Consider the following 113,462-nt stretch of genomic DNA (forward strand, 5'->3'; position numbering starts at 1 on the left):
TTCATTCCCCGCCGGGACGACCGGTTCGACTACACGCGCCCGGTGGACGGGGCCGATCCGGCCACCGACTGGCAGGGCCTGCACGAGCTGGACGAGGCGCCGCGGGCCGTCTCGCCGCCGAACGGCTGGGTGGTGAACACCAACGACTGGCCATATTCCGCCGCCGGGCCTTACAGCCCCAAGAGGGCCGACTTCCCCCGCTACATGGACACGGCCGGGGAGAATCCCCGCGGCGTCCACGCCGAGATGCTCCTGCGCGAGCGCAGGGACTTCACCCTCGATGGCCTGCTGGCCGCCGCCTACGATCCGTTCCTGCCCGCCTTCGACCGCCTGCTTCCGACCCTTTCGGCGGCCTATCGGGCCTTGCCCGCCGATGACCCGCAGAAGGACCGGCTCGCCGCCCCCGTGGCCCTGCTCGAGGGCTGGGACCGGCGCTGGGCCCTCGATTCGGCGCCGACCTCCCTCGCCGTCTTCTGGGGCGAGGCGCTCTGGGCCAAGGCCGGCCCCGCCGCGAAGCGGGCCGGGATCTCGGCCTGGGACTACATGGCCGAACGGTCGACGCCGCAAGACCGGCTCGCCGCTCTGGACGCCGCGGTCGCCCGGCTGCAGCAGGACTTCGGCGACTGGCGCGTGCCCTGGGGCGAGATCAACCGTTTCCAGCGCAACGACGGGGCGATCGTCCAGACCTTCGACGACGCCAGGCCCAGCATCCCCGTGCCGTTCACCTCCGCTCAGTGGGGTTCGCTCGCCTCCTTCGGGGCCCGCCGCTACGAGGGCGCCAAGCGCTACTACGGGACCTCCGGCAACAGCTTCGTCGCCGTGGTGGAGTTCGGCCCCAGGGTGCGCGCCCGCGCGGTCAGCGCCGGCGGCGAGAGCGGCGATCCGGCGTCGCCGCACTTCAACGACCAGGCCCAGCGCTACGCCGACGGCGACCTGCGGCCGGTCTACTTCCATCCGGACGACCTGAAAGGCCATGTCGAACGGGTCTACAGGCCCGGCGCCTGACCGGTCCGGCGCGGCTTTGACGCCGCCGGTCCCGCCGCGTAGAGGTTGCGCCCAGGCGCCGGGCCGCCCGCGGGTTGGTGGACCCGGCCCTGCGCCCTCGCGTCGCGTTCAGTCTTCGGAGTTCGCACCGGTGCAGGCCGAAAGTCCGTCCGTTCCTTCGGGCCGCGCCGAGGGCGCCGCGTCCGCGGCGGGCGAGCCCCTGGTCGTCGACATGGACGGCACGCTGACCCGCGTCGATACGCTCTACGAGCTTTTCGCCGCCGCCCTGTTCAAGCGGCCCCTGGCGGCCATCGCCAGCCTGCGGGTTCTGTTCACCGGCGGAATCGCGCCGTTCAAGCGGGCGGTCGGCGAACTCGGCGAGATCGATGTCGAGACTCTGCCTCTGCGCGAGGACCTCGTCGCCCACCTCGTCGCCGAAAAGGCCAACGGCCGCAGCCTGCACCTGGCCACCGCGGCCGACCGCGCCATCGCCGAGGGCGTGGCCGCCCGCGTCGGCGTGTTCGATTCGGTTCAGGCCAGCGACGGCGCGCGAAACCTGAAGGGGCCCAGAAAGGCTGAGCGCCTGGCCGAACTGTTCCCGGACGGCTTCGCCTACGCCGGCGATCACACCGCCGACCTGCCGGTGTGGCGCGCGGCCAAGGCGGCCATCGTCGTGGCGTCCAACGGGCTCGAGCGCCAGGTGGCTCAGACCACGCCGGTCGAGCGCATCTTCCCCGGGCGCGGCGGCGACTGGCGCGCCTGGGCCAAGGCCGCCCGCCCGCACCAGTGGGCCAAGAACCTCCTGGTCTGGGCGCCGATCGCCCTGGGCTGGCCCCAGCTCACCGGCGCCGGCCTGGCGCAGGCGCTCGCCGCAACCGCGCTCCTGTGCCTGCTCGCGTCCTTGACCTATGTGATCAACGACGTGGCCGACGTCGGCGCCGATCGGCGCCATCCGACCAAGCGCGCCCGCCCCTTCGCCTCGGGGGCCCTGCCGGTGCGGGACGGCCTCGTCGTCGGCGGCCTGGGCATACCGCTGGCCCTGGCGGCCGGCTGGGCGATCTCTCCCGCCGTCGCCGCCTGCCTGGCCGCCTACACGATCACCACGCTCGCCTATTCAATCGGCCTCAAGCGCGCGCCGCTGCTCGACGTCTTCCTGATCGGCGTCCTGTTCAGCCTGCGCGTGGCCCTGGGCGTCGCCGCCGCCGGCCTGGAGTGGTCGGCCTGGCTGATGACCTTCTCGATCTTCTTCTTCTTCTCCCTGGCGCTGGCCAAGCGGCACACCGAACTCGTCCGCGCCGTCGCGGCGGGGATGAGCGAGATCCCCGGCCGCGGCTACCGTCCCCACGACAAGGACATCACCCTGGTGTTCGGCGTCTCCTCGATGATGGCGGCCGTGGTGCTGGTGGTGCTCTATCTGGTCGAGGAGGTGTTCCCCCTCGGCGCCTACGCCGAGCCGCGCTGGCTGTGGGGCGCGCCGGCCGTGATGTTCCTCTGGGCCTCGCGCATCTGGCTGCTCGCCAACCGCGGCGAAATGAACGACGATCCGGTGGTTTTCGCCCTGAAGGACCGGGTCAGCCTGTCTCTGGGCGGCCTGTTGCTCGCAACCTTCCTGCTGGCCCTGGTCTGAGCGTGTTTCAGTCGCAGAGCGCAACGCCGTCATGGGGCCGGGTGGTCCGCGCGCCGAGCGAGGTCGCGCGCCCGCGCTGGGCTGACGAGCTCGCCGCCGCCATTGCCCTTGCGCCCTTGGCGCCGAACGGCGGCCTGGCCGCCGGGCTCGGCCGCTCCTACGGCGACAGCGGCCTCAATCCGGGCGGCCGCGTGATCGCCATGGCGGGGCTCGACCGCATCCACGCCTTTGATCCGCAGGCCGGTCTCCTGCGCGCCGACGCGGGCTTCAGCCTGGACGCCGCGATCCGCCTGGCCCTGCCGCACGGTCTGTTCCCGCCGGTCGTGCCGGGCACCAAGTTCGTCACCCTCGGGGGCGCGGTGGCCAACGACGTCCACGGCAAGAACCATCACCTGGCCGGCGCCTTCGGCCGCCACGTGACCCGCCTTCGTCTGCGGCGCACCGACGGCGCGGTCCATGACCTCGGCCCCGGCGATCCCCTGTTCGCGGCCACCGTCGGCGGCCTGGGCCTGACCGGCGTCATCGAGTGGGTGGAACTGCGGCTGTCGCGGGTCGCCGGCGGCCTCCTCGACAACGAGGACATCCCGTTCGGGTCTCTCGGCGACTTCTTCGCCCTGGCCGCCGAGAGCGAGGCGACCCACGCGCACACCGTGGCCTGGGTCGACTGCACGGGCCGGGGCAGGGGGCTGGGCCGCGGAATCTTCTCGCGCGCCGGCTGGTCGGACGATCCGGACCGCACGCTCCATGCGGCGCCTCGCCTGTCGCTGCCGCTCGACGCGCCGTCGTTCGCCCTCAATCCCCTGACCCTGAAGGCGTTCAACACGGCTTTCTACGCCACCGGGCGCATGCGCGCCGGCCGTCGGCGCGCGCACTACGAGCAGGTCTTCTTTCCCCTGGACGCCATTGGCGGCTGGAACCGCCTGTACGGCCCCCGCGGCTTCTATCAGCACCAGTGCGTCATCCCCGAGCCGACCGGGCGGGACGCCGTCGCCGCCCTGCTGGAGGCCATTTCCCGCAGCGGCCAGGGCTCCTTCCTCGCGGTGCTGAAGACCATGGGCGATCAGCCGTCGCCCGGCCTGATGTCCTTCCCGATGAAGGGCGTCACCCTGGCGCTCGACTTCCCCAATCGCGGCGGCGACACCCTGCGGCTCCTCGAGCGGCTTGACGCCATCGTCGTCGAGGCCGGCGGGCGGCTCTATCCGGCCAAGGACGGCCGCATGAGCCCCGCCGTCTTCGCCGCCGGCTATCCCGCTCTCGACACCTTCCTTCCCCATCTCGACCCGGGCCTGTCGTCCGGCTTCTGGAGGCGCGTGCGCCCATGACATCGGCTTCGACGCGCGGCGTCGTCATCCTGGGGGCCGCCTCGGCCATGGCCGAGGCCACGGCCCGGCTCTATGCGGCGCAGGGCGCGCGCCTGATGCTCGTCGGCCGCAACGCCGAGCGGCTGGGCGTGCTCGCCGCCGACCTGTCCGCCCGGGGCGCCAGCGCCGTCGAGGTCGAGGCTCTCGATCTCGCCCATCCGGCGGACGCCCGCGCCCAGCTCGCCGACATGGCCCGGCGGATCGGCGGCGCCGACGACGTCCTGGTCTTCTACGGCGTCCTGGCCGACCAGGCGCGGGCCGAGACCGACCTCGCCTACGCCCGCCAGACGCTGCAGGCGAACTTCGCCAGCGCCGCCGAATGGTGCCTGGCCGCCGCCGACCTCCTGCAGGCCCAGGGCCGCGGCGCCCTGGTGGTGGTCGGCTCGGTGGCGGGGGACCGCGGACGCCAGTCCAACTATGTCTACGGCGCAGCCAAGGCCGGGCTCGGCGTCCTCGTCCAGGGGATCGCCCATCGCCTGGCGCTGCGCGGCGGCGGCGCGCGGGCCGTGCTGGTCAAGCCCGGCTTCGTCGACACGCCGATGACGGCCCACCTGCCCAAGGGCGGCCCCCTTTGGGCCAAGCCGGAGGCGATCGCCAAGGTCGTCCGCCGCGCCGCCGACCGGGGCGGGGCGGTGGTCTACGCCCCCTGGTTCTGGCGCTTCATCCTGCTGATCATCCGGCTCGTCCCCGAGCCGGTCTTCCACAAGAGCAAGCTGTGAAGACCATCGTCGTCACCGGCGCCGCCGGCCTCGTCGGCCAGAACCTGATCCCGCGGCTGAAGGCGCGCGGTCATCGTGTCGTGGCCATCGACAAGCATCCGACCAACACCGCGCGCCTCGCCGAACTGCATCCCGACATCACCGTCGTCGAGGCCGACCTCGCCGAGCCGGGGCCGTGGATGGACCGCTTCGCGGGCGCCGACGCCGTGGTGATCAACCACGCCCAGATCGGCGGCCTCGTCCAGGCCGAGTTCGAGCGCAACAACGTCACCGCCACCTCGCGCATCCTCGAGGCGCTGGAGGCGCACGCCGTTCCCTACGCCGTCCACATCTCCTCGTCGGTGGTGAACTCGGAGGCCGAGGACTTCTACGTCGACACCAAGACCCGCCAGGAGCGCATGGTCGACGGGCTCTCCACGCCGCACGTGGTCCTGCGTCCGACGCTGATGTTCGGCTGGTTCGACCGCAAGCACCTGGGCTGGCTGCGCCGGTTCATGGACCGCTCGCCCGTCTTCCCGATCCCCGGCGACGGCCGCTACGCCCGACAGCCGCTCTACGCCGGCGACTTTGCGGCCATCGTCGCCTCGGCCCTGGAAAGCGGGATCACCGGGACCTACGACATCTCCGGCCGCACGGTGGTCGACTACGTGGACATCATCCGCGCCATCAAGCGGATCACCGGGGCCAGGGCGCGGATCGTCCACATCCCGTTCGGGCTCTTCTGGGGGCTGCTGTGGCTCTACGCCCGGTTCGACCGCAACCCGCCCTTCACCGTGCACCAGCTCGAGGCGCTGGTGATCCCCGAGACGTTCCCGATCATCGATTGGCCGCAGATCTTCGGCGTTGCGGAGACGCCGCTGCTTCAAGCCCTGGAAGAAACGTTCCAGGATGCCCGCTACAGTCACATCGTCCTGGATTTCTAGTCAGCATGGTGAAAACCGTCATCGTCGGCGCCGGCGCCATGGGGCTGGCCGCGGCCCACTACGCTCTCAAGCTCGGCCACGAGGTCGATGTGGTGGAGGCCGACGCCGTGGCCGGCGGCATGGCCGCGCACTTCGACTTCGAAGGCCTGTCGATCGAGCGCTTCTACCATTTCATCTGCAAGCCGGACGCGCCCACCTTCGCCCTGCTGGAGGACCTGGGGATCGCCGACCGCCTGCGCTGGCGGCCGACGTCCATGGCCTATTTCGCCAAGGGCCGGCTGCATCCCTGGGGCGACCCGGTCTCGCTCCTGACCACTTCGCTCCTCGGGCCGGTGGAGAAGTTCCGCTACGGCCTGCAGATGTTCCTCACGTCGCGCCGCGACGCCTTCGACGACCTGGAGGGCGTCTCCGCTCGGGCCTGGATCGAGAAGGGGGCCGGCCGGTCGGTCTACGAGAAGCTCTGGCGCCAGCTCATGGACCTGAAGTTCTACCAGTACGCCGACGACATCTCCGCCGCCTGGATCGCCACGCGCGTGCGTCGCGTCGGCCGCTCCCGCCGCTCGCTGTTCCAGGAGGAGCTCGGCTATCTGGAGGGGGGCTCCCAGACGCTGGTCGACGCCCTCGTGGCCTCCATCGAGCGCCAGGGCGGCCGCGTCCATCTGGCCCATCCGGTGCAGGAGATCGAGGCCTATGACGGCCGCGTGACGGGCGTGCGCACCGCCAAGGGCCGCTTCGACGCCGAGGCGGTGATCTGCACCGTGCCGACCCCCTTCGTGCCCGGCCTCGTGCCGGCCCTGCCGCAGGCCTCCAAGGACAGCTACGCCGCCATCCGCAACATCGGCGTCATCTGCGTGGTGCATAAGCTCAGGACGCCCGTCACGCCTCACTTCTGGGTCAACATCATCGACCCGGACATCGAGATTCCGGGCGTCATCGAATTTTCGAACCTGCGGCCGACGGACGAGGCGGTGGTCTACGTGCCCTACTACATGCCGCCGGACGCGCCGAAGTGGACGGCGCCCGACGAGGCGCTCATCGCCGAGAGCTTCTCCTATCTGCAGCGGATCAATCCCCAGCTCCGCCCCGAGGACCGCATCGCCTCCCGCGTCGGGCGGCTGAAGCACGCCCAGCCGGTGTGCGAGCCGGGCTTCGCGGCCAAGATACCGCCCATCCAGACCCCGATCGCGGGGCTGCAGGTGGCGGACACCTGCTTCTACTATCCCGAGGACCGCGGCGTCTCCGAAGGCGCGCGCCTGGCGCGGGAAATGGCGCAGGTGATCGGCTCCTCCCGCGAGCCGCGCCGCCAGCCGGTGTTCGCATGACGGGCAGGGGGCGCGACTGGGGCGTTCTGGCCCCGGCCATCCTGCCGGTCCTGCTGGCCGCGACGACCCTGGCCGCCGTGCTGGCCGCCTGGCAGGCCACGCCCTACCAGGACCAGTGGGGGATGGTCGCCTCCTACCGCGACCTGCTCAGGCACGGACCCAGCCTCGAGTGGTTCTGGCGCCAGCACAACGAGCACCGCATCGTCTTCCCGCGCCTGGTGTTCCTGGCCGACATGGCCTGGACGCGCGGCTCCAACCTGGTGAACCTGACCACCATCCTGGCGATCCAGGCGCTCGGCGCCTGGCTATTCGTGCGCCTGGCGCTGCGCGGCGGCCTGCGGCCGCTGACGGCTGCGGCCGCGGCGCTCGCCGCCGCCTGCCTGTTTAGCCTAGCCCAGTGGGAGAACCTCGTCTGGGGGTTCCAGGTCCAGTTCGTGGGCGTCTACTGCGCCGGCGGCTGGGGCCTGTTCCTGTTCAGCCGGGCCATGCGCGAGCCGGCCGCGGTCGACTGGCGCGCCTGGGCCGGCGCCATGGCGCTGCTGGGCGTCTGCACCTTCTCCATGGCCAACGGCGTGCTGGTCGGCGGGGCGATGCTGCTGGTGGCCCTGGCGGTGCGCGGGTCCTGGCGGCTCCTGGGGGCGACCCTGGTCGTCGTGGCGGCCCTGGCGGCGCTCTACTTTTCCGGCTTCCGCCCGGTGGAGGGGCACTCCTCGCCGCTGGCCTCGATCCGCCGGCCCCTGGAGCTGGCGCAGTATGTGGCGGCCTACCTTGGAGCCCTGTTCGGCATGGGCCGGCCGATCTTGGCCCTCGGCTGCGGCCTGGTCGGGATCGGCCTCACGGCGGCCATGGCCCTTCAGGTGGTTCTTCGGCGCGAGCGCGACCCGGCCCAGCTTGCGGCCTTCGGAATCGTCCTTTTCGTCGGCCTCAGCGCGGGGGTCACGGCCCTCGGCCGCCTCGACTTCGGCTACGCGCAGGCGATCTCCAGCCGCTACGTCACGCCCTCGGCCTGGTTCTGGGCGGCCCAGTTCGTCTTCTGGGGCCGTTTCGCGGCGGCGGGCGAACGCCGCCTTGTGGGCGCCTGCGCCGGGCTGGCCTACGGCGTGGCCGCCTTCGTCCTGGTGCTCTCGCAGGGCCTCCTGTTCGCGGCGGTCAAGGCCTGGGACGCCAGGGTGAGCGCGGCCTCCGAGGCGCTCGTCATCGGCCTGGACGATCCCGCCGCCCTGGCCGTGCTCTATCCCAACCTGCCTGAGCTGCAGGACTGGAGCGGCTTCCTCAGGGCCCAACGCCTTTCGGTCTTCGCCGAACCTGAAGCCGGCTGGATCGGCGGCTCGGCCGAGGCGGTGCTGAAGCCCGCGCCGGCCTCGGCCTGCCTGGGGGCCTTCGACGTCCTCGACGCGCCTGCGCCCGGCGCCGCCTGGCGGGCCCGCGGCTGGGCCTGGGACCGGGAGGCCCGGCGCACGCCGCGCACCGTCGTCCTGGCGGCGGCGGACGGAACCCTGGTCGGCCTCGGCCGCTTCGGCGAGGCGCGGCCCGACGTGCAGCAGGCCGTTCCCCAGGTCTGGATCCTCGGCTCCGGCTGGAACGCGCTCGCGCGGCCGGACGCCACGGGACCGCTGCGCGCCTACGCGGTCCTGCGCGACGGACGGGCCTGCCCGATCGGCGAGAAGCCTGCGCCATGAGGGTCCTGGTCGGCCGGATCGCGGCGCTCTACTTCACCCCCGAATTCGTGCGCTTCCTGTTCGCCGGGGGCCTGGCGGCGGCGGCCAACTTCCTCTCGCGCTTCGCCCTGCAGCCGGGGCTCGGTTTCCTGGGGGCGGTGTTCGCGGCCTATCTGGTCGGCTTCGCCGTCGCCTTCGTGCTGAACCGGGCCTTCGTCTTCCCCAATTCGAATCGCAGCCTGCGCAGCCAGATCGCCTGGTTCCTGGTGTTCAATCTCGCCGCCCTGCCTGTGGTGGTGGGCGCCTCGATCCTGCTGCACCGCTACGTCTTCGGCCCGCTGATGCCCGAGGCGCTCGCCGAGGCCCTGGCCCACGGCGTCTCGATCCTGTTGCCCGTGCTCGTCAATTTCGTCGCGCACAAGCTCGTCACCTTCGCCCGCCACGAAGCCTGAGCGATTCGATCTTCCGGTGGGGCGGTGCAGGAAGGTTGGAGGCCTGGCCCGGAATCGAACCGGGGTGCACGGATTTGCAGTCCGCTGCGTAACCACTCCGCCACCAGGCCGTCCGGTATGCCGGCGCGAAGGCGCGCCGAGGCGGGAGGCGGATCGCTAACAGAACGCGCAGCCTCGGGCAATGTCTCTGACAGGCTCCGATTGCGCTGGAGTTAAGGGCGGACCTATAAGCCCCTCACCGATGCAGACCGCGAGGACTCGATGGCCGCCGATTTCGCCGCCGCCCGCTTGAACATGGTCGAAAGCCAGGTGCGCACCCAGGACGTGACGGACGTGCGCCTGCACGACGCCATGCGCGAAATCCCTCGCGAGACCCTGCTGCCGGCGGACAAGGCCTTCATGGCGTACGCCGACATCGACGCCGAATACGCGCCCGGCCGCTACCTTATGCGCCCGCGCAACGTCGCCAAGCTGCTCCAGGCGCTCAAGCTGGAGCCGGGCGAACGGGCCCTGGCCATCGCCGCGCCCTACGCCGCCGCCGTGCTGGAGCACCTGGGCCTTAGCGTCGAGCGCCTCGACGGCGAGGACCTGCGCGCGGTTCCGCCCGGCAAGTTCGACGTGGTCATCTGCGAGGGCGCAGTGGACAAGGCGCCGGACGCCTGGCTGAACGCCCTGGCCCCGACCGGCCGCCTGGCCGTGGTTGAGCGCACCGGGCCCGTCGGCAAGGCCGCGATCTATTGTCGCGCCGAGGAAGGCTTCGGCCGCCGCGACCTGTTCGACGCCACCCCGCCGGTCCTTGCCGGCTTCCAGCCGCAGCCGGGTTTCGCGTTCTGAAGCGTATTGGAAACACCTTCGAAACGTCAGGGTGAAAAAAGCTTAAGGACGCGCCCTCTGGTCCAAGTCCTAGGGCGCGGTCTAATAGGGGCGTTCTCTCGCTGCTTTCGGGGATATTCAATGTTCACCAGCCGTCGCACAGGCCTGATGGCCGCTGCATGCGTCGCGAGTCTGATCGGGGCCCTGGCGGCCACGCCGGTCAGCGCAGAAACCCTGGCCGACGCCATCGCGCTGGCCTACGAGAGCAACCCCACCCTGCAGGCCCAGCGCGCCACCCAGCGCGCCCTCGATGAAAGCGTCGTCCAGGCCCGCGCCGGCTGGCGGCCGACGCTGAGCGTATCCGGGCAGACGCTTTGGTCGCAGAGCCGCTCGCCCGGCGTCAGCAGCGCAGGCGTCGACACCAACGGCGACGGGATTCCGGACTCGGGCGTTGTGAACGCCACAACCGAAGGCTCCACCAACACCGCCACCCTCACGCTCGCGCAGCCGATCTGGACCGGCGGGCGCGTGGGCGCAGCCGTCTCGGCCGCCGAAGCCGACATCCTGGCGGGCCGCGAGAGCCTGCGTCGGGTCGAGGCCCAGGTGCTGGCCAGCGTGATTCAGGCCTATGTCGACGTGCGCCGCGACCAGCAGGCCCTGGCGATCCGCCAGGAGAACGTCAAGGTCCTCCAGCGCCAGCTCGAGGAATCCAACGCCCGCTTCGAAGTGGGCGAGATCACCCGCACCGACGTGGCCCAGTCCGAAGCGCGCCTCGCCGCCGCCCAGGCTCAGCTTCGCTCGGCCCAGGCCCAGCTCGCCGTCAGCCGCGCCAGCTACGCCGCCGTCGTCGGCCAGAACCCCGGCGAACTGGCGCCCGAGCCGTCCCTGGCCGGCCTGCTGCCGGCCGACGTCGATGTCGCCTTCGACGTCGCCGAACAGAACAACCCGCAGATCCGCGCCGCCGAATACGCCGCCCAGGCCAGCCGCGCCCGCGTCACCGCCGCTAAGGCCGAGCGCATGCCCAGCGTTTCAATCGGGGGCACCCTGGGTTGGACGGGCCTGGCCGAGCCGTTCGAACCCTCGGACTATCAGCGCAACCTCACCGGCCGCGCCACGCTGACCGTGCCGCTGTTCACCGGCGGCCTCACCAACAGCCGCGTGCGCGCCCAGATCGAGCGCAACAACGCCGACCGCATCGGCATCGAGTCCGCTCGCCGCAGCGTCCTGCAGTCGGTCACCCAGTCCTGGAACGAGCTGCTGGCCGCCCGCGCCAACATCGGCTCCTCGCAGGAGCAGGTGAGGGCGGCCACCATCGCCGCCGAGGGCACCCGCCAGGAGCAGCAGGTGGGCCTTCGCACCACCATCGACGTGCTCAACGCCGAGCAGGAGCTGCGCAGCGCCCAGCTCTCGCAGGTCAACGCGGTCCGCGACGAGTACGTGGCCGCCGCCTCCGTGCTCTTCTCCATGGGCCGGCTCGAGGCGCAGAACCTGACGCCGACCCTGGCCGTCTATGATCCGAAGACGAACTTCAAGAAGCTGCGGATCACCTGGGGCTGGGTGCCGTGGGAAGAGCCGATCGGCGTCGTCGATTCGGTCTTCGTGCCGAAGACGGACGAAAAGCCCCGCGAGCCGACCGTCACGATCGACGCGCCGCCGCCCGCGCCCGCCGCCACGCCCGAGCAATAGGCCCTAAACCCCTGCCGTCTCTCGCGTCCCAGGCGAATAGTCGCTTGCGGACTCGGGTGGAAATTGCAGGATCGGCCTGTCGCGCCTAGGCTAGGCGCACGGGATTCTCCGACGCTACCCCAACGGCTTAACCATGTCCGATCAGACCGCCCAAGAACCGACGATGGAGGAGATCCTGGCCTCCATCCGGCGCATCATCTCCGAAGATGACGCTCCGGAGTCTGAGGACAGCAAGCCGGGCGATCCGCCGGAAGCCGAGGTCGCCGAGGCGCCGGCCCTTGAGCTGCCGCCCGAGCCGGAGCCGGAGCCGGAACCCGAACTCACCGCCGCCGCCGACGAGGACGACGACGTCCTGGAGCTGACCGAGCGGGTCGAGACCGTCGGCGACCTCGACGTCTATTCGCCGACCACCGCCCCGGCCGCCGAGCCGGAGGCGTCCTCCCTCGACCTGGAGGAGGGGCTGGTCGGCCCCGCCGCGGCGAGCGCCGCCGCCTCGGCCTTCGGCCAGCTGTCGGCCTCGATCCTGATGGGCAACGCCGACCTGACCCTGGAGCAGCTCGTGCGCGAGATGCTGCGGCCGATGCTCAAGGACTGGCTCGACGCCAACCTGCCGCGGATTGTCCAGGCGACCGTCGACGCCGAGGTCGAGCGCATCGCCCGCGGCGGCCGCGTACGCTGAGGACCGCAGATAGCCGTCCGCTCGTCCCCGCCCACGCGGGGAGAGGCGTCTTGTCCAAGGATCCGGGCTGAACCGAAAAAGCCTGGCTCCCCGCTTTCGCGGGGGCGAGCGGGAATGTATTCACCGCCGACAACGCCATGCTTGAAAAAACCTTCGATCCGAAATCCGTCGAGCCGCGCCTCTACGGCGCCTGGGAGCAGTCGGGCGCCTTCGCGCCGACGGCCGATCCGTCCGCCGAGCCGTTCAGCATCGTCATCCCGCCGCCGAACGTCACCGGCTCGCTGCACATCGGCCATGCGCTGAACAACACCCTGCAGGACGTGCTGATCCGCTTCGAGCGGATGCGCGGCAAGGCGGCGCTGTGGCTTCCGGGCACCGACCACGCCGGCATCGCCACCCAGATGGTGGTCGAACGCCAGCTCGCCGCCGCCGGCAACATGACCCGCCGCGACATGGGCCGTGACGAGTTCGTGGCCAAGGTCTGGGAGTGGAAGGCCGAGTCCGGCGGCACGATCGTCAACCAGCTGCGCCGGCTGGGCGCCTCCTGCGACTGGAGCCGTGAGCGCTTCACCCTGGACGAGGGCCTCTCGGCCGCCGTGCGCAAGGTGTTCGTCACCCTCTACAAGCAGGGGCTGATGTACCGCGACAAGCGGCTGGTGAACTGGGATCCCTTCTTCCAGACCGCCATCTCCGACCTGGAGGTCGAGCAGAAGGAGGTCGAAGGAGCCTACTACCACTTCGCCTATCCGCTGGAGGACGGCTCCGGCGAGATCGTCGTGGCCACCACCCGCCCGGAGACCATGCTCGGCGACACCGCCGTGGCGGTCCATCCCGACGACGAGCGCTATAAGCATCTGGTCGGCAAGTGCGTGCGCCTGCCGATCGTCGGCCGGCCGATCCCGATCGTCGCCGACGACTACGCCGACCCGGAGAAGGGCTCCGGCGCGGTGAAGATCACCCCGGCGCACGACTTCAACGACTTCCAGGTCGGCAAGCGCCACAACCTGCCGTCCATCAACGTGATGGATGACTTCGCCCGGATCAACGACGCCGCGCCGGCCGAATTCCGCGGGCTGGACCGGTTCGTCGCGCGCCGGAAGGTCGTCGAGCAGATGGAAGCCCTAGGCCTGCTGCGCGGGATCGAGAAGACCCGCCACATGGTCCCCCACGGCGACCGCTCGGGCGTGCCGGTCGAGCCCTATCTGACCGACCAGTGGTACGTGAACGCCGAGGTCCTGGCCCGCCCCGCGATCAAGGCGGTGGAGGAGGGGGCCACCGTCTTCGAGCCCCGCCACTGGGAGAAGACCTATTTTGAATGGATGCGGAACATCCAGCCCTGGTGCGTCTCGCGCCAGCTCTGGTGGGGCCACCGCATCCCGGCCTGGTACGGCCCGGACGGCCGCGTCTTCGTCGAGGAGACCGAAGAGGCCGCCCGCGCCGCCGCGCGCGAGCACTACGGCCGCGACGAGCCGCTGCGCCAGGACGAGGACGTGCTGGACACCTGGTTCTCCTCGGGGCTGTGGCCGTTCTCCACGCTCGGCTGGCCGGAGAAGACCGCCGACCTGGAACGGTTCTATCCGACCCACACCCTGGTCACCGGCTTCGACATCATCTTCTTCTGGGTCGCCCGGATGATGATGATGGGCCTGCACTTCACCGGCGAGGTTCCCTTCAAGCGCGTCTTCATCAACGCCCTGGTCCGCGACGCCGAGGGCAAGAAGATGTCCAAGTCCAAGGGCAACGTGATGGACCCCCTGGAGCTGGTGGACGAATTCGGGGCCGACGCTCTGCGCTTCACCTTGACCGCCATGTCCGGCCAGGCGCGCGACATCAAGCTCTCTCGCCAGCGCATTGAAGGCTATCGCAATTTCGGCACCAAGCTGTGGAACGCCACGCGCTTCTGCCAGATGAACGGCTGCGCCCGGGCGGCGGGCTTCGACCCGGCCGCCGTGAAGGTGACCCTCAACCGCTGGATCGTCGGCCAGACCGCCCGCACCGCCCGCGCCGTGACCGAAGCCCTCGCCGGCTGCGGCTATGACGAGGCCGCCGGCGCGCTCTACCGCTTCATCTGGAACGTCTTCTGCGACTGGTACGTCGAACTCGCCAAGCCGATCCTAAACGGCGCCGACGAGGCCGCCCGCGACGAGACCCGGGCCACCGCCGCCTGGGCGCTGGATGTCATCCTGAAGCTGCTGCACCCGGTGATGCCTTTCATCACCGAAGAACTGTGGGCGCAGACGGCGCAGGAGGGGGCCGCCCGCGTTCATGACGGCTTCCTGATGACCGCGCCCTGGCCGGACCTTCCGGAGAGCCTTATCGATCCGGCCGCCGACGCCGAGATCGGCCTGGTGATCGCCGCCGTCAGCGAGGGCCGCTCGGTCCGCGCCGAGCTGAACGTCCCGCCGTCCGCCCGCCCGGCGCTGCTGGTGATCGAGGCCGATCCGCGCCAGCGCGAGGTGCTCCTCGCCAACGCCTCGGTGATCGGTCAGACGCTGCGGGTCAGCGAGGTCCGAGTCGAGGCGACCGCCCCGGAAGGGGCGATCCCCTACGTCGTGGAAGGCGCCACTCTGGCCCTGCCGGTCGCCGAGTTCATCGACCTGGCCGCCGAGCGCGCGCGCCTGGCCAAGGAGATCGGCGCCCTCGGCGCGGACGTGGAGCGCACCGCCAGGAAGCTCTCCAATCCGGACTTCGTCGCCCGTGCGCCCGAAGAGGTGGTCGAGGAGAACCGCGAGCGCCTGGCCGAGGCCGAGGCGGCCAAGGCCAAGCTCGAAGGCGCCCTGGCGCGGCTGGCCGGCGTGGGCTGAGTTTCGCTTCCATAACAGCGTTTTTCGTCGCACCCTTTCGACCGGGGGCAGGACAGGGACCGGGGCGCGGGCGGGCCGCGTCCCTGCCTGGTCGGGGGCGAGGCGATGCGTGGGGAAGAGTTCCTATTCAGTCTCATTCTGCTGGCGCTGATCGCCGGCGCGGTCTTCGTGGTCCTGCGGCTTCGGCGCGGGGTCGAGGCCGTCGCGCCGCTCTATGCGCCGGCTGACGTCACGCGCCTGGCGCTCGGCTCGCTCCTGCTCCAGGGCCCGCTGCTGCGCGGCCTGATCATCCGGCGCACGGCCAACCCCTTCCGCGCCCGCTCCCCCGAGCCGGGGCTGGACATCGAGCTGGTGGCGGCCGCGGCGCGGCGGTTCGACGACGAGGACCAGGGCTACTGGTGGACGATCGCCGGCCTGGCGCTCGCGCCATTTCTCCTCAACCGGCCGTCCATCCTGGTGCTGGTCTGGCTGGCCGCCATCGTCGGCGTCAGCCTTCGCCGGCGCTGGCGCATCCGCTTCCGGCTGGCGCCGCGGTTCGCGGAGGCCGCCTATGACCCCGCCGCGCTTCGGCGCGAGCTTGGCCTCGGCGAGGCCGCGCGCCCCGAGGGCGTGGAGGTGGTCTGCCACGGCGGCGGCGATCCGTTCGCCGGGCTGGGGGTCAATCTGGGCGGCTGGAACCTGGCCTTCGATCTCAACCGGCCCGCGCCCGGGGCCGACACGGTGTCCGGCCAGGTCACGGCCAGGGCCATGGAGGCGGCCATCGAGCAGGCCGTCCGCGGCCTGTCCCTGGACGGCCTGAAGCTGGGGGAGGTGATGTTCGTCGGCGGCGGGCAGGGCAAGGCTGCGGGAATCCAGCCCGATCCCTTCGTGCGCCCGGCGGACCGGGTGTCCGACGAGGTCGCCCGCGGCTTCCGCTTCGGCGGCCATCCGGGCGTGCGCGTCTATCAGCGGGCGTCGGTCACCGACTGGGCGGGCGAGCTGGTCTTCAGCTACCTGTTCCGCTGTCAGGTCCGCGGCTCGATGCTCACGATCGAGGCCGCCCAGGTCGCCCTGACCCCGGCCGCGGAGACCTACCGCGAGATCGACCGCCTTCGCGGCCACGGGTTCTGGGAAGCGGTGCGCTGGTGGGCGGGGGCCGTCGCCGCCGTGCCGCTGGACGTGCTGACCGCCTTCCTCACCATCAGCCGCCGGGTCGCCGAGGTCGCCGACGAGGCCCTGTTCGGCGGCGTGGCCGGACGCGAGCGGCGGGAAATCCAGGCCAATCCCGCCTACAACTACGGCGCCATGTGGTCGCTGCGAACCCACATGGCCGCAGGCGCCTTTGCGAGCTACTTCCAGAAGGTCGACGCCGCCCAGTACTTCCACGCGGTCAACGCCCAGGTCCTCAACGCCGTCGGCGACCTCCTGCGCGCCCACGGCGTGGATGCGGGCGACCTGGAGGCGCAGTCGACCCTGATCCAGAACAACACCGTGCAGATCACGGCCGAGCGCGACGTGTCGCTATCGGGGGTCGCCATCGGTCCGAACGCCAAGGCGCAGGGCGCGCTCAGCAGCATCGCCCGCGCCGTAACGCCAGGGAGCAAGTCATGAGCCGCGACAACAGCATCAACATCAACGCCGGCCGCGACGTGCGGATCGACGCCCTGGCGGTGGGTGACGGCGCCCAGGCCGCCGCCGGGTCTTCGCCCACGGCCGCCCTGCTGGTGGAGCGCTTCGACGAGATTCGCGCCGTCTTCGAGCGGCTGGAGGCGAGCGGCGAATTGACCGCGCCCCAGGCCGAGCTTCTGCGCGCCGACGTGGCCGCCGCCGAGGAGGCCGCGGTCGAGGCGGTGAAGGACGAGAAGCGCAAGGATTCCCTCACCGAGCGGCTGCGGCGCGTCTCCGTCGGCGTCCAGAGCTTCTGCCGCGATCAGGACGACGTCTGGCGGGCGCTGGAGTCGGTGGCTTCGGTCTGCGCCATCCCTCTGGCCCTGCTGGGCTTGCCGCGCCCTTGAGGGCTCCGAGCCCAACGCGCGTTTGCCTCGAACGCTAGGTTATGCTTGTTCACCTGAGACGACGTGCGGCGCGTTAGGCCGCGCGCGCAGCATTAGGAGAACGCCCATGACCGAGGCCGCTCTGCCCGCCGGCTGGCCCGCCATGTCCATCAAGGATGCCCACGCGCTGCTCACCGCGCCGGGTTCGCCGCTGGAAATGGAGGAGGTCACCCTGCCGTGGGGGGTGAAGGTCCGGTCCTGGAAGAACCAGCCGCCGACCCTGCGCAGCATCGTCGAGGCCTCCCGCGCCCACGCCGACCGCGTGTTCCTGGTCTATGAGGACGAGCGCGTCACCTTCGAGGCCTTCTATCGCGCCGTCTCCGCGCTCGCCCGCGAACTCCAGGCCCAGGGCGTCCAGAAGGGCGACCGGGTCGCGGTCATCATGCGCAACCTGCCCGAATGGGTGGTCGCCTTCTACGCCGCCGCCTCGATCGGCGCGATTGTCACCCCGCTGAACGCCTGGTGGACCGGGCCCGAGCTGCAGTACGGCCTGACCGATTCCGGCTCCAAGGTCGCCATCGTCGACGCCGAGCGCTACGAGCGCTTGGCCGAGCACCTGCATGACTGCCCCGACCTCAAGCGCGTCTACGTCTCGCGCGAGGCCGACGAGATCGCCCACCCGATGGTCGCCAAGCTCGAGGACGTGATCGGCGGCGCCGGCGACTGGGCCGGCCTGCCCGACCAGACCCTGCCGCCCTGCGAGATCGTCCCGGACGACGAGGCGACGATCTTCTACACCTCCGGCACCACCGGGAAGCCGAAGGGCGCCCTGGGCACCCATCGCGGCATCAATTCCAACATCATGAGCGCCGGCGCGGCCGGGGCCCGCCACTTCCTGCGCAAGGGCGAAGCGCCCCCGGCGCCGGACCCGAACGCGCCCCAGCGCTCGACCCTGCTGTCCGTGCCGTTTTTCCACGCCACCGGCTGCTTCGCCGTCCTGAACCCGATGCTGTTCTTCGGCGGCAAGCTGGTCATGCAGTACAAGTGGGACGTGATCCGAGCCTTCGAGCTGATCCAGCGCGAGAAGATCCAGTCCGCCGGCGGGGTGCCCACCATCGCCTGGCAGCTGATCGAGCATCCCGCCCGCGCCAACTACGACCTGTCCTCCCTTGAGTCCGTCTCCTACGGCGGCGCCCCGTCCGCGCCCGAGCTGGTGCGCCGCATCCGCGAGGCCTTCCCCAAGTCGCAGCCGGGCCAGGGCTGGGGCATGACCGAGACCTGCGCCACCGTCACCAGCAACGGCGCCGAGGACTACGTCAACCGGCCCGACAGTTGCGGTCCCGCCGCCGCGGTGGCCGAGCTCAAGATCGTTGATCCCGCCGACGGCGTGACCGAGCTGCCGGTCGGCCAGCTTGGCGAGCTGTGGGCCAAGGGGCCGATGATCGTGAAGGGCTACTGGAACAAGCCCGAGGCGACGGCCCAGACCTTCGTCGACGGCTGGGTGCGCACCGGCGACCTCGCCCGCCTGGACGAGGAGGGCTTCTGCTTCATCGTCGATCGGGCCAAGGACATGCTGATCCGCGGCGGCGAGAACATCTACTGCGTCGAAGTCGAGAACGTCCTTTACGACCACCCGGCGATCATGGACGCCGCCATCGTCGGCATCCCGCACAAGACCCTGGGCGAGGAGCCGGCCGCGGTGGTCACCCTGAAGCCGGGCGCCCAGGCCACCGAGCAGGAGCTGCGCGCCCACGTCGCCGAGCGCCTGGCGGCCTTCAAGGTGCCGGTGAAGGTGAAGTTCTGGCCCGAGACCCTGCCGCGCAACGCCAACGGCAAGATCCTGAAGAACGACCTCAAGAAGGTGTTCGCCGAGGAGCAGGCCGAGGCCTGATCGCCGGCTGACCCGCAAGCGCGCCGACATCCTGCTGGTCGAGCGCGGCCTGTTCGACAGCCGCGCCAAGGCCCGGGCGGCCATCGAGGCCGGCCGGGTGACGGCGGCGGGGCGCCGGCTCGCGCGGGCGTCGGACCTCGTCGACGACGACGCCGCGATCGAGGCGCAGCCCGCTCATCCCTTCGTCGGCCGCGGCGCGCTCAAGCTGGTCCGCGCACTGGAGCTGTGGCCGATCAGGGTGGAGGGCCGCGTCGTGCTCGATGTGGGCGCCTCCACCGGCGGGTTCACTGAGGTCTGCCTCGGGGCGGGCGCGCGGCGGGTCTACGCCGTCGACGTCGGCCGCGGCCAGCTCCATCCCAAGGTGGCCGCCGATCCGCGCGTCGTCTCCCTGGAAGGCGTGGACGCCCGGGTCCTGGACGCCGCGCGCGTGCCCGAGCCGCCGGAGCTGGTGGTCTGCGACGTCAGCTTCATCGGCCTCGCCAAGGCGCTGCCCGCCGCCCTGGCGCTCGCCGCCCCGGGCGCGGATCTGGTGGTCCTGGTCAAGCCGCAGTTCGAGGTGGGCCGCGAGTTCGTCGGCAAGGGCGGCGTCGTCAGGGACGCCGCGGCCCAGCATCGCGCGGTGGACGCGGCCCAGATGTTCCTGGCCGCTGAAGGCTGGACGGCGCGTGCCGCCGCCGACAGCCCCGTCGCCGGGGGCGACGGCAACCGCGAGTTCCTGGTCTGGGCGACGAAGGGGCCTGGCTGAGCGGATTCAAGAAAGGCCGCCAGCGGGGGCGCGGCGGCCTTTCCGACGCCCTGGACCGCGCCGTCCGGCCCGGGTCGGGCGGACGGTTCGATCCAAGCTCGTGTGGAGGCGCTGGGCGGACGCCCGTCGGCGGTCAGTCGACGACCTGATAGCGGCCGCCGCCGTCCTGGCAGACGCGCACGAAGCGCTTCTGCACGCGGCCGTCCGGCAGGTAGATCGGGCTTTCGGCCAGGGTGCAGCCATCAGCGCCGGGCCGTTCGGTCACCGCATAGCTGTCGTAGCTGTCATAGCTGTCGTAGTAGCGGTCGTTCGCGCTGTAGCGGTTGTCGTAGTAGCGGCCGTCGTTGTAGGGCCGGTTGTAGTTGTAGCTCGTGCGCGGCGGCGACGCGTAGCTCGGCGCGCAGGCGGCCGAACGGTTGCCGACGGCCGCGCCGGTCGCCGCGCCCAGGGCCCCGCCCAGCAGGGCGCCTTCGGTGCGGGCGTTGCGCGCCGCGGCGTTGGAGCCGATCACCGCGCCGATCGCGCCGCCGATCAGGGCGCCGGCGGTGCCGCGGTTGGTCTGGTCGCGGCGGCAGGGATCATAGTTGTAGCCGCCGTAGTAGCCGGCCGATTGGGCCGCGGCGAAGCTCGGGACCGACAGGGCGCCGGTGAGGGCCATGACGCCCGCGACCGCGGTCAGGGCGCCCTTGGCGAGACGGGAACGGTTGAACATCTTCTGCTCCTTGGAATTCGGGGTCGCGCCGGGTCAGGCCCGGCCGCTGGGCCGCCAGACGCCGTCGCGTCCGCGGCAGACTTCGAAGCTGTGGGTGCGGCCGTCATAGTATTCTTGCACCCAGCGGCAGTTGGACCGGGCCGACAGGCGGCGGGGATAGTCGACGCACTTCACGCGGCTCTTGGCGATCTGGTGGCCGGCCACGGCGCCGACGGCGCCGCCCAGAACCGCGCCCTCGGTCTTGACGCCCTTGGCGGCGACCGCCGAGCCCAGGAGCGCGCCGGCCACGGCGCCGACGGCGGTGCCGGTGTTGGCCTGGCGCCGCTGCTCGGCCCGGCAGACGTCGCCGTCGCCGTAGCTGCGGGCCGACTGGGCGGCGGCGAACTGCGGGGCGACGAGCGCCGGCGCGGCGACCGCGGCGGCGACGGCCAGGGCGATTATCCGGTTCATGGACCTCTCCTTGACGTATAAGCGGCGCCCCTCGCCGCGTTTCGACCGTGACAATGGCGGGGCCAAGCTGAACGAGGCTTGAGCGGTTCGTTCATCTTCGTTCATCTGGCCGCCGCCGAAATGCGGGCGGCGGGCGGGGCGGACCGCTTCCGCAAGGGAAAACAGACGTGAGAATGCGACGTTCCAGACCTTCGCCGCGACCCGCCCCCGCCGGTCCCGAGCCGATCGCCGAACTGGCGATCGAAGCCATGGGCGGGGAGGGGGACGGGCTTGCGCCTGGCCCGGTGTTCGTGCCCTTCACCTTGCCGGGGGAACGGGTGCGGGCGGCCGGCCGGGGCGAGCGGCGCGAGCTTGTGGAGGTGCTGGAGCCCAGTCCAGAGCGCGTCGCCCCGCCGTGCCCGCACTTCGGCGCCTGCGGCGGCTGCGCCCTGCAGCACTGGGAGCACGGCGCCTATCTGGCCTGGAAGGTCGAGCGCCTGCGCGCCACCCTGGCGCGCCAGCACATCGAGACCGAGCTGCTGGCGCCCTTCGCGGCCGCTCCGGCCACTCGCCGTCGGCTGGCCCTGCACGCCCGGGCGGGACGCAGGGACGCCGCGCGCCTGGGCTACAAGGCCCGCAAGTCCTGGAGCCTGGTGGAGGTCGACACCTGCGTGATCGCCGACCCGCGCCTGGTCGCCGCCCTTCCGGCCCTGGCGCGGCTGGCTGCGCCGCTGTTCGAGCATCCCAAGTCCGCTCCGACCCTGCATGTCACCCTCACCGGCGCCGGCCTCGACATCGACATTTCCGGGGTGGAGCGCAAAAGCGGCGGTTTGTCGGCGGACTCGCGGCTACGTGTGGCCGAGGTTGCGGCGCAGTCGGATTTCGCCCGCGTCACTCTTGATGGCGAGGTCGCCTATCTGGCCCGCCAGCCGACGGTCGCCTTCGGCCCGGCGGTGGTGGCGCTGCCGGCCGGCGCCTTCCTGCAGGCGACGCCCCAGGCGGAGGCGGCCATGGTCGCCTTCGTCACCGCCCAGGCCGCCGGCGCGCACCGCATCGCCGACCTCTACTGCGGGGCGGGGACCTTCACCTTTCCCTTGGCCGCCCTGGCGCCGGTGTACGCCGCCGACGGCGCCGCGCCCGCCGTCGCCGCGCTCAAGGCGGCGATCGCCACCGCCCCCGGGCTGAAGGCGATCACCCCCGAGGCCCGCGATCTCGTGCGCCGGCCGATGCTGGCCGAGGAAATGAAGAAGACCGACCTCGTGGTCTTCGACCCGCCCCGCGCCGGGGCGGCGGAGCAGGCCGCCGAGATCGCACGCTCCGGGGTGGCGCGGGTGATCGGCGTGTCCTGCAATCCCGCCACCTTCGCCCGCGACGCGCGCACCCTGATCGACGCCGGCTTCCGGCTGGAGCGGATCCTGCCCGTGGACCAGTTCCTATGGTCCGCCCACATGGAGCTCATCGGCGTCTTCGCTCGCTGATCAGCCGGCGGCGAACAGGTCCATCTGGTCGCCGGCCCTGGGCGGACGGCGAAACCGCGACAGGTCCAGCGGCGCGAGCTCCCGGTCCAGGCCGTGCCGCCGCTTGGCCGCGCGGAAGCGCTGGCTCAGGAGGTCGGCGATCGGGCCTTCGCCCTTCATCCGCTTGCCGAACTCGGTCTGATAGGCCGCCCCGCCGCGCATCTGGCGCACCAGCGACATCACCCGCTGGGCCCGGTCCGGATGGTCGCTGGCCAGCCATTCCTGGAACAGGTCCTTGATCTCCAGCGGCAGGCGCAGGGCCACATAGGCCGCGGCCGATGCGCCGGCTGCGGCGCTGGCCTCCAGCACGGCCTCCAGCTCGTGGTCGTTGAGGCCGGGGATGACCGGGGCGAACATCACCACCACGGGCACGCCGGCCTCGCTGAGCCGGCGCACCGCCTCCAGGCGCCGCTGCGGCGTGGCCGCTCTCGGCTCCATGCTGCGGGCCAGCGCCCGGTCCAGGGTGGTGATCGAGATCGCCGCGCGGACCAGATTCTGCGCCGCCATGGGACGCATCAGGTCCAGGTCGCGCTGGATCAGCGCCGACTTGCTGATGATCGAGAACGGGTGGTTGAAGCGCTGCAGCACCTCGATCACCGCCCGGGTGGTGCGCAGGCGCCGCTCCTGCGGCTGATAGGGGTCGGTGTTGCCGCCGATGTGGATGACGTCGGGCTTGTAGCGGGGCGAGGACAGCTCCCGTTCCAGGAGCTTGCCCGCGTCCGGCTTGAAGAACAGCCTGGACTCGAAGTCCAGGCCCGGCGAGAGCCCCACATAGGCGTGGGCGGGCCGGGCGTAGCAGTAGATGCAGCCGTGCTCGCAGCCCCGGTAGGGATTGATCGAGCTGTCGAACCCCACGTCCGGACTGTCGTTGTGGGTGATGATCGTGCGCGCCGCCTCCGGCGTGACCGTCGTCTTCAGCGGGGCGAGCGCGGCGTCGGCCTCGGTCCAGCCGTCGTCGAACGCCTCGCGCAGTCGGCTTTCATAGCGCCCGGTGGCGTTGGACCGCGCGCCGCGGCCGCGGAGGTGGGGTTGCGGGTTCGACACCCGGCTACCCAATCACGGCGGCGCGAACAAAGAAAGAACAAAAGCCGGCTTCAGCCGCCGTAGAAGCGCTGCATCACCGCATGGACCACCACCGCGAAGCTGGCGACGGGGAAGGCGAGGACCAGGCCGGCGAGCGCGGCCTTGACCGCGTCCGTGGCCGGATGCGCCCGCGCCGCCCGCGCGCCTTCGACGAGCAGGGTGGCGAAGACGGCCAGGGGCAGCAGGTAGCGGCCCTGCACCCCGTTCACCTTGTCCAGGCCCACATCGGTCCACAGCAGGTACATGCCCAGGAAGACGCCGCCGCCGGCCAGCGCCACGATCACGGGCGCGGCGGCCTTGGTCGCCGTCCAGGCCCGCCCGGTCCGTCCGCCCAGGGCCACCAGCACGGCCAGGACGACCGCCGCGACGGCCGCCGGATAGATCGCCTTGGGCAGCGGCGTGTCCAGCCAGCCGAGGATGCCGATGGCCGAGCGCAGCAGGAAATCCCACTCCAGCGTCAGGGTGTTCACCGCGATCGGCCAGACGTTCAGCGGGTGCGCCATGAGCAGGGCCGCTTGCGCCTCGGCGTCGACCGCGGTGCCCGGCAGGCGGATCGGCGTGCGCACCGCCGCGTCCATCCACAGCGACCAGGCGACGGGAAGTCCGAAGGAGATCGCCGCCGCCAGCGCCCGCAGCCGGAGCGTCAGGCCGGGCGCGGTCAGCAGGATCAGGCCGAAGACGGCGTAGGGCGGCTTGGTCGCCGCCACCAGGCCAAAGCAGAGCGCGGCCGCCAGCGCCGCCTTCGGCGTCATCGCCCGTTGCTCGTAGATGGCGCGGGAGGCCAGCGCCACCCCCAGCGCCGTCGTCACCAGCAGCAGGCCGTCGCAGCTCACCGCCGCATAGAGCGAGCAGGACATCGGCAGGGCGAGGATCGCGAACATCGGCCACCGCGCCCGTCCCGCGATCCTCAGCGCCAGGAAGCCGAGGAGGACGCAGCACACCGCCCCCGCCGCCCGGGCGAGGTAGAGGGTGTCGACCACGCGCCAGTCGAACGCCTTGCCCACCGCCATGGCCGCCGAGGCGGGCAGGTAGAACACCGGAGGATAGACCGCCGCGCCAGGAAAGGCGGTCTGCATGATGCGCCCGTCGAACCGGTACTGCGCCGCCGCCTCGAAGTCGGCGGGCGTGGCCTTCACTTCCGGATGGAAGCGCATGTCGCCGAACGGCTCGGCCGCCTCGGCGATCGGGATGTCCACCATGCCTCCGGCCACGCGGGCCTGCGGCGTGCCGGTCCGCTCGCCGATGAGCCGGCCGAAGGTGGTCAGGTTCGCCCGCTGCGCATGCGCCACCTCGTCGGCGTTCATGAACGGCGGGATCTTCAGCGCCAGGAACAGGCTCGTCGCCAGCGCCAGCACGACGAACACATAAGGACACGCCCGGTGGAGCTGGTGGATACGCGAAGACAAGAACGGGCTCCCCGGCGCGACGCTCGACGCGCGGTGTAACGGACCTGAAGCGATCCTTTCAAGTTGTACACGCAAGCTCGGCCGCCGCCACCTGCGGCTTGACGCCTTGAACCTGGGACCGCTTCTAGGCGCCATGATTTCGGCGATCGTCCCCACCCTGAATGCGGCCCGCGACCTGCACCTGTTGCTCAGCGCCCTGGTTCCCGCCGCGGCCGACGGGCTGGTGCGCCAGGTCCTGGTGGTGGACGGCGGCTCCAGCGACGGCACTCTGGAGCTCTGCGAGGACGCGGGCGCCGACGTGCTCACGACCACCCTGGCCGACGCCGTGGCCGGCGCGCGGGGCGAGTGGGTGCTGGTGCTGCCGGTGAACCTGCGTCTGCGGCGCGGCTGGGGCGAGGCGGTGGCCGCGCATCTGGAGCGGGGCGGGCAGGCGGCCCTGCTGACCGAGGGCGTCGATCAGGGCGGCTGGCTCGCCCGCCTGCGCACGCCCGCCAGGGCCGGCGTGCTTCTTCGCCGGTCCGCTGCGGCGGCCCTGGGGTCGACGGCCGATCTGGACGCCCTGCGCCGCCTGGCGGGCCGCGCGCCGCGTCTGTCCTGAGCTAGAAGTCCAGCCGCGCGTCGACCACCGGGGCGCCCGAGGCCAGGGCGTCCAGCGTCTTGGTCTCCTCGCCGAACATGCGCCGGTAGATCCAGTAGGCGGCGACCACCTGCTCGACGTAGTTGCGGGTCTCCTGGGCGGGCAGGCTCTCGATCACCAGCAGGCTGTCGGCGTCCTCGCCCAGCATCTGGGCCGTGCGCAGCAGCGTGCCCGGCCCGCCGTTGTAGGCGGCCACCGCGCGCAGCAGGTCGTAGCCGACGCCCCGTTCCATCAGCCAGGTCACATAGTCCTGGCCGACGCGCAGGTTGAAGGAGGGGTCGAACAGCGGGCTGGTGTCGGCCTTCAGCTTGTCGTCCCCGGCGGCGCGGGCGGCGGCGTCGGGCATCAGCTGCATCAGGCCCACCGCGCCGGCCCGGGACACGGCCAGCGGATTGAACCGGCTCTCCTGGCGCACGATGGCGTAGACCAGGGCCTTGTCGATGGTGAAGCCCGACTGCGGCTGCAGGATCGGCGTCGGATAGTCGCCGCGGAAGGTGGCGATCGCCGCGTCCCCGGCGGAGGTGAGGGGGGCGTTCAGCGACAGGATCAGGGCCGTCCAGAGGCTGCGTTCGGCCTCGGTGCGCGCCAGGGTCAGCCCCGCGCGCAGCTCCAGCCCGGCCTCGTTGATCAGGCCGATCTGGGCCAGCCCCGCCGCGCGGTGCGCCCGCGGATTGGTCTTGACGAACCGCGCCAGGTCCACGCCCGGCCCGTCGAACTCGGCGCGGATGAACATCGGCGATGCGCTGACCGGCGCCTCGGAGACCTCGACCGGGGACGCCTCTTCGGCGGTGATCAGGCGCACGCGCCGCGCGGCGATCTGGCCGTAGAAGGTCTCGCGCTCCTTGGCTGCGATCCGCAGAAAGGGTTGCACCGCCTCGCGCTCGCCGGCCTGCTCCGCCGCCCGCGCGGCCCAGAAGCCGCCGGCCGCCCGCAGCCAGGCGTCCTCGGACTTGCGCGCCACCTCGGCGAAATAGCCCTGGGCCTTGGGGTAGTCCTTCAGGCGATAGGCGGCCAGGCCGGCGATCCAGGTCTCGCCCGCGCCCGGCGCCAGCGCCAGGGCCAGGCGCACGTCGCCGGAATAGTACGCCTCGCGCGCCCGCCGCGCCTTGTCGCCCGGCAGCGGCCCGGCGAGGCGGCGGGCGGCCTGCTCCACGCGGCCCCAGCCCGAGGTCGAGATCACCGGCGCCCGCGGCGCCGGCGCCTCGGCGGGCTTGCGCTTCATCGCCAGGGCGAACACCCGGTCCGCGCCGGGCAGGTCGGCGTACCTGGAAAGCCAGTCGGCGAGTTCCTGGAAGGTCGCCTTGTGCGCGGTCGGGTGCATCAGCCGGCGGAAGCTGAGGTGGCCCTCCAGCGACTCGTCCTTGATCTCGGCGGCCTGCACCTGGGCGCCGATGAAGTCGCCTTGCTCCACGGCGGCGAAGGCGGCCGTGTAGCGGCGCACGTCCCACGGCGACAGCGCCTGCGGGGCGGCGGCGGCTTGGCCGGCGATGGCGGCGATGAGGATCGCGGCCCGGGCCGCGATCCGCATGCGCGTCATGAGCGTCATGCCGTCTTCCACGCGCAGCCGTTCACGGCGTGTCTGCGTGGCCCTTTTCCGATGCGTGCTTAGGCTTAATGAGGCCGGTCCGGCCGATCAAGCCTTTCCGTCAGCGTCATCAGATCGCTCCACGCCTTCTTCTTGGCCGCCGGTTGTCTGAGCAGAAACGCCGGGTGGAGCGTCGGCATCGCGGGCAGTTCGAGCGTTTCGTCGGCGCTGCGCCACTCGAACCACCGCCCGCGCAGGGACAGGATGCCCTCGTCGCGCTTGAGCATCGACTTGGCCGCCGCCGCCCCGAGCAGCAGGATCATGCGCGGCGCCACCAGCTCGATGGCCCGCTCGACGAAGGGGGCGCAGACCATCTGCTCGGCCGCGCTCGGGGTGCGGTTGCCCGGCGGGCGCCAGAACACCGTATTGGTGATGAACACCCGGTCCTTCAGGCCTGCGGCCGCCAGCATGCGGTCCAGGAGCTGGCCCGCGCGGCCGACGAAAGGCTCGCCGCGCTGGTCCTCCTCCGCGCCGGGGCCTTCGCCGATGACCATCAGCGGCGCGTCCGGGCGGCCGCGGGCGAACACCGCCTGGCGCGCGGCGCCCTCGAAGCGGATGGGACAGCCCTCGAAGGCGGCGATGGCGGCCTTCAGGGCCTCCAGGTCCTTCGCCTCGCCGGCCGCCCGCCGCGCCTCGGCGATGGCGGCGGAGACGTCGGGACCGCCGCGGGCGGCGGCGGCGGGCTTCTGCGGCGCCTCGCTCCGACGCTCGGGCGGCTTGGGCGGGATGATGCGCCCAGCGGCGATCCGGTCGAGCGGTTCGTCCAGCAGCATGGCGTCCACGCCGGCCTCGGCCCAGAAGGCCAGGAGGCTCTCGGCGGCGCGCTCGGGGGGTGTTCTGGACGTCTCAGTCATGGCGCCTTCGGCCCGTGCGGCCTTGTTTATCCTTGACCGCCAGCGTGCGACCTTCCGATAAGTCGCGCGACGGATCAACGCTGCGCGGGGTTTAGGGGAGGGGACCTCGCCCGCGCAACGCAAGAAGGAGCACTGGGGAAAATGAGCCAAGACGTCGAACGCGAGTCCATGGAGTACGACGTCGTCATCGTCGGCGCCGGCCCCTCGGGGCTGTCCGCCGCGATCCGGCTCAAGCAGCTGGCCGCCGCGGCCGGGACCGACATCTCCGTCGCCGTGCTGGAAAAGGGCTCGGAGGTCGGCGCCCACATCCTGTCCGGCGCGGTGATCGATCCGCGGGGCATCAACGAGCTGATCCCCGACTGGAAGGAACAGGGCGTGCCGCTGGAGACCGCGGTGACCCGGGACAAGTTCCTGGTGCTCGGGCCCCAGGGCGAGCTGGACATCAGCTGGCTGCCGTTCCCGAAGTTCATGCTGAACCACGGCAACTACATCGCCTCCCTGGGCAACGTCTGCCGCTGGCTGGGCCAGCACGCCGAGAGCCTGGGGGTGGAGATCTACCCCGGCATGGCCGCTTCGGACGTGGTCTACAACGCCGACGGCTCGGTGAAGGGCGTCGTGGCCGGCGTGTTCGGCGTCGACAAGGACGGCCAGCCCGGCCCCGACTACCAGCCCGGCGTCGAGCTGCACGCCAAGTACACCTTCATCGGCGAGGGCGTGCGCGGCTCCCTGGCCAAGCAGCTCCAGGCCAAGTTCGGCCTGACCGAGGGCCGCGACGCGCAGAAGTTCGGCATCGGCATCAAGGAGCTGTGGCAGGTTCCCGACGAGTGCTTCGAGCCGGGCCTCACCCAGCACACCTTCGGCTGGCCGCTGGACAACCAGACCGGCGGCGGCAGCTTCATGTACCACTTCGGGGACAACTACGTGGCCATCGGCTTCGTGGTCCACCTGAACTACAAGAACCCGTGGATCTCGCCCTTCGACGAGTTCCAGCGCTTCAAGACCCATCCGGCGATCCGGCCCTATCTGGAAGGCGGCAAGCGCATCGCCTACGGCGCGCGGGCGATCACCGAGGGCGGCCACCAGTCGCTGCCGCAGCTCTATTTCCCCGGCGGGGTGCTGCTGGGCTGCTCGGCCGGCATGGTCAACGTGCCGCGGATCAAGGGCAGCCACAACGCGGTCAAGAGCGGCATGCTGGCGGCCGAGGCCGCCTTCGCCGCCATCCAGGAAGGCCGCGCCGGCGACGAGCTCAAGGCCTATGAGGACAGCTACCACAAGTCCTGGGTGGCCAAGGAGCTCAAGAGCGTCCGCAACTTCAAGCCGCTGTGGTCGAAATTCGGCACCATCCCCGGCATCGGCCTTGGCGGGCTCGACGCCATCATGGCCAACATGCTGGGCGGCTGGTCCCCCTGGGGCACGCTCAAGCACGGCAAGACCGATGCGGCCTCGACGGGCCTGGCCAAGGACTACAAGCCGATCGTCTACCCCAAGCCCGACAACGAGGTCAGCTTCGACAAGCTCTCCTCGGTGTTCCTGTCGGCGACGAACCACGACGAGAACCAGCCGGCGCACCTGAAGCTGAAGGATCCGAGCGTTCCGATCAGCGTGAACCTGCCGCGGTTCGGCGAGCCGGCGCGGCTCTACTGCCCGGCCGGCGTCTACGAGGTGCTGTACGACGAGCAGGGCCAGAACCCGCGGTTCCAGATCAATTTCCAGAACTGCGTCCACTGCAAGACTTGCGACATCAAGGACCCCTCGCAGAACATCAACTGGACGACGCCCCAGGGCGGCGACGGGCCCAACTATCCGAACATGTGACGCCTCGCGCCCTTGCGGCGCGGCGGCAAAGAGCAGAGTTTTCGCAGATGCGTCATCCGCTCCTGATCGCCGTCGCCGCCCCGCTCGTCCTCTATCTGGCGGGATGCGCCGGCGGCCCGCTCGCCGCCGGCGGCGCCGAGCGTGACGTGGACTGGGCGACCGCGCCGTTGGGCGCTTCCGGCTACGGCCTGTTCCTGGCCGGGCAGGCGGCCCTCAACGACGGTCGCAGCGACGAGGCCGCCGCCTATTTCGAACAGGCCGCCGCCACCGGCGACCTCGACGCCGGCGTGGTCTCCGAGCGGGCGTTCATCGCTGCGGTCCTGGCCGGCGACATCTCCAAGGCCGCGGCCCTGGCGCCCGAGGGCGAGGAAGCGTCCGAAGGCGGCCGCCGGCTCGGCCAGCTCGCCGTCGCCGTCGAGGACATGGCCCACGGCAGGGGCAAGGAGGCCAGCCAGATCCTGGCCGGCGACGCCATCGGCTTTCCGCACCGTTCGGCCGCGGCCCTGCTGCAGCCCTGGGCCTCGGCCATGGCCGGCGACGTCGAGGGCTCCCTTGTCCGCCCCGAGGTCCGCGGCGACCGCCTCGTGGAATACATCGGCCAGCTCGGCCAGGCGCACCTGTTCGAGCGCGCCCGCCGCTACGACGAGGCCGAGACCGACTTCAAGGCCCTGGCCCAGACCGACCGCCCCAGCGAGATGGCGGTCCTCGCCTATGGCGGCTTCCTCGAGCGGCGGGGCCGCCGCGCCGACGCCATCGCCCTCTACGACGCCGCGCTCGCCCGGGAGCCGCACCGCGCCAGCTACACCGCCGCCCGCGCCCGCGCCGCCGCCGGCCGCTCCGCGCCTCAGGCGCCGAGCCTCAAGGAAGGGGCGGCCCAGGCCATGCTCGCCCCGGCCGCCGCCATGCTGTCGGCCAAGCAGAACCAGCTCGGGCTCGCCTATCTGCGTCTGGCCCTGCACCTGGACCCGCGCCGGGCCGAGGCCTGGGTGATGGTCGGCGACGTCATGGCCGCCGCCGGCGAGTTCGAACAGGCCCGCGCCGCCTACGAAAAGGTCAAGCCGGGCGCGGCCGAGTACGCCACGGCGCGGGCCAAGCTCGCCTGGGCCTACCAGGCCGCCGACGATCCCGAGACGGCCATCCGGATCGCCCGCGAGGCGGCCGCGAGCGGCGACACCGACGCGCGGCTCAACCTCGCCGACCTCCTGCGCGCCAACGAACGCTTCGCCGAGTCCGCGGAGATCCTGACCGACCTGATCGCCCAGCAGTCCGAGCCCGACTGGCGGCTGCTCTACGCCCGCGGCGTCGCCTTCGAACGGACCGGCCGCTGGGCCGAAGCGGAAAAGGACCTTCAGGCCGCCCTCGACCTGCGCCCCGACGAACCCGAGCTGCTGAACTATCTCGGCTATTCCTGGATCGACCGGGGCGAGCGGCTGAAGGAGGCTCTCGGGATGGTCGAGAAGGCCGTCGCCAGCAATCCGCGCAACGGCGCCATGATCGATTCCCTGGGCTGGGCCCACTATCGCCTGGGGGACTACGCCAAGGCCGTGGAGCTGCTGGAGGAAGCGGTCGAGCTGGAGGCCGGCGATCCGGAGATCAACAACCACCTGGGCGACGCCTACTGGCGGGTCGGCCGGCGCGACGAGGCCGAGTTCCAGTGGCGCCGGGTGCTGACCCTCGATCCGGACGCCCGCATCAAGGCCGACGCCGAGGCCAAGCTCGCCTCCGGCCTGGGGCTCAAGGGGCCGGCGGAGGCGCCCCGCGTCGCGGGCCCCTGACCGGCCATGGCTCTGCAGGCCCTGGCCCCGGCCAAGATCAACCTCTTCCTTCACGTCGGCGCGCCGGGCGTCGACGGCTATCATCCGCTGTGCAGCCTGATGGTCTTCGCCGACGTCGGCGATCGGGTGGGAGTCTACGCCTCCGACGGGCTCGAGCTGCAGGTCGGCGGCCCCTTCGGGCGAGCCCTGGCCGCCGAGGCTGACAACCTGGTGCTGCGGGCCGCCCGCGCGATCATCGCCAGGGGGCGCGGACCGATGCGGCCGGTGGGCCTGACGCTCGAGAAGAGACTGCCCGTGGCCGCGGGCCTCGGCGGCGGCTCCAGCGACGCCGGCGCGGCCCTGCGCCTGCTGCGGGAGGCCCTGGGGGTGCCCCTGGATGACGCCGGCCTCGAAGCCGTGGCCGCCGAGCTCGGCGCGGACGGTCCGGCCTGCCTGTGGGGGCGACCGGTCCTCGCCGAGGGCCGGGGCGAGCGTCTGACGGCGGCGCCGGTCCTGCCGGTGCTGGACGCGGTGCTGGTCAATCCGGGTGTTCCGGTCTCCACGCCGGCGGTGTTCAGGGCGCTGGACGCGTCCGGCGCCTTCTCGGACGTCACGCCGCCCCCCATGCCGGAAGCCTTCGAGCGGGTGGAGGAGGTCGCCGCCTGGCTGTCGGTTCTGCGCAACGACCTCCAGGCGCCGGCCGTGGCCCAGGCGCCCCAGATCGCCGACGTGCTCGCCTGCCTCGAGGACGAGCGCGAAACCCTGCTCGCCCGCATGAGCGGCTCGGGGGCGACCTGCTTTGCTCTTTGCGCCGGCGACTACGAGGCCGAGAGCCTGGCCGAGCGGATCGAGGCCCTGCGCCCGGAGTGGTGGGTCCGGCGCTGCCGCCTGGGCGGACCCTGGGACTGAGCGCCTCCGGCAGCGCCCGAAGGTCCCAAACGAAAACGGGGGTCCCGAAGGACCCCCGCTCGTTGGCCAGGAGAGGCGCCAGCTCTACTCGTGCAGAGCTTCCCCATGCAGCGCCAGGTCGAGGCCTTCGACCTCAGCTTCTTCACTCACCCGCAGTCCGGTGGTGAACTTGCAGACCATCAGGATCACGAAGGTGGCCACGCCGGACCAGACGATGGTCGCCCCCACGCCCAGCAGCTGCTTCATGACGCTGGCGCCTTCGCCCACGCTGTTGATCGCGGTGTCGGCGAACACGCCGGTCAGGATGGCGCCGGTGATGCCGGCGACGCCGTGCACGCCGAAGGCGTCGAGGCTGTCGTCGTACTTCAGGGCCCGCTTGATCCAGACCGCGCCGGCGTAGCCGGCCACGCCGCCGGCCAGGCCGATGATCAGCGCGCCTTGCGGGTTCACGAAGCCGGCGGCCGGGGTGATGGCCACCAGGCCGGCGACCGCGCCCGAGGCCAGGCCCAGCATGCCGGGCTTCTTGCGCTCGACCCATTCGACGGCCATCCAGGCCAGGGCCGCCGCGGCGGTCGCCACCTGGGTGTTCAGCATGGCCGCGGAGGCCAGGCCGTCGGCCGCCCATTCGGAGCCGGCGTTGAAGCCGAACCAGCCGACCCACAGCAGGCTGGCGCCGATCATGGTGAAGACCAGGTTGTTCGGCGCCATGTTGTCCGAGCCGTAGCCCTTGCGGCTGCCGAGGACGAGGGCGCAGACCAGGCCCGCCACACCGGCGTTGATGTGCACCACGGTGCCGCCGGCGAAGTCCAGGACGCCCAGGCCGCCGAGCCAGCCGCCGCCCCACACCCAGTGGCAGACCGGGGCGTAGACGAAGATCGACCACAGCACCATGAACAGCAGCATGGCCGAGAACTTCATGCGTTCGGCGAACGCGCCGGTGATCAGGGCCGGCGTGATGATGGCGAAGGTCATCTGGTAGACGACCCACAGGAACTCGGGGAGTTGCGGGGCCGAGGCGAAGGCCGTGTCGATCGTCACCCCGTTCAGGAACAACAGGTCGAAGCTGCCGACGTACTTGTTCAGCCCCTCGGACGGGTTCACGCCGAACGCCATGCCGTAAGTGATCGCCATCCAGACGATGGTCACCACGCAGGTGATGGCGAAGGACTGGGCCACGGTGGCGATGACGTTCTTCTTGCGCACCATGCCGCCGTAGAACAGCGCCAGGCCGGGGATGGTCATCAGCAGGACCAGGGCGGTCGAGGTGAGGATCCAGGCCGTGGCGCCGCCGTCGAGCTCCAGCTTCGCCTGGTGGGCCATCAGTTCCGGCTCGGGAGCGGCCGGCTCGGCGGCGGGCGCGGCTTCCGCAGGAGCGGCGGCCTCGGCGGGCGCCGCAGCCTCGGGCGCGGCGGGTTCCGTCGCCGCGGCTTCGGCCGGCGCCGGGGCGGCGTCCTGCGCCAGCGCCGGGCCGGCCAGCGGCGCCCCGACGATGGCGGCGGCGAGCATCAGCCCGGCCAGCCGTTGGATTGGGTTGAACTTCATCTTGTTAAATCCCCTTGTCCCGTTGAGTTCGCGCGTCACAGCGCGGACGAGCCGGTCTCGCCGGTCCGAATTCGCACCGCGTCCTCGACGTTGAGGACGAAGATCTTGCCGTCCCCGATCTTGCCGGTGGCGGCGGCCGCCTTGACGGCTTCCACGGCCTTGGACGCGGCCGCGTCATCGACCACGGCCTCCAGCTTGACCTTGGGTACGAAGTTCACCTGGTACTCCGCGCCCCGGTAGATCTCGGTCTGGCCCTTCTGCCGGCCGTACCCCTTGACTTCCGAGACCGTCAGACCTTCGACGCCGGCGGCGACGAGCGCTTCGCGCACATCGTCCAGCTTGAAGGGTTTGACGATCGCCATGATCAGTTTCATCCGCTCGCTCCCGCGCGGCCTCAAGCCAGACACGCGCCCCTCGTGGTTGTCCGAGCCGTCATGAACGTGCTGCTCGACGGCAAGGCGACGCTATCGGCAGGGACCCGGCGGCGGACGTGCGCGGTAACCTCTGATCAAGGAAAGGCAGGCTGCGCCCAAAAAACGGGCGGCGCAGCCCTCGCGGCGCCTAATTTAAGTGCGAAACCGAGCCCTGCTGGTCGCTCCGAAGGCGGAATTCCGGCGGTGAGGTGGCGCAGGTTCACGAACCCGTGAGGCGCGCAACCCTGTCGCCCAACAGGCGTAAAAGGCGCCGGTCAGCCTGGGCTGAGCCCTGCAGACAAATTGACGGAAGCGGGGTCCGAGTGCGGGCCCCACCAACGGCAAGAGGACCGTACATGTATTTTAATCGACTGCTGACCGCCGCGGCCGCCGCCACCCTGATGGCCGGCGCCGCCCAGGCCCAGACCGCCCCGGCGGCGCCCACGCCTTCCGAGACGGCGCCTGCCGCGCCAGCCGCCGAAGCGCCGGCCGCGACCACGCCGAAGGTCGTCGCCAGTGGCGACATCATCGAAACCGCGCGGGCGTCGGGCCAGTTCAAGACCTTCATCAAGGCCGCCGACGCCACCAACCTGACGGGCCTCTTGAAGCAGACCAAGAACCTGACCGTCTTCGCGCCGACGGACGCGGCCTTCGCCGCCTTGCCGCCGGGCGAGCTCGACCGGCTGATGCTGCCGGAGAACAAGGCCCAGCTGCAGAAGCTGCTCACCTACCACATCGTCAACGCGCGCCTCGACGCGGCCAAGTTCGCCGGCGCCAAGGGGCCGGTGCCGACCGTGGCCGGGACCAATGTCGAGATCGACGGCAGCGGCGACCATGTGATGGTCAACGACGCCGACGTGATCCAGAGCGACGTGATGGCCACCAACGGCATCGTGCACGTGATCGACAAGGTGCTGATGCCGGGCGCGCCGGCCGCGGCCGCCAGCGGGGCCCCGGCCTCGACCACGGCCAGCGACCAGCAGCAACCGGCTCAGCAAGAACAAGCGCCGGCCCAACCGCAGATGTGAGCTGACGCGGCGGCCGGCAGGGGAGGGGCGAGATGAGTTCCATACGAAGGAGCAAGACATGACCCTCAAGCACCTGTTGGCCGCCGCGTCCGCCGCGGCTCTCCTCGGCGGGGCGGCCTACGCCCAGGACGTGGGAAGCACGCCCGCGGCCGACATGACCGCGCCGAGCGGCGACCAGTCGACGACCATGCCTTCCGGCGTGGTGAACCCGATGCCCGATACGGCCGCCGATGCGGGCGCCGACGCCTCGGCCACCACCTCCGCGCCGGACGACGGCTCCATGGACTCCATGGAAGCGCCGAGCCAGGCCGACACCTCGGCCATGCCGCCGGCGGGCCAGACCGGCGACACGACGACGTCCCCGACGATCGATTCGACCCTTGGCGCATCCTCGACGATGGATTCGTCGGCCGGGACCGGCTTGACCGCCCCGTCCGCCGCCCAGGCCGGCGCCGAGGCCTCGGCCGTGGTCCAGCCGCGGGTCACCGCCAATGCGCCGATTCCGGACACGCCGGAGAACCGCGAGAAGTACGGCGAGCCGCTGTCGAACGCCGGCAAGCGGTCCGAGGCGAACGGGCGCTAAAAGCCTTCCGCCTGCGGCTTGAAGCGACGGTCGGCGGGCCCTATGGTCCGCCGACTTTTTTTGCGCCCGCGAAATCGCCATCTCAATGCCTTCCAAAAAGCCGCTTTCGTTTCAGGGGCTGATCCTGAAACTCCACGAGTATTGGAGCCGTCAGGGCTGCGTGATCCTGCAGCCGCACGACGTGGAGGTGGGCGCGGGCACCCTGCATCCGGCCACCGTGCTGCGCGCTCTGGGTCCGAAGCCTTGGCGGGCGGCCTATGTGCAGCCTTCGCGCCGTCCGGCCGACGGCCGCTACGGCGAAAACCCAAACCGGCTGCAGCACTATTATCAGTATCAGGTGATCCTGAAGCCGAACCCCGACGACCTGCAGGATCTCTACCTGGGCTCGCTCGAGGCGATCGGCCTGGACACGCGCCTGCACGACATCCGCTTCGTCGAGGACGACTGGGAGAACCCCACCGTCGGCGCATGGGGCCTGGGCTGGGAAGTCTGGTGCGATGGGATGGAGGTGACGCAGTACACCTACTTCCAACAGGTGGGCGGGCTAGACGTCTGGCCGGTGGCGGGCGAGCTGACCTACGGCCTTGAGCGGCTGGCCATGTACCTGCAGGGCGTGGACCACTTCACCGAACTCGCCTTCAACGACCCGGACGGCCCGGCGCCGCAGACCTATGGCGACGTCTTCCTGGAGAACGAGCGCCAGCAGTCGGCCGCCAATTTCGAGGGCTATGACGTCGAGGTGCTCAAGCGCCAGTTCGAGGACATGGAGCGCCAGGTCCCGCGCCTCCTGGCCATGAAGGGCCCGCAGGGGCAGGCCATCGTGCTGCCGGCCTACGACCACGTGCTCAAGGCCAGCCACCTGTTCAACCTGATGGACGCCCGGGGCGCGATCGCCGTGGCCGAGCGCCAGAGCTACATCGGCCGCATCCGCGACCTGACCAAGATGTGCGCCCAGGCCTGGGTGGCCAACGAAGGGGGCAACGGCTAGTCTCATGCCTCAGCTTCTTGTCGAGCTCTTCTCCGAAGAGATTCCCGCGCGCATGCAGGCCCAGGCCGCCCGCGACCTGGAACGGATGACCCGCGAACGGCTGGCCGAGCAGGGGCTGCTGCCGGAGGCGCTGAAGAGCTTCGCCGGGCCCCGGCGCCTGACCCTGGTGGCCGAGGGGCTTCCGGTGGCCCAGGGAGACCGTTCCGAGGAGCGCAAGGGACCGCGCGTGGGCGCGCCCGACAATGCGATCGAGGGCTTCCTGCGCTCCACCGGCCTGACGCGCGAGCAGCTCGTCGAACGCGACGGCGTCTATTTCGCGGTGATCGAGCGCAAGGGCCGGCCGACCCTCGAGATCATCGCCGAGACGGTGGACGCGGTGGTGCGCAATTTCCCCTGGCCCAAGTCGATGACCTGGGGGCGGGGAACCCTGCGCTGGGTGCGGCCGCTGAAGCGGATACTGTGCGTGTTCGACGGCGAGGTCGTCGACTTCAGCATCGATGGGATCCAGAGCGGCGACACGACGGAGGGCCACCGGTTCATGGGCGACGCCCAGCCGTTCAAGGCGCGCGACTTCGACGCCTATCGCGACGGGCTGGAGAAGCACTTCGTCGTGCTGGACGTGGAGGAGCGCAAGGACCGCATCCGGGCCGGCGCTCAGATGCTGTGCTTCGCCCGGAACCTGGAGCTGGTCGAGGACGAGGGCCTGTTGGACGAGGTGGCGGGGCTGGCCGAATGGCCGACGCCGGTGCTGGGCGACATGGAGCCGGGCTTCCTGGAGCTGCCGCCGGAGGTGATCCGCACCTCCATGCGCACCCACCAGAAGTATTTCGCGGTGAGCGACCCGGCCACGGGCAAGCTCGCGCCGCACTTCGTGACGGTCGCCAACATCGAGGCGCCGGACGGCGGTAAGGCGATCGCGCAGGGCAATGCGCGGGTGCTGTCGGCGCGGCTGAGCGACGCCCAGTTCTTCTGGACCGAGGACCGCAAGCTGCGCCTGCAGGACCGGCTGGAAAAGCTGAAGGGCGTGACTTTCCACGCCAAGCTCGGCGCGATGCAGGCGCGGGTGGAGCGGATCACCGCCCTGGCGCGCGACCTGGCGCCGGTCGTCGGCGCCGACGCGGGCCTTGCCGCGGAGGCCGCGGGCCTCTGCAAGGCCGACCTCGTCACCGGCATGGTGGGCGAGTTTCCCGAACTGCAGGGGATCATGGGCGGCTACTACGCCCGCGCCGAGGGTCTGCCTGACGCCGTCGCCGACGCCATCCGCGACCACTACAAGCCCCAGGGCCCCAGCGACGCGGTCCCGACCGCGCCCGTCTCGGCGGCCGTGGCCCTGGCCGAAAAGCTGGACACCCTGGCGGGCTTCTTCGCCATCGACGAGAAGCCGACCGGCTCGCGCGATCCCTTCGCCCTGCGCCGCGCCGCGCTGGGCGTGATCCGCATCGTGCTGGAGAGCGGGGTCCGCTTGCCGTTGCTTCAGACGGTCCGCTCCCACATCGGCCGCTTCGCCGGCGTGGCCGCGAGCGAAAAGACCGCCGAAGATCTGCTCGCCTTCTTCGCCGACCGCCTGAAGGTGTCCTTGCGCGACCAGGGCCAGCGGCACGACCTGGTGGACGCGGTGTTCGCCCTGGGCGACGACGACCTGGTGCGCATCGTCAAGCGCGTGGAGGCCCTGGCCGGGTTCCTCGACAGCGACGACGGCGCCAACCTTCTGGCCGGGTACAAGCGCGCCACCAACATCCTCAAGGCCGAGGAGAAGAAGGGGCCGCTGCCGCAGGGCGCGCCGGAGGCCATGGCCTCGGCGCCCGCAGAGGAGACGGCCCTGATCGACGCCCTGCAGGCGGTGCAGCCAAAGGTGGCGCAGGCTTTGCAGGACGAGGACTTCGCCGGCGCCATGCGCGCGCTTTCGGGCCTGCGCCAGCCGGTGGACGCGTTTTTCGACGCGGTGCTAGTGAACTCCGAAGTCGCGGCGGAAAGGGCCAACCGCCTGCGGCTTCTCGTCCAGGTTCGAGACGCCATGGGTCGCGTCGCGGACTTCTCGCAAGTGACGGGCTGAAGAGAGGCGTGAAGATGACGACGCAGACGCTGACCAAGACGCAATGGGTCTACGCCTTCGGCGGCGGCGGCGCGGACGGCGACGCCTCGATGAAGAACCTGCTGGGCGGCAAGGGCGCGAACCTGGCCGAGATGTCCTCGCTGGGCCTGCCGGTGCCGCCGGGCTTCACCATCACCACCGAGTGCTGCACGCACTACTATTCGAACGGGAACACCTATCCGGCCGACCTCGACGGACAGGTGGCCGCCGGCCTCGCCCGGGTCGAGGAACTGACCGGCAAGCGCTTCGGCGACGCCTCCAATCCCCTGCTGGTCTCGGTCCGCTCGGGCGCCCGCGCCTCGATGCCGGGCATGATGGACACCGTCCTGAACCTCGGCCTCAACGACCAGACCGTCGACGGCCTGGCCAAGCTTTCCGGCGACCGCCGCTTCGCCTTCGACAGCTACCGCCGCTTCATCCAGATGTATTCGAACGTGGTGCTGGGCCTGGACCACCACATGTTCGAGGAGATCCTGGACGAGCATAAGGAGCGGCTGGACGTCACCATCGACACCGCCCTGTCGGCCGAGGACTGGGAGCGGGTGGTCGCCGACTACAAGAAGGCGGTGGAGGCCGACCTCGGCAAGCCGTTCCCGCAGGACCCGCAGGCCCAGCTCTGGGGCGCGATCAGCGCGGTGTTCGCGAGCTGGATGAACGACCGGGCCAAGTTCTATCGCCGCATGCACGACATCCCCGAAAGCTGGGGCACGGCGGTGAACGTGCAGTCCATGGTGTTCGGCAACATGGGCGAGACCTCGGCCACCGGCGTGGCTTTCACCCGCAATCCGTCCACGGGCGAGAACCGTCTCTACGGCGAGTTCCTGATCAACGCCCAGGGCGAGGACGTGGTGGCCGGCATCCGCACGCCGCAGGCCCTGACCAAGGCCGCCCGCGAGGAGATGGGCGACAAGGCGCCGTCGATGGAAGAGGCGCTGCCGGCGGTGTTCACCCAGTTCAAGACCGTGGTCGAGACGCTGGAGAAGCACTACCGCGACATGCAGGACATCGAGTTCACGGTCGAACAGGGCCGGCTCTACATGCTGCAGACGCGCAACGGCAAGCGCACGGCCAAGGCCGCGCTGAAGATCGCCGTGGACCTGGCGAACGACGGCGTGATCAGCCAGGAAGAAGCGGTGATGCGGGTCGAGCCGGCTTCGCTCGACCAGCTCCTGCACCCCACCATCGACCCCTCCAGCGAGCGCGACGTCATCGCCAAGGGCCTGCCGGCTTCGCCCGGCGCGGCCACCGGCCAGGTGGTGTTCACCGCCGAGGAGGCCGAACGGCTCGGCTCGGCCGGCGAGGCGGTGATCCTGGTGCGCGACGAGACCAGCCCGGAGGACATCCGCGGCATGGACGCGGCCCGCGGCATCCTGACGGCGCGGGGCGGCATGACCAGCCACGCGGCGGTGGTCGCCCGCGGCATGGGCCGGCCCTGCGTGTCCGGCGCCGGCGAGATCCTGATCGACGAGAAGGCCCGCGAATTCCGCGTCCGCGGCCGCGCCTTCAAGGCCGGCGACATCATCACCATCGACGGCTCCAACGGCGAAGTGCTGAGCGGGGCGGTCAAGATGATCGAGCCGGAGCTGTCGGGCGACTTCGCCGCCCTGATGGCCTGGGCCGACAAGACCCGCCGGCTGAAGGTGCGGGCCAACGCCGAGACGCCGCTGGACGCGCGCACCGCCCGCCAGTTCGGCGCCGAGGGCATCGGCCTTTGCCGCACCGAGCACATGTTCTTCGACGAGGACCGGATCGCCGCCGTGCGCGAGATGATCCTGGCCGACGACGAGCGCGGCCGCCGCGCCGCCCTGGCCAAGATCCTGCCGATGCAGCGGGCCGACTTCGTGCAGCTCTTCACCATCATGGAAGGCCTGCCGGTCACGATCCGCCTGCTGGACCCGCCGCTGCACGAGTTCCTGCCGCACACCGAAGAGGACGTGAAGGCGGTGGCCGAGGCCACGGGCCTGGACGCCGCCAAGCTGTGGCGCCGGGCGCGCGAGCTGCACGAGACCAACCCCATGCTCGGCCACCGCGGCTGCCGCCTGGGCGTCTCCTATCCTGAGATCTACGAGATGCAGGTGCGGGCCATCTTCGAGGCGGCCTGCGAGATCGCCGCTTCGGGCAAGGCCGCGCCGATCCCGGAAATCATGCACCCGCTGGTGGCCAAGGGCGAGGAGATGCGGTTCCTGCGCCAGCTCACCGACCGCACCGCCAAGGAAGTGCTGGCCGAGAAGAACATGCAGATCGAATACATGGTCGGCACCATGGTCGAGCTGCCCCGCGCCGCGATCCGCGCCGGCGACCTGGCCGAGCACGCCGAGTTCTTCTCGTTCGGCACCAACGACCTGACCCAGACGACCTTCGGCATCAGCCGCGACGACTCCGGCCGGTTCCTGAACGCCTATATCGACAAGGGCATCTTCGAGAAGGACCCGTTCGTCAGCCTCGACCAGGACGGGGTGGGCGACCTGATCCGCATCGCCGCCGAGCGGGGCCGCGCCCAGCGCCCCGACGTGAAGCTCGGCATCTGCGGCGAGCACGGCGGCGACCCGGCCTCGATCGAGTTCTGCGAGCGCGTCGGCCTCGACTATGTGAGCTGCTCGCCCTACCGCGTGCCGATCGCTCGCCTCGCGGCCGCCCAGGCCGCCATCGGCGAACGGGAAAAGGACCGCTAGGACCCGGCCCGCGCGCCGGCGCCCCGCGCCCCGGCTGGGGGCGGGGGATGGCCGCTGGTCATAGGTGACGCCGGGGATTCGCGGGGGCCGACGTTCCCGTTCGGCCGGCTCAGGCGGAGCTGTGGAGGTCCGGCTGGCGTGGGGGCGGGCGCGCCCCCGCCGCCGCCTCGCGGTCCCCCAGAGGGGGAGGCTCCAGGTCCTCGTCGTCTTCGGCCTCGCGGCCGAGGCCGAGGTCTTCGCGGATGCGGTCGATGACGGCCGTAAGCGGGCCCTCGAGGAAGCGGTCCTGGGCGGCCTCGTCGGCGAGGAGCACGCCCATCAGCCTGTGCAGCTGGTAGGCCTCGGCGGGGTCGGCCTCGGTCCAGATGAGGCGGGTGAGGCGGGCGTCAGCCTGGTCGGTGCGCTGCTCGAGGCGGCGGGCGCGGGCCGCCTCGGCCCGATGCTCGGCCTCAAGAAGGTCGCGGCGGGCCTGGCGCTCGAGCTGGGCTTCCAGGGCCAGGGTCTGGCGCACGGATCGGGACAGGCGATGGAAGGCGGCGGCCAGGCGCTGGGCCTCCTCGGCGTCCTCACAGTCCATGGCCATGCGGTGCAGCTTGCGGGTCAGCTCCAGGCCCATGTCGCAGAGCTCGGACAGCACCCGGCCCTGCCGTTCGGTCATCTCGATGGGCGCCGCACACATGAACAAAACAAGAACATCAATCTTGCCCAGAGTCAAGGATTTTCGACTCAGAGCAGCCGGTCACGCCTTGCGCCGGTAGGTCATGGTCGAGCCGTCGGGCAGGCGGCCGCTGAGGGCGGCCCAGACACCGGACCCGTCGTACCAGTCGTCGATCTCGGCGTCGCCGCGCAGGGACCAGCGCACGGCCTCCACGGGCGGGCCGCCGGCCTGGGCGATGCGTTCGCCGCCGACCCGGCGCGACGTGAGGCGCAGGAGCTTGCCCTCCTGGGGATTGAACAGGGGGCCGCGCAGGACGGCGCTGTTCCAGTGGGTGAGCGGGGCGGCGTCGGCGGGGGCGGCGATGCGGGCGCGGTCGGCCTCGATGAGGACGCCGGCCTCGGTGCGGCGGGCCTCCACCGCGCGCCGGCGGCCGTTGGCGTCGGTTCGGGTCTCCAGGGCGGCGAAGCGGCCCTCGGACCAGCGCTCCTCGGCGGTGTGGCGGTAGCGAAAGACCGGAACCGGGCCGAGCCTGATGGCCATTTCGACCTCGGTGACGATGCGGGGGGCCGACGCGGACCCGGCGAAGGTCATATGATGCTCGCCCACCACCGCCCCGTTGCGCAGGACGACGAAGGCCAGCCGCCCCCCGGCGGGCGGCGCAGCCCAGGCGGCGGGGGCCGCCAGGCCGAGGCCGGCGGCGAGGAGGGCGCGGCGGGAAAGGTCCAAAGGCGGCACGGGGCGTCCCTGCGGTGGTGGTGCGACTTGCCCGGATTACGAGGCGGCGGAGCCCGCGGATGCGTCCCGCGCGCGCCGCGGCATTGCGGGCTTTTCACCTGACATCGCCAGCGAAGTCTGGCCTCCTGCGGCGCTGAACAGGGGGAGGGCGTATGGCTCAGTTCGATCCGGCCGCGGCGACGGCCGCCTATCTCGCGCAACTGCCGCCGCAGGTGCACGAAAAGGCCCAGGCCTACACCCAAGGCGGCCACTGGCTGTCCTTGTGGGGCGCGCTGGCGGCGGTGGCGATCGCCTGGCTGGTGCTGCGCTCGGGCGTGCTGGTCCGGCTGCGCGCCGGGATCGAGCGCAAGCGCCCGCATCCCTGGCTGGCGGTGTTCGCGGTGCTGTTCGTGGACGGGGTGATCGAGGCGGCGCTGGGCCTGCCCTGGACGGTCTACGCCGACTGGTGGCGCGAGCGCGCCTATGGAATGACCGACCGCGCCTTCGCCGGATGGTTCGTCGAGTGGGCCCTGGTGGCGGTGATCTCGCTGGTCGTCACGGTGCTGATGCTGGCGCTGATCTACGCGCTGATGCGGCGGGCGCCGCGGACCTGGTGGATCTGGAGCGGCGGGGTGACGGCCGGCTTCTTCGTGGCGGTGATGGTGCTGGCGCCGGTGCTGGTGCTGCCGCTGCTCAACGACTACAAGCCCGCGCCGCCGGGGCCGGTTCGCGACGCCATCGTGGCGATGGCGCAGGCCAACGGCGTGCCGTCCGACAAGATCATGATCTACGACGGCTCCAAGCAGTCGAACCGCTACACCGCCAATGTGGCGGGCCTGGGCGGAACCGCGCGGATCGCCATGAGCGACGTGATGTTCCAGAAAGGCGCGGACATGGCGGAGATCCGGGCCGTGGTCGGCCACGAGATGGGCCACTACGTGCATCGCCACGCCCTGTGGATGGCGGCGGCCTACGGCCTGCTCGGCCTGGCCGCCTTCTTTCTGGTGGACCGGCTGTTCCAGCCGGTGCTGCGGCTGACCGGCGCGCAGGGCGTGCAGGGGCTGACCGACCCGGCGGGCTTTCCGGTGATCTCGATCATCATCACCGTGCTGGCGCTGGTCAGCCAGCCGATCACCAACTCGATCGTGCGCATCGCCGAGGCGGACGCCGATCGGTTCTCGCTGGAGCGGGTGAACGAGCCGGACGGCCTGGCCCAGGCCCTGGTGAAGACGGTGGAATACCGGGCGGCCACCCCTTCGCGGCTGGAGGAGGTGCTGTTCTACGACCACCCGGCGGTCGGCCGGCGGGTGCGCCGGGCGATGGACTGGAAGGCGGCGCACCCCACGCCGGAGACGCCGTGAGCGCGGCGCTGCCCGGCCTGCCCAAGGGCGAGGTCTTCCTGACCCCGCCGCATCCGGACTGGCCGGCGCTGTTCGCGGCGGAGGCGGCGCGGATCCGCTCGGCCCTGGGGGCGCGGGTGCTGGGGCTGGAGCATTATGGCAGCACCTCCATCCCCGGCATCAAGGCCAAGCCGGTGATCGACCTGCTCGTCGGCGTGGCGCGGCTGGAGGAGGCGGACACCTTTTCGCCGACCATGGTCGCCCTGGGTTATGAGGACGCCGGCGACGGCGGCGTGCCTGGCCACCGCATATTCGGACTGGGGGCGGCGCGGACCCACATCTGCCATGTCGTGCCCCACGAGGGCCCGGAGTGGCGCACATGCCTCGCGTTCCGCGACGCCCTGCGGGCGGACCGGGCGCTGGCGCTGGCCTATGAGGCGCTGAAGGTCGAGCTGGCGGCCCGCCATACGAAGGACCGGGCCGCCTACACCGACGGCAAGACCGCGTTCGTGCAGGCGGTGACGGCGACGGCGCGCTCGCGGGGCTAGCGCTTCCTGACGAACACCGTGCCGGCCGAATAGCCCGCGCCGAACGAGCAGATCAGGCCGGTCTCGCCGGGAGCGAAGTCGGCGCTGGCCGTATGGAAGGCGATGATCGAGCCGGCCGAGGAGGTGTTGGCGTACTCGTCCAGGATGATCACGTTCTCCTCGGGCGAAGGGTCGCGGCCCAGGACGCGCTTGCCGATCAGGTCGTTCATGTTGATGTTCGCCTGGTGCAGCCACAGGCGCTTGAGCGCGGCCGGGTCGAGGCCGAGGTCGGCGGCGTGGGCCAGGATCATCTCCGAGACCATCGGCACCACCTCGCGGAACACCTTGCGGCCCTCCTGGACGAACAGCTTGTCGGGCTTTCCGACGCCGTCCGGGTCGGCGCGGTTGAGGAAGCCGAAGTTGTTGCGGATGTTGTTGGAGAAGACGGTCTTCAGGCGGGCGCCGAGGATCTCCCAGCCCTGGCCGGGGGCGGCGCGGTCGGCGGCCTCGACGATCACCGCGGTGGCCACGTCGCCGAAGATGAAGTGGCTGTCGCGGTCGCGGAAGTTCAGGTGGCCGGAGGTGATCTCCGGATTGACCATCAGCACCGCCCGGGCGCCGGCGGCGATGTAGTCGGCCGCGGTCTTGACGCCGAAGGTGGCCGAGGAGCAGGCCACGTTCATGTCGAAGGCGAAGCCGTCGATCCCCAGGGCCTGCTGCACCTCGATGGCCATGGCCGGATAGGCGCGCTGCATGTTGGAGGCCGCGCAGATCACCGCGTCGATCTCGCTGGCGGGCTTGCCCCAGGCCTCGATCGCCTGGCGCGCCGCGGCGACGGCGATCTCGGCCAGGATCGAGAGCTCCTCGTTGGGCCGCTCGGGAATGATCGGGCGCATGATTTCCGGGTCGATCAGGCCGGCCTTGTCGATCACGTGGCGCGACTTGATGCCCGAGGCCTTCTCGATGAACTCGACGGAGGAGGGGACCAGCGCCTCGACCTCGCCCGCTGCGATCGCCTCGGCGTTGCGGGCGTTGAAGCGCTCGACATAGGTGTTGAAGGTCTCGACCAGCTCGGCGTTCGAGAGGGTCAGCGGCGGGGTGTAGAGCCCGGTCGCGGCGATGACGGCGTTGGACAAGGACGAAATCCTCTAGCTGAAAACGTCCGGGCGCGGCGGGGCGCTCACCCAGCGCCGGGCGCAAACCGCCGCATCCCGAGCGGCGACTGATAGCACTTCCTGCGCCGCCGTCATCGCCGATGTGGCCGAAGTGTCACATCCGCCGATCGCCTGGGGATGGCCTGCGAACCGACTCCTTCCCGCCCCGTTTGGGGGGCACAGGTCTGTGGGCCAGGGGGACAAATGAGTCTGAGTAGGAGTACAGAAAAAATGAAAACTCTCATCGTCACCGCTGCCGCCGCCGCTGTAATGGCCGGCGCTCCGTTTGTTGCGAACGCGCAGGACATGTCGCCTAAAGGCTACGCTTCTCTCGGCTATTCGCAGGGGGACTATGACGGCGGGGCCGACCTGGGGACTGTGCAGGGCCGGATCGGCGCGCGATTTGGGCAATACTTGGGCGTTGAGGGCGAGCTCGGCCTTGGCGCCAAGAGCGACGACACCTGGGTCGGCGGCCTGAAGGCCGACAATTCGGTGAAGCACCAGGCCGGCGTCTACGGCGTGGGCTTCCTGCCGGTGGGCGAGAACGCCGACCTCTACGCCCGCGTCGGCTACGGCGACACCAAGGTGAAGACCAAGCTCGCCGGCGTGCCGGACAGCGATCGCAACCAGTCGTGGAACTACGGCGTCGGCGGTCAGTACTTCTTCGACGGCAAGAACGGCGTGCGCGCCGACTACACGCGCCATGAGTTCCTGCACAGCGACGACAAGGCCGACGTGGTTTCGCTGGGCTACGTGCACCAGTTCTAGCCCGGCGTCCGCCTAGCGCGCCGGCCGGCTCCCCGAAGCGGGCCGGCGCGTGAAAGCGCGGCGGGGATGCGTATCACGCCCCGTCGCGTGACGGCCGGGCCCATGGACGAGCCCTGGGTTCCGGCCCGGAAGCCCTCCCTGCGACAGGGAGGGCTTCTTCTTGACCCGAGCCCCCGTTGCGCTGACGCTGTGCGCGGGAGGATCGCCTTGAACACCGAATTCCTGATCCAGTTCGCCGCCTCGGCCGCCGCCGTCGGGGGGCTGGTGCTGCTGGTCGCCTGGGCGCGCATCGCCCGGCCGACGCCGCCGCTGGACGAGGCGCGGGCGCGCGCGCTGATCGCCGAGGAGTTCCCCGGCCGGGCGCTGGAGGGGGTGTGGGTGTCGTCCGACGGGGCCGGGGCGCTGGCGCGCTCGGGCGCGGCGGCCCTGATCATCTGCCGGGTGGGCGACGGCTACGCCGGGCGCAGCGTGCCCTGGGCCCTGGCGCTGGCCTCGAGCTTTCGCGACGGGCGGCTGAAGGTGGAGCTGGGCGAGGCGGCCGCGCCGCGCGCGGTGCTGGCGCTGGAGGCCTGGCCGCCCAAGGACCTGGGCGCGAGCGGCCTGGCGGCCAAGGACCGCGCCGCGTGAAGGCCGGGTTCGATCCCGTCGCCCTGGCGACGCCGTTCTTCATCCTGGCCATCATCCTGGAGGTGATGCTCGGGCGGCTTGGCAAGGCCAAGGTCGTCTACGAGCCGCGCGACACCCTGGTGTCGCTGACCATGGGCCTGGGCAGCACGGTGGCGGGCCTGGCGACCGCCGGGGCGGTGTTCGGCGCGAGCCTGTGGGCCTATCAGCACCGGCTGTTCGAAGTCCCGATGACCGCGGCCTGGGCCTGGGTGGCGGTGTTCCTGCTGGAGGACCTGACCTACTACTGGTTCCACCGGCTGAGCCACGAGCGGCGGTTCTGGTGGGCGGCCCACGTCAACCACCACTCCAGCCAGCACTACAACCTGTCGACGGCCCTGCGGCAGACCTGGACCGGCGGGGCCGCGGGGACCTGGCTGCTGTGGCTGCCGCTGAGCTTCCTGGGCTTTCCGCCGGCGATGGTGGCGATCCAGAAGGGGATCAGCCTGGTCTACCAGTTCTGGATCCACACCGAGGCGATCGGCCGGACGCCGGCCTGGTTCGAGGCGGTGTTCAACACGCCCTCGCACCATCGCGTGCACCATGCGCGCAACCCGCGCTACCTCGACAGCAACTACGCCGGAATCCTGATCGTCTGGGACAAGCTGTTCGGCACCTTCATCCCGGAGGACGGGGCGGAGCCGTGCCGCTACGGGATCGTCAAGAACCTGGCGACCTTCAACCCGATCCGGGTGGCGCTGCACGAATGGGCGGCGATCGGCCGCGACCTGATCGGATCGCGCTCGCCGCGGGAGGTGATCGGCTACCTATTCGGCCCGCCCGGCTGGAGCCCGGACGGCTCGCGGCAGACCTCGGCGATGCTGAAGGCCGAGTGGGCGGCGGCTAATCCCGAAGCAGCGGCAGGCTCAGCCCCGACACCGGACGAGCGCTCAGCATCTCGCGCCTGAAGCGGAAGAGTTCGGCCGGGCGGCCGCCGGTGTCGGCGTCCAGGCGCCCCAGGCCCTCGACCAGGGCGGTGCGTTCCAGGGCGCGGCGGAAGTTCTGCTTGTGCAGCGGCACGCCGGAGATCGCCTCCACCGCCCGCTGCAGGGCCGAGAGGGTGAAGGCCTCGGGCATCAGCTCGAACACCACCGGCCGGTACTTCAGCTTTCCGCGCAGCCGCTGCAGGGCGGTGGCCAGGATGCGGCGGTGGTCGGAGATCATCGGCTCGCCGACGGCGGCGGCCAGCTCCTCGGAGACCGCGCCGCAGCTCTCGCCGCGGTCGCGGGCGGCTTCGGGGGCGAGGCCGGCCTCGTAGAGCAGCTCGTAGCGCTCGAGCACGCGCTCCTCGTTCCAGGGGGCGTCGTCCAGGGCGAAGGCCAGGCGCGCGCGGGCCAGGCGGTTGGCCGCCTCGGCGCCGCGGCTGGCGCAGGCCCAGCGGCGCAGGGCGGTCTCCAGCACGGCCAGCACGCGGGGGCGTCCCCCCCGCCAGTCCTCGTAGGGAAAGAAGCGCGACCAGGAGGACCACTCGGTGTCCGGCGCGTGGGTCTCCACCGCCGCCGGGGTCAGGGCCAGGTAGCCGACGGAGACGACCCGGGCGGCGGCGGCGTCGGGCCCCATGTTGGCCACCGGCGCTTCGCGGCCGCGGTCGCCGAAGGTGTAGAGCTGCTCGACGTAGCCGAGCTCGAAGCGGGTCTGCTGGGTGACGAAGGCGCGCAGGGCCAGCTCGAAGGTGCGGTGGGCCTGCGGATCGAAGGGGCCGAAGGGCAGGCCGGCCAGCTCGGAGGCGCGCCCGGCGGCGTCGCGCGGACGCACGGTCAGGACCATGGCCTCGCCGTCGCGGATCGCGACGATCACCGCCGACAGGCCGATGACGATCGACTGGCTCATGGCGGCGCGGGGCGGGCGGACATCAGTAGCGGACCGCGAAGTCGAAGGGCGCGGCCACCAGGTAGTCGTAGTCGCCCATGGCCTCGACGGCGTCGACCATGCGGCCGCGGCGGCCGAGCATGTCGTCGGCCAGGGCAACGATGCGGCGGTTCGGATAGGCGTGGGGGGCGGCCTGGCGCATGGCCGCGGCGATGACGGCCTCGTCGGCCTCGGGATTGCGCTCGCAGGCCAGGACGAAGGCGCTGGCGGTGGAGCGGCTGATCCCCGCCCAGCAGTGGATCAGCATGGGGGCGGCCTCGTCCCAGCCGCGGCCGAACTCGAGGAGCTGGCGCACGACCTCCTCGCTGGGCAGGACCAGGCCCTCGGCCGGCTCGGCGATGTCGTTGACCGCGAGCTTGAGGTGGCGCTCGGCCTGCAGCCCGCCGGGGGTGGCGATCATGGTCGCCGGATCGAGCAGGGTGACCATGTGCGAAGGCCGGCGCGCCGCCAGGGTGGCCGCCACGTCGCCCAATCCGCAGACGATGATCGTCATGCCCTCACTCCGTATCGAACGCGGCCGGGACGGGGGCGAATCCCGCCGCCTCGGACAGCACATGATAGCGCTGAATGTAGCGCTCCTGGGCCTGGCCGGGGGAGAGCGGTTCGATGTGCAGCACGTAGCCGGCCGGCGGCGCCCCGAAGAACGACAGGGCCTCCTCGTGGGTGAAGCCGGCGAGCTGGGTGGCCTCGAAGAACGCGCAGGCGCGGTCGGCCTGCTTGATCAGCTTCTTGATCGCCGCGGGGGTCTTCGCCGGCAGGCCGAAGCGCACGTGGATGGCGGTCTCCAGCCGCTCCTCGAACGCCTTGTAGTCGTAGCCGAGGGCGGCCTTGAACGGCGAGATCATGTCGCCGATCACATATTCGGAGGCGTCGTGCAGCAGGGCGGCCAGGCGCCACCTGGGCTCGATGTCCGGCTGCACGTGGGCGACGATCTCCTCCACGACCACCGAGTGCTGGGCCACGGAGAAGGCGTGCTCGCCCACCGTCTGGCCGTTCCAGCGGGCCACGCGCGCCAGTCCGTGGGCGATGTCCTCCACCTCGATGTCCATGGGGGAGGGGTCCAAGAGGTCCAGCCGCCGTCCCGACAGCATGCGCTGCCAGGCGCGCGGTTCGCTTTTTCCTTTACGCAGCCCTTTTCTCACCGAAGCGTTCCTCTCACAGTCAAGGTCGCCAACCGCACCGGCTGTGAACTGACGGACGGCTTGAGAAAGATCAACGCAGTGCGTGCTCCTGAGACGCACTGTCCCCAACCAAGAGAGGGAGACAGATGAGCTGGGCTCGAATCATGGCGCCGCTTTCCGGCGGAGCGGGCGACGCGGCGGCGATTTCGGCGGCGGCCGCGCTGGCCGAACCCTTCGGCGCGGAGTTGGCGGGCGTCTACACCCCCGCCGACGTGGCCGACGTCATGCCCTGGATGGGCGAGGGCTTCCTCGGCGGGGTGCAGACCACGGCCCTGGAATCCCTGCGGGAGGCGGCCATGGCCGGGGAGGCCAGCGCCAAGGCGGCGATGGACGCCTGCCCCTATGCCAGGAAGAGCTTCATCTCGCTGCAGACTCCGGTGTGGGCGGGCCTGTCGGCGGAGAGCCGGCTGTCGGACGTGGTGGTGTTCGGCGACGACCCGGCGCGGGGGCGCGGCCCCCTGGCCGAGGCCTTCCAGCAGATGCTCGCCGACGAGCAGCGCCCGATCGTGGTGGGCCGCCGCGGCCTCAAGGTCGGCTCGGCGGTGGCGGTCGCCTGGGACGGGGGCAAGGAAGCCTCCCGCGCCGCGCGCCTGGCCGTGCCGCTGCTGGAGAAGGCCTCCAAGGTGGTGATCCTGTCGGCGCCGAAGGCCACTTCGCGCAGCTTCGACCCTGCCCGGCTGCAGGCCTACTACGCGGCCCGCGGCGTCAAGTCCGAGGTCGAGATCCTGCCGGACTCCGGCGACGCCGCGCCGATCCTGCTCTATGCGGCCCAGAAGGCCGGGGCCGACGTCCTGGTGGCCGGCGCGTTCGGCCACCCGCGGCTGCAGGAGTTCATCTTCGGCGGCACGACGCGCTCGCTGCTGAACGCGGACGAACCGTCGCTCTTCCTGTCCCACTGATCCCAGTCCAAGGCGCACGACATGCCTCTTTCGCGCATCGTGATGCGGCTCGCCCGCAATCCCGGAACCGAGTTCGCCGGCGGCGACGACCATCGCGGCTATTCCCTCATAGCGCCACTGACGCCCGACGGACACCTGGACGAGGCCGCCTACGCCAAGGCGCGGGGGGAATGCACGGTCCGGCGGTTCGCGCCGGACGAAGACCCGAGCGACGGGCGTCTGGCCCGCCGCGGCGCCCGCTGGTTCTTCGACTATGAGGCCGGCGACACCGAGGACGACGAGCCGGTCCACCGCCTGGGCGAGCACCGCTTCGCCGTCGGCGAGTACGTGACCGTGACCGACGAGGACGGCCGGCCGCTGACCTACAAGGTGGTCGAGGTGCGGCCGGTGGACTGAGCCCCGCTCAGACCCCGCCGTTGCGGCGGACCAGCTTCTTGACCGCGTCATAGACATGGTCGTGGTCGCCGCCGCTGTCCTGGCCCCGCACGATGGCGACGGCCAGCGGACCCGTCCGCGGGCCGCCGGCCTCGTATCCGGCGTAGCCGCCGCCCGGAAGCTGGTCGCCCGCGAGCAGGAAGGTGGCGCGCACGCCGCGCTTCTCGCGGGAGAGGGCCTCGCCCTTCAGGCGCACGTCGCGGCGCATCCGGATCTCGGCGCCTTCGCCGTCGGCGTCGATGTGCAGCGGGCCGATGCGCACCTGCGCGGAGTCATCGCTTTCGTCGGCGACGATGTGCACCCCCGGCAGGTCGACGCGGGTGCGGCCGTCGCCGCCCTCGTCCTCGACGGCCCAGTCGGCGGCTTCCGCCTCGGCCTCAGCCTGCGCCTCGGGAGAGAGGGGCTTGCGGGCGGCGGGCGCCGAATCGGCCTCGGCCTGGGCGACCGCCGCCGCGGCGGCGGAGGCGGCCTTGGGGCTGGGGGCGGTCTCGGCCTGCGCCACGTCCTTCACCGGCGGCGCGTGGGCGGCCACGTCGCGCCGGATCTCGTCCTCCAGGCCCTTCAGCGTGGCGTCGAGGCCGCCGCTGACGGGGATCAGCTTCAGGGTGATTTCGGCGCCGTCCTCGGCGACGTAGGCGCAGGACTTGCCGTCGGCGGCCTGGCTGACGCGCTTCAGACCGTCCTCGGCGTCCGGGCAGTCGAGCCGGCTGATCGGCCTGTGGCCGCCGGCGGTGCACCCGGCCGCAGCCAGGGCGAGCGCCGCCGCAGCGGTCGCCGTAAGCATCTTCATGGAGAGGTCTCCGGTCCCGTTCATGGCTGAACGGTGGCCGGAGGCCTCGCCTAGGTCGAGTGAATTCGCGTTAAGCCGGGGCTACTGGCCGGGACGCGAACCGGCGCCCTCGCGACGGGCCAGGAAGGCCAGGCGCTCGAACAGGTGCACGTCCTGCTCGTTCTTCAGCAGCGCGCCATGCAGGGGCGGGATCAGCTTGGTGGGATCCTTTTCCTTCAGGGCGTCGCCGTCGATGTCCTCGACCATCAGCAGCTTGAGCCAGTCCAGCAGCTCGGACGTGGAGGGCTTCTTCTTCAGGCCCGGCACCTTGCGCATGTCGTAGAAGATGCGCAGCGCCTCGGCGACGAGCTTCTGCTTGATGCCCGGATAGTGGACCTCGACGATCTCGTTCATCGTCTCGGCCTCGGGGAAGCGGATGTAGTGGAAGAAGCAGCGGCGCAGGAAGGCGTCCGGCAGCTCCTTTTCGTTGTTCGACGTGATGATCACCACCGGCCGGACCTTGGCCTTGATGGTCTCGTTGGTCTCGTAGACGTAGAATTCCATCCGATCGAGCTCCTGCAGGAGGTCGTTCGGGAACTCGATGTCGGCCTTGTCGATCTCGTCGATCAGCAGCACCGGGCGCTTCTCGGCGGTGAACGCCTCCCAGAGCTTGCCCTTCTTGATGTAGTTGCGGACGTCCTTGACCCGCTCGTCGCCGAGCTGGCTGTCGCGCAGGCGGGTGACGGCGTCGTACTCGTAGAGGCCCTGGTGCGCCTTGGTGGTGGACTTGATGTGCCAGGTAATGAGGTCGGCGCCCAGCGCCTTGGCCACTTCATAGGCCAGGACCGTCTTGCCGGTGCCGGGCTCGCCCTTGATGAGCAGGGGCCGTTCGAGGGCGATGGCGGCGTTCACCGCGACCTTGAGATCCTCGGTTGCGACGTAATCGTCGGTGCCTTCAAATCGCGTGCTCATCAGGGCTCCCTGTCGGCGGACGTATCGGTCCGCGCTCGAACAATTGTTTCAACTGCCGTCAAACTATAGGCCGCGGCGCCATATTCAAGCGGCTTGAACGCCGCGGCGCAGGGCGAGCCGCCGCGTCGACGCGGCCGCAGCGGGCCGCGGCGTCGATCGTCCGCAGGGGAGGCGCCGGATCAGCCGCGGCGGGAGCCGCCCGCGCCGTTCAGGTAGCCGAGGTTGCGCAGGTCGTCGTCGTCGAGGTCGCGGGACTGGAAGTTCGTGAAGTCGTCCTCGCCGCCGGTGGCGCCGTCGGCGTCGCGGACCTCCTCCAGACCGTCGATCTCGTCGGCGGCGAAGGCTTCGTCGCGGTCCTCGAGGTCCTCGTCCTCCTCCTCGTCGACGATGGCGGCGCGGAAGTGGGCCTCGTCGTCGTCCTCCTCGAGGTCGTCGTCGTCGAAGGAATCCTCGTCGAACTCGTCCTCGTCGTCGTCGCCCTCGGCCTGGGTGACGTCGAGCACGTCCTCGAACTCCTCGAGGGTCGTGAACTCGTCGTCCTCGCTGTAGTTGGTCTCGTCGTAGGTCTCGGCCTGGTCCTGCGACTCGAACTCGGCTTCCGGCCTCGGATCCGGCATGGATCGCTCCCTCGGTTCAGGCGCAAAGCCGCGCCCTGGCCGATTCAACCGGCGGCGGCGGCGCGCGTTCCCTGGCCGACGAAGTCCGAAAGCGCGCCGGCGATGCGGGCGATCACCGGATCCCAGTCGCCGAACGCCTCGGCCGAGAACATCCGCGCCTGGCTGTACCAGGGGTAGCGGTCGGTCCCGAGCTGGGTCCACGCGCCGGGGGTGGAGATCAGCCAGGTGGGCACGCCGCAGGCCGCGGCGAGGTTCGACGTGGCGTTGGCCGGGCCGATCACGAGATCCATGGCGCTGGCGAGGGCGGCCACGTCGTCCAGGTCCATCTTCAGGTCGATGTCCTGGGGCTGGAGGATCTCCACGCCGAACTCGCGCCGGACCATGTCGATGTCGGCGCTGCAGTCGCCGTACTGCAGATTGACGAAGGTCGCGCCCGGGGTGGCGAAGATCGGCCCCCAGCGGTCGATGGGCGAGAAGTACTTCCGGCGCGAGGAGTTGATCAGCATGCTCGTCCAGACGAGGCCGATCTTGCGGCCGGGGGCGGCGGCGAACTGGCCGCGCCAATGCTCGATGCGCTCCGGGTCCGCCCTGAAGAAGCCCTGGGGCCGCTCGGGGAACGCCTCGAGGGACAGGCGGAACTGGCGAAGGGGCTGGCCGAGGGGCGCCCACAGGTCGACGTCGGCCCAGTCGCCGATCCACGGCACCGAGCGGATGTTGCGCCCGTGGCGCTTGAAGGTGTGGTGGGCGCCCACCTGGATCTGTGGGAACGAGCGCTGGAAGAGCGGGACGAGCCGGCGCTCGACCGCAAGGCTCAGCCGGCCGCCGGGGCCGAGGGCCTGCAGCACGTCGTCCAGCATGTTGGCGAACAGCACCTCGTCGCCCAGGCCCTGTTCGCCGATCAGCAGCAGGTGGCGGCCCTGGATGTCGTCGAACGCCCGCCACTGGGGCCGGTTGACGAGGAAATGGATCGGGTCGTGGAAGTGGGGCGACAGCCGCGCTTCGTAGGCTTCCCACCCCTGCGGCAGATCGCCGCTGGCCAGAAGCATGGTGGAGAGCGCCAGGCCCATGGTGGCCCGCTCGTCCGGCGCCTCGGTGGCCTCCATGGCGCTGCGGCAGTCCTCCAGGGCGGTCTCGGTGTCGCCCAGGGCGAAGAGGATGTTGGAGCGGTTGTAGCGGGCCTTCAGGTGGCCCGGGTCCAGGCGCAGGGTCTCGGTGAAGAAGACCGCGGCCTGCTCGGTTTCGCCCATGTCGGACATGATGGTGCCCAGGGTGTTCCAGAGCAGGGGCCGGTCCGGCGCGGCCTGGATCGCCGGCTTGAGCACCTCGATCGCCTCGTCGTAGCGCATCTGTTCGCGCAGCACGCAGGCCAGGTTGTTGGAGCTCTCCGGCGCATGGGGGCGGGCGGCCAGGTGGTAGCGGAACAGAGCCTCGGCCTGGGGGAACATCTGCATGCGAAAAGCCAAGCGGCCCAAGTCGTTAGCGATCTCGGGGCTGTCCGGCTTGAGGGCCAGGGCCTTCTCGTAGGCGTCCAGCGAGGAGGCCCAGTCGCCGAGCTTCTCGAAGGCGATCCCGAGGACGTGATGGGCGAGGTCGTTGCGCGGATCGTGGCGCAGGGCCTGGCGGCAGGCCTTCACGGCGCGGTCGAACTGATGAGCCGAAACGGCGGCGAGGGCGGCGTTCAGGTGCGGGACCGCCGCCTTGGCGGCGCGGGCGTCGGCGAGCTCCTTGCGCAGCCGCCGGATCGCATCCGCCGAGGCGCTGTCGCCGGCCGGGACGATGGCCTTGGGATCGCGCGCACCGGGCCGCGCCAGGTCGTTTTCCGCGCCCACGCGCCACCTCGTCTTGCTGAGAGTCGGCGGAAGCTTGAAAAATCATGCTTAACGGTCTGCTAATGGCGAGTGGAGCCGCCCGGGCAACGAGCGGTTAACTCCCATCGACCTAGCGTAGCCTGGAGCACGGAGCGGACGCCGCGGCGTGCGACTGGGCGACACGCCTCAAGCCGGGGGGGCCGGCGTTTGGAGACTGAGGAATGCCGCTGAAGCTGTCCCTGAAGCCCGGTGAGAAGTTCGTTCTCAACGGAGCCGTGGTTCAGAACGGGGACCGTCGCACCACGCTGGTTCTGCAGAACAAGGCGTCCGTGTTGCGTGAAAAGGACATCATGCAGCCCGAGGAAGCCAATTCGCCGGCGCGGCGGATCTACTTCCCGATGATGATGATGTACCTGGATGAGGTGGGGGCCAACCGCTACTACGACGAGTTCGCGGAGCGGTTGACTGAGTTCATGGGGGCGATCCGCAACCCCGAGATCCTGGCGGACTGTGTCGCGATCTCGAAGCACACCATGGCGCGCGAGTATTACAAGGCGCTGATGCTGTGCCGGAAGCTGATCGAGTATGAAGACGTGAGGTTGGGGAATGTCGCTTCAAGCGTACCAGCAGGCGGCCGTCCGGGCTGAGGCGCCGCGAGACGCCGAGTACCGGCTGTTCGGCCAGGTGACGCGCGCGCTGATGGCGGCGTCCAAGGCCGACCGGTTCGATTTCGCCACGCGCATCGACGCGCTGGACTGGAACCGCCGCCTGTGGTCGGCCCTGGCGCAGGATTGCGCCAACCCGGGCAACCGCTTGCCGGTGCAGGTGCGGGCCAACATCATCAGCCTGAGCCTGTGGGTCGGACGCCACTCCAGCGCGGTGATGCGCGGCGAGGAATCGTTCGAGGATCTGATCGAGGTCAACAAGATGATCATGCAGGCCCTGGGCGGGCAGGGGGCCTCCTCCGCCGCCGCCTGAGGCGCCCGCGCCGCAACGCCGCAACGCCACAATGCCAGACGCCGGTCCGCAAGGGCCGGCGTTTTGCGTTGAGCCGGCGGCGGGCGGCGGGCGCGGCGGCAAGAACTGCCTAGCGATCGGCAGAAAATGCCGGCCAGGGCCGGGCTTGCCGGGTCGTTGGCGCCGGCCGGGCGTTGGCGCGCTGGAAAATACTGAACAAAAACAATGTGGATGTCTGGCGGGTGGGCGTGGCCCGGCGCTTGCTTGACCCGTTCCCGGGCAAAACGCCCCCGGCAGCCAAAACGGCGTCGGACCCTGAGAAAAGAAGGACTGACCGCTATGGGAATGAATAGCGTCAACACCAACGTCGGGGCGATGGTCGCCCTGCAGAACCTCAACTCCACCAACAAAGAGCTGAGCACGACTCAGAGCCGGATCAACACCGGCCTGAAGATCGCGACCGCCAAGGACAACGGCGCCATCTGGGCCATCGCCCAGAACCAGCGCGCCGAATCGAGCTCGCTGAACGCCGTCATGTCGTCGCTGCAACGCGGCCAGTCGACGGTGGACGTGGCGCTCTCCGCCGGGCAGGCCATCTCCGACATCCTGGTTCAGATGAAGGAAAAGGCCGTCGCCGCGTCGGAAACCGGCCTGACTTCCGCGTCCCTGAAGGCGCTGAGCGACGAATACGTCGCCCTGCGCAACCAGATCGACACGATCTCGGAGAACGCCTCGTTCGACGGCGTGAACCTGATCTCGGACACGGCGACGAGCTCGACCTCCGTGGCGGCCATCGCCAACGCGGACGCCTCGGCCACCATCGACATCGCCCACCAAGACCTGTCGACCAGCAACTCGGCCATCACGGCCACGCTGAGCGACCTGACGGGCGGCGCGACGTCCTCGGACATCGCGAACATCGAAGCGGCCATCCAGGACGTGTCGTCGAAGCTGTCGACCCTCGGCACCGGCTCGAAGGCGCTCGAAACCCACCTGAACTTCGTCGGCAAACTCCAGGACACCCTGGACGCCGGTGTGGGCAACCTGGTGGACGCCGACCTGGCCAAGGAAAGCGCGAAGCTGCAGGCGCTGCAAACCAAGCAACAGCTCGGCGTGCAGGCCCTGTCCATCGCGAACCAGTCCTCGGGCATCCTCCTGGGTCTGTTCCGATAAGCCTTTCGGGTGCGGTTCACCCGCGCCCGCAAGCGTCGGCGGCGGGGAGGCGAGCCTCCCCGCCGTTTTCGCTCAAATGGAGTCGCCGCCTTCGATCAAGAAGCGGCGAAGGGATAGATGGAGAACAAAGTCGCACTTCCTGCGCCTCTCCACGAGATCGAGCCGGTTCCCCCGGTCCGCCAGGCTGCCGTCGCCCCACAGGCGCCGGAACCCCGGCAAGACATGGCCGACCTGCGCCTCGTGATCGAGGAGAACGCCAACACCGGAACCTTCGTCTACAAGACCATCGACCGGCGCACCGGCGAGGTCGTCTCGCAGATTCCCCGCGAGGAAATGCTGAAGCTGCAGCAGGACGAGGGCTACGAGGCCGGCGCCGTCATCAAGACGCAGGCGTGAAGTCTTAACCCGGCCTGACGGCCGCAAATCCGGCCCCTGCAAGGGGTTCGCCGCGCTCGGGCCCGCCGATGCGCGGTATAGCGCGTTCCGTCGTTAACTTTCTGATCACCATGTTCCCCCTAGCGTTAACCATGCTTTGGGGGGTGCGAGTCGGGCGCCGTCCAAGCCTCTCTGAAGGAGACGGCCGCCATGGCGATATCGGTGAACACCAACAAGTCGGCGCTGATCGCGCTGCAGAACCTGAACACGACGAACGAAAAGCTGGCGGACGTCCAAAGCCGGATCAACACCGGGCTTCGGGTGTCGAACGCGAAGGACAACGCGGCCATCTATGCGATCGCGCAGAAGCAGCGCGCCGAGTTCAGCTCGCTGTCGGCGGTGAAGATGAGCCTGGACCGGGCGACATCCATCACCGACGTGGCCATGACCGCCGGCCAGGAGATCTCCGACATCCTCGTGCAGATGCGCGAGAAGGTGGTGGGCGCGGCCGACGGCTCGGCCTCCACCGCCTCCAAGAAGGCCTTCGACGACGAATACCAGACGCTGCTCCAGGCGATCGGCCAGTTCGCCAACTCCGCCGAGTTCGACGGGGTGTCGGTGCTGAACGGCACGATCACGGCCCCGATCTCGTTCCTGGCGAACGCGGAGGGCGACAGCTACATCACCCTGTCGCCGCAGGACTTCACGGTCTCCGGCTCGGTCATCAACCTGTCGGGCACGGTGCTGACCGGCTCGTCCTCCGCGACCCAGTCGGTGCTGGCCCAGCTGGACGCGGCGATCTCCTCGGTGACCGCCTCGCTGGCCGAGCTCGGCGCCCAGGCCAAGCAGATCGAAAAGCACGTGACCTTCGTCTCCAAGCTGCAGGACGTGCTGGAGACCGGCATCGGCAACCTGGTGGACGCCGACATCGCCAAGGAAAGCGCCCGACTCCAGGCCCTGCAGGTGCAGCAGCAGCTCGGCGCCCAGGCGCTGTCGATCGCCAACTCCGCGCCGCAGATCATCTTGCAGCTCTTCCAGGGCTGACGCCGTCTCCGTTGGGGAGCGTGCAAGCCCTGGGGCCGCGCGGGCGGTCCCGGGGCTTTTTCCTGGCCGCGGCGCGGGGTCTTAACGGCTCGTCAGGCCTTATGGCGCAGGTTTCGTCTGGGTGACTGCGTAACGGAAAGCCGACGTCTTGATCACGTTCGACAGCAACCTGCTGCTCAGCTACTACCAGGCGCGCTCCAGCGCCGGGGGGAGCAGCGTCGCGTCGGCCTCGAGCGGCCTGGCGACGAAGAAGGCCGTGCCCACGGCGCCGTGGAGTTCGCTGTCCAAGGCGCCGCAGGCCGACGAGCTGATGAAGTCGGTCCTGGTGGGCCGCAAGTTCGTCGACGAGAATGCGGCCAAGCTGGACGTCAAGGGCGCCAGCGACGACTACAAGAAGCTGTTCGCCATGCACCAGGCGCTGTCGACCCTGGAGGCGCTGGCCAAGCGCGCGGACGCGGACGACGTCTCCGCGGCCGAGCTGAAGCGGCTGCAGTCGGCGTTCACCCGCGGCATGGCCGAGGTGTCCGACTACATCGACACCACCAAGTTCGACACCCTGCGCCTGACGCACGGCGACGCCACCGAGCGCGCCAAGATGAGCGTCGGGGTGCCGAAGACCAAGGCCGCCTACATCACCGCCCCGTTGCACAGCGGCCTGTCCTCGGAGGAGGTCGAGGCCTTCCAGGGGCCGGTGGTGTTCAACCTGTCGGTCAAGAAGCTCAACAACACCACGACCGACGTGAGTTTCGACCTGTCGGAGATGGGCGCGACGCCCCGCACCATGGGCAACGTCGTCAAGTACATGAACGACAAGCTCGCCGCCGCGGGCGTCTTCACGCGCATGGCGGTCGAGCGGATCCCCGGCGAGGAGAAGACCACCACGGTCAACGGCAAGGAAGTGGTGCTGGCCAAGGCGGTCGACCAGTTCGCCTTGAAGATCCAAGGGGATACGACCGAAAAGCTCACCTTCTCGGCGACCACCTCCGCCCCGGCCGTCTATGTGACCCAGACAGTCGGAGACCCCGACCCCGACGGCAAGGCGACCACCGACGACGCGGTCCAGCACGAACAGCTCATCAAGCTTGAGACCGGCGCCGCCTCGGACGCCGTGCGCCGCCCGGGCGACGTGAACTGGGTCGAGGGCCGGGTGTTCGCCGTGGACCTGCCCGAGGAGGTCTCGGCCGTGCGCAAGACCGTCACCGGCGCGGACGGCTCGGTCTACATGCTGGCCGACGTCACCGGCACGGTCGACGGCCAGACCATCAAGGGCCAGGGCGACGTCGCCCTGATGAAGTTCGATTCGGCCGGCAAGCTTGTCTACACGCGCACGCTGGGGGCGGCGAACGAGGCGGACGGGTTCGGCCTGGCCGTAGCCGCCGACGGCAAGATCGCCATCAGCGGCTCGGTGACCGGCGCGCTGATCCGCGGCGACGACGGCGTGGACGCCGCCAAGTCCGACAGCTTCGTGACCGTGTTCGACGCCGCCGGCCAGGAGCTCTGGACCAAGCGGCAGGGCTCGCGCGACGAGGACGAGGCGACGAGCCTGGCCTGGGGGGCGGACGGCACGCTCTATGTGGCGGGCCGCACCAAGAGCGCCCTGAGCGGCCAATCCTCGTCCGGCGGCTGGGACGGCTATCTGCGCAGCTACAGCGAATCCGGCAACCTGATCACGACCAACCAGTTCGGGACCACGAGCGACGACAAGATGGTCGGCGTGGTGGTCGACGGGACCAATGTGGTGGTGGCCACCCAGGAGGGCGGTAACGCCAAGCTGCGCCGCTTCGACTTCACCACCCCCGGCGCGCCGACCCTGGCGGCCACGCGGGACCTGGGCTCCCTGGGCGGGGGCGCTCTGGCGGGCGTGGCCCTGGACGGCGGCGACATCGTTCTGGCCGGCTCCTCCGGCGGGGCGCTGAGCGTGGGGACGACCACGCGGGCGTCGTCGGGCGGGGTGGACGCCTTCGCCGCGAAGATCTCCTCCAGCCTGGCGCCGAGCGGATCGGACGCCATCGCCTACTACGGCGGAACCGGCGAGGACCGGGCCACGGCCATGACCATCTCCGGCGGCAAGGTCTGGATCGCCGGGACCTCCAAGGGCGACATCGGGGCCCAGACCAAGATCGGCGAGGTGGACGGCTTCGTCGCCGAGCTCGACGTGGCCGCCGGGACGGTCGGGTACAGCCAGCGCTTCTCGGGCGAGGAGGGCTTCGCCGCGCCGACCACGATCGCCGTGGGGCAGACGGGCTCCAGCGTCCTGGACCGCCTGGGGCTGCCGGAAGGGGCGATCGCCTATTCCGACTCCCAGCGGATCACCGCCGCCACGGCGGCGCGGGACGGCGACACCTTCCAGATCCGCACGCGCTCGGGCGGCCGGGCGGCGACGATCACCATCGAGGAGAAGGACACCCTCGACACCCTGGCCGCCAAGATCCGGCGCGCGACGGGCTATGCGATCCGCGTCGACGTGGTGTCCGACAGCGACACCCGCAAGCTGCAGATCAAGCCGATCAACGACCGCTACAGCCTGGAGATCCTGGGCGGGACGGGCGGCAGAGACGCGCTGGAGGCGCTGGGCCTGCAGGAGGGCTTCGTCCGCTCCACCAAGGTCGAGGACGACGTGATCGTGCCGGCGGACGGCGGGACGCCGATGTACGGCCTGAAGATGGACCGCGGGCTGAACCTGAACACCGAGACCGACGTCAAACACGCGCTGGACGAGCTGTCGCTGGCGATGTCGACGATCCGCAGCGCCTATCGGGCGATGCAGGCGGAGGCCACGCCAAAGGATCCGCTGGCCAACGTCAAAGGCACGGCGCCGGCCTACCTGACCGCGCAGATCGCCAATTACCAGGCCGGGCTCGACCGCCTGCTGGGCGGCGGCTGAGGGCTTGGGCCAGCGCGCGCTTGAAACCGCGCACGCCGCGGTCTAGCCAGGGGGCATGGAAGTGCTCAAGGATCGGCGCGTCGTGCTGGCGCTCGTCGGCGGCGCAGTGGCGCTGGCGGCGGGCGTGATGATCGCCCTGGCGCTGACCTCGGGCGGGCGCGGCTCCAAGGCCCCGCCGCCCGCCTCCCAGGGGGGGCTGATCGTCGAGACCCGCCAGCCGGACGACAAGCTGGACTCGGCCCGCCCGCTGCGCTGCTTCGTGGCCGGGCAGTTCGTCGGGGAGCTCACCCTGGCCGAGTGCGCCGAGCGCAACGGCGTGGCCACCGGCGCCCTGGACGTGGGGGTGGACGAGACCGGCGCCCTGGCCGCCGCCGACCAGGCCGGCACCAACCTGACCCCCCTGCCGCCCGCCGAGGCCGAACCCGCCGCGCCGGCGCCGGCCCAGCCGGAGACGGGCGGCTACGCCGAGGCGGGCCCCGCCGGCGGCTGCTGGCGCTACGCCGGGGACTGGCGGCGCCTTCCGGGGGACATGACGCTGAACGCCTGCGTCCAGGCGCTGTTCGCCGGCCGCTGCGAGCGCGCCGGACAGGCCACCTACGGCCGCTGGATGCAGCAGACCCTGCGCCTGGTGCCGGGGCGCGTGGAGGTGTCGGGCGACAACCGAAGCTTCCGCACTCTGGCCGAGCAGGGGCCCGGCTGCGCCATCGCCCCGATCGGCTGACGGCGCTCGCCTCGCGCCGGCCGGGCGTGTAGGCTCGCGCCATGCTTCGCACCGCCGCCGTCCTCGCCGTTTCCGCCCTTGCGTTGATCGCCTGCCAGAAGCGCGTCACGCCGCCGGGGGACATCGGCGTCTGCTATCACGCCATCCCGCAGAAGGACGGCACGATCCGCTACAACAAGGTGGGCGGCGAAACGCCGAACCTGGAGACCTGCGCGGCCCAGCTCGAGGCGATGCGCATCCGGTTCCTGAGGCTGGGCGGCAACCAGCAGGAGATCATGGGCGCCTATCAGGGCAACTTCCTGTTCCTGCAGAAGGAGGGGATCTTCACCTCGCCCTCGCTGCAGTCGGGCCGCTACCTGGCGCTGGTGCGCACCGGCGACGGGCGCCTGGCGATCCCCGGCGCCATGCCCCAGCAGCCCTGAGGGCGGCCGCGTCCGTCTGGGGACGGACGAGGAACATACATAGAACATCTGTTGATCGGGGGCGCGCGAGCGGCTAGCGTGCCTGCGGGCCAACGCCCGCACTTACGGAAGCTTCAAGGACATCGACATGGCGGGCAGCGTCAACAAGGTCATTCTGGTCGGAAATCTCGGCGCCGATCCGGAGATCCGCACCCTCAACTCCGGCGACCGGGTGGCGAACCTGCGCGTCGCCACCTCGGAAACCTGGCGCGACCGCAGCAGCGGCGAGCGCAAGGAGCGCACCGAGTGGCACCGGGTGGTGATCTTCAACGACAACCTGGTGAAGGTGGCCGAGAACTACCTGCGCAAGGGCTCGAAGGTCTATATCGAGGGCGCCCTGCAGACCCGCAAGTGGACCGACCAGTCGGGCCAGGAGAAGTTCTCCACCGAGGTGGTGCTGCAGAAGTTCCGCGGCGAGCTGACCATGCTGGACGGTCGCGGCGAGGGCGGCGCCGAGCGCGGCGGGGACGACTACGGCGGCGGCTATTCGGGCGGCTTCTCCAGCGGCGGCCCGCGCCAGCAGGGCTCGGGCCCGCGGGAAGACTTCTCGGCCGACCTGGACGACGAGATCCCGTTCTAGCCCGGAAAAGTGATCCGGACGTAACTAAGCGGCCAGTTCCTCACGGAGTTGGCCGCTTTTTTATTGCACCTATCCCGGCTGCGACATCGGCAGTTAGCTTGAAAAGGCTTACTCCGAGGGAGCGTCACGATGTTGCCGCTTGTGATCCGAATGCACATCCGTCCGTGCGGCGAACGGCTCCCGCTGCTTATGCATCGTTCAACAGGGCTCCCCCACCACACGACCGCGCTCTACGTGCTGACCCAATGCCGAGCCCGACGGCCCAACACCATCCACCAGCAGCTGGTTGGCGTGCAGGCGTTGCTGCTCTGGTGCGCGGAGGCCGGAATTTCGCTCGAGAGTCGCGTTGCCTCGGGGACACTCCTGTCCCCCGCTGAACTCGACGGACTGGTCGCTGCGGCTTCGTTTCGGCTACCGGAGCGCTTCAGCGGGAGGGACACCTCTGCTCGCGTGGTGCAGATCAAGAAGCGCTCAGCCGCCCTCTCGCGGCAAACGGCTGCGAACCGCGTACGGGCTATCCGACAATTCCTGGTTTGGCTGACACAGCAGCGGCTGCTCGAGCTATCCGACAGACCCTCAGCTCAAGCCGCGTATGCTGTGGCCCGCGACGCTTTCCTGGCTTCTGTTGCGACGCGAACTCCAGGCAGCAACTGGGCGGACGACGAGCCGCGGGAGGGGCTGGAAGAGGAAGAGAGGCTCGCTCTCACCGATCTGGTTGATCCGCAGAGCTCCAAAAACCCATGGAGCAGTCACTCCGTCAGATTTCGAAACCACCTGATTATTCAGTTGCTGCTGGACCTCGGACTGCGACGGGGCGAGTTGCTCGCCCTGCGCGTTGAAGATGTGGACCTGCGGCGCGAACGGCTGAACATTGTCGCTCGCCCCGACGATCCGCGTGATCCACGCGCGAGACAACCAGTTCTCAAAACTGAAGAGCGGGTTCTCGCTCTTCCAAAGAAGTCAGCCGAGCTTCTCGCGGCCTACGTGCTGGAAATGCGGCCGGTCTGCGGCGCTGCACGTAAGCACGGCTATCTCTTCGTGAGCACGGCGGCCGGGAGTCCGCTCTCGGTCTCCTCGGTCGAGAAGCTTTTTCGCGTCGTTCGGAAAGCAGCAGGGCTGCCCTCAGACTTCTCCTGTCACGTGCTTAGGCACGACTGGAACGAGCGGTTCTGGCCGACATCTACGACTGGGACGATGGCGAGTATGGCGTCCTAAAGGCGAACCTTCTTGCCCGCGTGCTCGACTTGCCGATGCTCCGGCAGGGACTGGGGGAGAAGCGCGCCCACGCGCTGACGAAGCTGGCATCAGAGGAGGATGTGCCGCTGCTGCCCGCGGACACGGTCTGGAAGGCCTGGGCGCCGGCCATCGCGCAGTATCTCCACCGTCAGAAGCGACCGGCGACGGCCTGGACGCAGTTCTATGCAGACCTGGCCAAGCTCCGCGACCCGCTGCCGCACCTGCGCGGCGAGGCCATCTTCGTTGCCCAGGGCGGCAAGCTGGTGCCCGCCAACAACCCACTGGCCGCCGGCGATGGACCAGAGTTCTTCATCCACCAGGAGGCGGAGCGCCCTAACCGTCGACGCAAGCGACTGTCGGACGCCGCCCTGTTCCCCCCGGACAGCCTGGCTCGGAACATGCTCTTCTCAGACCCGCTCATCGGCTGGTCGCCTCAGGTGGCGCAGGCTTTCATCGGCGCGGGCCTGGCGAGTGAGTACAGCCTTCCGGCCGTGGTCTCCAAGCTCGGGCGGCTGGTAGGCAAACGGCCGCCGCATCTGCGTGTCCTGGCGGCCGTGGGATGGGCCTTCGAAGCCTGGAAGACCCACCGCACGCCGGAGCTCGAAAGCGCGTTGCGGGCCTCGAACCTGCGACTGCCGGCCGGCGCAGGGGGAAACCAGCCCGCCGGGCGCCTCCGGTTCTCGGCGGGCTGGCGGGACAGCCAAGGCGACCTCATCGCGGAGTTGATCGACGCGGCGGCGGCGGTCTCGCGAGAGATCGCGGACATCGGCGCCAGCGTGCTGCCGACGTGGGATGCCTGGCCGTTGCGGGAGCGAGGCTCTGCGAGCGAGTGGACGCAGTTCCTCAAGCACTGCGGTGTGCGCGACGGCCTGCCGGTGCTTACCCACAAAGCCGTCTCCGTCGAGAAGTGGCAGTGGGCGGGGATCAAGAAGGGCGACGGGCCGGAACTGCCGATCGAACGCACGCTCGGGGCGATTTGGCGGGTGGACGTCAAGGAGCAGCCGACTTGGGGGTTCCGCTACAATAGCGGGGCGTACAGCACCGAGCAGACGCTCTACGTGCTCGCCGGCCAGTCCGCCTACGCCAGCTTCCCGGTTCAGGCCAAGCTGCCCTACGCGCGGCTGATCGCGCGCTTCCTGCTCGACGCCGATACCAAGTATTTCAACACCAAGCTGACGCGCACGGCCGGCAATCCGGACACAGATCTCTGGCCGAGCCCGCTCGCGGCCTTCCTGCGACAACAAGCTTGGATGCCGCGGGCTGGGGTAGACGACCTGGAATGGGCACGGCCGAAGGACTGCTGGTACGCGCCGAAAGGGGAGGCGGACGTGCTGCCTCGCTTCGTCCAGCGGCTCGAGCGCGGCATGCGCGAAGCGCTGGATGGATCGGCCGCGCTACGCACAATCATGGTGGACCGGCTTGGTCTTCGGCTCTGGTCCGCGGAGGTGACGGCCGGGGACAGGGTTGCGGCGCTGGGCGCGGCCCTCGCGCAGGGAATCTCCGAGGCGGAGCACGACACGTTCCGAAAGGCCTACCGCGAGGCCTGGGAGCATTGGAGCGCGCTGACTAACCCGCCGGCGCTCCCGTCCGCGCTGGTACTTGCGGTGGACCTGGGCGGTAGACTCATCGCGCTGCCGCCGCCGGTGCCCGATCAACATGCCCCGCCACTGTTGGTCGGCGAGACGTCCAACCCGACCCTAACCCAGCTGCTCACGGTGATCGACCGCCCCGTCTTCAGCGCGCCGGACGGCAAGTCCGCGGCGTGCGCGGCGGCCATCAAGCGCGCGCAGGGCAGGGACGCCGAGCTGCTCGAGGGCGTCGAGCTCGGCGTCGAGGTCGATGGCCAGTCATTTGCGCCCTCGGCGGATCCCCCCCTTCTGGTGTCGCTGGGCCGGGAATGGCTCGCAGAGATTTCCGTGCTTGTGCTCGAGTTCAATACCGGTCTCACCAACCGCAATACGGCTCGGAGCCGGCAGCTGCTGTACGACGACCTGCGCAAGGTGCGGGTGGTCTCCGCTCAGGATGTGGCGGTCACCATCGCGGGCGAGCGCGGCGGGCTTCCCGTCGGCCTGGAAGGCGTGCTGCCCATCTCGCACGCTGATTTTCCGACGCTAGTGGTGGCGGAGGCACCGCCCGAAATGGACTGGGCGACGCTGGCCCGCCTGGGGAGCGGTCTAGCGCTCGCCATTGGCCGCCCTGGTCTGAGCCTGCAGTTCCGGGTGGCGTTCCTGGCGCTGTCTAACGCGCTGGCGCCTCTGCATGCGCCGTTCGAGCGACCGGACGACGCTCTCGTTGCCAGGGCGCTCGCGCAGCCCGTGTCTCGCGTGCGTGAGCTTTATCGCTCCCTACGCTCGACGACGGGGCGCCTCCTGGACGGCCTGATCCCCGCGGTGCAACTCCGGTTCGGGACGGCGGCGGCCGAGGCGCTCCTGACGCGTCGCGCCGAGTTCACCGACGAGGCGGACATCGCGGCCGCCCTTGTCACGCGCGGGGTTGCGCCGCAGCAGGTCGCGGACCTCATCGATATCTGTCGCGACGCCGACGGGCTTGATGATGTTCGCCAGCGGCTCGGCGCGGATTTGGTATCCTTCAACGCCGCCCTATCTGCGCTTGGCGGTGAATGGTCGCCGCTGCGGTTCGATGAGCGCCTTCGACGGCAGTTTACGACCCGCCAAGAGGAACAGCGCGCGCTGCTCGCCCAGACGGTCCGCGACGCCTACGTCGACCTTTTCGACGCCGATGGCGACCTGACGGCCTATCGCCGCGACAGCAGGTTGGAATGGATCACCTTCGACGAGCGCTGGCTCGAGACTTACGACAACCTTCCTGACGAGCTAATCGACGCGCGCTTCGCGGACCTTGGACAGACCCAGTTGCCCGCCTCCAACGCATCGGCAGACGACGGCTTGGAGAACCTTCGGCAAGCCAATCGCGCGGCCCTCGTCGCCAACCTCCCGGAGCTTCGACGCGTCGCCCGCGCGTGGGTCGCAAAGGAGCCCATGCTGCGCGGCTTGCCGCCCTCCTGGGAGGCCACGAACGACATGTTCGTTCGCGATGTTGTCAGCTCCGGCGTCCTCGATTTTCGACGCATTGCGACGGATGCTTGGCCCGCCGTCTTGGCCCGAGCGAGCGCTTGGCCGACGGCTATGCCCACCAGCCTGGACCTGGAGATGCTCGGCCTGATCGCCAGCGACCTTGAGCTTGAGGAGCAGCAGGAGACTAAGCGGCGCGACGCGGAGCTCAAGGCTCGGCGCACGATCGTTTTCGGCGAGATCGAAGTGGATGGCGGCCAGTCAGACCGCTTCGACCAAGTCGCCGCGGCGTTGCGCGACGCGCTGGCCTCTTCGAGTTTTCGCGAACGGTCGGGAAAGGCCGACCTCCAAGCGTTCGGTCCGAAGGGGCGCCGACGCCCGGGGCGTCGCGGCGGCGGCAAGGGCAAGGACCCTGAATACCTTAGCGAAGAACAGCGCACGCTGCTCGGGTTCGCGGGCGAGCTTGCCGCCTACCACTACCTCAAGCAGTCGGTTCGCGGGTTTCACGACGCGTGCTGGCTGTCCTCGATGGGCCGACGCTACCTCGGTCTTCCGGCCACCAACGACTCCGACGGGTACGACTTTAAGGTGCCGCGTACGCGCGGAGATCTCTACTTCGAGGTCAAGGCGCACGTTGGCGATCCCGGTTATGTCGACCTCGAGCGCTCTCAGGTCGCCGCCGCTGCTTCGATGGCCTCTGAGAAGCGTGGAAAGTGGCGGGTTCTGTACGTGTCCAATGTGCAGACACCCGAACTCATCGCTGTCTCGGAGCTCCCCAATCCATTCTCGGAGGCCGGGAAGGTCTATTTTCGCGAAGGGCAACATCAGGCAGTGAGGCTGAAACTGCGCCGCGCCAACTAACTTTACGCCTGGGGCACCGGCTCAAGTGGGAAGCAGCCTTCCCGGGCTGTGGATAACCTCTCGCTCTCTCCCCCCGCCCCCCTCTCTCACTCTCCGGGAGTCACTGTTTACACGCGGCGTGCGCGCGCCTATTGGCGCACGCCGCGTCGTCGTAGTTGTTGACGCACGGCAACCCTGCAAAGAACTGAGTGCAAGAAAAACAGCGGCTTACGCCGCTGTTTACGTGCTGAGGTCCGCATAACCGTTCTAGGGCCGGCTCGTCCGAACGCACGACGGCGGCGGCCGGTGGCCGCCGCCGCATGGAAATGGGCGCCCCGCAGGCTGACCTGCGGGGCGTCTTCGTCCTAGAACTCCAGGCGCAGGCCCACGCGCCAGACGCGGCCCAGCACGTCGTAGAGCGTGCGGTTGGTCTGCAGGTAGGCCGGGGTGTTCTCCGCCCCCAGGGAGGCGGGGTTGGCCGTCAGCACCGGGTCGGTGTTGAACAGGTTCTTGATCGAGATGTAGGCCTCGGCGTCGGCCTGACCCACCGTGAAGCTGCGGGTGACCGACAGGTCGTAGTAGACCGCCCCTTCGATGTCGTTCTCGTCGATCGTGTAGTAGGGCGCGGTCAGCGTCGGGCAGTTGCTGGAGCACTCGGTGTAGGCGTTGCTGATCACCCCGTCGCTGACGCCGCGGGCCGCCACGTTGATCGTCCAGGGATCGAGCTTGTAGGTGGCGGTCAGGCGGTAGACCCAGTCGGGCGTGCTGCCGACGTTGGAGCCGGCCTGGTCGATGGCGGTGACGCCGTCGTCGGTGATGTTCTCGATGTAGTGGGTGAACATCCCGCGCAGGGTGACGTCGCCGGCGCCGCGGCCGAAGGTGTCCTCGACGTTGAACCGGTAGGAGGTCTCGATGTCTAGGCCCTTGGCCGACATGCTGTTGAGGTTGTCGTAATAGAGGTCGATCGTGCTGAGCACGCCGTTCACGTAGTTGAGCTGGTCGCAGTAGCTCTGGACGTTGTTGACGTTGCAGTAGTCGGCCACGTTCTGGGCGGTGACGAAGCTGATCACCCCCTCGACCTGGATGTCGTAGTAGTCGACCGAGGCGGCGAAGCCCGGCAGGAAGCTGGGCTGGAAGACCACGCCCAGGCCGTAGCCGTCGGCGACCTCGGGCTCCAGGTCGGTGCTGCCCATCAGGTTCTGCACGAACGGGGTGGAGACGCCGCGGATGTTCACCGAGTTCGAGCGGGCCGTGCCGGTGTCGTAGAGCTCGCTCATGTTCGGCGCGCGGATGTCGCGGGACGCCGAGGCGCGCAGGGTGATGTCGGAGATGGGCGAGTAGGTGAGGCCCGCCTTCCAGGTCGTCACGCCGCCGGAGACGGAATAGTTCGTGTAGCGGACGGCGCCGTTGAACTCCATGCCCTTGAAGAGCGGCACCAGGGCCTCGACGTAGCCTTCGGCCACGTCGTACTCGCCTTCGGTGACCTTGTAGTTGCCGTACTTCCAGCCGCTGCCCTCGTACTCGGGCGGGACGTAGCCGCTCATCTGCTCCTTGCGCCATTCGGCCCCGAAGGCGATGCCGATCGGACCGGCCCAGCCCTGGATGTCGTTGGTGGTGAAGTTCACCGCCACCACGTCCTGCTTGAACTCCTGGGTGCGGGTGGGGGTGCCGAGGACGTAGTCGAGGGCCTCGGCGCTGGCGACGCCGACGCCGAAGCGGTTGAGCGGCACGCAGCCGTTGGTCGGGTCGGTGAGGGTGGAGCGGCAGACGATCTGGCCGCTGGCCGGGTCGACCACCGCGTCGGTCGCCAGGGCCAGGCGGGCGGTGTTCCAGGTGTCGGTCAGCTTCTCGAGGGTCTCGGTCTCGCCGTGCTGGTAGTAGGCGTCCCAGTCGAAGCCCAGGCCCATCAGGCTGAAATCGCCGTCGGCGCCGACCACGAAGCGCGTGGTCTCGCGCACGTTGTTGCTGCCCGAGGCGGGCATGTCGGCGTTGTTGGTGCCCATCACGAAGGAGGTGACCCCGGCCGCCGCCATCTGCGCCTTCACCGAGGCCGGCAGGTAGGCGTTGTCCGAGCGGATGGTGATGCCGGTCTGGGTCGGCTGGACGTAGTAGCTGAGGCCCTCGTAGCGGGCGTAGGAGGCCTGGCCGAAGACGTTGAGGTTGGAGGCGAGCTCGTAGCTGACCCGGCCGAAGTAGCTTTCGCGGTCCTCGTCCGGCGACAGGCTGTTGGAGCCGTTCATGACCGAGGAGGTGTATTCCCAGTCGCCGCCGACCATCCATTGGCCGGAGGTGGCGCCGTAGGCGAGCTGGCCGACCGCGCCGTTCACGCCGAAGTAGGTTCCCTTGAGCGGGCCCGAGGTGATCAGGCCGCCAGGGGTGTAGGCGGACAGGCCCACGTTGTCGGCGACGATGTAGTAGGGCTGGCCCGCCGCGGTGTTGGGATTGCGGATGGCGAAGTGGCCGGTCTTGTTCCAGTCGCGGCTGTAGTAGTGGATGCCGTCCTGCATCACCTTTTCGGCGCTGAACAGGGCGTGGCCCTTGCCGCCCGCGAACGGCCCGCCGGCGGTGAGGTTGAACTTCCAGTTCTGGTTGTCGTTGTAGGTGGTCTCGCCGTATTCCGAGGTGATCTTCACCCCGGTGTAGTCCTTGTCGAGGATGAAGTTGACGACCCCGCCGACCGCGTCGGAGCCGTAGGCGGAGGAGGCCCCGCCGGTCACCACTTCCACCCGCTCGATCAGCGACTGCGGGAAGGTGTTGGTGTCCACCTGGCCGGTGGAGGCGGAGACCACCGAGCGCTGCCCGTCGAGCAGGACCAGGGTGCGGCCGGTGCCCAGGGCGCGCAGGTTGAGCGCGCTGATGCCGGCGGCGCCGTTGCTGAGCGAGCCGGAGGAGTTGGCGGCGGTGGCGCTGCCCTTCACCGAGGGCAGGGTGTTGACGAAGTCGGCGATGTTGGCCGGCGCCTCGGCCTTGAGCTCCTCGGTGCCCAGGACGTTGACGGGCTGGGGCGCGTCATAGCCGTCGCGCACGATGCGCGAGCCGGTGACGACGATTTCGCTCACCTCCTCGGAGGTTTCGGCGGCCGGCGCGCCGGCCTCGTCGGCGGAGGCGGCCTGGGCGAGGGCGGCGCCCGCCGACATCAGGAGCGCAGCGGCGCTGACGGTGGCGAAGGCGTAGCGCCGCGCGCTGGGGACGGATCGGAATCTCGGGGAAACAGTCATCGCTTTCCTCGGCTGAATGGAGTGGCAAGACCTGCGCGCCGCGGACGCGATGCGAACCAGACGAACAGGCGAGCGACATGGCTTGCGCGCCGAGTAGGCTCGGCCCGCCATACGCGAACGGAATGGAGTTCGGCGGTCCTGGCCGGCTTGCGGCGCGCCGCGGCCGCTAGGCCGACCCTGGCGCCAAAGCTGAACCCGGACCGGAACGCCCCTCGGGCGTCACACTTTTGACCTGCGCGTCACCAATGCTGACGGTCGTCGCGGTGATTGACGTGCGTGATGAATTTCCTTGAGAACGTCAGAGTTCTCGAGCGCTTGCTATGTTGACCACACATGGAGACACCTTTGGCTTCTTACGTCCGATGCGTTGTCGTTTGACGATTGAGGTCGCTGACGCCCCTCCGCAACCGTCGATCATCAACCCATCACCGACACAATACTGTCGATTGCTTTGTGCGTGGCTCCTGGAATAGGATTTCGGAGCGGAAATCGTCTCTCTGCTGCCGATTTGCGCATTGACCTGGGGAAAGCATGTCGAAATTCGAACACGTAGGGTTGGACGCCATCGATTTTCAAATCCTCCGGGAGCTGTGCGCCGACGGACGCGCCTCCGACGTGTGGCTGGGCGAGCAGATCAACCTGTCCAGCACGGCGGTGGCGCGGCGGCGGAAGATCCTGGAGGAGCGCCAGGCGGTGCTCAGCTACTCGGCCAACCTGAACCTGCCGATGCTGGGATTCAGCGTGGTGGTGTTCGTGGCGATCGAGCTGAGTTCGCAGGCCGAGAAGGCGCTGAACGAATTCGAGCGCGAGGTCGTGAAGTGCCCCTCGGTGTCCTACTGCGGGTTCGTCTCGGGGGACACCGACTTCCTGATCATGCTGAACGTGGAGTCCTTCGAGGACTACGACCGGGTCTATCGGCGGGAGCTGTCGACGCTGCCGCACGTCTCGCGCATCCGCTCCAGCTTCGTAATCCGGGAGGTGGCGCGCCGCTCGACGCCGCCGATCGTCTTCCAGGACCGCACCTGAGCGGCCGGGACGCAAGAGGGGCCCAAAGGGCTGGGCCGGCCGCCGCAGCGGACGGCGAGACGCCCCGCGCCAAGGGGAAGCGCGGGGCGTGAGCTTGGGTTACTTCGTCGCCGAGGTGTTCGGGTAGGCGATCCCAAGCTGTTCGAGATAGCTCTTATATTTCTTGGGGTTGTAGTAGTAGGGCTCGAGCTTGGGCCGCATCTGGCTCATCAGGTCGGCGTTCAGGTGGATCGCCGGCTGGTCGTCCTTGCCGAGCACCGGATCGTAGGTGTCGTCCTTGAGCTGGACGTTCTGGAAATAGTCCTTGGCCTCGGCCAGCAGGCTGGGCGTGGTCATGATGTCCAGCACCGTCAGGGACACCGCCTTGGCGCCGGCGACCGCGCCCTTGTGGGCGATCGGCGTGGCCATGGCGATCGCGGCGGTGACGTTGTGGCCGATGGTGTTGGGGATGTTGGACGGGAAGCGAATGGTGATGGTGGGCACCGTCCACATGATGTCGCCGATGTCGTCCGAGCCGCCGCCCATGGACGGGCCGCGGGTGGCGGGCGTCGACAGGGGGGTGAGTTCGGTGCGCAGGGGCTCGATCTTCAGGCCGTTGGCTTCCTGCACCGCGCGGGCGAAGGCCTGGTCGTCGTCGCTCCACTTCGGCATGCCGACGAGCTCGATGTTCTTGTAGGCGGCTTCGGCCAGGGGCTTGTTGGAGTAGTTCGGGGCGGCGTAGCCGAGCACCCGCCGCTCGACGGTGGTGCCGGTGGCCATGGCCGCGGCCTCGGCGATGGTGTTGCCGGTCTCGTAGAGGCTGCGGATCGACTTGAAGTTCTGCTCGCGGAAGTAATACCAGACCGAAGCCACGTCGGGCACGACGTTGGGCTGGCCGCCGCCGTTGGAGATGACGTAGTGCGAGCGCTGGGTCAGCGGCAGGTGCTCGCGCCGGAAGTTCCAGGCCACGTCCATGATCTCGACCGCGTCGAGCGCGCTGCGGCCGGCCCAGGGCGCGCCGGCCCCGTGGGCGGTCTTGCCGTGGAAGGTGTACTCCACCGAGACCATGCCGTTGTTGCCGCCGGGGCCCCAGGCGGTGGAGAAATCGTTGCTGACGTGGGTGAAGATGGTGGCGTCCACGTCCTTGAACAGGCCGGCGCGCACGTAATAGGCCTTGGTGGCCAGGAGCTCCTCGGCGACGCCCGGCCAGAGCATCAGGGTGCCAGGGATCTTCTCCTTCTGCATCACGTCCTTGGTGGCCAGGGCCGCGGCCACGATCAGCGGCATGCCGGCGTTGTGGCCCTCGCCGTGGCCGGGCGCGCCGGGCACCATCGGCTTGACCTGCGGCGAGCCGGGGGTCTGCGACAGGCCGAGCAGGCCGTCGATGTCGCTGCCCAGGGCGATCTTCGGGCCGCCGGTCCCGTTGGTCCAGGTGGCGGTCCAGGCGGTGGGGATGCCGGCGACGCCGCGCTCGATCTTGAAGCCGTTCTTCTCGAGGATGCCGGTGAGGTACTCGGAGGTCTTGAACTCCTGGAAGCCCGGCTCGGCGAAGCTGAACACCGAGTCCACCATCTCCTGGACCAGCTTGGCCCGCGCATCGACGCCGGCGATCGCCGCCTGCTTCATCTCAGGCGAGGCTTCGGCGTGCGCCAGCGCCCCCGGAAGGCACAGGGCCGTGGCCATCAAAAGAACGGATAAGGGCCTCTTCCTGCGCGCGCCCATCGTGATCATCCCCATAGTCCCGCTTTCTGGTTCCCCGCGCCGGCGCGTTCGCCGATCGCCAAGTGGTGGTCGAAATAGGTCAGTCTTCAGACGTCAAAGTACGGCGTTTCAAGCTCATGACCAGCAGACCGATCAAGAATGCGGCGCCCATGAGAGATCATCGCGTCACAACCGGCTGCTGCAGTACTTTCCGACCCGCTGGAGGATCGCCCCGGCTCCGAGTGACGCAGGATTTCTGCGTGAAAACCTCTATTCCGGTTTGAAATCCATCAGATCAAGGCCAGCGCACCATAGATTTCGGCGCGTGTAAACGCCGCCGCAGGGAAACGGCGGGGAATCTGCGGGATCGGCGATTCCGCAGGCTTATTGGTCATCGGGCGGTCACGAAGAGGGCGCTTGCGCCCAGGGGCGACGCAAGGCGGCCTCGATCGGGGGGCGGGATCAGTCCGCCTTGGGCTCGGGCGGGCAGGTGTCGGCGATGCGGCGCGCCTCGGTGCTGGCGCGGCCGGAGATGGGAATGCCGGCGAAGTCGGTGGCCACCGTGGCTGTCAGCTTGAAGGTGGTGGCCGTGAAGGAGCCTTCGCCGGAGACCGCGACCTTGCGGCCCTTCTTGGAGACGCAGGTCCCGCGCAGGAGGATCTTGCCGTTGGCGAACGACTTGACCGGATAGGTGCAGGTGTAGTGCCGATTGCTCGGCCCCATCATGAACTTGGCCACTTCCTCGGGCGTGATGCAGCGCTTCTCCACCTCCTTGGTGCGGATCGGCGAGAGCAGGCGGTTGGTGCTTTCCCAATAGCCCGGCAGGATCGAGTCGGCCGCGGCGGCGGGGCCGGCGACGGCGCAGAAGGACAGCAGCAACAACAGCTTGGACTTCATCTTGCGTCCTTTTTCGGAGGCCTTGGTCCTCCGGGTGGATTCGTTTCAGCCTAGATGGAGGCGAAGGCGTCCGGCTCCAAGTGCGCGCATGCGCCACAAGCCGCCCTACGCCGCCGGCCCCGCCCCGGACAAGGCCTTCGCCCGGGCCCGGGAGGGGAGGCGGCGCGCGCGACGGGGCGCGGACCGGCGTCAGCCGCCGGAGATGGCCGCGCAGGCCACCCGCGCCCCGGCGCCGCCGATCGGCTGCGTCATGTAGTCGTCGGGCGAGGCGTGGATGATCACGGCCGAGCCGTCCGCGTCCAGGAGGGCCGGGCGCCCGCCGGCGCCGCCGACCGAGACGAACGGCGAGAAGATCTCGACCATGCCCTTGCCGTCGGCGCCGACGTAGAGGTTGGGCAGGTCCCCGGAATCGTTGGCGTCCGGATTGAGCAGGCCGTGGACGATGCTCGGCTGGGTGTGCACGTGGGTCCCGGCCGAGGTGAAGTCCGACTTCGAGCAGTCGCCCTTCTCGTGGAAGTGCAGGCCGTGCCAGCCGGGGGTCAGGCCCTGGACCTCCAGGTGCAGCATCACGCCCTTGGGCGCCTCGGTGACCTTGAGCGTCCCGATCTGCTCGCCGGCGTTGTTCTGGAGCTTGCCTTCCACGACCTTGGGCGCGTCGGCGGCGACCGCCATGGTCGCGACTGCGGCGGAGGCGAGCGCAAGGGCGAGGATCTTCATCGGGAGGGCTCCTTATTCATCGGGGAAAGTTGGCGTAGCCGCCTTGGCGATGTTAACAACGCACAGGACGTTTTTGTGTCCGATTCTGACGGCTAATTCCTTCCCTTGACCGACGAGAACACCACTCCTCCGGACGACGGCCGGCGCGGGGGCGTCGCCCCTGTCGCCATCGAGGACGAGCTGAGGCGCTCCTACCTCGACTACGCCATGAGCGTTATCGTGAGCCGGGCGCTGCCCGACGTGCGCGACGGCCTGAAGCCCGTGCACCGGCGCATCCTGTTTTCGATGAACGAGCAGGGCCACACTCCCGACCGCGGCTATGTGAAATCCGCCCGCGTCGTCGGCGACGTGATGGGTAAGTACCACCCGCACGGGGACCTGGCGATCTACGACACCCTGGTGCGCATGGCCCAGCCCTTCTCCATGGGGCTGTTGCTGATCGACGGCCAGGGCAACTTCGGCTCGGTGGACAACGATCCGCCGGCGGCCATGCGCTACACCGAGTGCCGGCTGTCGAAGGCCTCGATGTCGATCCTGGCCGACCTCGACAAGAACACGGTCGACTTCAAGGACAACTACGACGGCTCGGAAAGCGAGCCGGTGGTCCTGCCCTCGCGCATCCCCAACCTGCTGGTGAACGGCGCCGGCGGCATCGCCGTGGGCATGGCGACCAACATCCCGCCGCACAACCTGGGCGAGGTGGTCGACGCCTGCCTGGCGCTGATCGACAATCCCGAGATCGGCCTCGACGAGCTATTGGACATCGTGCCGGGCCCAGACTTCCCCACCGGCGGGGAGATCATCGGGCGCACCGGCGCGCGCCAGGCGCTGATGACCGGCCGCGGCTCGGTGGTGATGCGCGGCAAGGCGAGCATCGAGGAGGTGCGCAAGGACCGCGAGGCGATCGTGGTCACCGCCATCCCCTATCAGGTGAACAAGGCCGCCCTGGTCGAGCGGATCGCCGAACTGGTGCGCGAGAAGCGCATCGAGGGCGTGGCCGACCTGCGCGACGAGAGCGACCGGGACGGCATGCGCGTGGTGGTCGAGCTGAAGCGCGACGCCTCGCCCGACGTGGTGCTGAACCAGCTCTACCGCTTCACGCCGCTGCAGACCTCGTTCGGCGTGAACATGCTGGCGATCAACCGCGGCCGGCCCGTGCAGATGGGCCTGCGCGAGATGGTCGAGGCCTTCGTCGAGTTCCGCGAGGAAGTCGTCGTCCGGCGCACCAAGTTCGAGCTCTCCAAGGCGCGGGACCGCGGGCACGTGTTGGTGGGCCTGGCGATCGCCGTGGCCAACATCGACGAGGTGATCCACATCATCCGCTCGTCCAAGGACCCGGCCGAGGCGCGCGAGCGCCTGGTGGCCAAGCCCTGGCCGGCGGGCGACATGATGGCCCTGATCGACCTGATCGCCGATCCGCGCACCGTCCTGGTGGACGGCGACAAGGTGCGGCTGACCGAGGAGCAGGCGCGCGCCATCCTGGCCCTGACCCTGTCGCGGCTGACAGGCCTGGGCCGCGACGAGATCTTCGGCGAGGCGCGGGAGCTGGCGGCCACGATCCAGGGCCACCTGGACCTGCTGTCCAGCCGCGACCGCATCATGGCGGTGGTGCGCGAGGAGCTGGTGGAGGTGAGGGCGGCCTTCGCCGTGCCGCGCCGCACCGAGATCGTCGAGGGCGACGCCGACGTCGAGGACGAGGACCTGATCGCCCGCGAGGACATGGTCGTCACCGTCACCCACGGCGGCTATGTGAAGCGCACGCCCCTGGCCGCCTATCGCACCCAGCATCGGGGCGGCAAGGGCCGCTCGGGCATGGCCACCAAGGACGAGGACGCCGTCACCCGCGTGTTCTCGGCCAACACCCATGCGCCGGTGCTGTTCTTCTCCTCGGCGGGCAAGGTCTATCGCCTGAAGGTCTGGCGCCTGCCGGTGGGCACGCCGAGCTCGCGGGGCAAGGCCTTCGTCAACCTGCTGCCGATCGAACACGGGGACACCATCACCTCGATCCTGCCGCTGCCGGAGGACGAGGCGACCTGGGACCAGTTCGACGTGATGTTCGCGACCCGCTCGGGCAACGTGCGGCGCAACAAGCTGTCTGACTTCGCCCAGATCAACCGCAACGGCAAGATCGCCATGAAGCTGGACGAGGGCGACGCCATCGTCGGGGTGGCGGTCTGCAACGCGGCGGTCAACGACGTGCTGCTGACCACGGCTCTGGGCCGCTGCATCCGCTTCGCCGTGGACGAGGTCCGGGTGTTCGCGGGCCGTGAATCGACCGGCGTGCGCGGCATCCGCCTGGCGGACGGCGACCAGGTGATCTCCATGGCGATCCTGCGCTCGGTGGGCGCGACGCCGGCGGAGCGGGCGGCCTATCTGAAGCACGCCAACGCCATGCGCGCGGCCGCCAGCGGCGAGGCCGAGGCCGAGGAGCTGGCCGTCGCCGAGGAGGAGGACGCCGAGGCCGAGGCCGAGGGCGTGGCGCCTCTGAGCGTCGAGCGCATCGCCGAACTGGGCGCGGCCGAGGAGCTGATCCTGACCGTGTCCACCGAGGGCTTCGGCAAGCGCAGCTCGGCCTACGACTTCCGCCGGACCGGCCGGGGTGGCCAGGGCCTGATGGCCCAGGATCTGACCAAGCGCGGCGGGCGGCTGGCGGCCTCGTTCCCGGTGGAGGAGACCGACGAGATCCTGCTGGTGACCGACCAGGGCCAACTGATCCGCACCCCGGTCAGCCAGGTGCGGATCGCCGGGCGCAACACCCAGGGCGTGACCATCTTCCGCACCGCCGCGGACGAGCACGTGGTGTCGGTGGAGCGGCTGGCCGACGCCGGCGGCGAGGCGGAGGCGCCGGGCGAGGAGGCCTGAGGGGACCGGCGCCGCAGGGCGCGATCCCCTTGTTTCCCTGGGCCTGGCGCGGTCTTCACAATCGCGCGGTTCACGTTCGGTGAACCGGGTTTCGGGTGATTTAGGGCTTGCTTTCCAGGCCCGCTGCGGCGACACGCGAAAAAAGGACCTGTTGGGGGGTGTCGCCGCATGCAGCGTATCGGTCTCTATCCGGGCACGTTCGATCCGATCACCAACGGCCACACCGACATCATCGGCCGGGCCGTCAAGCTGGTGGACAAGCTGGTCATCGGCGTGGCGATCAACGCCGGCAAGGGACCGCTGTTCTCGCTGGAGGAACGGGTCGCCATCCTGAAGGCGGAGACCGAGCACCTGGACCGCGCCGAGATCGTGGTCCAGCCGTTCGAGGGCCTCTTGATGCACTTCGCGCGGGAGGTGGGGGCCAGCGTGATCGTGCGCGGCCTGCGCGCGGTGGCCGACTTCGAATACGAGTTCCAGATGACGGCGATGAACCAGCAGCTCGACCGCGAGATCGAGACGGTGTTCCTGATGGCCGACCCGCGCCACCAGGCGATCGCCTCGCGCCTGGTCAAGGAGATCGCGGTCCTGGGCGGCGACATCTCCAAGTTCGTCAGCCCGCGGGTCAAGGATCGGCTGCTCGAGAAGGTCGGCCGCGCTTGATCGACCCCACGGCGTTTGCGGCGGAGTGGATCGAGGCGTGGAACGCCCACGACCTGCCGCGGATCCTGTCGCACTACGCGCCCGAGATCGTCTTCACCAGCCCGGCGGCGGCGCGGATCACCGGCGACGCCTCCGGGCGCGTGCAGGGCAAGGCGGCGCTCGAGGCCTATTGGGCTCGGGCGCTGGAGCTGGCCCCCGATCTGGCCTTCACCCTGCGCTCGGTGCTGAGCGGGCCCGACGCGGTGGCGATCCGCTATTTCAGTTCGCGGACGGGGGCCGAGGTGGTCGAGGTGCTGCGCTTCAACGCGGAGGGACTGGCGATCGAGGCCGCCGCCTACTACGAGTGAGGCCATGATCCGCATTGTCCTGACCGCCGCCCTCGCGGCCGCCGCCCTGTCCGCGCCCGCCGCCGCCCAGGAGGAACTGCCCGCCCCCCGGGAAGCCGACTGGCGCACCCCCGATCCCGAGAACCTCCTGGTGATCGACACCAACAAGGGGCGCATCATCGTCGAGATCACCCCGGACACGGCGCCGGCCCACGCCCCGCGCATCCGCGAGCTGACGCGGGCGGGGATCTATGACGGGCGCACCTTCTTCCGGGTGATCGAGGGCTTCATGGCCCAGACCGGCGATCCGCTGGACAACGGCACCGGCGACACCGACCGGCCCAACCTGCCGGCCGAGTTCACCTTCCGCCGGGGACCGGACACCATGGTGGTCGCCGAGGACCAGGGCGTGGCCGAGATCGGCTTCGTGGGGCCCGTGCCGGTGACGAGCCAGTCCTCGATGCTGATGCCCATGACCAACGACGGCAAGGTGACCGCCTCGGCCTTCTTCTGCCCCGGCGTCGCGGGCATGGCGCGGGGCGGCGAGCCCGATTCGGCCAACAGCCAGTTCTTCCTGATGCGCGACAACTATCCCAAGCTCGAGAAGCGCTACACCGTCTGGGGCCGGGTGATCTCGGGGCTGGAGGTGGTGCGGGCGCTGAAGACCGGCGAACCGGTGGAGCCGCCGCAAGACCGGATGGAGCGGGTGCGCCTCGCGGCCGACATGGCGCCGGCCGAACGCCCGCAGGTGCGGGTGATCGATCCGAAGAGCCAGTGGTTCAAGGACGAGATCGCCCGCAACAAGGCCCGCAACGACGGGGCGCTGTCGCCCTGCGGCGTGCGGATCCCGGTCGACGTCAAATAGGATGGGCGGCGGCGGGGATCGGACCCGCCGCCGCGCCCTTCGGCTTTTCGCCTACCAGTTCACGGCGATGCGGCCGTAGACGTAGCGGCCCGAGCGGCCGAACGGCGAGTAGTTGGAGAACGGCGTGTTGGACGTGGAGTTCAGCGCCGGCGGCGTCTGGGTCGGATACTCGTCGAACACGTTGTCCGCGCCCAGGGACACCCGAACGCGCTCGGTCACGTCCCAGCGGCCCTCCAGGTCGACCAGGGTGGCCGCCTTGAGCGTCAGGTCGGTGGCCGCGGTGGTGCCGGGGCTCAGGACCTCGCCGTAGCGGGTGGCCCGCACGGTGGCCCCGAAGGCGCCGAGCTTCCAGTCGACCGAACCGGTGACCTTGGAGTCGGGGGTGCCCTCCTCGAAGGTCAGGACGTTGACCCGGTCGAACAGCACCGGCGACGGCGACAGGGCCGCCAGCGGCGCGGTGACCGGCGTGCGCGTCACCTCGGTGGAGTTGAAGTTGGCCCCCAGGGTGAAGGCGAACCGGCCGGCCTGTTCGGTGTCGACCTTGAAGTTGGCGATCACGTCCACGCCCTGGGTCTCGGTGTCGACCCCGTTGATGAAGAAGCGGCCGCCGCCGATGCCGACGAAGCCCAGCGAGGTCAGGTAGTTGCGCACGTTCGCCTGGGTCAGGTTCTCCGACAGCACGATGCGGTCGGTGATCTCGATGCGATAGGCGTCGATGGTCAGGTTGACCCGGCCGACGCGGAAGACCGCGCCAAGGGAGTAGTTCACCGACTCCTCGGCGTCCAAGGGCTGAGCGCCCAGGGCCGCGGCCACCGGGTCGGTGGCGGGGAAGGTGGTGATGTCGAACGGCACCCCGTTGATGAAGTTGGTGGAGGTGGCCGTGAAGTACTGCTGCTGCAGCGAGGGGGCGCGGAAGCCGTTCTGGATCGAGCCGCGAAGGGCGAAGCTGTCGTTGATGTCGTAGCGCAGCGCCAGCTTGCCGGTGACCGTCTCGCCGAAGTCGGAATAGGATTCGGCGCGGACCGCGGCCGAGGCCAGCAGCTGTTCGGTCAGGTTGGCTTCCAGGTCGAGATAGACGCTGACCGAGGTGCGGTCCTCGTCGACTTCGTTCTCCGGACGGAAGCCGGGGAACACCTGGGCGCCGGACGGGGTGGGCTGGCCGTTCAGGAGGACGCCGCCGTTGCGGTAGGAGTCCGGCTCGCCGGCGTGGATCTGGTACTCCTCACGGCGCCATTCGACCCCGGCGGCCACGTTCAGCGGCGAAGCCAGGCCCACCTCGTAGGTGCGCACCCCCGACAGGTTGAAGACGAGCTGGTTGTACTCGAATCCGCCGGCGTCGAAGACCGTCTTGCTGGACGGGCCGATCGAGCGGTTGAGGGTGTCGCGGATGGTGAAGTCCATCTCGTTGGAGCCGTAGACCAGCGAGGTGTCCATGTCCCAGTCGCCGAGCTTCCAGGCGACGCCGCCGGCCACCGACAGGTCCTCGACCACCGGGTTGATCAGCGGCAGGAAGCCGTCGGGGTAGATGGCGGTGATGTTACGGTCGTCCAGCGCCCGGCGGTAGAAGCCGGCCGAGGTGGAGTCGCGGTTCTGGTAGCTGGCCCAGCCGTAGAGGTGGACGTTGTCGCTGAGGTCGTAGCCGGCGTTGGCGAACAGGGTCCACTGCTGGATGTCGGGCTCGCCGAACCAGGCGTTGTAACGGTCGAAGGTGGCCTCGCGCGGATCGAAGGCGCCGTTCACCAGCGGGTACTGCTGGCGCCAGTCGGGAGCGGTGCGCACGGTCTTGGCCTGGTCGAGGTATTCGGCGGCCAGGGTGAGGAAGCCGGCCTCGCCCAGGGGCAGGCCGATCCAGCCCGACAGGTTCGCCGTCTCGCCGTCGGTGCGGTCGTAGCTCGCCTTGTCGGCGACGGTCCAGTTCGCGCCGGCGGGGGGATTGCCGACCTGGGTGTCGACGGTGGTGACGCGGGCGCCGTAGGTGGCGGTGATCCCGCCGCCGGACGCCGCTTCGCGCAGGCGTACGTTCAGCACCCCGGCGATGGCGTCGGAGCCGTATTGGGCCGAGGCGCCGTCACGCAGGACTTCGATCGACTGCACGATCGCCGAGGGGATGGTGTTGAGGTCCACCGACGAGGAGCCGCGGCCGATGGTGCCGTTGATGTTGACCAGCGAGGTCATGTGCCGGCGCTTGGAGTTGACCAGCACCAGGGTCTGGTCGGGGGGCAGGCCCCGCAGGGTGGCCGGGCGGATGGTGTCGGTGCCGTCGGCCAGGCCCGGACGCGGGAAGTTGAACGAGGGCAGGGCGACGGAGAGCGCCTGGTTCACCTCGGTGACGCCGACCTGGTTGAGCTCGTTGGCGCTGATCACGTCCACCGGCACGGCGGTGTCGAGCACCGAGCGGTTGGCGGCGCGGGTGCCGGTGACGACGAATTCCTCCACCTCGGTGGGCGCGTCGCGGGTCTGGGCCAGGGCCTGGCTGGCGGGCGCCAGCAGGCCGGCGGCCGAGGCGGCCGCGAACAGAAGCATGCGATGAGACATCGATTTCCCCGTTATTCGCCCGGGTTCGAATGACCCGGATCCAGGGAATAGCTAGTTCTGTACGGCCGCGTCGAAAATGACATTATTGCAACGCTTTGTCATTAAAGCGAAACGAGAGGGTCCGGCCTCGCCGCATTCGTGAGCGCGGCCTCGCTTGTCAGGGCTGGCGGCGGCAAGTACACGGCCGCCACGAACGGCCCCCTGCGGCAGCGCCGCGGCCGACCCCAGGCACAGGAAAGCCAAGCCATGACCGACCCCGAGAACACCCTGATCATGACCCTCGAATCCGGGCCGGTGACCATCCGCCTGCGGCCGGACCTGGCGCCCGGCCATGTGGAGCGGATCAAGGAACTGGCGCGGGAAGGCTTCTACGACGGCGTGGTGTTCCACCGGGTGATCCCGGGCTTCATGGCCCAGGGCGGCGATCCCACCGGCACCGGCACCGGCGGCTCGGACAAGCCGAACCTGAAGGCCGAATTCTCCAACACCCCGCACGTGCGCGGCGTCTGCTCGATGGCCCGCACGCCCAACCCGAACTCGGCCAACAGCCAGTTCTTCATCTGCTTCGACGACGCCACCTTCCTGGACGGCCAGTACACGGTCTGGGGCGAGGTGACCGAGGGCATGGACCTGGTCGACGCCCTGCCCAAGGGCGAGCCGCCGCGCACGCCGGGCAAGATCGTCTCCATGCGGGTGGCCGCCGACGCCTGAGGCGCGCCTCAGGCCGCGGGCGCCAGGACCGCCACCACCGGGAAGTGGTCCGAGCCGAGCCTCGGGCCGCGCCGGACCTCGACCGTGCGCCAGGCCGAGCCGGCGTAGACCTGGTCTATCGGCAGGAATGGGAACGGCAGCTGCAGCCGCAGGGGGCTGAACCGCGCGGCCGGCCATGAGAACAGCGCCCGCGTGCGCCGCTCCAGCCCGAAGGCGCGGTCCTCGCGCCGGCGGCTGAACGACCAGGGCGTGGAGTTGAAGTCGCCCGACAGGATCAGGGTGTCCTTGGGAAAGCGGTCGAGGATGGCGGCCGCCTGGACGCCCTGGGCCTGCTGCACCCCGCCGTGGGTGGGCCAGGTGTAGTGGACGCCGACGACGGTGAAGGTCCGTCCGCCGGTGGTCCTGAAGCTGGCCACAGCGAGCGGCAGGGACTCGCCGGGCAGTCCGTGCTCGGGGATCTCGTAGCGGATCGGCTTCAGCCGCGTGAGAATGGCCGTATTGCAGACGCTGCGGTGGTCGCAGACGAGCTCGTAGCCCTTGGCCCGGGCGAGCAGGGCCTCGCGCATCGGCGCCTTAAGCTCCTGCATCACCACGATGTCCGGCTGCTGGCCGAGGATCCAGTCGGCGGTGGCGGCGACGTCGGGATTGCGCCCCCAGACGTTGAACTGGATCAGCTTGATGCGGCCCGGCGCGTCGGGCGGCGCGGGCGGGCTCATCGGGCGCAGATACTCTGGCGCGATCAGCATACTGGCGGCGAGCACGGCCAGCGCCCCCAGGCTGAGGCTCGCCTCGCGCAGGGGGCCGCGGGGCGAGAGGAGGGCGACCCCGGCCGCGAGCAGCCCGCCGGCGAGCCAGAACGGCGCGAAGTGGGTGAGGACGTCCAGGCGGTTGGAGATGCGCCCGCCCTGGGCGGCCAGGGCCGCCACGGCGCAGGCGAGCCCCAGGCCAAGGGTGAGCAGGCCGCGCAGGCCATGGACGACGGCGAGGAATGAGCCCATCCGGCGGCCTCTAGCACGCGCGCACGGTTCAGGGGCGCCCAGGTTTGAGCGCCGGGGCGAAGGTCACCACGATCGGATAGTGGTCCGAGCCGGTCGCGGGGCCGCGGCGCAGGCTGACGACGCGCCATCCGGAGCCGGCGTAGACGTGGTCGATCGGCATGAGCGCGAGCGGCCAGCCCAGCCCCCGCCAGCCCAGGCGGGGGGTGGGCCAGGTGAAGAGGGCGCGGGTGCGCCGCACCAGACCCCAGGCGGCGTCGTCCGCCCGACGGGCGTGGGACCAGGGTGTGGAGTTGAAGTCGCCGGCGACGATCAGGCGCTCGCGCGGGCCGGAGGCGGCGATCAGGGCCGCAAGCCGGGCGCGCTGGCTCTGCTGGCGCGACGGCTGCGTGGGCCAGTCGAGATGGACGCCGATGACGGTGACGGTCCCCCCGTCCGGGGCAGGGACGGTGGCGCGGGCGAGGGGCGTGAGCGCGCCCGGCAGGTCGGCGTCGTCGTAGCCGGCCCTCAGCGGCTGGCGAAGGGTCAGGACGGCGGTGGTGCACCACTGGGGGCGGCCGTCCTGGCAGGAGACGTGATAGCCGGCCTGGTCGCGCAGCACCTCGGCGAAGTCGCGCTGGGCCTCCTGCATGACGATGATGTCCGCCCGCTCGCGCAGCAGCCAGGCGATCGTCGCCGGGCGGTCCTTGTTGAGGTCCCAGGCGTTGAACTGGATGAGGCGAAGCTGCCGGGGCGCCTCGGGCGGGGCCGTGGGGCCGCGGGGCGCCAGGAGCTCGATCAGGACGAGCGGCGCCGCGGCGAGGACGGCGAGGACGCCCAGCGTGCGGGCCAGCCGCCGGGGAAAGCCGTGCGGGGCGGCGAGCGCGAGCAGCCAGGCGCCGATCCCCCCGGCCGCCCACACCGGCGCGCCGTGGGCGGCGATGTCGAGCCAGCCGCTGAAACGCCCTGCAAGGCCGGCCAGGCCGCCGAGGGCGCAGATCGCGCCGCAGGCGAGGGCCAGGGCGAGGGCGACTCGGCCGAGGAGTAACCGAAGGTTGAGCATCGGCCGTGCTCATACACGCGGCGGCGCTTGACGCACAGGCGCGCTCATGCGCTTGACCCGGGCCTCATGCAGCTTGCCGATTTCGACTTCGACCTGCCCGACGACCTGATCGCCCTGCGGCCCGCCCAGCCGCGGGACTCCGCGCGCCTTCTGGTGATCGCGCCGGACGCGCCCCTGGCCGACCGTCACGTGTCCGACCTGCCGGGCCTGCTGCGGGCCGGCGACGTGCTGGTGCTGAACGATACGCGGGTGATTCCGGCGCGGCTGAAGGGGCGGCGCTGGCGGCAGGAAGCCTCGGTCGCGGTCGAGGCCACCCTGCACCGGCGGCTTTCGCCGAGCCGCTGGACCGCCTTCATGCGGCCGGGCAAGCGCCTGGCGGCGGGGGATCGGGTGGCGTTCGGCGAGGGGCAGGACCGGGCGTGCCTGCTGTCGGCGCTGGACGCCACGGTCGCGGAGAAGGGCGAGGGCGGCGAGGTCGCCCTGGAGTTCGACCTGTCGGGGCCGGACCTTGACGCGGCGATCGCCGAGCGCGGGGCCATGCCGCTGCCGCCCTACATCGCCGCCAAGCGGCCGGAGGACGAGCAGGACCGATCCGACTACCAGACCGTCTACGCCGAGGAGGCCGGCTCGGTCGCCGCCCCCACCGCGGGCTTGCATTTCACGCCGCAGCTTCTCGACCGGCTGAAGGCCATGGGCGTGGGGCTGGAGTTCGTGACCCTGCACGTGGGGGCCGGCACCTTCCTGCCGGTAAAGACCGACGAGATCGCCGAACACCGGATGCACGCCGAGTTCGGCGTGGTGGAGGCGGCGGTCGCCGAGCGGCTGAACGCGGCCAGGGCGGCGGGCGGCCGGATCGTGTGCGTGGGGACCACCTCGCTGCGCCTTCTGGAAAGCGCGACCGGCGAGGACGGGGTGATCCATCCGTTCGCGGACGAGACGGCGATCTTCATCACCCCTGGCTACCGGTTCCGGGCGGCCGACGGGCTGATGACCAACTTCCACCTGCCGAAGTCGACCCTGTTCATGCTGGTCTCGGCCTTCGCCGGCCTGGCGCCGATGCGGGCGGCCTACGCCCACGCCATCGCCCAGGGCTACCGCTTCTATTCCTACGGCGACGCCAGCCTGATCTGGAGAGCGGACTGATGGGGGCCTTCGCGTTCACCATCGCCGCGACCGACGGGGCCGCGCGCACGGGGGTGCTGTCCACGCCGCGGGGGGATATCCGCACGCCCGCCTTCATGCCGGTGGGCACCGCCGGCACCGTGAAGGCGCTGACGGTGGAGCAGGTGGCGCAGACCGGCGCCGACATCATCCTGGGCAACACCTATCACCTGATGCTGCGGCCGACGGCCGAGCGGGTGGCCCGGCTGGGCGGGCTGCACCGGTTCATGCGCTGGGAGCGGCCGATCCTGACCGATTCCGGCGGCTTCCAGGTGATGAGCCTGTCGAAGATCTCCAGGGTCACGGAGGAGGCGGTGACCTTCCAGAGCCATCTGGACGGCTCGCGCCACGTGCTCTCGCCCGAGCGCTCGGTGCAGATCCAGGCCGACCTGCTGGGCTCGGACATCGTCATGCAGCTGGACGAGTTGGTCGCCTGGCCGGCGGAGGAGGGGCGGGCGGCCGAGGCCCTGCGCCGCTCGGCCCGCTGGGGCGCGCGCTGCAAGGCGGCCTTCGGCGAGCGCGAGGGCCAGGCGCTGTTCGGCATCCAGCAGGGCTCGACGCTGGAGCACCTGCGCCGCGAATCGGCCGAGCGGCTGCTGGAGATCGGCTTCGACGGCTACGCCCTGGGCGGGCTGGCGGTGGGCGAGGGCCACCAGGCCATGTGCGAGGTGCTGGACTATGCCCCGGCCATGCTGCCGGCCGACCGGCCGCGCTACCTGATGGGCGTGGGCAAGCCGATCGACCTTGTGGAGGCGGTGGCCCGGGGCGTGGACATGTTCGACTGCGTGCTGCCGACCCGCTCGGGCCGGCATGGCCAGGCCTGGACCTGGGACGGACCGCTCAACCTGAAGAACGCCCGATTCGCCGAGGACGACAGCCCGCTGGACGAGGCGAGCCAGTGCCCGGCTTCCTGCGCCTATTCAAAGGCCTATCTGCATCATCTCGTGAAGTCGCAGGAGATCCTGGGGCAGGTGCTGCTGTCCTGGCACAACGTGGCCTTCTTCCAGGCGCTGACGGCGGCCATGCGCGCGGCCATCGCCGAGGGCCGCTTCGAAGCCTTCCGCCGGGACTTCGCGGCCCGTCAGTCGGGCAGCCGCGAGGGATAGCGGGGCTTGATCTCCTGGCTGACAACCGGGGGCGGCTCGGCCTTGTGCATCGGCGTCGCCGGCGGCTTGCAGCCCTTGGATTCGCCCAGGCCCTTCAGATAGGCGCGGCGCACCATGCCGCCCATGATCGCCTGCTGCACCAGCTTGTCGTGACGCTCGGCGCCGGTGAGCCTGCGCACCCAGCTTCGGAACGGGATGAGGTCGCTGGCGGCGCCGGCGACGAAGCCGAGGGCGCCTTCCTTGCCCTGTTCGGAGAGGCTGTCGCCGGGCTCGGGCGGGTGGTCCAGGTCCTGGCCCAGGGCGTCGTCCAGCGGCGCGACCATGGCGGCCAGGTCGCGGCAGGTCAGGCGCCGCGGGCGCGCGTAGGGATCGGCCATGGCCTGCAGCAGCACCTCGGGGATCTTGGTGCGCAGGACGTTGACGTCACGCAGGGGCGAGGACATGGCGCCGGGAATGCTCTCGCGGGTGGCCTGGGAGGTGGTCTGGACCCGCGGCGAGCCGTCGCGCGGCGTGGTCATGCAGCCGCCGGCCGCCAGGGCGAGGGCGATGACTGCGATCCTCAAGGCCGTACGCATGTGGCCATCCTAATCTGCTTCGGCGCCGGAAAAACGATCGTCCGCAAGCCCTTGCTCCAGTGGCGCCTCGGCCCTAAGGTCCGCGCCGCTTCGCCCGGCGCCCGCAGCGCCGCGCCAAGGGCCGGTAGCTCAGCGGTAGAGCATTCGACTTTTAATCGAATGGTCCTGGGTTCGATCCCCAGCCGGCCTACCAAATTCTGCGTCCTCGTCATCGGCGCCTTGGCCGAGCTCAGGCGGCCTCGAGGCCGAGGCGGAAGAAGCGGGTGTCGACCGCCATCCGCGGGAAGGCGGCCGGCAGGGTCGAGGGCGCGACCTCGGAAAAGCCGTTCTTCTCGTAGAACCGGTGGGCGGCCGTGAACCGGTCGGTCGTACCGAGGTAGAGGACGCACAGGCCCATGGCGCGGGCGTGGGCCAGCAGCACGTCCAGGAGCCGCCCGCCGGCGCCGGCGGGCCCGCGGGCGCTGGGATCGACGAACATCTTGCGCAGGGCGCCCATGCGTCCGCCGATGTCCTTCAGGCCGACGACGCCGACGATCGCGCCGGCCCGCTCGGCCACCCAGAACCCGCCGGCGCCGGTCTGGTAGAATTCGGGAACCGCCATCAGGTCGGGCTGGTCCTGGGCGGTGATCTCAAGGCCGTATTCGTCGCGCTGGATGGAGAGGATCAGGCGCACCACGGCGGCCATGTCCTGCGGCTCGAAACTGCGGATGGTGATCGCCGCCGCCATGGCGCCTAGTCTCCGATCGCCCTACGGGCGAGCTTTGCCGCGCCCTTGTGGCGGGAAGACGGCAGGGGGGGCTGGGGCTCAGTCCGGGTGGTCGGCGGCGGAGGGCGGGGGCGTGTAGGGCGGGAAAGCGTCGGCCATCGGCTCGTAGAACGCCCGCGCCCGCTCCAGGCGCGCCTTCATCTCCGCGGCGACATCGGGATGCAGGCTGACGACGCTGTAGTTCTCGCCCGGGTCCTGGTCGAGGTCGAACAGCAGGGGGTAGCCGTGCCGGTCCAGGGGAATGTCCATGGTGCGGTAGTAGGACCGCACGATGTACTTCCAGCGGGGCGTGCGCACCGCGGCGACCTTGGAATTGTTGAACAGGACGATCTGTTCGTGCGGCGAGGGCTCGCCGCGCAGGATCACGCCGGACAGGTCGCGGCCGTCGAGCTCCAGGTCCGCAGGCGCGCTGCGGCCGGCCATCGCCAGGATGGTGGGCAACAGGTCGAGGTTGGAGGCCAGGGCGTTCGAAACCCCGCCCGCCGGCACCGTTCCGGGCTGGCGCACGATGAAGGGCACGCGATAGCCGCCGTCCCAGGCCGCCCCGCCCTTGCGGTCGCGGAACGGGCCCGAGGAACCCTCGAACCAGGGGCCGTTGTCGGAGGTGAAGGCGACCAGGGTGGATTCGTCGAGGCCCAGGGCCTTAAGCCGTTCCAGCAGGCGGCCGACGTTGCGGTCGATCTCCTCGACCACCTCGCCATAGGCGCCGGCGGGCGAGCCGGTGAGGTCGTCCGGATTGGGGCGCAGGGGCACGTGCGGGGCGGTGAGGGCCAGGAGCACGAAGAACGGGCGCTCGCGGTTGGCCTCGGCGAAGGCGAGGGTGCGCTCGAAGAAGTGCTGGGTGAGCTTGGGGAAATCGACCCGGCTTTCGCTGAGCGGCTGGTCGGGCCCGTCGGCCTGGTAGAGCGCCAGGGGCCGCATGTCGTGGCTGTAGGGCAAGCCGTAGAAGGCGTCGAAGCCGTAGATCATCGGCGGCCAGTGGGGCGCGACATGGCCCAGATGCCACTTGCCGACCAGGGCCGTGGCGTAGTCGGGCTTGAGCGCCTTGGGGATGGTGAAGGCGCCGGGCGGCAGGCCGATCGGGTCGGAGGGCTGGATCACCTCGTGCGCCAGGCCGTGGCGGATCGCAAACTGGCCGGTCAGCAGGCCCGCCCGCGAGGGGGAGCAGACGTTGGCCGAGGCGTAGAAGTCGGTCAGGCGCACGCCCTCGGCGGCCATGCGGTCGAGGTTGGGGGTGCGGATCACGCGGCCGCCGTCGCAGCCGAGGTCGCCGTAGCCGAGGTCGTCGGCCAGGATGATGATGCAGTTCGGCGGCCTCAAGGCGCTCTCCCCTGGTGTCGGCCCGTCCGCCGGGCTCTTGGCGCCACTGTTCCGCAAAGGACGCCTTCGCGCCACCCGCCAACTTTCGGGCCATGGCGGGTGGCGGCGCGGGGCGCATGGGGCTAGCCTTGGACCCTGTACGGAACAGAGGAGGCGCTCCGATGGAAGGCCGCCACCTGATCTACTTCGCCGATCCGATGTGCTCCTGGTGCTACGGCTTCTCGCCGGTGATCGGCGCGATCCGCGAAGCCTTCGGCGACCGACTGCCGATCCGCCTGATCATGGGCGGGCTGCGGCCGGGCACGGAGGAGCCGATGAACGAGGACACCCGGCGCTCGCTGCGCGAGCACTGGACCCACGTGACTGAGGCGGCCGGGGTGCCGTTCGACGGGGCGGTGCTGGATCGCGAGGGATTCATCTACGACACCGACCCGGCGGCGCGGGCGGTGGTGCTGCTGCGGCGCAACCATCCGAACCTGGCGCTGGACTACCTGGAGCGCCTGCAGCGGGCGTTCTACGCCGAGAACCAGGACGTGACCGCGCCCGATGTGCTGGCCGAGCTGGCCGCCGAACTGGGCGTGTCCCGCGAGGCCTTCCGCGCCCAGCTGGAGACGGCGGACGCCAAGCAGGAGACCTGGCGGGACTACGCCGTCTCGCAGCGGGCGGGCGTCACCGGCTTTCCGACCCTGGTGGCCGGGCCGAACGAGGAGGGCGTCTACGGCGTGGTGACCCGCGGGTTCGCGCCGGCCGATCAGGTGCTGCCGGTGCTGCAGACCTGGATGTCCCAGGCGGCCTAACCCTCGGCGAGGGTGACGTAGAGCTCCGATTCCAGGACCCACTGGCCGACCTGCTTGCGCCAGACGGCCAGATAGGTTCCGCGCATCAGGCTTTCGCCGCCGGCCGTGCGCCAGCGGGCGGTCCATTCGCCGCGCTCGGCGCAGCGCTGCTCGGCCTCATCCACCTGAACCTGCTCGGTCGTGCGCACATAGGTGACGAACGCCGGGTCGGCGAACTGGCCGGCGAAGGCCTCGACGACGGCGTCGGCCCCCAGGATCAGCGCGCCGTCGCCGGCGATCAGCTTGACGTCCGCCGCCAGGAAGGGGCGTAGTCGGGCCGCCTCGTGAGCGGCGATCAGCTTGTTGGTCAGCTTGCGGCGGGCGCGGACGGCGGTCTCGGCGGGGGACAGGGCGCGCTCCTTCGGCAGGTCTCAAGGGGCCTCTAGCCAGCCCGCACCGGCTTCGTCCAGCCGAGAAAATCCCGCTGGAAGAGCTCAACCGTAACGCGTGATTCACACCGTTGCGGCTATAAGACGCACATGGGGGCGTGGCTCGGGAAAATCGGCCGCTGGAGAAGCTCACCGCGGGTCGCCGTGGCGGTGGAGGCGGCCTGCCTCGCTCCGGCCCTGGCGCTTCTGGTGCTGGGCGCGAGCGCCTGGGGCGGCTACTTCATGCTGGCGCACGAGCTGCAGCTGGTGGCCGACGACGCCCTGGCCGCGGCCGTCGCCGAACTCGACGTCGAGAACCGCGAGCGCAGCGCCTGGGCCGAAGCCGAGCGGCACCTGACCCGCCACGGGGGCCTGGCGCCCGACGCCATGCGCCTTTCGGTGATGGCCCAGCCGCGCCAGCTGACGATCATGGTGGTGTACGACGCCTCGCGCTCGCCGGTGTTCGCCTTTGCCCGGCTGATGCCCATGCCCTCGCCGACGATCGTGCGCTCGGCCAGCGGGCGGCTGGACTCCTAGGCCGCTACTGCTGCTGCTGCTGTTGCTGCTGCTGGTCGTGGACCACCCCGCCGGGAGGGCCGCGGCGCCGGCCGTTGCGCGAGGCCGAGGCCGGCTGGGCGAGGCGGATGAACTCCGGCTCGGTCATGGCCGCCCGCGCCCGCCGCACCGAGACGCCGACCGCGAGCTGGCTGTCGGTGGCGCCCTTGTAGACCCCCCGCGAAGGCGGCACGTCGGCGTAGTCGCGACCCACGGCCGCGGCCACGTGGCGTTCGCCGGCGAGGACGTTGTTGGTGGGGTCCAGGCCGAACCAGCGGGTCGAGGGCAGGAACACCTCCACCCAGGCGTGGGTGGCGTCCGGGTCCGACCGGTCGCCGGCCTTGCGGTCGGTGAAGAGGTAGCCGGAGACGTAACGCGCCGGCACGCCCCAGGCGCGGCAGATGGCGATCATGATGTGGGTGAAGTCCTGGCAGACCCCGCGCCGGGCCTCCAGGGCGTGGTCGATCGGGCTGTCGGCGTCGGTGACCCCGGTCTCGTAGGCGAAGGACTCGTAGATGATCCGGTTCAGCTCCAGCACGGCGCGCAGGGGATCGATCACCTTCAGCTCGTCCAGGCGCTTCTCGGCCATGAAGGCGCGCAGGGCGGCGGTCTCGACGGCGAATCCGTGCGGGCGCAGGAAGTCGAAGTTCTCGCCGCGCACGAAGTCACTGCGCAGGCGGTCCCATTCCCCGTGGTCCAGGGCCTCGGGCAGGGGGGCGGCGGGCTGGGTGTCGACCGCCGAGCGGGCGACCATCGTCAGGCGGTCGTGCGGCTGGGGCACGTCGAAGTGGTAGACGGCGTTGCCGAAGGTGTCGGCGTAGGAGAAGAGCTGCGCCGGGGGATCCAGCTCCAGTTCGAAGCTGATCAGCCGCTGGCCGGCGCCCTTCTGCGGCTGCATCCACACCTCCATGACGCTTTCGCGCACCGGGGCGTCGTAGAGGTATTGGGTGACGTGGCGGATCTCGAGCAGCACGCGGGGGTCCTCAGGCGGGAAGCCGAAGTTCGAGGGGATAGGCCACGAAGGCCTCGTGCAGGGCGTCGTGGATCGCCGCGCACTCATCGCCGACGGTGGCCAGGAAGGCGCCGGCGCCCTGGGCCTCGATCTCCTGCATGTCGGCGTATTGCAGCCTGGCCTTGAGCCGGCCGGCCAGACGCTCGGGTCCGATCTGAGCGCTCGACGCCAGGTATTTGGTCAGGCTCGACAAATGCTCCTCGATCTGGGTCGTGGAGAAGCGCAGGGAGCGGGGGAAGTCCTCGTCCAGGAGCAGGAATCGCAGGATCAGCCTGGGCTGGATGTCGGCGGTGTAGGCGCGCAGGTACGGCTCCAGGGCGCAGCTCATCCGCAGGGCCGCGGTCAGGGCGAAGTGGTCGCGCAGGGCCGGCCGGCCGTCGTCGCCGAAGCAGACCTCGAGCAGGCGGGCGGTGAGCTGGGCCCGCTCCAGGTACATGCCGAGCAGCAGGAAGCGCCAGCCCTCGCCGTGACTCATGGTGGCGTCGGCCGCCCCCTTGAACAGGTGCAGGTCGGCGATGGTCTCGTGCAGGAAGACCGAGGAGCCGTCGGTGAAGGCCTTGTGCGCCTCCGGGGCGGTCATCCGCAGGAAGACGAGGTTCAGCCGCTCCCAGGTCTCGGTTGTAATCTGGTCGCGCACCTGGCGGGCGTTCTCCCGGGCGCGGGCCAGGGAGGACACGATGGAGCCGGCGTCCCCGCGGTCGAGCACCAGGGAGCGGGCCGCCTCATAGGGCGCGGCGGCGCGCTCCGGGTCGGGCGCGCCCACGGCGGCCAGGGCGATGCGCGCCACCTGGGTGGCCGCGTCGGTGCGGTCCAGCGTGGCGTTGAGCATGACGTCGGAGAGGCGGCACATGTGCTCGGCCCGCTCCACGTAGCGGCCGATCCAGTAGAGGCTGTCGGCGACCCGGGCGAGCATCATGGGCGGGGCTCCTGTCCGTCTGCCAGCACCCAGGTGTCCTTGGAGCCGCCGCCCTGGCTGGAATTGACCACCAGCGAGCCCTTTCGCAGGGCCACGCGGGTGAGGGCGCCGGGCGTCACCACGATCTTGTCGCCCGACAGGATGAAGGGGCGCAGGTCCACGTGCCGGGCGTCGATCTCGCCGTCTATCAGGCAGGGGGCGGTGGACAGGTTGATGGTCGGCTGGGCGATGTAGTTGTCGGGGTTGGCGCGGACCACCTCGGCGAAGGCCGCGCGTTCGGCGCGGGTGGAATGCGGCCCCACCAGCATGCCATAGCCCCCCGAGGCGCCGACCGCCTTGACGACCAGCTTGTCGAGGTTGGCCAGGACGTGGCTGAGCTGGGCCGGCTCGCGGCACAGGTAGGTGTCGATGTTGGGCAGGATCGCGTCCTCGCCCAGGTAGTAGCGGATGATCTCCGGAACGTAGGCGTAGACCGCCTTGTCGTCGGCGACGCCGGTGCCCGGCGCGTTGCAGATGACGACGTTGCCTGCGCGGTAGGCGTTGAACAGGCCGGCCACCCCCAGGCTGGAGTCCCGGCGGAAGGTGAGGGGGTCGATGAAGTCGTCGTCGACCCGCCGATAGATGATGTCCACGCGCCGCAGGCCGGTGGTGGTGCGCATGTAGATCATGTTCTCGTGGGCCACGAGGTCGCGGCCCTCGACCAGCGGCACGCCCATCTGACGGGCGAGGTAGGCGTGCTCGTAGTAGGCGGAGTTGTAGACCCCCGGGGTCAGCACCACGACCTGGGGATTGGGCCGCCAGTCGGCCGCCATGCTCTTGAGCGTGGCCAGGAGCAGATCCGGATAGCGTTCGATGGAGCGGACGCCGGCGCCCCGGAAGGTGCCGGGGAAGGTGCGTTTGGAGGCCTCGCGGTTCGCCAGCATGTAGGACACGCCGGACGGGACCCGCAGATTGTCCTCCAGCACGGCGAAGGCGCCGTCCGGCTGGCGGATCAGGTCCGAGCCGCAGACGTTGGCGTAGGCCTGGTGCGGCACGAAGATGTTCTGCATCTCGCGGCGATAGGACGGGGCGCACAGCACCAGCTCGCGGGGCACCACGCCGTCCATCAGGATCTGCTGCTCGCCGTAGATGTCGGCCAGGAACATGTTCAGGGCGCGCAGGCGCTGGGTCAGGCCCTGCTCGATCCTTGACCATTCGTGCGCCGGGATGATCCGCGGCAGAAGGTCGGTGGGAATGATGCGTTCGGTCGAACTTTCAGCCCCATAGACCGTGAAGGTGATCCCCTGCAGGAGGAAGAAGCGCTCAAGGGTCCGCTGCCGCTCTGCGAGTTCGGCGCCGCTGAGGGCCGCCAGTCGCTGGGCCAGGGCGGCGAAGTGGGGCCGCACCGCGCCGCAGGCGTCGCTCATTTCGTCATAAGGCGCAGGTGTTGGATCCGAGAGCGCCGCCTCGTCGTTGTGGGATCTCTGCGGCTCCGCCACGCTCAGCTCCACTCGAAGGCCACCTTTTTTGTCCGCATCCGCCGCCGAACCTAAGATCGCCCCCGCCGTTTGGAGCGCGTTTTCGGGCGCAACGGCTCCGCTGGCGGCGACTGCCTACAAATTGACCAGCTCAGGGCTGGCGGAAGGCGCCGGGTGGGGGGCGGCCCCGTGACAGGCGGCGAGACGATCGCTACACGAGGCCTTGGGGGCGCAGAGGTGTGTTGCTTGGGACGTCCGGTCTTCGCGCTCGCCGCGTTTGCGGCCTGTGGCCTCGCCGCCGCGCCCGCCTTGGCGGCGGACGTGGCCAAGGCGTCCGTGCAGGGGGACCTGCCGGACGACCTGCGCGAGGCGATCGCGCGCGCCATCGGCGAAACCGGCCGGCCCGTGCAGAACCGCTTCGAGGCCCGCCGCCGGGCGCGGGACGCCGGCGAGGACGCGATCGCCGTGCTCCGCTCGGAGGGCTACTACGCCTATGACGTCGAGGCGGACGTCGGCGACGGCGACGCGCCGACGCCGCTGGTGCGGATCGAGCCTGGGCCGCGCTTCACCTTCGCCAATCCGAAGATCGACTGGCTGAATCCCGCGCCGGACGAGGACACCCAGACCGCAGGGCTCAAGGCCATGGCGATCACCGTCGGGGCGCCCGGGCGCGCGGCCGACGTGCTCGCCGCCGAGGGCCTCATCCTGGCCACCGTCCAGCAGCGGGGCTATGCGGACGCCGAGGCCGAAGAGCGCAAGGTGATCGTCGACCATGCCGACGACAGCGTCAGGCCCACATTCCGCATCGCCGCGGGCGAGCTGGTGCGGCTGGACGGGCTGAAGCTGATCACCCGCGGCCGGACCAACCCGCGCTGGCTGGAGCAGCTTTCCACCTGGAAAAGCGGCGACGTCTACGATCCCGAGGACGTGGCCGAGCTGGAACGGCGGCTGCTGGACACCGGCGTCTACGAGGCGGTCACGGTGGCCCTGGCCCCCAAGTCTGACGCCACCGAAGCGGGGCTGCGGCCGATCGTGGTCAGCCTTTCGGACCGCGAGCGGCGGACGCTGGAAGCGGGGGCGAGCTATTCCACCAGCGAGGGCTTCGGCCTGGACACGAGCTGGACCCGCTACAACATCCTGGGCCGGGCCGACACGCTGAAGGCGGTGGCGCGGGTGTCGACGATCGACAGCCGGCTGGGGACGGACCTGTCCCTGCCGCACTGGCGGCGGCCCCAGCAGACGCTGAAGCTGAGCGCCTCGGCCTACGACCGGCGCACCGACGCCTATGACGAACGCGGGGTGGGCGTCAGCGCCGACATCCAGCGGCGGTTCGGCAAGACCTCGTACCTGACCTACGGCGGCGCGCTGGACTTCAGCCACACCGAGGAGAAGCAGACCACGACCCTCAACCCCCTCGGCCGCGACCTGGTGATCCTGTCCGGGCTCGGGGTGCTGTCGCTGGACCGCAGCAACGATCCCCTGAGCCCGACCCGGGGCTGGCGGCTGGACACGCGGCTGGAGCCGACGCTGATCGCCGGGGACGACACCCTGCCGTACCTGAAGGTGGAATCGCAGGCGACCGGCTACCTGCCCTTCGGCGAGGCGGCGCGGACGGTGTTCGCCGGGCGGCTGAAGCTGGGAACCATGGTGGGGGGCATGATCCCCGAGGTTCCGGCGTCCCGGCGGTTCTACGCCGGCGGCGGCGGCTCGGTGCGCGGCTACGCCTACCAGGCGGTCGGGCCGCGCCTGTCGGACAACACGCCCCAGGGCGGGGTGTCGGTGCTGGAGGCCTCGGTGGAGATCCGCCAGCGGATCAGGGGGCGCTGGTCGGCGGTGGCCTTCGTGGACGCCGGCGCCGTGGGCACCGACCAGTTCCCGACCGGCAAGGACCTGAGCACCGGCGCGGGGCTCGGCGTGCGCTACGACCTTGGATTCGGGCCGATCCGCGCCGACATCGCCGTGCCCCTTGACCAGCGGTCCGGGGATGCCGGCTTCCAAGTCTACATCAGCATCGGACAGAGCTTTTGAGCGAGGGGCCCGACACTCCCGGCGCGGCCGCGCCCAAGCGTGAGCGGAGCCCCCGCGTCGGGCGGATCGCGGCGCGGGCGGGGATGATCCTGGCCGTCGTGGCGCTGGTGATCGCCGCCCTGGGCGTGGCCGGGCGGTTCGTGGTGCTCGCCCCCGGGGCGCGCCAGTTCATCGAAACCCGCGTCGACGGGCTCAAGGCCGGCCGCTTCGGGCGGCTGCAGGTGGAGGGGCTGGACGGCGACCTGTGGCGCGACTTCACCGTGCGGCGGCTGGCGATCGCCGACGAGAAGGGCGTCTGGGTCGAGGCCGAGGGGCTGCACATGGCCTGGCGGCCGTCGGCCCTGCTGACGCGGACGGTGGCGATAGACCTCCTGACCGCCCGCCAGGTGCGGGTGCTGCGCCGCCCGGTGCTGGGCCAGAAGACGCCCTCGGGCGGGATGCCGGTCTCCATCCATATCGGCGACCTGCGGACCCGGCTGGAGATGCTGCCGGCCTTCAGCTACGAGCGCGGCGTCTACGACGTGGCCGCCGCCCTGACCCTGCGGCGCAACTCAGGGGGCCAGAGCGGGCGCGTGACGGCGCGCAGCCTGCTGCACGCCGGCGACCGGCTGGAGGCGCGCTTCGACATCGGCTCCAAGCGCCCGCTGCTGATCGACCTGGAGGCGAGCGAGGCCCGCGGCGGGGCCCTGGCCGGAGCGCTCGGCCTGCCGGCGGACCGCCGGTTCGCGATGAGCGTGCACGCCAACGGGCGGATGTCGTCGGGCAAGTTCACGGCGAGCGCCACCTCCGGGGAAGCCACCCCCCTGAAGGCCTCCGGCGCCTGGAGCGAGCAGGGCGGCCAGGCGGACGGGCGGCTGTCGCTCACCGCCTCGGAGCTCACCCGGCCGCTGGCCGACCGCCTGGGCGACGAGGTCAGCTTCATGATCTACGGCCGGCGAACCCCGGGCGAGCTCTTCGCCCTGGACGCGCGGGTCACCTCGGAGAACGTGACCGCCGTCGCCCGGGGGCAGGGGGACATCGGCGAGCGCCGTACGGGGCCGGCCGGCGTGGCGGTGAGGATCGACGTGGACGACCTGTCGCGCCTGACCGGGGTCAAGGGACTGGGCGCGGCGAACGTGGACGGGGTGCTGCGCGGGGAGACCGACGACCTCAGGTTCGAGGGCCAGGCGGACGTGGGCCAGGTGGCCGTCGGCGGCTATGAGCTGCGCCGGGTGTCCGGGCCGATCGCCATCGGCCGCGAGGGCAAGGAGCTGAGCGTCAAGGCGAGCCTGACCGGCGCCGGCGGCGAGGGCGCCGGCTATCTGGCGGCCCTGCTGGGCGCGGCGCCGAAGGCGACGCTGGAGGCGAGGCGGATGCCGAACGGGCGGCTGCTGCTGCGGGAGCTGACCGCCGTCGGCTCCGGGCTGCAGGTGCAGGCGAGCGGCGGGCGCACCCTGCTGGGCGCGCTCACCTTCCGCGGCTCGGCGCGGCTGTCGAACCTGGAGGCCGCCCGGCCCGGCGCCTCGGGCGGGCTTGAAGCCCGCTGGTCGGCGGACCAGTCGCGGGCCAACAGCCCCTGGGCCTTCACCCTCGACGCCGAGGGACAGTCGCTGGCGCTGGGGATCGCCGAACTGGACCGGCTGATCGGCCCGTCGCCGACCCTGACGGCGCGGGCGGGCCTGGACGGGCGGCGCCTGAGCGTGGAGCGCGCGCGGCTGGTGGGCGCCAACCTGGAGGCGCAGACGCAGGGGACCATGGCCGAGGACGGCGCCTTGGCCTTCACCCTGGACTGGAGCGCCCAGGGGCCGCTGCACGCCGGGCCGGTGGAGATCTCCGGCAAGGCGCGGGGGGACGGAACCCTGGGCGGACAGCTCTCGGCGCCCCGACTCGAACTGGTCTCCGACTTCGACCAGATCGATCTGCCGCGGCTGCCGCTGCAGGACGCGCACCTGGTGCTGGTGTTCGCCCGGGGCGAGGACGGCTCCAGCGGCTCCGCGGCGCTGGAGGCCGACAGCGTCTACGGCGCGGCGGTGGCCCGCACCGACTTCCGCTTTCCGCAAGGCGGCGTGGACCTGACGAACCTGAACGTGGACGCCGGCGGCGTGGAGGCCTCCGGCTCGGTGTCCCTGCGGCGCAGGACGCCCTCGGCGGCGGACCTGGACCTGGCGGTGGGCGAGGGGGCGTTCCTGGAAGGCGGGCGGATCGTTGGGGACGTGCGCATCGTCGACGCCCCGGCGGGGCCGCGGGCCGACCTTAAGCTGGTGGCGCAGAACGCGGTCCTGCCCGGCCGGCGCCTGGCGATCGGCGATGCGCGGCTCGACGCGGAGGGACCGCTGGCGCGGCTGCCCTATACGATCGCCGCCGCGGGCGCGGCCGCGCGCACCGGCGACTGGAGCCTGAGCGGGAGAGGCGTCTATTCCGACGGGGAGGGCGCGCGGGAGATCACCTTCGACGGGAGCGGCAAGCTGGGCCGCCGGGAGCTGCGCACGGCCGAGCCGGCCAGGGTGCGCTTCGGTCCGGAGGGCGAGCGCACCGCCCAGATCCAGCTCGTGGCCGCCCGCGGCGGGCGGCTGGACGCCGACCTTCGGCTGCTGGACGGCAGCGCCGACGTGAGCGTGACCGCCGCGGACCTCGACCTTGGCCTGCTGAACGAGGACCTGGGCGGGGCGCTGAACGCCAGCCTGGAGCTCGAGGGCCGGGGCGAGGCGCTGAGCGGCACGCTGCAGGCGCGGCTGAGCGGGGCGCGGGGGCGCGGCGCGGACGCCTCGACCGGGCTGGACGCGACCCTGCAGGCGCGGCTGAGCGGCGACACGCTGACGCTCGCCGCCACCGGATCGAACGCCCAGGGCCTGACCTCAAAGGCCGACTTCGTGCTGCCCGCCGAGGCCTCGGCCGCGCCGTTCCGCGTGGCCCTGGACCGCACCAAGCCGATCCGCGGCTCGTTCTCGGCCGACGGCGACGTGCGCCCGCTGTGGGACCTTCTGGTCGGCGGGGAGCGGACCCTGTCGGGCCATGTGCGGGCCAGCGGCACGGTCGGCGGGACCCTGGCCGACCCGCGGGCGGTGGGCCAGGCGATGGTCGACGGCGGACGCTTCACCGACGGGGCCACGGGGCTGGCCCTGCGGGACCTGACCCTGAGGGCGGACTTCGCGGACAACGCCGTCAACGTCACCGAGGCCAGCGCGGCCGACGGCCACGGCGGCGGGCTGACCGGCGGGGGGCGCATCAGCCTGCTGCGCGAGGGCGCCAGCAGCTTCCGCCTGAACCTGCGCGACTTCCGGGTGATCGACAACGACACGGCCACGGCTTCGGCCTCCGGGCCGGTGACCATCGAACGCGCCGCCGACGGCAAGATGAGGATCTCCGGCGAGCTGCAGATCAACGAGGCCGAGATCGCCGCCGAGCCGCCGACGCCCTCGGGAGTGGTGGTGATGGAGGTGGTCGAGCGCAACAAGCCGGTGGACCTTGAGACGAGCCTGGACCCGCCGGTGCGCTCAGGGCCGGGGATCGCCCTGGACGTGTCGCTGAAGGCGCCGCGGCGGGTGTTCCTGCGCGGCCGCGGACTGGACCTGGAGCTGTCCCTCGACGCCCACGTGCGGGGCACGACCTCCCGCCCGGTGCTGGTGGGCGAGGCGCGGGTGGTGCGGGGCGACTATGAGTTCGCCGGCAAGCGGTTCGAGTTCGACCCGCGCGGGGTGGTCTATCTGGCGACCTCGGCCAAGGACATCCGCCTGGACCTGACGGCCACGCGCTCGGACACCTCGCTGGTGGCGGTGGTGCGGGTGCAGGGCACGGCGGCCAAGCCGGAGATCACGCTGACCTCCACCCCGCAACTGCCCAACGACGAGGTGCTCTCGCAGGTGCTGTTCGGCGCCTCGGCCTCGCAGCTCTCGCCGCTGGAGGCCGCGCAACTGGCCTCGGCGCTGTCGGCCCTGGCGGGCGGCGGCGGGTTCGACGTGATCGGCGGCCTGCGCAACTTCGCCGGCCTCGACCGGCTGGCCCTCGGCGGCGGCGGCGAAAGCGCCGTTTCGGTCTCCGGCGGCAAGTACCTGACCGACGACGTCTATCTGGAGCTGACGGGGGGCGGGCGCGACGGCGCCTCGGCCCAGGTGGAGTGGCGGGTGCGCGACAACCTGTCGATCGTCTCGCGGCTGGGCGGACAGGGGGACGCCAAGCTCTCGATCCGCTGGCGCAAGGACTACTAGGCGCGGCTTGCGGCGTAGGCCTGGGTTCCGCGGCTGTAGACGCGGTCCTCGGGCAGGATCTCGGCGACGCCGAGGTCGGCGGCCCGGGCCAGGCGCGCGTAGATCGGGTCGAAGTCCTGAAGGGTCGCGTCGAGCAGCGCCTGCAGGGACGGCACGACGAAATAGGTCTGCTGGAAGTCGTCGATCCGGTAGGGCGTGCGCATCACCCGCTCCAGGTCGAAGCCGAGCCGGTTGGGGGAGGGATCGTCCAGGGCGAAGATCGATTCGGCCCGCGAGGAGACGATGCCCGCGCCGAAGATCCGCAAGCCCTGATCCGCCTCGATCAGGCCGAACTCGACCGTGTACCAGTAGAGCCGGGCGAGGTTGTGCAGCCGGCCAAGGCCCAGGGCGCGCAGGCCGCCGCGGCCGTAGGCCTGCATGTAGTCGGCGAACACCGGGTCGGTCAGCATCGGCACGTGGCCGAACACGTCGTGGAATACGTCCGGCTCCTGCAGGTAGTCGAGCTGGTCGGCGCGACGGATGAAGCGTCCGGCGGGGAAACGGCGGTTGGCCAGGTGCTCGAAGAAGACCGCGTCGGGGACGAGGCCGGGAACCGCCACCACCGTCCAGCCGGTCAGCCGCCGCAGCTCGCCATTGAGACGGGCGAAGTCGGGGATGCCGGCGTCGTGCAGGTCCAGGGCCTCGAGCCCCCGCAGGAAGGGGTCGCACGCACGGCCCGGCAGGAGCGCGGCCTGGCGCTCATAGAGGGTGACCCAGACCTGGTGCTCCTCGGCGCCGTAGCCGCTCCAGTCCTGGTCGATGGTCCAGTCCGCCCGCGCCCCGGGCGGCGGGATGTCGGGGTGTCCGTCTGCGCCCATGGGGGAACGATGGACCTTGAATGGCGGAAAGTCAGTTCGCAGTCGGCCGCGCAATCGCCGGGGCGCGGAATGGACGTGCGCGATTCGTCGCGGCGACGGCAGAACCGTGCGCGCCGCGCCTGCGCCCCTAGTGCGTGATCCGCGGGCGCAGGGTGTATTGGCCTTCCCGGAACGATTCGAAGATCAGCGACGCCTGCGGATGGCCCACCGGCTGGCCCGTGTCGTCGGGCAGCAGGTTCTGTTCGGAGACGTAGGCCACGTAGGCGTTTTCCTCGTTCTCCGCCAGCAGGTGGTAGAACGGCTGGTCCTTGCTCGGCCGGATGTGCTCGGGAATGGAAAGCCACCATTCCTCGGAGTTGTTGAAGGTGGGGTCGACGTCGAAGATCACGCCGCGGAACGGGAAGATCCGATGCTTCACCACCTGGCCAATTCGGAACTTGGCGAGTCGAGTATCCATGGTGAGGGAATCTAAACCCTGTCTCCTGACCGAGAGGTGAACGTATCAATCATGTGACGGGCGACAAGGGAGCGCCTTTCGGCAGGCGAGCGGTCTTGTTAAAGTCCCGCCTGAAGTGAGGCGCACCGGCTGGGCGCGCCTGCGAAGGACAGGTGCGGTCCATGTCAGAGGCGCCGAGCGCGCCCGGCGCCCAAGTGCGAAGCCGGGGGAAGTCTGCCAGCGAGCAGCCATGTTATGGCGCGCTCGACCTGGGCACCAACAATTGCCGCCTGCTGATCGCCTCGCCCGCAGGCTCGGGCTTTCGCGTCGTCGAGGCCTATTCGCGGATCGTCCGCCTGGGCGAGGGGCTGAGCCAGAGCGGGCGGCTGTCCGAGGCGGCCATGGACCGGGCGCTGGCGGCCCTGAAGGTCAGCGCCGAGAAGGTCCGCCGCCGGCGGGTGGTGCGCTTGAAGGCGATCGCCACCCAGGCCTGCCGCATGGCCGACAACGGCCAGGCCTTCGTCGACCGGGTGGCCGAGGAGACCGGGCTGAAGCTGCAGATCATCACCCCGAGGGAGGAAGCCCAGCTCTCCGTCGCCGGCTGCCTGAACCTCCTGGACCGCAGCGCCGCGGCGGCGCTGGTGGTGGACGTGGGCGGCGGTTCGACCGAACTCTCCTGGGTGGACCTGTCGGACGAGGGGTTCGACGGCGATCCGGGACGCCTGGCGCCGGGCCAGCTGCCGATCCGCGCCTGGCTGTCGGTGCCGATCGGGGTGGTGACGCTGGCCGAGCGGTTCCCCGAGGGCGAGGTCGCCACCGAGGGCTGGTTCCGCCAGATGGTGGAGACGGTGAAGGCTGAGATCGCCGCGTTCCGCCGCGCCGATCCCATGCGCGAGCTGTTCGAGGCCGACCGCGCGCACCTGATCGGCACTTCGGGCGCGATCACCAGCCTGGCGGGGATGCACCTGGGCCTGCGCCGCTACGACCGGGCGCGGGTGGACGGGATCTGGATGAGCCGCCAGGAGTGCGACGCGGCGGCCGGCCGGCTCCTGGCCCTGTCGGCCCGGGAGCGGGCGGAGCAGCCGTGCATCGGCCCCGACCGCGCCGACCTGGTGCTGGCCGGGGCGGCGATCCTGCAGGCGGTGCAGGAGCTGTGGCCCTGTTCGCGCGTGCGGGTGGCCGACCGCGGGCTGCGGGAGGGCATCCTGATGTCGATGATGTCCGAACGGGGCGGGCGGCGGCGTCGCCGGCGCCGGCGCGGGCCGCGGCGGGCGGCGGCGGCATGAGCGAGCCGCCGCGCAAGCGCATGGTGCGCCCGCCCACGGGCGGGGCCGAGGAGGGCCGCGGCAAGCCGGCGCGGCTGAAGACGGCCAAGCTGCGCACGCCGTCCTCCCAGGCCTGGCTGGAGCGGCAGATCAACGATCCCTTCGCCGCCCGGGCGCGGGCCCACGGCTACCGCTCGCGCGCCGCCTACAAGCTGGCGGAGATCGACGACAAGTTCAGGCTGTTGAGGCCCGGCGCCCGGGTCGTCGACCTGGGGCTGGCCCCCGGCGGCTGGACCCAGGTGGCCATCGAGCGGGGCGTGACGGCGATCGCCGGCGTGGACCTGCTGCCGGTGGAGCCGCTGCCGCCGGCGCAGATCCTGGAGATGGACTTCACCGATCCGGCGTGCGGGCCGCGGCTGATCGAGCTGCTCGGCGGGCCGCCGGACGTGGTGCTCTCGGACATGGCGCCCAACACCGTGGGCCACAAGCAGACCGACCACCTGAGGATCGTCGGCCTGATCGAGGCCGCGGCCGACTTCGCCGTCGAGGTGCTGAAGCCGGGCGGCGCGTTCGTGGCCAAGGCCTTCCAGGGCGGGGAGACCAGCGAGGTGATCGCACGGCTGAAGCAGCGCTTCGCCGACGTGCGCAACGTGAAGCCCAAGGCCAGCCGGGCGGACTCCTCGGAGGTCTACCTGGTGGCCACCGGCTTCAAGGGGCGCTGAGGCTCAGGCCTCCCACGCCAGCACGCCCAGCTTGCACATCCATATCAGGGTGAGCTGAAGGGGCCCGGGCGGCTCCTCGGGGAAGCGCGCGAGCACCTCGCCGACGGTGAGGGAGCCGGCGGCCTGGATCGCGCCGAAGGCATGGACCGCCCGCGGCAGGGGCGCGCGCCGGTGGGAGGCGACGCGGTCGAGCTCGACGTTGCCGGCGCGGACGAGGTCCTCGAGCCCGGCGCCGGGGCGCACCCGCAGGCGCGTCTGGCGGGTGAGGGTGGCGTTCGGGAAGCCGGCGAAGTCGCGGAAGGGATCGACCACGAAGGGATTGAGCGCCCGACGCCGCGGTTCCGGCGCAGCGGCCGCGCGCATGGCGGCCAGTTCGCCCAGGAGATCGCGCACCTGGCCGATCACCACCGGCCAGTCGAAGGTCGCCGCGGCGTGCGCCCGGGCGGCCGCGCCCATGCGGCGGCGAAGCTCGGGCGAGCGGATCAGCTCGGCCAGGGCCTGGGCCGCGCGACCGACGTCCACGGCGGTGTGTTGAGCGACGGTGCCGACATAGGACTGGTAGGTCTCCACCAGCATCTGGTGCGCCCAGGCTAGCGCCTGGCCGGAACCGTCGACGGGGCCGCCGAGGGTGGGGATCAGGAAACCGGTCTCGCCGTCGCGCACGGTGAAGCGATAGCCGTCCCAGTCGCTGACCACGACGGGCAGGCCGGCGGCCATGGCCTCGACCGGGGTCAGGCCGAAGGTCTCCTGGATGTTGTCGACCAGGGATACGAAGACGTCGGCGCCGGCCCACAGGTCGGCCACGCGGGCGCGGTCGTTGCCGTCCTGGAAGCTGACGGCGACGGAAGGGGCGTAGGCCTCGGCCGCCCCCCGATAGCGGCGCTCGTCCTGATCGCCGTTGGGGAACCAGCCGGCCATGGCGAAATGCACCCGCGCGCCGGTGGCCCGGGCGGCCTCCTCGATGGCGCGGAACATCGGCTGGGGATAGGCCTTCTCGAAGAACGACAGGCGCCCCACCCAGAGCACCAGGACGTCGTCCTCCCCCAGGCCCAGCTCGGCGCGCAGGGCGGCGCGGGCGGCGGGCCGGTCGGCGAGGCTGGCGAAATGCGGCTGGTCGACCCCGAGCGGAATGACCGGCAGCATCGGCCGTGGGCCCGGCTTCCCCTCGAAGCGGTCGGCCAGATAGGCGTCCCAGGCGTCGTACATGGCGCTCATGCCCGCCTGGACGGAAGGGGAGGTGCAGATCTGGGCGTCCCAGGGGCGGGTCGGGGCGATCGCCGCCGTGGCCATGCGCTGGCGGATGGCGGGGGGCGCCAGGGTGTGGATGAAGCCGACCAGGCTGTAGGCCTCGTCGCCCCGGGAGCGGCGGCGCTCAAAGGCCAGATCGTAGAGATCCGGATCCCCGCGCAGCAGGGCGCCGGCGGAGGCCGCGCGCACGGCGGCTTCGGAGCCGCGGCGGGCGACGCGGACCGAGGCGGGCAGGGCGCCCTCGAGCCGCAGGCCGGCCTGCAGGGCCGCCAGGTCGGCGGCCTCCTGCGTGACGAAGGTCAGCGGGTCGTAGCCGCCGTGGCGGACCAGGGCGCGGTAGAGCTCGCGGTTGGCGATGGTGCGGCCGAACGGGTTGCGTTCGACGGCGAAGGTTCCGGCGGGAAGGTAGACAGCGAGACTTGAGGCCACGTCGGCCGATCCTCCGGTCGGGTGCGTGCGCCGCTTCTATCAAAAACCGCCGCCGTGGCGAGGCGGCGCATGCGATCGTCGTCCGCAACGATTATCTCAGCGCCACGAATTGACTCCGGGGCGCTTTGCGAAGATACCCGCCCCGCAAAACGGAGAGTCTCATGGAGATTCGCGAAGGGCTCACCTTCGACGATGTTTTGCTCGAACCCGGCGCATCCGACGTGATGCCCACCCAGGTCGATACGACCACACGGTTCACGCGCGAAATCAGTCTGAACATACCGATCGTGTCCGCAGCCATGGACACGGTCACAGAAAGCCGGCTGGCGATCGCCATGGCCCAGGCCGGGGGCATGGGCATCCTGCACCGCAACCTCACCGTCGAGGAGCAGGCCGACCAGGTGCGCGAGGTCAAGCGCTACGAGAGCGGCATGGTCATCAATCCGATGACCATCCATCCGGACACGACCCTGCGCGAGGTCCGCGAGATCAAGGCCCGGCGCAAGATCTCCGGATTCCCGGTGGTCGAGCCGCAGACGGGGCGGCTGGTCGGCATCCTGACCAACCGCGACATGCGCTTCGAGAACGGCGACGACACCCCGGCCAAGGCGCTGATGACCAAGGACAACCTGGTCACCGTGCGCGAAGGCGTCAGCCAGGCCGAGGCGCGCCAGCTCCTGCGGCAGAAGAAGATCGAGCGGCTGATCGTGGTGGACGACGAGTACCGCGCCGTCGGCCTGATCACCGTGAAGGACATGGAGAAGGCCCAGGCCCACCCGCTGGCGGCCAAGGACGTCCAGGGCCGGCTGCTGGTCGGGGCGGCCTCGACGGTGGGGGACGCCGGCTTCGAGCGGTCGATGGCCCTGGTGGACGCCGGGGTGGACGTGGTGGTGATCGACACCGCCCACGGCCACAACGCCGACGTCGCCCGCGCCGTGGGCCGGCTGAAGCGCGAGACCAACCGGGTGCAGATCGTGGCGGGCAACGTCGCCACCTATGACGGCGCCCGGGCCCTGATCGACGCGGGGGCGGACGCGGTGAAGGTCGGCATCGGCCCCGGCTCCATCTGCACCACGCGGATCGTGGCCGGGGTGGGCGTGCCCCAGCTCACCGCCATCGCCGACGCGACGCGGGCCGCGGCGGGCACCGACGTGCCGGTGATCGCCGACGGCGGGATCAAGTACTCCGGGGACCTGGCCAAGGCCCTGGCGATGGGCGCCCAGGTGGCGATGATGGGCTCGGCCTTCGCAGGCACCGACGAGGCGCCGGGCGAGGTGTTCCTCTACCAGGGCCGCTCCTACAAGGCTTACCGCGGCATGGGCTCGCTGTCGGCGATGTCCCGCGGCTCGGCCGACCGCTACTTCCAGAAGGAGGTGTCGGACGCGCTGAAGCTGGTGCCCGAAGGGATCGAAGGGCAGGTCGCCTACAAGGGGCCGATCAGCGCCATCCTGCACCAGATGGTCGGGGGGCTGCGGGCGGCCATGGGCTACACCGGCTCGGCCACCCTGGAGGACCTGCGCCGCAACGCCCGGTTCATCCGCATCACCGGCGCGGGCCTGCGCGAAAGCCATGTCCACGACGTGATGATGGTGCGCGAGGCGCCCAACTACACGAGCCCGGTCTAGCCGATGAGGACCGCGCCCGAACTGCAGCTCCTGGCCGCCGCGGTGGTCATCGGCCTCGTCCAGTTGCTCTGGGCGACGGTGGCGGGCACCCGCCAGCGGGGCGACCTCTCCTGGGGCATGGGGCCCCGGGACGAGGCGCGGCCGCTGAGCGGCGTGCCGGCGCGGCTGGAGCGGGCGTTCGCCAACTTCATGGAGACCTTCCCGCTGTTCGCGGCGGCGGTGATCGTCGCCTATCTGGCCGCCAAGCTCGGGACCCTGACCCTGTGGGGGGCGGGGCTCTACGTGGCTGCCCGGGCGCTCTACGTGCCGCTCTATGCGGCCGGCGTCCCCGCCCTGCGCTCGCTCGTCTGGGGCGTGTCGCTGGTCGGCGTCCTGATGGTCATTGCGGCGATCTTCCTATGAGGTCGGCCCTTGCGTGACGGCGGACGCCTCGCGGCGGCCATCGAGGTTCTGTCCGACGTCGAACTGCGCCACCGGCCCGTGCGGCTGGCGCTGAAGGCCTGGGGAGAGGGGGCGCGCTACGCGGGCGCCAAGGACCGGGCCTGGGTTTCGGGCCTGGTGCTGGACGTGCTGCGCCGACGCCGGTCCCTGGGCTGGCGGATGGGTGATGAGAGCCCCCGCGCCGCGGCGCTCGCGGCGCTGCGCGTCCTGTGGGGCTGGCCGCTGGAGCGCATCGCCGATACCGCCGCCGAGGCGCCGCACGGACCGGGCGCGCTGACCGAGGCCGAGCGCGCGGCCCTGCAGGCGCCGCGGCCGCTGGACGAGGCGCCGGCGCCGGTGCGCGGCGACTATCCGGACTGGCTGGACGCCTCGCTGCAGCGGGTGTTCGGCGACGCCCGGGCCGAAGCCCTGGCGGCCCTGGCCGAACGGGCGCCGGTGGACCTGCGGGTCAACACGCTGAAGACCGACCCGGAGCGGGCGCTGAAGGCGCTGGCCCCGCTGCACGCGCGCCCGGCGGGCGTGCTGGCGACGGCGGTCCGCATGGACGCGCCCGACCCCACGGCCCGGGGCGGGGCGGTGGAGACCATCCCGGCCTTCTCCAAGGGCTGGTTCGAGGTGCAGGACCTGGGCAGCCAGATCGCGGCGGCGGCGGCCGGAGACGTCCGCGGCAAGCAGGTCCTGGACCTGTGCGCCGGCGGCGGCGGCAAGACCCTGGCGCTGGCGGCCGCGATGGCCAACACCGGCCAGATCTACGCCTATGATTCGGACGCCCGCCGCCTGGCCGACACCATCCGCCGCGGCGACCGCGCGGGGGTGCGCAACCTGCAGGTCCGTTCGCCGGTGAATCCCGATCCGCTCAAGGGGCTGGAGGCGCGCATGGACGTGGTGTTCATCGACGCGCCCTGCACCGGCTCAGGCTCGTGGCGGCGCCATCCGGACACCAAGTGGCGGCTGACGCCGGAGGCCCTGGCGCGGCGCACGGCCGACCAGGACGCGGTGCTGGACGCCGGCGCGGGCTTCGTCAAACCCGGCGGACGGATCATCTACGTCACCTGCTCGATCCTGCCCGAGGAGGACGAGGACCGGGTGGCCGCCTTCCTGGCGCGGCGGCCCGGGTTTGCGGTGCGGCCGGCGCCGGCGCCCGCCGAGCTGGCCGACCGCCTGACGCCCGAGGGCCTTCTGCGCCTGAGCCCCTTGTCCGCCGGCACGGACGGCTTCTTTGTCGCCGTGCTGGAGAAGACCTCATGACCCCCACTCGCACCCGGAACCGCCGCCCATGACCGAACCCGCCCACGAACGCGTGCTGATCGTCGACTTCGGCAGCCAGGTGACTCAACTGATCGCGCGCCGGCTGCGCGAGAGCGGCGTCTATTGCGAAATCCACCCCTACGACAAGGTCGAGGGCATGCTGGAGGCGTTCGCGCCCAAGGCGGTGATCCTGTCCGGCGGGCCGGCCAGCGTGCACGAGGACGAGAGCCCGGCGGTGACCCACAAGGTCTTCGAGCTGGGCGTGCCGGTGCTGGGCATCTGCTACGGCGAAATGACCATGTGCGCCGAACTGGGCGGCCGTGTGGAAGGCGGCCACCATCGCGAGTTCGGCCGGGCCGAGATCCTGATCGAGCGCGAGAGCCCGCTGCTGGCCGGCCTGGGCGAGGTGGGCGCGCGCGAGACCGTGTGGATGAGCCACGGCGACAAGATCACCGCCATCCCGCTGGGCTTCGAGGTGGTGGCCTCCAGCGAGGGCTCGCCCTTCGCGGTGATCGCCGACGAGGGCCGGCGCTTCTACGGCATCCAGTTCCACCCGGAGGTGGCGCACACCCCCCGCGGGGCGCTGATGCTGCGCAACTTCACCCACCGCATCGCCGGGCTGAAGGGCGACTGGACCATGGCCTCGTTCCGCCAGGAGATGGTGGCCAGGATCCGCGAGCAGGTGGGCCAGGAGAAGGTGATCTGCGGCCTTTCCGGCGGGGTGGACTCCTCGGTGGCGGCGGTCCTGATCCACGAGGCGATCGGCGACCAGCTCACCTGCGTGTTCGTCGACACCGGCCTTCTGCGCCTGAACGAGGCCGAGCAGGTCGTGACCATGTTCCGCGACCACTACAATATTCCGCTCGTACACGTTGACGCATCGAAGGAATTCCTGGGGGCGCTGGCGGGCGTCACCGATCCGGAGACCAAGCGCAAGACGATCGGCAAGCTGTTCATCGACGTCTTCGACCGGGAGAGCGCCAAGATCGAGGGCGCGACCTTCCTGGCCCAGGGCACGCTCTATCCCGACGTGATCGAGAGCGTGTCGGCGCGGGGCGGGCCCTCGGCGGTGATCAAGAGCCACCACAATGTGGGCGGGCTGCCGGACTACATGAAGCTGAAGCTGGTGGAGCCGCTGCGCGAGCTGTTCAAGGACGAGGTGCGGGCCCTGGGCGTCGAGCTCGGCCTGCCGCCGGCCTTCGTCGGCCGCCACCCGTTCCCCGGACCGGGCCTGGCGATCCGCATTCCCGGCGAGATCACCCCCGAGAAGGTCGCCGTGCTGCAGAAGGCCGACGCCATCTACCTGGAGGAGATCCGCAAGGCCGGGCTCTACGATTCGATCTGGCAGGCCTTTGCGGTGCTGCTGCCGGTGAAGACCGTGGGAGTGATGGGCGATGCACGCACCTACGAGGACGTGCTGGCCCTGCGCGCGGTGACCTCCACCGACGGCATGACCGCCGACTTCTTCGAGTTCCCCTGGGAGGTCCTGGGCCGCTGCGCCACCCGGATCATCAACGAGGTCAAGGGCGTGAACCGGGTGGTCTACGACGTCACCTCCAAGCCCCCCGGCACGATCGAGTGGGAGTAGAGGGCAAACGGCGGCGACAGCGTAGTTTTGAACTGTACGCGCCTGATCGATTGTCACCTCTGTCCGGTCTCAAATCCACCCGTCGATCTGAATCTTGGGCCGGCTCACCTGCTAAGTAAGCTCTTCGCTGCTTGGGGCTGTAGCGTGCCCAGCCGTAGAAGTCGGCGGGTGGTCGCCCGGCGTTTTCGTTCGATAAAGAGCATCTGCTAAGGGGCGGCCGTCTGCTGTCTGTCGGCTTTCGACCTGAGAGCTGGGTAAAGCTGACGCCCCGGTATGCGGCGCCCGCGATCATTTGCCAAAGGCCAATAGAGGCGGAGCGTGCTGTTGGCGGCGACTGGCGAGGCGGGGTCGTTGGCCGGTGGAAAATCAGGCCCGTGCTTCTTCCCAATGAGGATAGGTCACGTAGGCGGTCAACGCTCCGTCTTTCGATGCACGAATAATGACCCGTTCGC

General features: G+C 70.6%; 98 protein-coding genes and 2 tRNA genes (2 of these 100 cut by a window edge). 63 read left to right on the top strand and 37 right to left on the bottom strand.

The window, feature by feature from the left end:
- The 8 genes from ACK4YQ_RS08660 to ACK4YQ_RS08695 form a co-directional block, all read left to right on the top strand.
- On the top strand, positions 1–1,005 hold the 3' portion of the coding sequence (locus ACK4YQ_RS08660; RefSeq protein ID WP_409610362.1) for a penicillin acylase family protein. It extends 1,176 nt beyond the left edge of the window; the window shows 1,005 of its 2,181 coding nt (coding positions 1,177–2,181); its start codon lies beyond the left edge, outside the window; its stop codon occupies positions 1,003–1,005.
- A gap of 130 nt (positions 1,006–1,135) precedes the next feature.
- Positions 1,136–2,611 carry a UbiA family prenyltransferase gene (locus tag ACK4YQ_RS08665; protein ID WP_409610364.1) on the top strand — a complete coding sequence of 492 codons (1,476 nt, stop codon included), beginning with the start codon at positions 1,136–1,138 and terminating at the stop codon, positions 2,609–2,611.
- Positions 2,612–2,613: 2 nt separating this feature from the next.
- Positions 2,614–3,933, top strand: a complete 1,320-nt coding sequence (locus tag ACK4YQ_RS08670) for an FAD-dependent oxidoreductase (RefSeq protein WP_409610366.1) — start codon at positions 2,614–2,616, stop codon at positions 3,931–3,933.
- Entirely contained in the window at positions 3,930–4,691 is a 762-nt protein-coding gene (locus ACK4YQ_RS08675; RefSeq protein WP_409610368.1) for an SDR family NAD(P)-dependent oxidoreductase, read from the top strand. Before ACK4YQ_RS08670 ends, ACK4YQ_RS08675 begins: the two co-directional genes overlap by 4 nt.
- Complete coding sequence (locus ACK4YQ_RS08680; protein WP_409610370.1) at positions 4,688–5,614, top strand: NAD-dependent epimerase/dehydratase family protein; 927 nt, start codon at positions 4,688–4,690, stop codon at positions 5,612–5,614. Before ACK4YQ_RS08675 ends, ACK4YQ_RS08680 begins: the two co-directional genes overlap by 4 nt.
- A gap of 5 nt (positions 5,615–5,619) precedes the next feature.
- Positions 5,620–6,936 carry an NAD(P)/FAD-dependent oxidoreductase gene (locus ACK4YQ_RS08685; protein WP_409610372.1) on the top strand — a complete coding sequence of 439 codons (1,317 nt, stop codon included), beginning with the start codon at positions 5,620–5,622 and terminating at the stop codon, positions 6,934–6,936.
- Positions 6,933–8,615, top strand: a complete 1,683-nt coding sequence (locus tag ACK4YQ_RS08690) for a hypothetical protein (RefSeq protein WP_409610374.1) — start codon at positions 6,933–6,935, stop codon at positions 8,613–8,615. Before ACK4YQ_RS08685 ends, ACK4YQ_RS08690 begins: the two co-directional genes overlap by 4 nt.
- Positions 8,612–9,046 carry a GtrA family protein gene (locus tag ACK4YQ_RS08695; RefSeq protein WP_409610376.1) on the top strand — a complete coding sequence of 145 codons (435 nt, stop codon included), beginning with the start codon at positions 8,612–8,614 and terminating at the stop codon, positions 9,044–9,046. Before ACK4YQ_RS08690 ends, ACK4YQ_RS08695 begins: the two co-directional genes overlap by 4 nt.
- Before the next feature lie 36 nt (positions 9,047–9,082).
- On the opposite strand, the gene ACK4YQ_RS08700 is transcribed toward ACK4YQ_RS08695, so the two are convergent.
- A tRNA-Cys gene (locus ACK4YQ_RS08700) sits at positions 9,083–9,156 on the bottom strand.
- Between the two features lie 151 nt (positions 9,157–9,307).
- On the opposite strand from ACK4YQ_RS08700, the gene ACK4YQ_RS08705 reads away from it, so the two are divergent.
- The 8 genes from ACK4YQ_RS08705 (at position 9,308) to ACK4YQ_RS08740 (ending at position 19,637) form a co-directional block, all read left to right on the top strand.
- Positions 9,308–9,880 (top strand): protein-L-isoaspartate O-methyltransferase family protein, encoded by a 573-nt coding sequence (locus ACK4YQ_RS08705; RefSeq protein WP_409610378.1) that lies wholly within the window; start codon positions 9,308–9,310, stop codon positions 9,878–9,880.
- A 120-nt stretch (positions 9,881–10,000) separates the two neighbouring features.
- Positions 10,001–11,545 carry a TolC family outer membrane protein gene (locus tag ACK4YQ_RS08710; RefSeq protein WP_409610380.1) on the top strand — a complete coding sequence of 515 codons (1,545 nt, stop codon included), beginning with the start codon at positions 10,001–10,003 and terminating at the stop codon, positions 11,543–11,545.
- 133 nt (positions 11,546–11,678) lie between these two features.
- The gene (locus ACK4YQ_RS08715) at positions 11,679–12,224 is read left to right on the top strand and encodes a DUF2497 domain-containing protein (protein ID WP_409610382.1); all 546 of its coding nucleotides are present in this window, start codon (positions 11,679–11,681) and stop codon (positions 12,222–12,224) included.
- Between the two features lie 137 nt (positions 12,225–12,361).
- Positions 12,362–15,028 (top strand): valine--tRNA ligase, encoded by a 2,667-nt coding sequence (locus tag ACK4YQ_RS08720; protein ID WP_409610384.1) that lies wholly within the window; start codon positions 12,362–12,364, stop codon positions 15,026–15,028.
- 105 nt (positions 15,029–15,133) lie between these two features.
- A complete protein-coding gene (locus ACK4YQ_RS08725) occupies positions 15,134–16,618 on the top strand; it encodes a hypothetical protein (RefSeq protein WP_409610386.1) in 1,485 nt (494 codons plus the stop codon).
- Positions 16,615–17,022, top strand: coding sequence for a hypothetical protein (locus ACK4YQ_RS08730; RefSeq protein WP_409610388.1), 408 nt, complete (start codon positions 16,615–16,617; stop codon positions 17,020–17,022). Before ACK4YQ_RS08725 ends, ACK4YQ_RS08730 begins: the two co-directional genes overlap by 4 nt.
- A 106-nt stretch (positions 17,023–17,128) precedes the next feature.
- Positions 17,129–18,892, top strand: a complete 1,764-nt coding sequence (locus tag ACK4YQ_RS08735) for a class I adenylate-forming enzyme family protein (protein ID WP_409610390.1) — start codon at positions 17,129–17,131, stop codon at positions 18,890–18,892.
- A gap of 7 nt (positions 18,893–18,899) precedes the next feature.
- Positions 18,900–19,637: a TlyA family RNA methyltransferase gene (locus tag ACK4YQ_RS08740; protein ID WP_409610684.1), complete on the top strand. Its 738-nt coding sequence runs from the start codon at positions 18,900–18,902 to the stop codon at positions 19,635–19,637.
- 133 nt (positions 19,638–19,770) lie between these two features.
- On the opposite strand, the gene ACK4YQ_RS08745 is transcribed toward ACK4YQ_RS08740, so the two are convergent.
- Positions 19,771–20,349, bottom strand: a complete 579-nt coding sequence (locus tag ACK4YQ_RS08745; RefSeq protein ID WP_409610392.1) for a glycine zipper 2TM domain-containing protein — start codon at positions 20,347–20,349, stop codon at positions 19,771–19,773.
- A 33-nt stretch (positions 20,350–20,382) separates the two neighbouring features.
- Positions 20,383–20,799, bottom strand: coding sequence for a glycine zipper 2TM domain-containing protein (locus tag ACK4YQ_RS08750; protein WP_409610394.1), 417 nt, complete (start codon positions 20,797–20,799; stop codon positions 20,383–20,385).
- 173 nt (positions 20,800–20,972) lie between these two features.
- Between ACK4YQ_RS08750 and ACK4YQ_RS08755 the strand changes: the two genes are divergently transcribed.
- On the top strand, positions 20,973–22,256 hold the full coding sequence (locus ACK4YQ_RS08755) for a class I SAM-dependent RNA methyltransferase (RefSeq protein ID WP_409610396.1): 1,284 nt from the start codon (positions 20,973–20,975) through the stop codon (positions 22,254–22,256).
- On the opposite strand, the gene ACK4YQ_RS08760 is transcribed toward ACK4YQ_RS08755, so the two are convergent.
- Positions 22,257–23,339: a PA0069 family radical SAM protein gene (locus ACK4YQ_RS08760; RefSeq protein ID WP_409610398.1), complete on the bottom strand. Its 1,083-nt coding sequence runs from the start codon at positions 23,337–23,339 to the stop codon at positions 22,257–22,259.
- A 50-nt stretch (positions 23,340–23,389) separates the two neighbouring features.
- Complete coding sequence (locus tag ACK4YQ_RS08765; RefSeq protein ID WP_409610400.1) at positions 23,390–24,784, bottom strand: DUF2142 domain-containing protein; 1,395 nt, start codon at positions 24,782–24,784, stop codon at positions 23,390–23,392.
- Between the two features lie 133 nt (positions 24,785–24,917).
- On the opposite strand from ACK4YQ_RS08765, the gene ACK4YQ_RS08770 reads away from it, so the two are divergent.
- On the top strand, positions 24,918–25,382 hold the full coding sequence (locus ACK4YQ_RS08770; protein WP_409610402.1) for a glycosyltransferase: 465 nt from the start codon (positions 24,918–24,920) through the stop codon (positions 25,380–25,382).
- Between the two features lies 1 nt (position 25,383).
- On the opposite strand, the gene ACK4YQ_RS08775 is transcribed toward ACK4YQ_RS08770, so the two are convergent.
- Positions 25,384–26,967, bottom strand: a complete 1,584-nt coding sequence (locus tag ACK4YQ_RS08775; RefSeq protein WP_409610404.1) for a lytic transglycosylase domain-containing protein — start codon at positions 26,965–26,967, stop codon at positions 25,384–25,386.
- 65 nt (positions 26,968–27,032) lie between these two features.
- Positions 27,033–27,860 carry a uracil-DNA glycosylase gene (locus tag ACK4YQ_RS08780; RefSeq protein ID WP_409610406.1) on the bottom strand — a complete coding sequence of 276 codons (828 nt, stop codon included), beginning with the start codon at positions 27,858–27,860 and terminating at the stop codon, positions 27,033–27,035.
- Positions 27,861–28,001: 141 nt separating this feature from the next.
- Between ACK4YQ_RS08780 and ACK4YQ_RS08785 the strand changes: the two genes are divergently transcribed.
- The 3 genes from ACK4YQ_RS08785 to ACK4YQ_RS08795 are packed head-to-tail and all read left to right on the top strand — an operon-like array spanning position 28,002 to position 32,338.
- On the top strand, positions 28,002–29,675 hold the full coding sequence (locus tag ACK4YQ_RS08785) for an electron transfer flavoprotein-ubiquinone oxidoreductase (RefSeq protein WP_409610408.1): 1,674 nt from the start codon (positions 28,002–28,004) through the stop codon (positions 29,673–29,675).
- Between the two features lie 47 nt (positions 29,676–29,722).
- Positions 29,723–31,450: a tetratricopeptide repeat protein gene (locus ACK4YQ_RS08790; protein WP_409610410.1), complete on the top strand. Its 1,728-nt coding sequence runs from the start codon at positions 29,723–29,725 to the stop codon at positions 31,448–31,450.
- Between the two features lie 6 nt (positions 31,451–31,456).
- The gene (locus ACK4YQ_RS08795) at positions 31,457–32,338 is read left to right on the top strand and encodes a 4-(cytidine 5'-diphospho)-2-C-methyl-D-erythritol kinase (protein ID WP_409610412.1); all 882 of its coding nucleotides are present in this window, start codon (positions 31,457–31,459) and stop codon (positions 32,336–32,338) included.
- A gap of 84 nt (positions 32,339–32,422) precedes the next feature.
- Here the strand turns inward: ACK4YQ_RS08795 and ACK4YQ_RS08800 are convergent, their stop codons facing one another.
- On the bottom strand, positions 32,423–33,880 hold the full coding sequence (locus ACK4YQ_RS08800; protein ID WP_409610414.1) for an ammonium transporter: 1,458 nt from the start codon (positions 33,878–33,880) through the stop codon (positions 32,423–32,425).
- A gap of 35 nt (positions 33,881–33,915) precedes the next feature.
- The gene (locus ACK4YQ_RS08805; RefSeq protein WP_409610416.1) at positions 33,916–34,254 is read right to left on the bottom strand and encodes a P-II family nitrogen regulator; all 339 of its coding nucleotides are present in this window, start codon (positions 34,252–34,254) and stop codon (positions 33,916–33,918) included.
- 395 nt (positions 34,255–34,649) lie between these two features.
- On the opposite strand from ACK4YQ_RS08805, the gene ACK4YQ_RS08810 reads away from it, so the two are divergent.
- The 5 genes from ACK4YQ_RS08810 (at position 34,650) to ppdK (ending at position 41,656) form a co-directional block, all read left to right on the top strand.
- Positions 34,650–35,321, top strand: coding sequence for a fasciclin domain-containing protein (locus ACK4YQ_RS08810; protein WP_409610418.1), 672 nt, complete (start codon positions 34,650–34,652; stop codon positions 35,319–35,321).
- 58 nt (positions 35,322–35,379) lie between these two features.
- Positions 35,380–35,904, top strand: coding sequence for a hypothetical protein (locus tag ACK4YQ_RS08815; RefSeq protein WP_409610420.1), 525 nt, complete (start codon positions 35,380–35,382; stop codon positions 35,902–35,904).
- Positions 35,905–35,989: 85 nt separating this feature from the next.
- The gene (locus tag ACK4YQ_RS08820; protein WP_409610422.1) at positions 35,990–36,892 is read left to right on the top strand and encodes a glycine--tRNA ligase subunit alpha; all 903 of its coding nucleotides are present in this window, start codon (positions 35,990–35,992) and stop codon (positions 36,890–36,892) included.
- Positions 36,893–36,896: 4 nt separating this feature from the next.
- A complete protein-coding gene (gene glyS / locus ACK4YQ_RS08825) occupies positions 36,897–38,945 on the top strand; it encodes a glycine--tRNA ligase subunit beta (RefSeq protein WP_409610424.1) in 2,049 nt (682 codons plus the stop codon).
- A gap of 14 nt (positions 38,946–38,959) precedes the next feature.
- On the top strand, positions 38,960–41,656 hold the full coding sequence (gene ppdK / locus ACK4YQ_RS08830; protein ID WP_409610426.1) for a pyruvate, phosphate dikinase: 2,697 nt from the start codon (positions 38,960–38,962) through the stop codon (positions 41,654–41,656).
- A 109-nt stretch (positions 41,657–41,765) separates the two neighbouring features.
- On the opposite strand, the gene ACK4YQ_RS08835 is transcribed toward ppdK, so the two are convergent.
- On the bottom strand, positions 41,766–42,314 hold the full coding sequence (locus ACK4YQ_RS08835; protein ID WP_409610428.1) for a hypothetical protein: 549 nt from the start codon (positions 42,312–42,314) through the stop codon (positions 41,766–41,768).
- 81 nt (positions 42,315–42,395) lie between these two features.
- Positions 42,396–43,049, bottom strand: coding sequence for a DUF6134 family protein (locus ACK4YQ_RS08840; RefSeq protein ID WP_409610430.1), 654 nt, complete (start codon positions 43,047–43,049; stop codon positions 42,396–42,398).
- A gap of 152 nt (positions 43,050–43,201) precedes the next feature.
- On the opposite strand from ACK4YQ_RS08840, the gene ACK4YQ_RS08845 reads away from it, so the two are divergent.
- A complete protein-coding gene (locus tag ACK4YQ_RS08845; protein ID WP_409610432.1) occupies positions 43,202–44,389 on the top strand; it encodes a M48 family metalloprotease in 1,188 nt (395 codons plus the stop codon).
- Positions 44,386–44,916, top strand: coding sequence for a GrpB family protein (locus ACK4YQ_RS08850; RefSeq protein ID WP_409610434.1), 531 nt, complete (start codon positions 44,386–44,388; stop codon positions 44,914–44,916). Before ACK4YQ_RS08845 ends, ACK4YQ_RS08850 begins: the two co-directional genes overlap by 4 nt.
- On the opposite strand, the gene ACK4YQ_RS08855 is transcribed toward ACK4YQ_RS08850, so the two are convergent.
- Entirely contained in the window at positions 44,913–46,031 is a 1,119-nt protein-coding gene (locus ACK4YQ_RS08855) for a beta-ketoacyl-ACP synthase III (protein WP_409610436.1), read from the bottom strand. The two genes, ACK4YQ_RS08850 and ACK4YQ_RS08855, sit on opposite strands and share 4 nt — an antisense overlap.
- Positions 46,032–46,280: 249 nt before the next feature.
- On the opposite strand from ACK4YQ_RS08855, the gene ACK4YQ_RS08860 reads away from it, so the two are divergent.
- From ACK4YQ_RS08860 to ACK4YQ_RS08870, 3 genes are all read left to right on the top strand, one after another.
- The gene (locus ACK4YQ_RS08860; RefSeq protein WP_409610438.1) at positions 46,281–46,817 is read left to right on the top strand and encodes a porin family protein; all 537 of its coding nucleotides are present in this window, start codon (positions 46,281–46,283) and stop codon (positions 46,815–46,817) included.
- Positions 46,818–47,024: 207 nt separating this feature from the next.
- Entirely contained in the window at positions 47,025–47,444 is a 420-nt protein-coding gene (locus tag ACK4YQ_RS08865; RefSeq protein WP_409610440.1) for a hypothetical protein, read from the top strand.
- Entirely contained in the window at positions 47,441–48,388 is a 948-nt protein-coding gene (locus ACK4YQ_RS08870) for a sterol desaturase family protein (RefSeq protein ID WP_409610442.1), read from the top strand. The genes ACK4YQ_RS08865 and ACK4YQ_RS08870 overlap by 4 nt, the downstream gene beginning before the upstream one ends.
- On the opposite strand, the gene ACK4YQ_RS08875 is transcribed toward ACK4YQ_RS08870, so the two are convergent.
- From ACK4YQ_RS08875 to ACK4YQ_RS08885, 3 genes are read right to left on the bottom strand one after another with little or no spacing between them, the layout of a single operon-like run.
- Positions 48,324–49,310 (bottom strand): NUDIX hydrolase, encoded by a 987-nt coding sequence (locus tag ACK4YQ_RS08875; protein ID WP_409610444.1) that lies wholly within the window; start codon positions 49,308–49,310, stop codon positions 48,324–48,326. The genes ACK4YQ_RS08870 and ACK4YQ_RS08875 overlap by 65 nt on opposite strands.
- 22 nt (positions 49,311–49,332) lie before the next feature.
- A complete protein-coding gene (locus tag ACK4YQ_RS08880; protein WP_409610446.1) occupies positions 49,333–49,842 on the bottom strand; it encodes a tyrosine phosphatase family protein in 510 nt (169 codons plus the stop codon).
- Positions 49,843–49,846: 4 nt separating this feature from the next.
- Entirely contained in the window at positions 49,847–50,491 is a 645-nt protein-coding gene (locus ACK4YQ_RS08885; protein ID WP_409610448.1) for a YfbR-like 5'-deoxynucleotidase, read from the bottom strand.
- A 125-nt stretch (positions 50,492–50,616) separates the two neighbouring features.
- On the opposite strand from ACK4YQ_RS08885, the gene ACK4YQ_RS08890 reads away from it, so the two are divergent.
- Together ACK4YQ_RS08890 and ACK4YQ_RS08895 are read left to right on the top strand one after the other, a co-directional pair.
- Entirely contained in the window at positions 50,617–51,429 is an 813-nt protein-coding gene (locus tag ACK4YQ_RS08890) for a universal stress protein (protein ID WP_409610450.1), read from the top strand.
- A 21-nt stretch (positions 51,430–51,450) separates the two neighbouring features.
- Positions 51,451–51,825, top strand: a complete 375-nt coding sequence (locus ACK4YQ_RS08895) for a hypothetical protein (RefSeq protein ID WP_409610452.1) — start codon at positions 51,451–51,453, stop codon at positions 51,823–51,825.
- A gap of 7 nt (positions 51,826–51,832) precedes the next feature.
- Here ACK4YQ_RS08895 and ACK4YQ_RS08900 read toward each other — a convergent pair whose 3' ends face one another.
- The 4 genes from ACK4YQ_RS08900 to ACK4YQ_RS08915 all read right to left on the bottom strand — a co-directional run bounded on the left by ACK4YQ_RS08900 (position 51,833) and on the right by ACK4YQ_RS08915 (position 56,051).
- Complete coding sequence (locus ACK4YQ_RS08900; protein ID WP_409610454.1) at positions 51,833–52,654, bottom strand: hypothetical protein; 822 nt, start codon at positions 52,652–52,654, stop codon at positions 51,833–51,835.
- Positions 52,655–52,735: 81 nt separating this feature from the next.
- On the bottom strand, positions 52,736–53,605 hold the full coding sequence (locus ACK4YQ_RS08905; protein WP_409610456.1) for an AAA family ATPase: 870 nt from the start codon (positions 53,603–53,605) through the stop codon (positions 52,736–52,738).
- 179 nt (positions 53,606–53,784) lie between these two features.
- Positions 53,785–54,222, bottom strand: a complete 438-nt coding sequence (locus tag ACK4YQ_RS08910) for a primosomal protein (protein WP_409610458.1) — start codon at positions 54,220–54,222, stop codon at positions 53,785–53,787.
- A gap of 44 nt (positions 54,223–54,266) precedes the next feature.
- Complete coding sequence (locus tag ACK4YQ_RS08915; RefSeq protein ID WP_409610460.1) at positions 54,267–56,051, bottom strand: tetratricopeptide repeat protein; 1,785 nt, start codon at positions 56,049–56,051, stop codon at positions 54,267–54,269.
- Positions 56,052–56,251: 200 nt separating this feature from the next.
- On the opposite strand from ACK4YQ_RS08915, the gene flbT reads away from it, so the two are divergent.
- The 11 genes from flbT (at position 56,252) to ACK4YQ_RS08970 (ending at position 69,354) form a co-directional block, all read left to right on the top strand.
- The gene (gene flbT / locus ACK4YQ_RS08920) at positions 56,252–56,677 is read left to right on the top strand and encodes a flagellar biosynthesis repressor FlbT (protein WP_409610462.1); all 426 of its coding nucleotides are present in this window, start codon (positions 56,252–56,254) and stop codon (positions 56,675–56,677) included.
- Entirely contained in the window at positions 56,637–57,008 is a 372-nt protein-coding gene (gene flaF, locus ACK4YQ_RS08925; RefSeq protein WP_409610464.1) for a flagellar biosynthesis regulator FlaF, read from the top strand. Before flbT ends, flaF begins: the two co-directional genes overlap by 41 nt.
- 318 nt (positions 57,009–57,326) lie before the next feature.
- Positions 57,327–58,160 (top strand): flagellin, encoded by an 834-nt coding sequence (locus ACK4YQ_RS08930; protein WP_409610466.1) that lies wholly within the window; start codon positions 57,327–57,329, stop codon positions 58,158–58,160.
- 222 nt (positions 58,161–58,382) lie between these two features.
- Entirely contained in the window at positions 58,383–58,556 is a 174-nt protein-coding gene (locus tag ACK4YQ_RS08935) for a flagellar protein FlaG (RefSeq protein ID WP_409610468.1), read from the top strand.
- Between the two features lie 189 nt (positions 58,557–58,745).
- Positions 58,746–59,579: a flagellin gene (locus tag ACK4YQ_RS08940; protein WP_409610470.1), complete on the top strand. Its 834-nt coding sequence runs from the start codon at positions 58,746–58,748 to the stop codon at positions 59,577–59,579.
- A gap of 148 nt (positions 59,580–59,727) precedes the next feature.
- The gene (locus ACK4YQ_RS08945) at positions 59,728–62,463 is read left to right on the top strand and encodes a hypothetical protein (RefSeq protein ID WP_409610472.1); all 2,736 of its coding nucleotides are present in this window, start codon (positions 59,728–59,730) and stop codon (positions 62,461–62,463) included.
- A gap of 55 nt (positions 62,464–62,518) precedes the next feature.
- Positions 62,519–63,184, top strand: coding sequence for a hypothetical protein (locus tag ACK4YQ_RS08950; RefSeq protein WP_409610474.1), 666 nt, complete (start codon positions 62,519–62,521; stop codon positions 63,182–63,184).
- A gap of 41 nt (positions 63,185–63,225) precedes the next feature.
- On the top strand, positions 63,226–63,606 hold the full coding sequence (locus tag ACK4YQ_RS08955) for a hypothetical protein (protein ID WP_409610476.1): 381 nt from the start codon (positions 63,226–63,228) through the stop codon (positions 63,604–63,606).
- Between the two features lie 127 nt (positions 63,607–63,733).
- Entirely contained in the window at positions 63,734–64,225 is a 492-nt protein-coding gene (locus ACK4YQ_RS08960; RefSeq protein ID WP_409610478.1) for a single-stranded DNA-binding protein, read from the top strand.
- A 129-nt stretch (positions 64,226–64,354) separates the two neighbouring features.
- A complete protein-coding gene (locus ACK4YQ_RS08965) occupies positions 64,355–65,440 on the top strand; it encodes a tyrosine-type recombinase/integrase (protein WP_409610480.1) in 1,086 nt (361 codons plus the stop codon).
- 35 nt (positions 65,441–65,475) lie between these two features.
- Positions 65,476–69,354, top strand: a complete 3,879-nt coding sequence (locus tag ACK4YQ_RS08970) for a hypothetical protein (protein WP_409610482.1) — start codon at positions 65,476–65,478, stop codon at positions 69,352–69,354.
- A gap of 344 nt (positions 69,355–69,698) precedes the next feature.
- Here the strand turns inward: ACK4YQ_RS08970 and ACK4YQ_RS08975 are convergent, their stop codons facing one another.
- Entirely contained in the window at positions 69,699–72,551 is a 2,853-nt protein-coding gene (locus ACK4YQ_RS08975; RefSeq protein WP_409610484.1) for a TonB-dependent receptor plug domain-containing protein, read from the bottom strand.
- Positions 72,552–73,082: 531 nt separating this feature from the next.
- On the opposite strand from ACK4YQ_RS08975, the gene ACK4YQ_RS08980 reads away from it, so the two are divergent.
- A complete protein-coding gene (locus tag ACK4YQ_RS08980) occupies positions 73,083–73,577 on the top strand; it encodes an Lrp/AsnC family transcriptional regulator (RefSeq protein WP_409610486.1) in 495 nt (164 codons plus the stop codon).
- Positions 73,578–73,676: 99 nt separating this feature from the next.
- On the opposite strand, the gene ACK4YQ_RS08985 is transcribed toward ACK4YQ_RS08980, so the two are convergent.
- From ACK4YQ_RS08985 to sodC, 3 genes are all read right to left on the bottom strand, one after another.
- Positions 73,677–75,239 carry an amidohydrolase gene (locus tag ACK4YQ_RS08985; RefSeq protein ID WP_409610488.1) on the bottom strand — a complete coding sequence of 521 codons (1,563 nt, stop codon included), beginning with the start codon at positions 75,237–75,239 and terminating at the stop codon, positions 73,677–73,679.
- A 480-nt stretch (positions 75,240–75,719) separates the two neighbouring features.
- The gene (locus tag ACK4YQ_RS08990; RefSeq protein WP_409610490.1) at positions 75,720–76,154 is read right to left on the bottom strand and encodes a DUF3617 domain-containing protein; all 435 of its coding nucleotides are present in this window, start codon (positions 76,152–76,154) and stop codon (positions 75,720–75,722) included.
- 189 nt (positions 76,155–76,343) lie between these two features.
- Complete coding sequence (gene sodC / locus ACK4YQ_RS08995) at positions 76,344–76,871, bottom strand: superoxide dismutase[Cu-Zn] (protein ID WP_409610492.1); 528 nt, start codon at positions 76,869–76,871, stop codon at positions 76,344–76,346.
- 105 nt (positions 76,872–76,976) lie between these two features.
- Between sodC and gyrA the strand changes: the two genes are divergently transcribed.
- From gyrA to ACK4YQ_RS09015, 4 genes are all read left to right on the top strand, one after another.
- Entirely contained in the window at positions 76,977–79,733 is a 2,757-nt protein-coding gene (gyrA, locus tag ACK4YQ_RS09000; protein WP_409610494.1) for a DNA gyrase subunit A, read from the top strand.
- A gap of 168 nt (positions 79,734–79,901) precedes the next feature.
- The gene (gene coaD, locus ACK4YQ_RS09005; RefSeq protein ID WP_409610496.1) at positions 79,902–80,393 is read left to right on the top strand and encodes a pantetheine-phosphate adenylyltransferase; all 492 of its coding nucleotides are present in this window, start codon (positions 79,902–79,904) and stop codon (positions 80,391–80,393) included.
- Positions 80,390–80,740, top strand: coding sequence for a nuclear transport factor 2 family protein (locus ACK4YQ_RS09010; RefSeq protein WP_409610498.1), 351 nt, complete (start codon positions 80,390–80,392; stop codon positions 80,738–80,740). Before coaD ends, ACK4YQ_RS09010 begins: the two co-directional genes overlap by 4 nt.
- Positions 80,741–80,744: 4 nt before the next feature.
- Positions 80,745–81,584, top strand: a complete 840-nt coding sequence (locus ACK4YQ_RS09015) for a peptidylprolyl isomerase (protein WP_409610500.1) — start codon at positions 80,745–80,747, stop codon at positions 81,582–81,584.
- Between the two features lie 51 nt (positions 81,585–81,635).
- Here ACK4YQ_RS09015 and ACK4YQ_RS09020 read toward each other — a convergent pair whose 3' ends face one another.
- The gene (locus tag ACK4YQ_RS09020) at positions 81,636–84,119 is read right to left on the bottom strand and encodes a TonB-dependent receptor plug domain-containing protein (RefSeq protein WP_409610502.1); all 2,484 of its coding nucleotides are present in this window, start codon (positions 84,117–84,119) and stop codon (positions 81,636–81,638) included.
- A gap of 246 nt (positions 84,120–84,365) precedes the next feature.
- Here ACK4YQ_RS09020 and ACK4YQ_RS09025 point away from each other — a divergent pair, with 246 nt between their 5' ends.
- A complete protein-coding gene (locus tag ACK4YQ_RS09025; protein ID WP_409610504.1) occupies positions 84,366–84,830 on the top strand; it encodes a peptidylprolyl isomerase in 465 nt (154 codons plus the stop codon).
- Positions 84,831–84,838: 8 nt separating this feature from the next.
- Here the strand turns inward: ACK4YQ_RS09025 and ACK4YQ_RS09030 are convergent, their stop codons facing one another.
- Positions 84,839–85,828: an endonuclease/exonuclease/phosphatase family protein gene (locus tag ACK4YQ_RS09030; protein WP_409610506.1), complete on the bottom strand. Its 990-nt coding sequence runs from the start codon at positions 85,826–85,828 to the stop codon at positions 84,839–84,841.
- A 28-nt stretch (positions 85,829–85,856) separates the two neighbouring features.
- Positions 85,857–86,867, bottom strand: coding sequence for an endonuclease/exonuclease/phosphatase family protein (locus ACK4YQ_RS09035; RefSeq protein ID WP_409610508.1), 1,011 nt, complete (start codon positions 86,865–86,867; stop codon positions 85,857–85,859).
- Between the two features lie 66 nt (positions 86,868–86,933).
- Here ACK4YQ_RS09035 and queA point away from each other — a divergent pair, with 66 nt between their 5' ends.
- Both queA and tgt read left to right on the top strand, forming a co-directional pair.
- Complete coding sequence (gene queA, locus ACK4YQ_RS09040; RefSeq protein ID WP_409610510.1) at positions 86,934–88,010, top strand: tRNA preQ1(34) S-adenosylmethionine ribosyltransferase-isomerase QueA; 1,077 nt, start codon at positions 86,934–86,936, stop codon at positions 88,008–88,010.
- Complete coding sequence (gene tgt / locus ACK4YQ_RS09045; protein ID WP_409610512.1) at positions 88,010–89,134, top strand: tRNA guanosine(34) transglycosylase Tgt; 1,125 nt, start codon at positions 88,010–88,012, stop codon at positions 89,132–89,134. Before queA ends, tgt begins: the two co-directional genes overlap by 1 nt.
- On the opposite strand, the gene ACK4YQ_RS09050 is transcribed toward tgt, so the two are convergent.
- The gene (locus tag ACK4YQ_RS09050) at positions 89,110–89,709 is read right to left on the bottom strand and encodes a hypothetical protein (RefSeq protein ID WP_409610514.1); all 600 of its coding nucleotides are present in this window, start codon (positions 89,707–89,709) and stop codon (positions 89,110–89,112) included. The genes tgt and ACK4YQ_RS09050 overlap by 25 nt on opposite strands.
- Positions 89,710–89,827: 118 nt before the next feature.
- Between ACK4YQ_RS09050 and ACK4YQ_RS09055 the strand changes: the two genes are divergently transcribed.
- Positions 89,828–89,902: transfer RNA gene (locus ACK4YQ_RS09055), tRNA-Lys, on the top strand.
- 36 nt (positions 89,903–89,938) lie between these two features.
- Here the strand turns inward: ACK4YQ_RS09055 and ACK4YQ_RS09060 are convergent.
- Both ACK4YQ_RS09060 and ACK4YQ_RS09065 read right to left on the bottom strand, forming a co-directional pair.
- The gene (locus tag ACK4YQ_RS09060; RefSeq protein WP_409610516.1) at positions 89,939–90,436 is read right to left on the bottom strand and encodes a GNAT family N-acetyltransferase; all 498 of its coding nucleotides are present in this window, start codon (positions 90,434–90,436) and stop codon (positions 89,939–89,941) included.
- Positions 90,437–90,514: 78 nt separating this feature from the next.
- On the bottom strand, positions 90,515–91,795 hold the full coding sequence (locus ACK4YQ_RS09065) for a sulfatase (RefSeq protein WP_409610518.1): 1,281 nt from the start codon (positions 91,793–91,795) through the stop codon (positions 90,515–90,517).
- Positions 91,796–91,956: 161 nt separating this feature from the next.
- On the opposite strand from ACK4YQ_RS09065, the gene ACK4YQ_RS09070 reads away from it, so the two are divergent.
- Positions 91,957–92,592 (top strand): DsbA family protein, encoded by a 636-nt coding sequence (locus ACK4YQ_RS09070; protein ID WP_409610520.1) that lies wholly within the window; start codon positions 91,957–91,959, stop codon positions 92,590–92,592.
- On the opposite strand, the gene ACK4YQ_RS09075 is transcribed toward ACK4YQ_RS09070, so the two are convergent.
- Complete coding sequence (locus ACK4YQ_RS09075) at positions 92,589–92,999, bottom strand: YybH family protein (protein WP_409610686.1); 411 nt, start codon at positions 92,997–92,999, stop codon at positions 92,589–92,591. The genes ACK4YQ_RS09070 and ACK4YQ_RS09075 overlap by 4 nt on opposite strands.
- A 111-nt stretch (positions 93,000–93,110) precedes the next feature.
- Here ACK4YQ_RS09075 and ACK4YQ_RS09080 point away from each other — a divergent pair, with 111 nt between their 5' ends.
- On the top strand, positions 93,111–93,536 hold the full coding sequence (locus tag ACK4YQ_RS09080) for a hypothetical protein (RefSeq protein WP_409610522.1): 426 nt from the start codon (positions 93,111–93,113) through the stop codon (positions 93,534–93,536).
- 4 nt (positions 93,537–93,540) lie between these two features.
- Here ACK4YQ_RS09080 and ACK4YQ_RS09085 read toward each other — a convergent pair whose 3' ends face one another.
- The 3 genes from ACK4YQ_RS09085 to ACK4YQ_RS09095 are packed head-to-tail and all read right to left on the bottom strand — an operon-like array spanning position 93,541 to position 96,888.
- Entirely contained in the window at positions 93,541–94,527 is a 987-nt protein-coding gene (locus ACK4YQ_RS09085) for a transglutaminase domain-containing protein (protein ID WP_409610523.1), read from the bottom strand.
- Positions 94,528–94,537: 10 nt separating this feature from the next.
- Positions 94,538–95,482 (bottom strand): alpha-E domain-containing protein, encoded by a 945-nt coding sequence (locus ACK4YQ_RS09090; protein WP_409610525.1) that lies wholly within the window; start codon positions 95,480–95,482, stop codon positions 94,538–94,540.
- Positions 95,479–96,888: a circularly permuted type 2 ATP-grasp protein gene (locus tag ACK4YQ_RS09095; protein ID WP_409610527.1), complete on the bottom strand. Its 1,410-nt coding sequence runs from the start codon at positions 96,886–96,888 to the stop codon at positions 95,479–95,481. The genes ACK4YQ_RS09090 and ACK4YQ_RS09095 overlap by 4 nt, the downstream gene beginning before the upstream one ends.
- A gap of 372 nt (positions 96,889–97,260) precedes the next feature.
- On the opposite strand from ACK4YQ_RS09095, the gene ACK4YQ_RS09100 reads away from it, so the two are divergent.
- Both ACK4YQ_RS09100 and ACK4YQ_RS09105 read left to right on the top strand, forming a co-directional pair.
- Positions 97,261–98,967, top strand: coding sequence for an autotransporter assembly complex protein TamA (locus tag ACK4YQ_RS09100; RefSeq protein ID WP_409610529.1), 1,707 nt, complete (start codon positions 97,261–97,263; stop codon positions 98,965–98,967).
- A complete protein-coding gene (locus tag ACK4YQ_RS09105) occupies positions 98,964–103,151 on the top strand; it encodes a translocation/assembly module TamB domain-containing protein (RefSeq protein ID WP_409610531.1) in 4,188 nt (1,395 codons plus the stop codon). The genes ACK4YQ_RS09100 and ACK4YQ_RS09105 overlap by 4 nt, the downstream gene beginning before the upstream one ends.
- On the opposite strand, the gene phhA is transcribed toward ACK4YQ_RS09105, so the two are convergent.
- Entirely contained in the window at positions 103,148–104,008 is an 861-nt protein-coding gene (gene phhA, locus ACK4YQ_RS09110) for a phenylalanine 4-monooxygenase (protein WP_409610533.1), read from the bottom strand. The genes ACK4YQ_RS09105 and phhA overlap by 4 nt on opposite strands.
- 127 nt (positions 104,009–104,135) lie before the next feature.
- Positions 104,136–104,465 carry a heat shock protein HspQ gene (gene hspQ / locus ACK4YQ_RS09115; RefSeq protein ID WP_409610535.1) on the bottom strand — a complete coding sequence of 110 codons (330 nt, stop codon included), beginning with the start codon at positions 104,463–104,465 and terminating at the stop codon, positions 104,136–104,138.
- A gap of 161 nt (positions 104,466–104,626) precedes the next feature.
- Between hspQ and ACK4YQ_RS09120 the strand changes: the two genes are divergently transcribed.
- Positions 104,627–105,730: a Ppx/GppA phosphatase family protein gene (locus ACK4YQ_RS09120; protein WP_409610537.1), complete on the top strand. Its 1,104-nt coding sequence runs from the start codon at positions 104,627–104,629 to the stop codon at positions 105,728–105,730.
- A complete protein-coding gene (locus ACK4YQ_RS09125; protein WP_409610539.1) occupies positions 105,727–106,431 on the top strand; it encodes an RlmE family RNA methyltransferase in 705 nt (234 codons plus the stop codon). Before ACK4YQ_RS09120 ends, ACK4YQ_RS09125 begins: the two co-directional genes overlap by 4 nt.
- 3 nt (positions 106,432–106,434) lie before the next feature.
- Here the strand turns inward: ACK4YQ_RS09125 and ACK4YQ_RS09130 are convergent, their stop codons facing one another.
- A complete protein-coding gene (locus ACK4YQ_RS09130) occupies positions 106,435–108,108 on the bottom strand; it encodes a glycosyltransferase family 4 protein (RefSeq protein WP_409610541.1) in 1,674 nt (557 codons plus the stop codon).
- A gap of 161 nt (positions 108,109–108,269) precedes the next feature.
- Between ACK4YQ_RS09130 and guaB the strand changes: the two genes are divergently transcribed.
- The 4 genes from guaB to guaA are packed head-to-tail and all read left to right on the top strand — an operon-like array spanning position 108,270 to position 113,010.
- Complete coding sequence (guaB, locus tag ACK4YQ_RS09135) at positions 108,270–109,733, top strand: IMP dehydrogenase (protein WP_409610543.1); 1,464 nt, start codon at positions 108,270–108,272, stop codon at positions 109,731–109,733.
- Positions 109,734–109,736: 3 nt separating this feature from the next.
- Positions 109,737–110,135, top strand: a complete 399-nt coding sequence (locus tag ACK4YQ_RS09140) for an MAPEG family protein (protein ID WP_409610545.1) — start codon at positions 109,737–109,739, stop codon at positions 110,133–110,135.
- Between the two features lie 9 nt (positions 110,136–110,144).
- Positions 110,145–111,422 (top strand): RsmB/NOP family class I SAM-dependent RNA methyltransferase, encoded by a 1,278-nt coding sequence (locus ACK4YQ_RS09145; RefSeq protein ID WP_409610547.1) that lies wholly within the window; start codon positions 110,145–110,147, stop codon positions 111,420–111,422.
- A gap of 28 nt (positions 111,423–111,450) precedes the next feature.
- Complete coding sequence (guaA, locus tag ACK4YQ_RS09150) at positions 111,451–113,010, top strand: glutamine-hydrolyzing GMP synthase (protein ID WP_409610549.1); 1,560 nt, start codon at positions 111,451–111,453, stop codon at positions 113,008–113,010.
- Between the two features lie 366 nt (positions 113,011–113,376).
- On the opposite strand, the gene ACK4YQ_RS09155 is transcribed toward guaA, so the two are convergent.
- Positions 113,377–113,462, bottom strand: the 3' portion of a protein-coding gene (locus ACK4YQ_RS09155; RefSeq protein WP_409610551.1) for a cupin domain-containing protein. 265 nt of this gene lie beyond the right edge of the window; the window shows 86 of its 351 coding nt (coding positions 266–351); its start codon lies off the right edge, out of view — the gene reads right to left on this strand; the stop codon is at positions 113,377–113,379.

It is taken from the genome of Phenylobacterium sp. (genome assembly GCF_046291545.1).
Lineage (GTDB): Bacteria > Pseudomonadota > Alphaproteobacteria > Caulobacterales > Caulobacteraceae > Phenylobacterium.

Coding starts and splice junctions, on each gene's coding strand:
- ACK4YQ_RS09140 (WP_409610545.1), top strand. CDS start 109,737: ATGAGGACCGCGCCCGAACTGCAGCTCCTGGCCGCCGCGGTGGTCATC.
- glyS (WP_409610424.1), top strand. CDS start 36,897: ATGCCTCAGCTTCTTGTCGAGCTCTTCTCCGAAGAGATTCCCGCGCGC.
- ACK4YQ_RS09070 (WP_409610520.1), top strand. CDS start 91,957: ATGGAAGGCCGCCACCTGATCTACTTCGCCGATCCGATGTGCTCCTGG.
- ACK4YQ_RS09020 (WP_409610502.1), bottom strand. CDS start 84,119: ATGTCTCATCGCATGCTTCTGTTCGCGGCCGCCTCGGCCGCCGGCCTG.
- ACK4YQ_RS09125 (WP_409610539.1), top strand. CDS start 105,727: ATGAGCGAGCCGCCGCGCAAGCGCATGGTGCGCCCGCCCACGGGCGGG.
- guaA (WP_409610549.1), top strand. CDS start 111,451: ATGACCGAACCCGCCCACGAACGCGTGCTGATCGTCGACTTCGGCAGC.
- ACK4YQ_RS08980 (WP_409610486.1), top strand. CDS start 73,083: ATGTCGAAATTCGAACACGTAGGGTTGGACGCCATCGATTTTCAAATC.
- ACK4YQ_RS09095 (WP_409610527.1), bottom strand. CDS start 96,888: ATGAGCGACGCCTGCGGCGCGGTGCGGCCCCACTTCGCCGCCCTGGCC.
- ACK4YQ_RS08835 (WP_409610428.1), bottom strand. CDS start 42,314: ATGACCGAACGGCAGGGCCGGGTGCTGTCCGAGCTCTGCGACATGGGC.
- ACK4YQ_RS08715 (WP_409610382.1), top strand. CDS start 11,679: ATGTCCGATCAGACCGCCCAAGAACCGACGATGGAGGAGATCCTGGCC.
- ACK4YQ_RS08790 (WP_409610410.1), top strand. CDS start 29,723: ATGCGTCATCCGCTCCTGATCGCCGTCGCCGCCCCGCTCGTCCTCTAT.
- ACK4YQ_RS09120 (WP_409610537.1), top strand. CDS start 104,627: ATGTCAGAGGCGCCGAGCGCGCCCGGCGCCCAAGTGCGAAGCCGGGGG.
- ACK4YQ_RS08845 (WP_409610432.1), top strand. CDS start 43,202: ATGGCTCAGTTCGATCCGGCCGCGGCGACGGCCGCCTATCTCGCGCAA.
- ACK4YQ_RS08880 (WP_409610446.1), bottom strand. CDS start 49,842: ATGACGATCATCGTCTGCGGATTGGGCGACGTGGCGGCCACCCTGGCG.
- ACK4YQ_RS08755 (WP_409610396.1), top strand. CDS start 20,973: ATGCGACGTTCCAGACCTTCGCCGCGACCCGCCCCCGCCGGTCCCGAG.
- ACK4YQ_RS08975 (WP_409610484.1), bottom strand. CDS start 72,551: ATGACTGTTTCCCCGAGATTCCGATCCGTCCCCAGCGCGCGGCGCTAC.
- ACK4YQ_RS08890 (WP_409610450.1), top strand. CDS start 50,617: ATGAGCTGGGCTCGAATCATGGCGCCGCTTTCCGGCGGAGCGGGCGAC.
- phhA (WP_409610533.1), bottom strand. CDS start 104,008: ATGGGCGCAGACGGACACCCCGACATCCCGCCGCCCGGGGCGCGGGCG.
- ACK4YQ_RS09080 (WP_409610522.1), top strand. CDS start 93,111: ATGGGGGCGTGGCTCGGGAAAATCGGCCGCTGGAGAAGCTCACCGCGG.
- ACK4YQ_RS08780 (WP_409610406.1), bottom strand. CDS start 27,860: ATGACTGAGACGTCCAGAACACCCCCCGAGCGCGCCGCCGAGAGCCTC.
- flbT (WP_409610462.1), top strand. CDS start 56,252: ATGCCGCTGAAGCTGTCCCTGAAGCCCGGTGAGAAGTTCGTTCTCAAC.
- ACK4YQ_RS08705 (WP_409610378.1), top strand. CDS start 9,308: ATGGCCGCCGATTTCGCCGCCGCCCGCTTGAACATGGTCGAAAGCCAG.
- ACK4YQ_RS08810 (WP_409610418.1), top strand. CDS start 34,650: ATGTATTTTAATCGACTGCTGACCGCCGCGGCCGCCGCCACCCTGATG.
- ACK4YQ_RS08860 (WP_409610438.1), top strand. CDS start 46,281: ATGAAAACTCTCATCGTCACCGCTGCCGCCGCCGCTGTAATGGCCGGC.
- ACK4YQ_RS08935 (WP_409610468.1), top strand. CDS start 58,383: ATGGCCGACCTGCGCCTCGTGATCGAGGAGAACGCCAACACCGGAACC.
- ACK4YQ_RS08940 (WP_409610470.1), top strand. CDS start 58,746: ATGGCGATATCGGTGAACACCAACAAGTCGGCGCTGATCGCGCTGCAG.
- ACK4YQ_RS08745 (WP_409610392.1), bottom strand. CDS start 20,349: ATGTTCAACCGTTCCCGTCTCGCCAAGGGCGCCCTGACCGCGGTCGCG.
- ACK4YQ_RS08785 (WP_409610408.1), top strand. CDS start 28,002: ATGAGCCAAGACGTCGAACGCGAGTCCATGGAGTACGACGTCGTCATC.
- ACK4YQ_RS08735 (WP_409610390.1), top strand. CDS start 17,129: ATGACCGAGGCCGCTCTGCCCGCCGGCTGGCCCGCCATGTCCATCAAG.
- ACK4YQ_RS09030 (WP_409610506.1), bottom strand. CDS start 85,828: ATGGGCTCATTCCTCGCCGTCGTCCATGGCCTGCGCGGCCTGCTCACC.
- ACK4YQ_RS09015 (WP_409610500.1), top strand. CDS start 80,745: ATGATCCGCATTGTCCTGACCGCCGCCCTCGCGGCCGCCGCCCTGTCC.
- ACK4YQ_RS08950 (WP_409610474.1), top strand. CDS start 62,519: ATGGAAGTGCTCAAGGATCGGCGCGTCGTGCTGGCGCTCGTCGGCGGC.
- tgt (WP_409610512.1), top strand. CDS start 88,010: ATGGGGGCCTTCGCGTTCACCATCGCCGCGACCGACGGGGCCGCGCGC.
- ACK4YQ_RS08730 (WP_409610388.1), top strand. CDS start 16,615: ATGAGCCGCGACAACAGCATCAACATCAACGCCGGCCGCGACGTGCGG.
- ACK4YQ_RS08910 (WP_409610458.1), bottom strand. CDS start 54,222: ATGCCGGATCCGAGGCCGGAAGCCGAGTTCGAGTCGCAGGACCAGGCC.
- ACK4YQ_RS08970 (WP_409610482.1), top strand. CDS start 65,476: ATGCTCCGGCAGGGACTGGGGGAGAAGCGCGCCCACGCGCTGACGAAG.
- ACK4YQ_RS09025 (WP_409610504.1), top strand. CDS start 84,366: ATGACCGACCCCGAGAACACCCTGATCATGACCCTCGAATCCGGGCCG.
- hspQ (WP_409610535.1), bottom strand. CDS start 104,465: ATGGATACTCGACTCGCCAAGTTCCGAATTGGCCAGGTGGTGAAGCAT.
- coaD (WP_409610496.1), top strand. CDS start 79,902: ATGCAGCGTATCGGTCTCTATCCGGGCACGTTCGATCCGATCACCAAC.
- ACK4YQ_RS09035 (WP_409610508.1), bottom strand. CDS start 86,867: ATGCTCAACCTTCGGTTACTCCTCGGCCGAGTCGCCCTCGCCCTGGCC.
- ACK4YQ_RS08800 (WP_409610414.1), bottom strand. CDS start 33,880: ATGAAGTTCAACCCAATCCAACGGCTGGCCGGGCTGATGCTCGCCGCC.
- ACK4YQ_RS08690 (WP_409610374.1), top strand. CDS start 6,933: ATGACGGGCAGGGGGCGCGACTGGGGCGTTCTGGCCCCGGCCATCCTG.
- ACK4YQ_RS08720 (WP_409610384.1), top strand. CDS start 12,362: ATGCTTGAAAAAACCTTCGATCCGAAATCCGTCGAGCCGCGCCTCTAC.
- ACK4YQ_RS08815 (WP_409610420.1), top strand. CDS start 35,380: ATGACCCTCAAGCACCTGTTGGCCGCCGCGTCCGCCGCGGCTCTCCTC.
- ACK4YQ_RS08985 (WP_409610488.1), bottom strand. CDS start 75,239: ATGGCCACGGCCCTGTGCCTTCCGGGGGCGCTGGCGCACGCCGAAGCC.
- ACK4YQ_RS08795 (WP_409610412.1), top strand. CDS start 31,457: ATGGCTCTGCAGGCCCTGGCCCCGGCCAAGATCAACCTCTTCCTTCAC.
- ACK4YQ_RS08725 (WP_409610386.1), top strand. CDS start 15,134: ATGCGTGGGGAAGAGTTCCTATTCAGTCTCATTCTGCTGGCGCTGATC.
- ACK4YQ_RS08675 (WP_409610368.1), top strand. CDS start 3,930: ATGACATCGGCTTCGACGCGCGGCGTCGTCATCCTGGGGGCCGCCTCG.
- ACK4YQ_RS08990 (WP_409610490.1), bottom strand. CDS start 76,154: ATGAAGTCCAAGCTGTTGTTGCTGCTGTCCTTCTGCGCCGTCGCCGGC.
- ACK4YQ_RS08685 (WP_409610372.1), top strand. CDS start 5,620: ATGGTGAAAACCGTCATCGTCGGCGCCGGCGCCATGGGGCTGGCCGCG.
- ACK4YQ_RS08820 (WP_409610422.1), top strand. CDS start 35,990: ATGCCTTCCAAAAAGCCGCTTTCGTTTCAGGGGCTGATCCTGAAACTC.
- queA (WP_409610510.1), top strand. CDS start 86,934: ATGCAGCTTGCCGATTTCGACTTCGACCTGCCCGACGACCTGATCGCC.
- guaB (WP_409610543.1), top strand. CDS start 108,270: ATGGAGATTCGCGAAGGGCTCACCTTCGACGATGTTTTGCTCGAACCC.
- ACK4YQ_RS08775 (WP_409610404.1), bottom strand. CDS start 26,967: ATGACGCTCATGACGCGCATGCGGATCGCGGCCCGGGCCGCGATCCTC.
- ACK4YQ_RS09060 (WP_409610516.1), bottom strand. CDS start 90,436: ATGGCGGCGGCGATCACCATCCGCAGTTTCGAGCCGCAGGACATGGCC.
- ACK4YQ_RS08955 (WP_409610476.1), top strand. CDS start 63,226: ATGCTTCGCACCGCCGCCGTCCTCGCCGTTTCCGCCCTTGCGTTGATC.
- ACK4YQ_RS08965 (WP_409610480.1), top strand. CDS start 64,355: ATGTTGCCGCTTGTGATCCGAATGCACATCCGTCCGTGCGGCGAACGG.
- ACK4YQ_RS08805 (WP_409610416.1), bottom strand. CDS start 34,254: ATGAAACTGATCATGGCGATCGTCAAACCCTTCAAGCTGGACGATGTG.
- ACK4YQ_RS08710 (WP_409610380.1), top strand. CDS start 10,001: ATGTTCACCAGCCGTCGCACAGGCCTGATGGCCGCTGCATGCGTCGCG.
- flaF (WP_409610464.1), top strand. CDS start 56,637: ATGTCGCTTCAAGCGTACCAGCAGGCGGCCGTCCGGGCTGAGGCGCCG.
- ACK4YQ_RS08930 (WP_409610466.1), top strand. CDS start 57,327: ATGGGAATGAATAGCGTCAACACCAACGTCGGGGCGATGGTCGCCCTG.
- ACK4YQ_RS08960 (WP_409610478.1), top strand. CDS start 63,734: ATGGCGGGCAGCGTCAACAAGGTCATTCTGGTCGGAAATCTCGGCGCC.
- ACK4YQ_RS08750 (WP_409610394.1), bottom strand. CDS start 20,799: ATGAACCGGATAATCGCCCTGGCCGTCGCCGCCGCGGTCGCCGCGCCG.
- ACK4YQ_RS08905 (WP_409610456.1), bottom strand. CDS start 53,605: ATGAGCACGCGATTTGAAGGCACCGACGATTACGTCGCAACCGAGGAT.
- ACK4YQ_RS08895 (WP_409610452.1), top strand. CDS start 51,451: ATGCCTCTTTCGCGCATCGTGATGCGGCTCGCCCGCAATCCCGGAACC.
- ppdK (WP_409610426.1), top strand. CDS start 38,960: ATGACGACGCAGACGCTGACCAAGACGCAATGGGTCTACGCCTTCGGC.
- ACK4YQ_RS08900 (WP_409610454.1), bottom strand. CDS start 52,654: ATGAAGATGCTTACGGCGACCGCTGCGGCGGCGCTCGCCCTGGCTGCG.
- ACK4YQ_RS08695 (WP_409610376.1), top strand. CDS start 8,612: ATGAGGGTCCTGGTCGGCCGGATCGCGGCGCTCTACTTCACCCCCGAA.
- sodC (WP_409610492.1), bottom strand. CDS start 76,871: ATGAAGATCCTCGCCCTTGCGCTCGCCTCCGCCGCAGTCGCGACCATG.
- ACK4YQ_RS09050 (WP_409610514.1), bottom strand. CDS start 89,709: ATGCGTACGGCCTTGAGGATCGCAGTCATCGCCCTCGCCCTGGCGGCC.
- ACK4YQ_RS08770 (WP_409610402.1), top strand. CDS start 24,918: ATGATTTCGGCGATCGTCCCCACCCTGAATGCGGCCCGCGACCTGCAC.
- ACK4YQ_RS08875 (WP_409610444.1), bottom strand. CDS start 49,310: ATGAGCCAGTCGATCGTCATCGGCCTGTCGGCGGTGATCGTCGCGATC.
- ACK4YQ_RS09090 (WP_409610525.1), bottom strand. CDS start 95,482: ATGATGCTCGCCCGGGTCGCCGACAGCCTCTACTGGATCGGCCGCTAC.